Here is an 89,963-nt window from a genome sequence, read left to right on the forward strand (position 1 = left end):
TCATCGCTTCTGAGGAATCCTCGACCGTCACCATGTAGACCAGCGGCAGGTTGGCGCTGCCGTCGAAGGTGGCCCAATGGACGAGGTAATAAGGCCGCCCGGTCTTCGGATTGACCGAGACTTTTGCCGTCTGCGCCAATGTGAACGGCGCGAAGGTCGTCTCGCTCCTGACGCCCTCCAGATAGAGCCGCTCGGCCATCGATTTTTGCAGCGCCTCGGGGAACTCCTTGTGGCGCAGGATGAAGTCGGCCATTTCCTCGCGCAACTCGTCGGCCAGCGGTATGTTGGCAAGCCGCGTATCGGCCTGACGGCGGTCGTTTTCCAGCTCGAGTACGTTCTGGAAGACCGGAAAGCCGCTTTCGGCGCGCGAAATGCGGAACGTCTCCGTGAAACCCAGCCGGTTACGCCAACAGGAAAAGGACTTGTCGAGCCGCGCAATGTATTCGGCGACAATCTTGGCGACGATGCCGTGCCGGTAGAGCGGCGAGCGATCGTCGCGCATGAACACTTCGAGGCCGCTGAGTGCCGCCCTGATCGCCGAGAAATAACGCGTTGCCGCTTCGTTTTCGGGGGTCATGCAGCCAGCCCTTGGGAGCGATGCTAAAGCGCGACGCGCTTTAAGTTATTGTTCTTATGCATGTCGTTATCCCAAAACCGCTGCGCACCCTCGGGTCAAGCCCAAGGGCATGCTTTTGGGCGACATACATGGTGCAGCAATTACGACTGCACGTAATTTGCCGCATTGTGCTTCTTCAGCACGTCGTCGAAGCGGCGGGCAAAGGCATCGTCGGCCAGCTTCTTGCGGCGCTGGATGTCGGCGGTCGCCACCATGTTCTTCTCGTGCATTTCGAGGAGATCGCCAATGTGCTTCTGCGAGGCGGCGCCAATGCCGGCCATGGTCTCCTCAGCGGTGTTGTCGACCTGGCTGCCCAGCGTGTTGATCTTATGGGCGACGTCCTGCTGGGCGGCGGTCTTCAGCGAGTCTTCCAGCGCCTTGTAGAGCACGATGCGCTGCTCGGTATCGATGGTCAGCTTGTTGATCAGCGTCGACTGCGCCGCGATCTGGTTGTTGAGCGAATCGACGAAGGTCTGGAACATCGAGGTGTAGCGCTCCAGCGTCTGGCTTTCGGCCAGCAGCTCCTGCTCCTTGGCCTGCTTCTCGTTATACTCCGTGGCCAGCTTCGAACGCTCGCCTTCAAGCTGCGTGCGTTCCTTCTGGCTGGTCGAAGCGGCGATCTTGTTCTCGATGTCGAGCAGCATCGGGTTGAGCTCTTCGATGCGCTTCTGCACAGTCTCGAGATTGGACATGGTCGCCTTGCGGCGCTCAATCACCTGCGACAGGCTGGTTTCGGAAGTCTTGTAGCGCTGGTCGAGAACCTGCTTTTGCGCCTTGAGGATGCCGACGATGGTGTCGGATTTCGCCAGAAGCTCCTGCAGATTGCCGGCCAGAGACATGTTGCGGACACGGTCGGTGCGCATGCGCTGCTTGCGCTGACTGGAAAACATGCCGATGAAATTTTCCCAGCCGGTGTAGTTCTTCATGCTCTCGAATTCGGCGCCGAAGACATTGGTGGCATCCTCCAGCCCGATGATCAGGTCGGCGATGTTGCCTTCCATCACCTTCTGCTGCTTCAGCACATCCTCGATGCGGGCGTTCTCGAGATCGAAATTGGCGTCGCCGATCTTCTTGTCGGTCTTGGCGAGCGTGTCGAGCACCGTGCCGGACTGCTCGATCTTCGTGCGCATGTCCTGCACGACCTGCTTGGTCTTGGCAATTTCGGCGTCGAAATTCTGCAATGTCGCCATAGGGGCCTCCCGCTTCGGCATCTGTTCGTGTCGCGAACCGCCGCGAATATATGTGTGGCATAGGGGGAAGGAAAGGCGGAAGATTAGGAGCGTTGCGAAGGATGGCGGCGAAGCCTGAAGCAAAAAACCCGCCTCGGCGGCGGGTCGTCGGCGCAAATCAGCACCATACTCAAATTAGTAGCATAATTGCCGTCACAAAGCAATTGGTCGCCAACTCGCCGATCGGGTGTCTTTCCCCGGCGCGATGCGCTTTAGGTGAAGCCGATGAAATCGTCCGGCGCGGCGCGGCCCATTTCTTCTTCCCAGTGGCGGCGGCAGAGCGAGACATAGACATCCTTGCCGATCGCCACCTGTTCGCCCTGTCTTGCGACCTTGCCGTCCGCGCCAAGCCGCACGACCATTGTCGCCTTGCGGCCGCAGCGGCAGATGGTGCGCACCTCGCGCAGATCGTCCGATATCGCCAGAAGCGCGCGCGAGCCGGAAAACAGCTTGCCCTGGAAATCCGTGCGCAGGCCGTAGCACATGACAGGGATGTCCAGCCGGTCGGCGATGCGGGCGAGCTGCCACACCTGCTCCTCCTCGAGGAATTGCGCCTCGTCGACGAAGACGCAATGCACCGTCGTATGGTCGTGATGCTCGGCGACCCGGGCGAACAGATCGTCGCCATCGCGGAACATCTCGGCTTCCGTCTCCAGCCCGATGCGCGACGAAATCAGCCCGGTGTCGCCCTTGCGGTAGAGGGCGGCGACGAACAGCATCGTCGTCATGCCGCGCTCGCGGTAATTGTACGAGGCCTGCAGCAGCATCGTCGTCTTGCCGGCATTCATCGTCGCATAGTGGAAGTACAGCTTGGCCATGCCGCCCTTTAAAGCCGAGTTCGCGCGGCGCGGGGAGGGGGCGTCCTCGTATTCCACCAGAAAGGCGCATTTCATCGGAAAGCGGCTGGCCACCGCAAAAGCACTGGAGCAGCAGGCAGCGTGTCGCTGATCGGCCAGTCCGCGCCGTTCGTCGCGATTGCCTTATCGCTTGAAACCGCACCAGAATGGTGTTTGGCTGACGAAACAAAGCGGAGATAAAACCGTAACTTCGCTTAGCCAAAGAATCAAAATGGGAGAATTTTCATGTTGCGTATCAATTCCTTCGTCGCCGGCCTTGGCCTGGCGGCTTTCCTGTCCACCAGCGCAGCTCTCGCCGCCGATCCGGAAAGCTGCAAGACGGTGCGTCTCTCCGATGTCGGCTGGACCGACATCCAGGCCACCACCGGCGTCGCCTCGGTGCTGCTCACCGCGCTCGGCTATGAGCCGGAGGTGATCCAGCTTTCGGTGCCGGTGACCTATGCGTCGCTGAAGAACAAGGATCTCGACGTCTTTCTCGGCAACTGGATGCCGTCGATGACCAACGACATCAAGGAGTACACCGCCGACGGCTCGGTCGAGACCGTCAGCGAGAACCTCAGCGGGGCCGGCTACGGCATCGTCGTGCCGACCTATGTCGCCGACGCCGGCGTCAAGACGCTGACCGATATCGGCAAGTTCAAGGACAAGTTCGACGGCAAGATCTATGGCATCGAGGCCGGCAATGACGGCAACCGCATCATTCTCGACATGATCAAGGACCCGGCGGCCAATCTCGAAGGCTTCGAACTGGTCGAATCCTCCGAGGCGGGCATGCTCACCCAGGCCGAGCAGTCGATGAAGAACAATGAGTGGATCGCCTTCCTCGGCTGGACGCCGCATCCGGTGATGGGCGCCATGAAGATCACCTATCTTGGCGGTATGGGCGACAGCGGCTTCGGCGCCGCCACCGTGCATACCAATGTGCGCAAGGGTTACATCTCCGAATGCCCGAATGCCGGCAAGTTCATCGCCAATCTGAAGTTCAACCTCGATATGGAAGGCGAGATAATGAACGCGATCCTGAAAGGTGGCGACGCCAATACGGCCGCGACCGACTGGCTGAAGAAGAACCCGGATGCGATCACCCCCTGGATCGCCGGCGTGACCACTTTCGACGGCGGCGACGCGGCGGCGGCGGTCAAGACCGCGCTCGGAAGCTGAGCCGATAACCTTGAATTCGGGATAATCGGAACGAGGGCAGCCACGTAGAAAAGGCTGCCCTTTTTCATATCCTGTGACAAGATAACCATCCGGCAAGGACGGCGCCGACAGAAGAGGGGCTAGATGGATCCGATCTCCAAATTCCTGGTCAGCTACAAGATCCCCATAGGTGCTTGGGGAAAGGCCTTCTTCACCTTCCTCACCGACAATTTCAACACCGTCCTCAGGGCCTTTTCCAACGGACTCAATTTCCTGCTCGACGGGATGGTCGACGGACTTCTTCTGTTGCCGCCCGTCCTGCTCATCGCGCTGATCGCCTTGCTCGCCTATGTCCTGCAGCGTTCGAAAGGCCTGGCGCTGGCCGTCTTCCTCGGATTGCTGTTCATCCTCAACCAGAACCTATGGAAGCAGACGGTGGAGACGCTGGTGCTGGTGGTCGCTGCCGCCGCCGCCTCGATGGCGATCGGCGTGCCGCTCGGCATCTGGGCGGCGCACAAGCCGAAGGTCTACCGCATCATGCTGCCGGTGCTCGACCTGATGCAGACGCTGCCGACCTTCGTCTACCTGATCCCGGTGCTAACCTTGTTCGGGCTCGGCAATGCTCCCGGCCTCATCGTCACCATCATCTTCGTCATCCCGACCTCGGTCCGTCTTACCCATCTCGGCGTCACCTCGGTCCCGAAGTCGATCATCGAGGCCGGCGAAGCCTTCGGCGCCACCAAGCGCCAACTGCTTTGGAAGGTCGAGCTGCCGTCGGCGCTGCCCACCATCATGGCCGGCTTGACCCAGTCGATCATGCTGTCGCTGTCGATGGTGGTGTTCGCGGCCCTTATCGGCGCCGGCGGCCTCGGCACCGAGATCAACCGGGCGCTCGGCTCGCGCCGGATCGATCTCGGGCTCGAGGCCGGCCTTGCCATCGTCGTGCTGGCCATCGTGCTCGACCGGATGACCCGCATTGGCGTTGGAGGCAAGAAATGACCGTCGCTGTCGATTTCCGGAATGTCGATATCGTCTTCGGCAGCGACCAGGCCGGCTCGCTGGCGCTGATCGACAGCGGCGCCACCCGCGCCGAGATCCTCGAAAAGACCGGCAACGTGCTGGGCTGCGCCGGGGCAAGCCTCACCGTGCACGAAGGCGAGATTTCCGTGCTCATGGGCCTGTCCGGCTCCGGCAAGTCGACGCTGCTGCGCGCAGTCAACCGACTGAACGTCGTTTCGCGTGGGCAGGTTCTCGTCAAGGACGGCGACAAGACTGTCGATGTCGTCACCTGCGACGAGGCCACCCTTCGGCGGCTGCGGCAGAAGCAGGTCGCGATGGTATTCCAGCAGTTCGGCCTGCTGCCGTGGCGCACGGTGGAGGAGAATGTCGGCCTCGGCCTCGAGCTCGCCGGCGTGCCCGAAGCCGAGCGCAAGGAGCGCGTGAATCGCCAGCTCAAACTGGTCAATCTCGACCAGTGGTCGAAGAAATACGCGCACGAGCTTTCAGGCGGCATGCAGCAGCGGGTTGGCCTCGCACGTGCGTTCGCCACCGAAGCGCCGATCCTGTTGATGGACGAGCCATTCTCGGCGCTCGACCCGCTGATCCGGACCAAGCTGCAGGACGAGTTGCTGCAGCTTCAGGCCGAGCTGAAGAAGACTATCATCTTCGTCAGTCACGACCTGGAGGAGGCGCTGAAGATCGGCAGCCACATCACCATCATGGAAGGCGGGCGCATCGTGCAGACGGGCGCGCCGGAAGACATCGTGCTGCGCCCCGCCAACGACTATGTCCGCGACTTCATCGCCAATGTGAATCCACTCTCGGTGCTGACCGCCTGGAACGTGATGCGCGACCGCCGCGATCTCGAACAGGGCAAGGATGGCTGGGTGTGGCTCGACCGCCGCAGGACGACGCGTTTCAAGATCGACGAGCACGGGCTGGTGGCGGCGGCCGAGCGCGACGGCAAGCCGGCGTTCTGGGTTTCCTGCGCCGATGTCGAGGCGCAGCCGGAGGAGACGGCGCAGGTGTTCTGGGCCAATCCCGGCACCCCGCTGAAGACCGTGATGCTGGCCATGCACCGTTCGCAGACCGCGCCGGTGGCGCTGTTCGACGACCAGTCGCGCTTCGTCGGCGCCATCGGCGTCAGGGATGTGCTGAGCGCAGTGTTGCGGCGGTAGTTTTTTCGCCTCGGGGAGAGAGCGAAGACCAAACGCCGAGTTCTGTCGCGCCCCCCTCTGTCCTGCCGGACATCTCCCCCACAGGTGGGGAGATTGGCTGTCATCGCCGATTTCGCCAACTACAGACGTTGGAGTGTGGGAGCCGTCCTGCGAAACCGCCGATCTCCCCCCAAGTGGGGGAGATGTCCGGCAGGACAGAGGGGGGCGCGAAGGAATGCCCGCTTGGCCGGTGCCGCACCTACGTTGCCAGCGGCAATTTCAACTCCGTCAGCAGGCCGCCGCTGGGGTGGTTGGACAGGCTGACCTCGCCGCCGGCGCTGCGGGCGATGTTGCGGGCGATCGTCAGGCCAAGGCCGAGGCCGCCGGTCTGGCGATTGCGTGACTGTTCCAGGCGCACGAACGAGCCGAACACCGCGTCGAGCTCGGCCTGCGGTATGCCCGGCCCCTCGTCGCGGATGGCCAGCGTGACGATTTTTTCCGACCGGTGGACGCTGAGATGCGCCTTCTTGCCGTAGGTCACGGCGTTCTGGACGAGGTTGGTGACGCAGCGCCTGAGCGCGACCGGCCGCGCAAGGCAGATCAGGCCGCGCGACCGCGTGTCGTCATTGTCGAACGAGACCTCTTCATAGCCGTCGGCGACCGATTCCACGAGCGACCAGAAATCGATCCGTTCGCTCTTCTCCTCGGTCACCTCGAAGGTGGCGAAATCGATGACCGAGCTGGCAATCTCCTCGATGTCGGCGAGATCGTGCGCCAGCGCGGCGCGAACCGCCGATTTCCTGAGCAGTTCGAGACGCAGCCGCATTCTTGTCAGCGGCGTTCGCAAGTCGTGCGCGAGTGCTGCCGCAAGATGTTCGCGATCCTCGACGTAGTCGCGCAGCCTGGCCTGCATGGCATTGACCGCCTTTGCGGCGGTGCGGATCTCGCGGCTGCCGGTCTCGGCGATCGGCGGGCTCTTCAGGTCGTTGCCGATCCGTTTCACCGCGGTTTCCATCATCCGGTAAGGCGCGGTCAGCCGGCGCAGCGACCATATCGACATGGCCACAACCAGCCCGGCGATCAAGGCATAGAGCGGCAGGCTGTCGAAGCTCAATATGGGTCCTACCGGTGTGTTCGGCTCGGTGAAGTTCAGCCATTGGCCGTCGGCGAAGCGGAGCGAGGCCGTCAGCTTGTCGCTCTGGGCGAAGTCGGCGGCCAGCACCAGGAGGTCGCGCTCGACCTCCCCGGCATCGCGACCCTCGACCGCGCCCCCATCGTCGGCTTCCCGTGTCGCCGGGTCGCGCCGGACCCGCGCATCGGTGACGCCGAATTTCGACAGCCGCCCGACCAGTATGTCCTCCAGCTCGGCCAGTTCATCGTCGCCCGCTATCGACGAGGTGACGGCGGGCGTGCCGGAAACGGTTAGCGCGTAGGTCGCGTTGGACAGGCCGGATGCGGTGACCTTGCGTTCTTCGGGCGGGGCGGCATGCATCAACTGCACAAGCGAGAAGGCGCGGTCATTGAGCCTGTAGAGATCGACCACATCGTTGGCGGCGGCACGGTCGCGCGAGACGATGTAAAGCGTGGTGATCTGGCTGATCAGCAGGCCAGCGATGACGATGAGCAGCACCCAGACGGGCAGGGTCTGCGGCAGGATGCGTCTCATTCGGAGGTCGTCTCGGGCAGGAACTGATAGCCGCCGCTGCGAACGGTCAGGATCAGTTTCGGCGTTTTCGGGTCGTCCTCCATCTTGCGCCGCAGCCGGCTGACCAGAATGTCGACGCTGCGGTCGAAACTGTAGCCGCTGTCGCCGCCCGACAGTTCGATGAGTTGGTCGCGGCTCAGCACGCGCTGCGCGCTCTTGACGAAGGTCTGCAGCAGATTGAACTCCGCCATGGTCAGCTCGACCCTGACATCGCCCGGCGCCATCAGCCGGCGACGCGAACAGTCCATCGTCCAGCCGGCGAAATGATAGATCTGCCGCGAGACGGCGCGGTGCGGCTCGGCGGCGCCGTTGCGCCTCAGCACGGCGCGGATTCGCGCCAGCAGTTCACGCGGATCGAAGGGTTTCGGCACATAGTCGTCGGCGCCCATCTCCAGCCCGACCACCCGGTCGGTCGTCTCGGTAACGGCGGTCAGCATGATGATCGGCGTCGCATAGTTGGCGCGAAGATCGCGGCAAAGCTCCAGCCCGCTCTTTCCCGGCAGCATGACGTCCAGAACGACGAGGTCCACCTGCGCGCGGCGCAGCACGGCTTCCATCTCGGTACCGTCGGCGGCGACCGACGTGTGCAGCCCCCGTTTCCGGAAGAATTCCTGAAGCAGGTCGCGAATGCCCTTGTCGTCGTCGACGATCAGTATGTGCGCGTCGGATTTCACTGGGAGCCCTGCCGTCATTGGTGGCCGAAACCGTCGTTCGGTCATCACCCACACGATAGAATTCAGGCCATATGTTGGCCGGTGACGGCAAGCGGCCCCGGACGGGCTGCTCGGAAACAATCCAGAAACAAAATTCTACAGTTCGGAAAAACTCCCGAAAAAAATCAAGGGCATAAGTGGTGCCGTGGCGGTCAGGTCATCGACTGCGGCACGCGTTACGGAATTACGGACAAACCGATGCAAAGGTTCTCGATCAGCTTGATGGGTGTGTTGCTAGGCATCTCGCTTATCACCGCCGCGGTCGAACAATCCTATGCAAAGGTGGCCGACGCAAAGGTCGCCGATACAAAGGCGGCGATCACCCGGAGCGAGCGTTGCAGCAACCTGAGCCGTCAGTTTGACGAAGCCCTCGAAACCCATGCCGCGGCAACGCAGGTCACCGCGGCGAAGGCACTTCAAAGAAAGGGCAACCGGTTCTGCGCCACCAAGAAACAGGCACAGGGCATCCGGATGCTCGCCAACGCTTTGAAGCTGCTTGGAGTGACACCGAACGACCCGGTTCAGTGACCCTCAACCCGATCTGCAAGCAAAAGGAAACGAAGCCATGAAAAAGTCCCTGCTCTCTGCTCTCGGTCTCGCCATCGCGCTTGCCTTCTCGATGCCGGTTCTCGGCGTCGGCAGCGCCAATGCCGCAGGCACGACCGCGGCGGCGACGACTGCGACGACCGCTGCGCCTGCCAAGATCGTCAAGAAGGTCGCCGCCAAGAAGACCGTCAAGAAGCACAAGAAGCACGCGGTCAAGGCAGCTCCGAAGGCCTGATCCAGCGACATCTCTTGCCTGCTAAAAAGACCGCTCCAGTTGCGATGCGCCTGGGGCGGTCTTCTTTTCGTTATAGATGGGCGGCGTCTGCGGCCGAGTCATCGAAATCCCTGCCGGGCTTCGCTGCGCCAAGCCGTTGAACGGCAGCCGGTAGTTCCCACATAGGCACGGACTTGTGAACGGCCGCGCCGGCCGGAAGGCGGTTTGTGCGCGGCTCAAAATAGACGACCGCTTTCCCCCATGTCAGAATAAGGCGAAGTTATCGCTCGCAATTGCCGGTTCCGATGCCTGAGATCGTCACCAAACCCCGCACCAAAACGCAGCCGAAGATCGAACGGCCGAAGCTCTACAAGGTCATCCTGCTGAATGACGACTTCACACCGCGCGAGTTCGTGGTGACGGTGCTCAAGGGCGAATTCAAGCTGAGCGAAGACCAGGCGCGGCGAGTGATGATCACCGCGCACCAGCGCGGCGTCTGCGTCGTCGCCGTCTTCACCAGGGACGTCGCTGAGACCAAGGCGACACGGGCGACCGATGCCGCCAAGGCCAAAGGCTATCCGCTGATGTTCACGACGGAGCCGGAGGAATGAGGCGCTCGCCCATAGCCTTGGCTCCCCGTCTGTGCCGTTGACAATTGGCGAAACCAATCCGCGACCGCGTCTTTCCCCCGTCACTATACGGGGAGAAATGTCCGGCAGGACAATGAGGGGCGGCGCCCGGGGGTGCCAATATTTAACTTAGGTTGCTCGTAGAGATTGCTAATCACTTCAGGCTGGCGCTGCCCCTCATCCGCCTGCCGGCACCTTCTCCCCGTGAACGGGGAGAAGGGAAGCTACCGCCCCTCGCGGTACCACATCGACCCCAATGCCAGAAGCAGCAGGCCGAGGCCGAGGAAGCCGCCGAACAGCGGCACGCGCGAGACAGCCTTCAGCACGCTGTCATCGGTGGTGCGCAGGCCGATCCAGTCGTTGCCGGTCGCCGCGCCCGAGGCGCGGACCGGGACGACCGAGGGCAGCGTCACGCCGCCGGTGAGGTTGCCAAGGGCCGATGATGGCGCCAGCCGGCGCACGCTGCCACCGGTCGCCTCGGCCGGCGCTTTCAGCCGGCCCTCGGTGGAAACGACATCGGTGAATTCCGGTGCATTGACCGGGCCGACATGGGCAAGCGCCTTCAGATCGCCATTGCCGACCTGGTAAATGCCGATCTCGTTGGTTTCGATGCTGCCCAGGAAGACGCCGGGTTCGGCCCTCTCCAGCTTGACGGTCAGCGCCTTGCCGGACGGGGTGATGATTTGAGCCGGGCCGGGGTCGTCGCTCATCGTCTGGCGGCGGATTTCCAGCATCATGCCGCGGCCGTCGGCGGTCAGCCGCTCTTCCTCGAGTTCTGGCTCCTTCATCAGCCAGTGGGCGATGCGGCGATAGAGCTGGACATGCGGGCCGCCGCCTTCGAAGCCTCGCGCCCACAACCAACCCTGGTCGGACAGGAACATGCCGACGCGGCCTTCGCCCTTACGGTCGAGCAGCAGCAGTGGACGATCGTCCGCCCCTTTCATCACCGCCTCGCCCTCGGGGTTCTCGACGCCGATGGTGCGGAACCAGCGGCTCCAGTGCGGCGGCTCGGTGGCGGAGCCGTCGAGCCCGCGCGTCACCGGATGGCGCTGGCCGAGCTCGGTGAGGCGCGGATAGAAGGCCTTGTCGACGACTTCGCCGGTCGGCATCGCCGGCAGCGCCGACATCAAAGGCGTGCGGGCGATGGAGCTTTCGCCGGCATATTCGGGCCCCGCCGCGATCAGCAGCGCGCCGCCCTTTTCGACATATTCGGCGATGTAGTCGTAATAGAGGATCGGCAGCACGTCGCGGTGCTGGTAGCGGTCGAAGATGATCAGGTCGAAATCCTTGATCTTTTCGACGAACAGTTCGCGCGTCGGGAAGGCGATCAGTGACAATTCGTTGATCGGCGTGCCGTCCTGTTTTTCCGGCGGCCGCAGAATGGTGAAATGGACCAGATCGACCGAGGCGTCGGATTTCAGCAAATTGCGCCAGGTGCGTTCGCCGGCATGCGGCTCGCCGGAGACCAGCAGCACGCGCAAATTCTCACGGATGCCGTCGATCAGCGCGATGGCGCGATTGTTGGTGTCGGTGAGTTCGTCGGGCTCTGGATCGATGGCGAGTTCGACGATGTTGCGGCCGGCACCGGGGATCGTCACTTGCAGCGGCATGGCCTGGCCGATGGTGGCCTGCTCGACCGCGACCTGCTCGCCATTGACCGAGACACGGACATCGACCGAGCCGGTCTCATTGTTGGTGCCGATGACGCGATAGGTCATTTCGAGAGGCTTGCCGACCAGACCGAAGCGCGGCGCATTCTCGAAGCGGATGCGGCGATCCTTTTCCTGGTCGTTGCCGGTGATCAGCGCGTGCAGCGGGGCGTTGAAGTCGGGTGTGCCGGCCGGCGCATCATGCACCTCGCCATCGGTGATCATGATGGCGCCGCCGATGCGCGACGGCGGTACGTCGCGGAAAGCGCCTTCGAGCGCGCTGAAAAGCCGCGTTTCGGTGCGCTCCTCGGCGGCTTCCGACTTGCCGGCCTCGACGACGCGGACGTCGAACTGCTTGAAGCGACTGAGGCGCTGCTGAAGCCCGGCCAGCGCCTCGTCGGTCTGCTTGGTGCGCTCGCCGATGTCCTGGCTCTGGCTGCGGTCGACGACGACGGCGACGACGCTTTTCAGCGCCTCGCGCTCCTCGTCGAGAACAACAGGGTTGAGCAGGGCCGCACCCAGCGCCAGCAGGGCGGCGAAACGGAAGACCGCGCCGCGCTGGCGAAGCCACAGGCCGACCAGTGCCAACAGCAACAGCGGCGCCAGCACCAGGCCAAGCAACGGCCAGGAGATGAGCGGTTCGAAGGCGAGCGACCAATTCATGGCTTACTGCCCCAGCCGTTCGAGCAGCACCGGCACGTGCACCTGATCGGATTTGTAGTTGCCGGTCAGCATGTACATCATGATGTTGACGCCGGCGCGCAGCGCGTAGATGCGCTGCATCGGGTCCGACGGCACGGTCGGCAAAAGCGGGTCGCCGTTCTCGTCGACCGCCCAAGCGCCGGCGAAATCATTGGCGGTGATCATGATCGGCGAGACGCCGTCGCCGGTGCGCACCGGACGGTTCTCGGTGTTGCTGGCTTCGAGCGACGCCGCGACCCAGAGCGGGCTGCCGGCAAAGCGTCCGGGAAACTCAGGCAGGATGTAGAAGGATTTGGTCAGCACATGGTCCGACGGCACCGGTTCCAGCGGCGGCACGTTGAGATTGCCGAGGATGTCGCGCAGCCGCTCTGTCGCCGGGCTGGCCGAATCCGCGCCGATGCCGGTGGCGAACTCGTCGCGCGTGTCGAACAGCACCGTGCCGCCCTGCTGCATATAGGCGTCGACGCGGGCGATCGCGGCCTGACTCGGCATCGGTGCGGCAGGGTCGATCGGCCAGTAGATAAGGGGATAGAAGGATAGCTGGTCCTTCGAGATGTCGACGCTGGCCGGCGCCCCCGGCTCGAGCGCGGTTTTCTCGATCAGGAAGCGGGTCAGGCCCTCCAGCCCGGCTTGGCTGATCGAATCGACGCTCTGTTCGCCGGTCTGCACATAAGCGATCCGGGTCTTTGAAATGTCCTCGATCGCCCTGGCATCGCCGGGTTTGGCATCGTCGGCGCGGGCGATGTCGGCGTGACCGGCCAGGGCGCCGAGCGCAATCATCAGGGCGGCGGTGGTTGCGGCAGCAGTGCGGGCGCGGCGCGGCCGGCGCGAGAACAGGCCGCCCATCCAAAATACGGCCAGCGTGTCGAGCACCATCAGCAAAAGGGCTGCCGCCACCAGCGGGCCCTTCAAATTCTGCGATTCGTCGAAAGCGTACTGGATGGTGGTAACCGGCACTGTGATCTGAGGACGGACCAGCGGTGCGAAGCTGCTTTCGGCATTGAGCAGATTGTGGGCGAAGACGCCGGTTTCGGAGCCGTACAAGCCGGGCGGGTTCTCGAACGTCACCGGCAGCGGGCCGGCACCCGGCACCAGCGGCCGCGCATCCGGCGTCGGCGGCACCAGCGCGCCGTCGGCTGATATCATGCGGTAGGGCGCCAGCGAGGCGGCCGCGGCCTCGGCATTGGCGACCGCAGCGCCCTGGTTGCGCGACAGTTGCACGATGCGGCGCAGCATCTCGACGAAACTGCCGGAGATCGGCAGGTTCGACCAGGTCGCCTCCGGCGTGACATGGAACAGGACGAGCGTGCCCTTGCCCTTCTTCATCCCGGTCACCAGCGGCGTGCCGTCGGCAAGCGTCGCCCAGGTGCGCTCGACGATATCTGGCGTCGGTTCGGCCAGCACCTGCCTGGTGACGGTGACCTCGGCGGGCGGAGCGAGGTCGGCGAAGGGGCCGGTCTTCGGGAAATCGGTGACCGGCTGCGGCGTCGTCCACGACAGCGCGCCGCCAAGCGAGCGCTCGCCGGTGCGCAGCCTGACCGGCAGCAGGTCGTCATCATTGCCGGCGGCGACCAGCCGCGAGCCGGCGAACCGCACAAGTGTGCCGCCATTGTCGACCCAGTCGACCAGCCTTTGCCGTACCTGCTCAGGAATGGTGCCGATATCGGCCATGACGATCATCGCCGGCTTCTGGTCGAGCAGTTGCGGGATGGCGTCGGCAAGGTCGGCGCTCGACGGCTCAGCCAGATCGGCGAAGGGCTGCAGCGCGCGGCGGATATAGTAGAGCGGCGACAGAAGCGGCTGCGCCTGGTCGGCCTCGGCCTGCGACAGCAGCCCGACGCGGCGGCGTTTGGAACTCTCGTCGAGCACGCGGACGGCGCCGGCCTGCCGCTGGCCGTCGAGCGTAATCGAGGCGAAATCGTTGCGCAGTTCGAACGGCACCGCCATCGTGCCGGTGGCGGCGGATTCGCCCGGCGAGAAGGTCAGCGTGGCGTCGGCGATGCGGCGGCCCTTATCGTCGAAAGCGCCGGCCGTCACCTGAGCCGGCGCCGGATCGCCCGGTGCACGGATGGCGGTCAGCTCGAAGCCGTCCACCTGATTGTCGGCGCTGGTCAGGCCGATCAAGTCAGGCCGGTCGGAGACAGCCCAGACGACACGGGCGGCGTTCTTCGACAAAAGCGTGTTGAAGGCGGCCTCGTCGCCTTCCGCCGCCAAACCGTCGGCGAGCACGGCGACGCTGGCGCCCGGCAAGCTCTCCAGGGTTGCTGCGACGCGGGCGTAGACGGCAGGGCGGTCGGTCGGGATCGGCCGCGGCTTTGCCGCGCGCAGCCGGTCGAGCGCGGTGGCGGCGTCGAAGGGGCCGATCTCGGCATTCGGCTTTTCGGCGGTGAAGGCGATGATGACAGGCACGTCGTTGGAGCTGGCATCGGCGATCAGCCGTTCGGCCGTGGCGACGCGCTGGCCCCAGTCGGCGGCACTTGCCCAGTCATTATCGATCACCAGCGCAAGGGCGGCGCCTTCGGCCGGCAGTTTTTCACGCGGGTTGAAGACAGGTTCGGCCAGTGCTGCAACGATAAGGGCAGCCATCAGCAGCCTGAGCAGCGTCAGCCACCATGGGCTCTGTTGCGGCGTCTCCTCGCGCTTCAGCACCCGGGCCAGGATCTTCAGGGGCGGGAAGACCTCGGTCTGCGGCTTGGGCGGGGTGAACCGCAAAAGCCACCAGATCACCGGCAGTGCCAGAAGGCCCCACAGCACCATCGGCGCCCCGAAAGAGAGCGGCAGCCAGCTCATGCGCGGATCCTCCCGGCGGAGCTGCCATCGACGGTCATCGCCATATGGACGCGCACCAGCGCTTCGGAGGCGACGCGATCGGTGTGGTTGACCGTGAAGCTCCAGCCGAGCCGCTTGCACCAGTCGGTCAGTTCCTGGCGGCGGGCGGTGTAAAGCAGGCGGTATTCATCGCCCAGCGTTTCGGCGCGGCCGGCGGTCAGTTTGTCGCCGGTCTCGGGATCGGTGAATTCGGTGCGGCCGGCATAGGGAAATCTCTCCTCGGCCGGGTCGGCGACCTCGATCAGATGGGCACGCACGCCGTGGCGAGCGAGCACGTCGAGCCAGGCGATCGTGTCCTCGACCGGATCGAGGAAATCGCTGACGATGACGATGTCGCAGAAGCGGCGGATGGCGGACAGGTCGGGCTTAGCCGGCAATTCGCCGGCATGGGTGAGTTGCGCCGCGATACGTTCGGCACCGTTGCGGGCGGTGAACGGATCGGTCAGGCCGGGCCAGGCGATGCGCTCGCCGCTGCGCGACAAAAGCTCGGCCATGGCCAGCGCCAGCACCAGCGCGCGGGATTCCTTCGAGACGGTGGCTCCGGTCGATTTGTAGAGCATCGAGGGCGAGGGATCGGCCCACAGCCACACGGTATGGGCGGCCTCCCATTCGCGGTCGCGCACATAAATGTGATCGTCGCGGGCCGAGCGGCGCCAGTCGATGCGCGAGGAATCGCCTTCGACATAGGGCCGGAATTGCCAGAAATTCTCGCCGATCCCGCGTTTGCGGCGGCCGTGCCAGCCGGCGATCACCGTGTTGACGATGCGGCGCGCCTCGACCAGCAGGTCAGGCACCAGCGACGCCCGCAACCGGCCGCGGGCGAGCGCGTCACGCGTCGCTGCCGGTGCCTGGGCCTCGCCAATACGCGCCATCAGATGCCTTTTGCCAGTTTCGCCACCACGTCGCGCACGGTCGTGCCCTCGGCACGGGCGGCAAAGGTCAGCGCCATGCGGTGCTGCAGCACCGGCTCGGCCAGCGCTCTGATGTCGTCGACCGACGGCGCCAGCCGTCCGTCGTAGAGGGCGCGGGCGCGGGCGCACAGCGTCAGCGCCTGGCTGGCGCGCGGGCCAGGGCCCCAGGCGACGTGCTTGTCGGTCTCGGCGTTGCCTTGGCCGGGGCGCGCCGAGCGCACCAGCTGGAGGATCGCCTCGACGACGCTTTCCGGCACCGGCATGCGGCGGATCAAGGTCTGGATCTCCTTCAGCCGCGCCGGCTGCAGCACGTTCTGCGCCTTGGCGTCCTCGATCCCGGTGGTTTCCAGAAGAATGCGGCGCTCCGCCTCGATTTCGGGATAAAGGATGTCGACCTGCATCAGGAAGCGGTCGAGCTGCGCCTCTGGCAGCGGATAAGTGCCCTCCTGCTCCAGTGGGTTCTGTGTCGCCAGCACATGGAACGGCGCCGGCAGGTCGTGGCGAGCACCGGCGATGGTGACGTGGTATTCCTGCATCGACTGCAGCAGCGCCGACTGGGTGCGCGGCGAGGCGCGGTTGATCTCGTCGGCCATCAGCAGCTGCGCGAAGATCGGCCCGGAAATGAAGCGGAAGGAACGCTTGCCGAATTCATCCTGCTCCATCACCTCGGAGCCGAGAATATCGGACGGCATCAGGTCGGGCGTGAACTGGATGCGGCGGGAATCGAGGCCGAGCACGATGCCCAGTGTCTCGACCAGCTTGGTCTTGGCGAGGCCGGGCACGCCGACGAGCAGAGCATGGCCGCCGGCCAGCAGCGCCACCAGCGTGCGTTCGACGACGCTTTCCTGGCCGAAGATGACGCGGCCGACGCCGTCGCGAACCCTGGAAATGTCGGCCAGCGCCGTCTCCGCCTGGGCGATCATGTCCTTTTCGCTGATCGGGCTTTCCTTGATCATCACGCTCATGCAGCATCGATCCTTCTCGTTGGAAATACCGGCTTGCACCCTCGACGCCGCAGAATGCCGCGATTCGGCCTCGCATGGCGCCCGTCTTTGAATTTAAATCACAGACTTAGGCTGACAAGCGGAACAACAGTGACTATTTCGTGACCATGACGGAACGCGCCGAGGATCGTGAAGAGAGTTTGACGGCCGCCACCGAGGCGCGCGGACTGGAGGCGCTGATCTCGCGTGCCGCCCGCGCGGGCAAGGGGCCGGCCCCGGTGGAGCGCTGGAATCCGGCCTTTTGCGGCGATCTCGACATGGAGATCAGGCAGGACGGTACCTGGTTTTATCTCGGCACGCCGATCGGCCGCATGCCGCTGGTGCAGCTGTTTTCGTCCGTGCTGCGCAAGGACGAAGACGGCAAGACCTACCTGGTGACGCCGGTCGAAAGGGTCGGTATCCGCGTCGCCGATGCGCCCTTCATCGCCGTCGAGATGGACGTTTCCAGCACCGGCGATGGCCAAGTCATCACCTTCCGCACCAATGTCGGCGACGTGGTCGAGGCCGGGCCGGACCATCCGCTGCGCTTCGTCGACGAGGACGCGACGGGTGGCCTGAAACCCTATGTGCTGGTGCGCGGACGGCTGGAGGCGCTGGTGGCGCGGCCGGTCATGTACGAATTGGTCGGGCATGGCGAAGAGATAGAGGTCGGCGGCAGAAGGATGTTTGCCGTCCGCTCGAAGGGCGTGGTCTATCCGATCATGACGGCGGAAAAGCTGCAGCGGCTGAGCGCATGAGAGGCAGCGTACGATGGACCAGGTGACGCTATGGACCAAGTGACGCGGGCGCCGTTTTCCGCCGAGGATTTTCGCGCCCGTGTCGCGGCACAGCCGCTGGCGCATGCCGCCGACGATTATGGCGACCATCGCTTCAATCCCGGCCATCCGCGTTTGAAGCTGGCGAAGGCATTGCGCGATGCCGCCGTGCTGATCCCGGTGGTCGACCATGGACGCGATGCCACGGTTCTGCTGACGAAACGGGCGGAAAAGCTGCGCAACCATTCGGGGCAGGTGGCTTTTCCCGGCGGCACGATCGACCCCACCGATCTGAGCCCGGAGGCGGCGGCATTGCGCGAGACATTCGAGGAGATTGGCCTCGGCCAGGACCAGATCGAGATCATCGGCCGCATGCCCGATTATGTCTCCGGCAGCGGCTACCGCATCGCCCCGGTGCTGGGGATCGTGCGGCCGGGTTTTTCACTGACGCTGAATTCCGAGGAGGTCGATGCCGCCTTCGAAGTGCCGCTGCGCTTCCTGATGGACCCGGCCAACCACGGCCGCGACAGCCGCATGTGGAACGACCTGGAATGGTTCTTCTACGAGATGCCCTATGACGGCCAGCGCATCTGGGGCGTCACCGCCGGCATCATCCGCACGCTCTATGAAAGGCTCTATACGTGAGCGGCGCGGTGTCGCTCGCGGGCAAAGCCGACTGGCTCGGCGAAAAGCACCTGCAGCGTCTGCTGGCGGCGCTGGCCGATGGCGGCGAGGAGGCGCGTGTTGCCGGCGGCGCGGTGCGCAACGCGCTCATCGGCCAGCCGGTCGCCGACGTCGATATCGCCACCACTTGCCTACCCGATGAGACCATCCGCCGCGCCGAGGCGGCGGGCTTCAAGGCCGTGCCGACCGGCATCGAGCACGGCACCGTCACGATTGTCGCCGGCGGGAAGCCATTCGAGGTGACCACGCTGCGTGCCGATATCGAGACCGACGGCCGGCGGGCCAAGGTGTCGTTCGGGCGCGACTGGAACGCCGACGCGCAACGGCGCGATTTCACCATCAACGCGCTCTATGCCGAGGCCGACGGCACGGTCGTCGACCTGGTCGGCGGGGTTGCCGACATCGAGGCGCGCCGGCTGCGCTTCATCGGCGATCCTGAAGCTCGTATCCGCGAGGATTATCTGCGCATCCTACGCTTTTTTCGCTTCTTTGCCTGGTATGGCGACGGCCGGCCGGATGCCGAAGGGCTGAAGGCTTGCGCCCGGCTCAAGCAGGGGCTCGGCCAACTCTCGGTCGAGCGCGTCTGGTCCGAGTTGAAGAAACTGCTGTCGGCCCCCGATCCATCACGCGCCTTGCTGTGGATGCGCCAGGCCAGCGTGCTCACCAGCGTTCTGCCGGAGAGCGAGAAATGGGGCATCGATGCGATCCATGCGCTGACCAGGGCCGAAAAGGATCTGGGCTGGACGCCGGATCCGCTGCTCAGGCTGGAAGCGATCGTGCCTCCGGACGCGGCGCGGATGAAGACGCTCGCTGAGCGGCTGAGATTCTCGGTCAGCCAAGCCGGCCGTCTCAGGCAGTGGGCGCTGACAGCGCCTGTCGAGCCGAAGACGACCGAAACGGAGCTCGCAAAACGGCTCTATCGTGGCGATCATCAGGGCTTTGTCGATCGTTTGCGGCTGTCGCTCGCTTCGGCTCGAGCCCGCGCGGTCGACGACAATGACGCGCTGCTCGAAGCCGGCGGCTTCTCGCGCCTGCTGGCCTTCGCCGGAAGGTGGAAAAAGCCCGTTTTTCCGCTCAAGGGCGCCGATCTGACGACGCTTGGCGCGTCGCCTGGGCCGAAACTCGGCGCAACCTTGAAAAATCTTGAAAACGAGTGGATCGAGTCCGGCTTTGCGCTGGATCGCGGCGCGCTCCTCGGGCGCGCCGCAGAAGCACTCGAAAGTTAAGCAGGTCAGGCCGCGTCGCGGGCCTTTTCGATGCGCGAACGGATGGCTTCGATCATCGTCTCGCGGATGATCGTCTCGCCATGCGTCTCGCGCATGTGCTCGACCGCACGACGCATGACTTCGGCTTCCTCTTCGGCGCGCGTGTGCCAGTCACAACCCGGAACGAGCGAGCCGCAGTGGAATTCCTTCATCGGATTTCTCCTTTTCCTCCTCGGAGCGCCGCTGAATGCGGAAGCTCCAGCACCTTTGATCGACGCATGATCCCTGTCGAAAACCGGTATCGGTATTCGGGTCATACGCTGGCCGAGCAAGCATAACACGATCGATTGGTTTTGGTTGCCGCAAAGACCGAAAAGGCGGAGCAGCGCTGCTCCGCCTTCTTACGCTACCCCGGAGACAAGACTTGTCTTGCTCCCGGCGACAAGACTGTGTCTTGCTCTGGAGGCAAGACCTCGTCTTGCTCCAGCGGGCAGGCCGTCACTTCACGATCCTGACTGCCTCGGCAATTTTGCTCTTGCCGCTCATGTCCCATGAAACGCGAACCTTTTCGCCGACCTTCAGGCCAGGATCCTTGAAGGCCTTGGGCAGCGTAAAGGTAGATCCGTCATCCAGAACAAGGCTCATAGCCGTTCCATCATAGACCTTGACTGTACCCGTGGTGTGCTTGACCGCTGCGAAGGCAGCGCCACCAGAGGCAAGAACGGCAACAGCCGCAGCCGACATAATAAGCTTGCGCATGGCATGCTCTCCTGGAAAATGAGGGCACTTAAAAAGGTGCCTCACTCGATCATTAGGCCGTCCGGTCGCGTCGAGTCGCGGTTCTGGAGGAGGTGAGAACCGCCGGCGTTTCCCGGCCTGAAACGAAAAATAGCCCTGTTTTTTCAAAGGGATATTAGACGAAAAAGATATTCTCCGTGCCACATTCGCCGCCAGAATCCAGCGATTTGGACCTGATTGCGGTTCACGTCCAACTCACCGAGATTTTACGGCCATTTCACCTCTGGCGGCAGGCTGGACAGGATCGAGGCGACGTTGCCGCCGGTCTTCAGCCCAAAGATGGTGCCGCGATCGTGAAGCAAGTTGAATTCGACATAGCGGCCACGGCGGATCAGCTGTTCTTCGCGATCGCCGTCGGTCCAGTTATCGTTGAAATTGGCCCGCACCAGATGCCCGTAGACGACGAGAAAAGCGCGCCCGACATCCTGGACGAAGTTGAAATCGGCGTTCCAGCCGCCTCTGTCCTCGTCCGAATGCAGCCAGTCGAAGAAAATGCCGCCGGTGCCGCGCGGTTCGTTGCGGTGCGGCAGATAGAAATACTCGTCGCACCAGACCCTGAATTTCGCGTGGTCGGCCACCGCCGGATGCTTGTCGCAGGCGAATTGCATGGCGCGGTGGAAGGCAACCGTGTCCGGGTCGTCCTGGGTGCGGCGGCGGTCGAGCACCGGCGTCAGGTCGGCGCCGCCGCCGAACCAGTGGCGCGAGGTGACGACCATGCGCGTGTTCATGTGCACGGCCGGCACGTTGGGGTTCCAAGGATGGGCGATCAGCGAAATGCCGCTTGCCCAGAAGCTCGGGTCTTCCTCGGCGCCCGGCATCTGCTTCCTGAACTCCGGCGAGAACTCGCCGTAGACGGTAGAGGTGTGGACGCCGACCTTCTCGAAGACGCGACCACGCATCATCGACATCATGCCGCCGCCGCCCTTGCCAGCGTCGCGCTCCCACGGCGTCTTTTCGAAGCGGCCGGGCGACCATGAGGCCTGCGGCCCCTGCAGGTCCTGCTCGATCTGCTCGAAAGTGGCGCAGATGCGCTCGCGCAACGTCTCGAACCACAGCCGCGCCTTCATCTTTTTCTGTTCGATGTCGGCCGGCAGCCCCGCCGCTATTTCGGGTCGTTGCAAATGCTGTCTCCGGTTGCGGGGCGCACCCCGACAAATGACTCGTCTTTTCCGGCCGCGATCCCTAATCTCTTGGGTGCAAGGGTCAAGTGTGAATGGAGTTCTTTCGTGCGCACCCCGGCAAGACCGCCGCTGGATGGCCTGAAGAAGAGGCTCGACCGTTCGCGCGCCGAGCGCGAGCGCATGCCGCGCGACGGCTTCCTGCGCGAGACCTTCGTGCTGCCGCGCTCCGATGCGCGGCTCAAGGCGAAGGAGTGGTTCGAGCGCTTTCCCAAGCAGGCCTACTGGACCGAGATCGAAAGTTGGTTCGAGCGGCCGGGCGACGTCATCGAATTCACCATCAGGCGATTGCCGGCGGCCGATTAACGAACGACCAACAACCGCCTCGCTCCCGGCCCTTGGGCGCTTAAACGGTCTTCCTTGTTCCGCAGCGGGCACTTGTCGATCGACATGCAGCCGCAGCCGATGCAGTCGGTCAGCCCGTCGCGCAGCTTCTTCAACTGGGCAATCTTCTGATCGAGCTGGTCGCGCCAGGCCGTCGAAAGCAGGTTCCAGTCCTCGCGCGTCGGCGTGCGGCCTTCAGGCAGCGCTTGAAGTGCAGCACCGATCTCGGCCAGCGAGATGCCGACCTCTTGCGCGATCCTGATGATCGCCACACGCCTCAGCACGTCGCGGCCGTAGCGCCGCTGGTTGCCTGATGTGCGGTGGCTGCGGATCAGTCCGCGCGCCTCGTAGAAATGCAGCGCTGACACTGCCACGCCGCTTCGCGCCGCCACTTGACCGACCGTCAATTCCGTCACCGCAGCCATTCGAATTTTCCACTTGACCTCAAGTTAAGTTGAGCTTGTAACCAAGAAACTCTTGATATGCAAACCGCAGGAGAAGGCGATGTGCGCCTGGGTGAGAGTGACAAGAGATGGTGTGGTTGTCGGCCAGAAAGCCGCGATAAACGTAGCGCCCACCGAGGGTCTGCAAATCCTATGCGAGTTGCCGGATCGCCTCGCCGGCCACCATGGCGACCGAGAGCGCGACGTTGATGCTGCGCGCGCCAGGCTGCATAGGGATGATCAGTCGCGCGTCCGCCGCCTGGTGGACAGAATCCGGCACACCTGCGGACTCGCGACCGAACAGAAGGACGTCATCGTCGGTGAAGACGAAATCCGTGTAGGCGGTCGCGGCTTTGGTCGACAGCAGCACCAGCCGCCGCGCTTCGCCTCGGCGCCAGTTCTCGAAGGCGTGCCAGTCGACATGCCGGGTAAGCCGCGCCATTTCGAGATAATCCATGCCGGCCCGTTTCAGCGCCCGGTCGGAGAGCGGGAAGCCGGCCGGTTCGATGATGTCGACGCCGAGACCGAGGCAAGCGGCAAAGCGCAGGATTGTCCCGGTGTTGCCGGCGATATCCGGCTGGTAGAGCGCGATGCGGAGACGGTCGTTCATTTCCACGCCATTTTGATCCGTGGCAGATCGGCCACAGGGGTCGCGCGGTTTTGGAAATTGCTGGACTGGCGGGTGGTCATTTTTTGCGAAGTCGGTTATACGCCGGGCATTGTCAACCCGAACCGATGGAGGGGTAATTCATGATGATCATGTACATCCAGCGCCCCTCTTGTGGGCTTACCAGCCTGCTGGCGGTTTCGGTACGACGATTCTCCTGACCTTTTAAACTTCGATCGCACCGATTCTTCGCCGAAACCTTTTTCGGTCTTCGAAAGAATCCTGCGATGTTTTTCAAGCTGTCGAAGGGGCTGAACGCCCCACCTGAACACGCCTTTGTTCAATCCTCGCCTTTCGCCGGCCGTTCGCCCGCGAACAGGCCGGACTCAGCCTTTTTCCTACACTTTCACATGGAGGACGGACCGATGTTCGATCCCTGCAGAATTCCCGGTTCAAGAAGCCTGCACGAGCGCAGGATGGCGACCTGGGCGCTTTTGATCGGCGAAACCTATTCGTCGGCGGTTCACGCCGAGACCCGTCGGCGCCCGCATCGCGGCATGCTGCCGGACGTCGATTTCTCGCGCGCGGTTCCCGACCGCAGCCGGCCGTCGCTGGTGCGCCGGATCATCAGACTGATCCGGCCTGGCGCAAAGACAGCCGCGAAACTCCGGGTCGTCGACACCACGCTGTCAGGATCGCCAAACGAGCCTGTCGGCGAAAAGACCGCGACGTCCTATATTGCGCGAAGCAGGATCGGCGGCCCGGATGATTCGGGGGCGCCGGTCTTTGCCGCCACGCGATCCCAGGATGTCCCACGTCTCCAGAACGTTACGCGCTCCCAGGACGCCACGAGCTCCCGCGCCGCGTGAGCGAAAACAGCATATGGGTACCAAGACAATGTTCCGCTGGTTTGAAAGAAGGCTCGATCCATTCCCCGCCGAGGAACCGGTCGAGCCGCCGAAGACGCTGATCGGCTTTTGCGTGCACTATACGCGCGGCGCCTGGCCATACATCGCTCTCGATGCGGTGCTGGTGACGGCAATTGCCGTCGCCGAGGTGTGGATGTTCGGCTTCATGGGCCGGATCGTCGACTGGCTGTCGGTGCAGAATCGCGAGACGTTCCTGCAGGCCGAGGGCTGGAAGCTCGCCGGCATGGCGTTCATCGTGGTTTTTGCGTTGCCGGCGACGGTCTGGTTCCATTCGCTCCTCAACCAGCAGACGCTAATGGGCAATTATCCGATGCGTATCCGCTGGCAGGTGCATCGCTATCTGCTCAAGCAGTCGATGAGCTTCTATCAGGACGAGTTCGCCGGACGCATCGCGACCAAGCTGATGCAGACCGCGCTTGCGGTGCGTGAGTGCGTCATCAAGCTTATCGACGTGCTCAATTATATCGTCGTTTATTTCCTGGGCATGCTGTTCATCGTCGGCTCGGCCGACTTGCGGCTGGCGGCACCGCTTGGCGTCTGGCTTGCCGGCTATGTCTTGCTCTTGCGCTATTTCATTCCGCGATTGGGCAAGGTCGGCGAGGAGCAGGCCAATGCGCGCTCGACCATGACCGGCCGCGTCGTCGACAGCTACTCCAACATCCAGACGGTGAAGCTGTTCTCGCACGCACGGCGCGAGGCATCCTTCGCCAGGGAAGGCATGGCCGGCTTTCTCGATACGGTGTACCGGTCGATGCGGTTGGTGACGCAGCTCTACGGCCTGCTCTACATCCTGAATTCGCTGCTGTTGTTTTCGGTCACCGCGATCTCGCTGTGGCTGTGGCTCGGCCAGGCGGTGACGATCGGCGCCGTCGCCCTGGTGATCGGCCTCGTGCTTCGGCTCTGGGGCATGTCGCAGTGGATCATGTGGGAGATGTCGGCCCTGTTCGAGAATATCGGCACTGTGCAGGACGGCATCAGCTCGATCTCACTGCCGCGCCTCGTCGAAGACAGGCCGGGGGCCAAGGATATTGCCGTGAACAAGGGCGAGATCCGTTTCGAGGACATCCGCTTCCACTACGGCAAGCAGAAGGGCATCATCGAAAGCCTGTCGCTGACGGTGAAGCCGGGCGAAAAGGTCGGCATCGTCGGCCGCTCGGGTGCCGGCAAGTCGACACTGGTCAACCTTCTGTTGCGCTTCTACGACCTCGAAGCTGGCCGGATCCTGATCGACGGCCAGGAAATCGCGGCGGTGGCGCAGGATTCGCTGCGTGCTCAGATCGGCATGGTCACCCAGGACACCTCGCTGCTGCATCGTTCGGTGCGCGAGAACATCCTGTATGGCCGGCCGGACGCCAGCGAGGAGATGCTGATCGAGGCGGCACGCCGGGCCGAGGCGCTTGATTTCATATCGAGGCTTTCGGATGCCAGCGGCCGCACGGGTTTCGATGCGCATGTCGGCGATCGCGGCGTCAAATTGTCCGGCGGCCAGCGGCAACGCATTGCCATTGCCCGCGTTATGCTGAAGGACGCGCCGATCCTCATTCTCGACGAGGCGACGTCTGCGCTCGATTCCGAGGCCGAGGCAGCCATCCAGGAGAACCTCTATAAGCTCATGCAAGGCAAGACCGTCATCGCCATCGCGCACCGGCTCTCGACCATCGCGGCGATGGACCGGCTCGTCGTCATGGACAAGGGCCGCGTCATCGAGGAAGGTTCGCATGAGCAACTCGTCGCCAGCGGCGGGCTTTATGCGCAGCTTTGGCAGCGCCAGTCGGGCGGCTTCCTGCTCGACGACAGTGCCGCCGCCAACGACGCGATCGTCAAGGGGCAAGCAGCAGAATGAAGGCAGGCAGCACAATGATAGCCGCCGAATGATGATTGCCGTCTATCGCTGGTTCGAGAACTGGGTCTACCCATTCAGGGAGCCCGCGGACCTTCGGCCACCGGTCAGCGTCAGGGGGTTCCTCTGGCACTATGTCGGCCAGGCGAAATTCGCCTTCTTCGCCATGCTGGTCATCGGCGGCATCGCGCCGCTGGTCGAGGCCGGACTGTTCTACTTCGTCGGGCGGCTGGTCGACATTCTCGACCAGCTCCCCGGCGAGCGCAGCTGGGACGCGCTGTGGACTGCCGCCGGTCCCGAACTTGTCTTCATGGCCGCCGTGGTGCTGGTCATCCGCACAGTTGTCGTCGGCCTGGCGGCGCTGGTCGACGAGCAGACAATCACGCCCGGCTTTTACAATCTGGTGCGCTGGCAGGCTCACCACCATGTTTCGCGCCAGTCCTACGCCTTTTTCCAGAACGATTTCGCCGGCCGCATCGCAACCAAGGTCTGGCAGGCGGGGCAGGCGACCGGCGATCTGATGGAAAGCTTCATCGAGGTCGTCTGGTTCATGGTCGTCTATACGGTGACGACGCTGGTTCTGGTCGCCAGCCTCGATCTCAGACTGGCGGTGCTGGTGGTGATCTGGATCACCGCCTTCGGCTGGCTGGCCAAGCGCTACCTGCCGGCGATCCGCAAGCATGCCGAGGCAACCGCCGAGGCCGGTTCTATGATCAACGGCCGCATCGTCGATTCTTATTCGAACGTGCAGACGCTGAAGCTGTTCTCCGCCGACGGCGACGACCGCTACATCAGGAGCGGTTTCGATATCTATCTCGACGCGCTGCGGCCGTTCACCCGCCGGCTGACCGGCGTGCGCATGGCGCTGACGACGCTGTCGGGGATCATGATCACGGCGATCGCCTGTTTTGCCGTCTATCTCTGGGTCGAAGGCTCGATCACAGTGGGGGCCGTCGCCTTCACCCTGTCGCTGGTGTTGCGGCTCAACATGCTGCTCGGCCGGCTGATGATGCAGCTCAACAGCATCCTGCGGAATCTCGGCGTTCTGGAAAACTCCAAGGCGCTGATCTCGCAGCCGCTCGGCCTGACCGATGCGCCCGACGCCAGGGAGCTTGTGGTAGGCGGCGGCCGGATCGACGTGAAGAACGTCGAGTTCCACTACGGCAAGGGGTTCGGCGTGCTCAACGGCATCGACCTCGTCGTGCGGCCGGGCGAGAAGGTCGGATTGGTCGGGCCGTCCGGCGCCGGCAAGACGACGCTGGCCAATCTGATCCTACGCCTCTACGACCTAGAGGGCGGAAAAATAATGATCGACGGCCAGGATGTTGCCAAAGTCACGCAGAATTCTCTGCGCGCCAATATCGGCGTCGTCAGCCAGGATACCGCACTGTTCCATCGCTCGCTTCGCGACAACATCAAGCTCGGCATGCCCGACGCGACGGACGCCGAGGTGATCGCGGCCGCCAAGAAGGCCGAGGCGCACGACTTCATCCTCGACTTGCGCGACAATCGCGATCGCCAGGGCTACGAGGCCTTTGTCGGCGAGCGCGGCGTGAAATTGTCGGGCGGCCAGCGCCAGCGCGTGGCGATCGCCCGCGTCTTCCTCAAGGACGCGCCGATCCTGATACTCGATGAAGCGACGTCGGCGCTCGATTCCGACATCGAGGCGGCCATCCAGGAAAATCTGGCGAGGCTGATGGAGAACAAGACGGTCATCGCCATAGCGCACCGGCTGTCGACCATCGCGGCACTCGATCGCCTGGTGGTGCTCGACGGCGGCCGTATCGTCGAACAAGGCACGCATGACGAACTGGTCGCGCTCGACGGGCTCTATGCGCGGCTGTGGAAGCGGCAATCCGGCGGCTTCCTGTTCAACGAGGAGAGCGTGCTGGAGGAGACGCGGCCGGCGGAGTAGGCCAGGACCCCAGCAAGACCGGAGTGGATCATGTCGGTGCGAATGCCATCGAATTTCGGACGGTCGGGAGCGCAGGAGAGCGCACTCGACCTGCTCGGCCATGAAATCCTCGGCGAAAAGGCAGCGGCGCTCGGCCGCGCCGGCCGACGCGTGGATGAAACGCTGGCGAGGTTGCGCGAATATGGCGACGATGGCGAACAGCGTGCCCGGCTGCTCAAGGATGCCGCTGAGGCCGTCCACGGCTATTTCATCCAGCGCGAATTGTGCGGCTTGCGCAGGCACGAGGCAGTGATCCGGGAGTACAATATCCCAAAAGCCGTGCTGGCCAGGCTCGGCGCCAGATAGGCATCCGGCGCCTGCCGCTCAAAGCGCGACGCGCTTTATACTGCATCCTTGTCCCAAAGTCGCTGCGCACCCTTGGTTCAAGCCTGGGCATGTTTTTGGGCAACATGCCTTTAGCGAACTTCTTCGCGGAAGCGCACGAGCCGTTCGACGAGCGCCCCCGGATTCTCGTCGGCGGCGAAATGGCCGCTGTCGGGAATGATGCCGCCTTCGATATTGGTGAGTCCCGCAGAACGAAGACCCTCCAGGTAGTCCTCGACAGCGCCGGGCTCGGCCGACCCTCTGAGATACAGCACGGGCAGGTCGATCCCGGTCTTCGGCGTCATTGTGTTCTCCCTGGCGTCGACGGCGAAGGCGCGATACCAGTCGAAGCCGGCCTTCAGGCTTTCGGGGCGGGAATAGGCTTCGGCGTAGATGTCTCGCGCTTCGGACGAAATAGCGGAGCCATCCTTGCTCAGAGCGTCGAAGAAGAAATCGAAATAGGCGCGCTCATGGCCGGTTACGAGTTCCTCGGGGAGCCTTGGCACGGCATGAAACGCGAAATGCCAGATCTGCGGATTGCGGACCACTTCCTCCCACGGCGATATGCCGGGAATGGCGACGTCCATGATCACTGCGCCAGCAAGAGCATCGCGATGATTGCGGAGCATTGAAAACACGACCTGCCCGCCGACGTCATGACCAACGATCACCGGCCGGTCCAGCATGAAAGCGTCGGCGACACTTTTCATGAGCCTCGCGAGGGTCTTCTTGTCACCGGCCTTCGGGGCACCGAATGAGCCGCCAATGCCCGGCAGATCGGGAGCGATGACGTGGTATTTTTGCGACAGTCGCTCCATCGCCGGCTCGAAGGCATGGGAGCTTTGCGGCCAGCCATGCAGCAGGAGAAAGGCTGGCGCTGCCATTGGGCCCGCCTCGCGAACGGCGATCATCAGGCCTTCGACCTGTATGCTGCGTCCAGGCATTCGCGTTACCTTCAGATGCGGATGCCGATGATCTAACGCGCGCTTTGGCTGTGGCCAGACCACACCACATGATAGCACCGCGCGTCTATTCCAGCCATTCGGTGATGAAGCTGCCGTTTTCGTGGATGTCGGTGGTCTCCAGCGTGCCTGGACCGAGATTGGTGAATTTGTGCGGCGTGTTCGGCGGCACGATCAGGATCTGGCCGGCCGACGCCTCGATCTGCCGGTCACCGATGGTGAACAGCCCGGTGCCGGCGCGGATGATGAAAATCTCGCAATAAGGATGCGTGTGCAGCCGCGGGCCGCCGCCGATCTCCGGCAGATAGTTGAAGATCAGGCAGCTTCTGGAGCCGTAGGCGCCGCACTGCAGTTCGCCTTGCCAATGGTCGGACCGGCGGTCGGACGCCCCGGCCCATTTGTCGCGGTCGATGACATGCGCCATGGGCCGAGGATAGACCGGGGACGGGTCTCCTGTCGAGGCAACTGCAGGCGCCGGTTTTGCCGTTGTTTTCCTGTGGTTTGGCCGTCGTCGTCGCCCTGCCGCCCGACGCCGGTTTGCGTCCCCGCGACAATCTGCCCTTGTGCCTTCACCCGTCTGGACAAAAACAGGCTTCACGCATAAACCGAAGTCCAAATGCCGGAGGAATTCGCTAGCCTGTTCGCCATGCGCTGTCGGGTTGGCGTGAATGAGCGGGGAATAGGGCTCGCCACCGGCACGGAAGAGGCGAAAGGATCAGGCACCCGTGAGCGCAACCGACACCCAGGATCCCAACCGTCGTGATTTTCTCTACGTCGCCACCGGCATGGCCGCAGTGGTCGGCGCGGGTGCCGTCGCCTGGCCGTTCATCGACCAGATGCGCCCGGATGCCTCGACGCTGGCACTGGCCTCGGTCGAGATCGACGTCTCTTCGCTGACGCCGGGGACGTCGCTTGTCGTGAAATGGCGCGGCAAGCCGGTGGTCGTGCGCAACCGCACCGAACAAGAGATGAAGGACGGCGAGGCGGTCAATCTGGCCCAGCTCAAGGATCCGCTCGCCCGCAACGCCAATCTGCCGGCCGACGCACCGGCGACGGACGCCAACCGCACCATGCCGGGCAAGGAAGCCTGGATGGTAATGGTCCAGGTCTGCACCCATCTCGGCTGCATTCCGCTCGGCCAGGAAGGCGAGTTCGGCGGCTGGTTCTGCCCGTGCCATGGTTCGGTGTACGACACCGCCGGCCGCGTCCGTGGAGGGCCGGCGCCGGAGAACATGGCGGTGCCGGTGTTCCAGTTCATTTCCGACACCAAGATCCGTATCGGCTGAGGCGAGGGGACATTTCGATGAGCGAGGGACACTCGACCTACACGCCCAAGACCGGGATCGGACGCTGGTTCGACGCCCGCATGCCGCTGCCGCGGCTGGTCTATGACAGCTTCGTCGCCTATCCGGTGCCGCGCAATCTCAACTATGCATGGACCTTCGGCGGCATCCTGGCGCTCATGCTGGCGGCGCAGATGCTGACAGGCATCGTGCTGGCCATGCATTATGCGGCAGACAGCACGCTCGCCTTCGATTCGGTCGAAAAGATCATGCGCGACGTGAATTCGGGCTGGCTGCTGCGTTATCTGCATTCGAACGGCGCGTCGTTCTTCTTCGTCGCCGTGTACATCCACATCTTCCGCGGCCTCTACTACGGTTCCTACAAGGCACCGCGCGAGCTTCTGTGGATCCTTGGCTGCATCATCTACCTTCTGATGATGGCGACGGGTTTCATGGGCTATGTGCTGCCCTGGGGGCAGATGAGTTTCTGGGGCGCGACCGTCATCACCGGCTTCTTCAGCGCCATCCCGCTGGTCGGCAACTGGATCCAGGAGCTTCTGCTCGGCGGCTTCGCCGTCGACAATCCAACGCTGAACCGCTTCTTTTCACTGCACTATCTCTTGCCGTTCATGATCGCCGGCGTCGTCGTGCTGCATATATGGGCACTGCATGTGGTCGGCCAGTCGAACCCGACCGGCATCGAAGTCAAATCGAAGACCGATACCGTCGCCTTCACCCCTTATGCGACCATCAAGGACGCCTTCGGGATGCTCGTGTTCCTGTTCATCTTCGCCTATTTCGTCTTCTATCTGCCGAACTTTCTCGGCCACCCGGACAACTACATAGTCGCCGACCCGCTGAAGACGCCTGCCCATATCGTGCCGGAATGGTACTTCCTGCCGTTCTACGCGATCCTGCGCGCCATCACCTTCAATATCGGGCCGATCAACTCCAAGCTCGGCGGCGTGCTCGCGATGTTCGGCTCGATTGCCATGCTGTTCCTGGTGCCGTGGCTCGACACCTCCAAGGTGCGCTCGGCGGTCTACCGGCCCTGGTACAAGCTGTTCTTCTGGCTGTTCGTGATCGATGCCGTCCTGCTTGGCTGGCTGGGTTCGCAGCCGGCTGAGGGCAGCTATGTCTTCATGGCGCAGATGGCGACATTGTTCTACTTCGCGTTCTTCCTGGTAGTGCTGCCGGTGCTGGGCCTGGTCGAGACGCCGCGGCGACTGCCGAATTCGATCACCGAGGCGGTGCTCGAGAAAAACAAGGGCGGCGGCGGACATCCGGCTGGCGCGACGGCCGCACCGGAAACCAAGGGCTGAGCATGATCCTGAACAGTGGAGACCGGTTTTCGGACAAGATCATGCTCGAGACGACGACGGCGCGGCAGAGAATCTCAAGGGGATTTGGCATGACGAAGATTCTCACCTCGCTGGCGCTGCTCGGCCTGGTCTTGGCAGGCGCTGGCGCTGCGACCACCGGGGCCATCGCCCAGGAAGAGGCGCACAACGAAGCCGCGCCGACGCATTTCCCGATACACGAGCCGAAGGAGATGGACTGGAGCTTCGCCGGGCCGTTCGGCACCTACGACAAGGCACAGTTGCAGCGCGGGCTGAAGGTTTACAAGGAAGTCTGCGCGGCCTGCCATTCGATGAAGTTGGTGGCGTTTCGCACGCTCGAGGATCTTGGCTACTCGGAAGCGCAGGTCAAGGCGCTGGCGGCCGAGTACACGATCAATGACGGTCCCAACGATGCCGGCGACATGTTCGATCGTCCCGGCATACCGTCCGACCATTTCCCGGCGCCGTTCCCCAACGATCAGGCAGCCGCGGCCGCCAATGGCGGGGCTGCCCCGCCCGACATGTCCCTGCTGGCCAAAGCACGCGGCGTCGAGCGCGGCTTTCCGCGTTTCGTCTTCGACATCTTTACGCAATACGCCCAGGGCGGTCCCGACTATATCCACTCGCTGCTGACCGGCTATGACGAGCAGCCGCCGGCGGGCATGGAGATACCGGAAGGCACGCACTACAACCCCTACTTCATAGCCGGCGTGTCGCTGAAGATGCCCAAGCCGCTTTCCGACGATCAGGTGACCTATGACGACGGCTCGCCGCAGACCGTCGACCAGTATTCCCGCGACGTGTCGGCCTTCCTGATGTGGGCGGCCGAGCCGCATCTGGAAGCCCGCAAGAAGACCGGCTTTCGCGTGCTGGTCTTCCTGCTGCTGTTCGGCGCGCTGGTCTATCTGACCAAGCGCAAGGTGTGGGCCGGCGTCGCGCACTGACCGGTACTGAAAGAACGAAAATGCCCGGGGCGTCGAAAGGCGCCCTTTTCTTTTCGGCTGCTTACCGGCAAAACTGTACGGCAACGGAATCTCCGCCTCATGAAATCTTCGCTCGAAGACACGCTGCTTGCCGCGATCCGCACCATTCCCGACTACCCCAAGCCGGGTATCCTGTTTCGCGACATCACCACGCTGCTCGGCAATGCGCGCGCCTTTCGCCGCGCCATCGACGAACTGGTGCACCCCTATGCCGGCGAGAAGATCGACAAGATCGCCGGCATCGAGGCGCGTGGCTTTATCCTCGGCGGGGCTATCGCCCATCAGCTCTCGGCCGGCTTCGTGCCGATCCGCAAGAAGGGCAAGCTGCCTTACGAGACGGTGCGCGTCGCCTACAGCCTCGAATACGGGCTGGACGAGATGGAGATGCACAAGGACGGCGTGTCTCCGGGCGAGAAGGTCATCCTCGTCGACGATCTGATCGCCACCGGCGGCACGGCGGAAGCGGCGGTCAAGCTTCTCAGGCAGATCGGCGCCGACATACTCGCCGCCTGTTTCGTCATCGACCTACCGGACCTTGGCGGCCGCGAGAAGCTCGAAGCACTCGGCGTGCCGGTCAGGACGCTGATCGGGTTTGAGGGGCATTGAGAGCACGGTTCTTCCTTCTCCCACAGGGAGAGAAGGAAAAGGTTCCTCATCCCACCTTCACCAGCACCGCACTTTCGAACTCGATAACCTTGTCGCCGGTCGAATCGAAAGCCTCCGAGCGCAGCGTCAATAATCGCCAGCCCGGCCGCGATGCGATGGGGCGGTGGCTAAGCGCGGTGCGGGTAAAGGTTACGGTTTCTCCTGCATAGACGGGCTTCAGCCATTTGAGATTCTTGAAACCGGGCGAGGGGCCGAATTCGGGCGCCGGCCCAGCGCCGGCCCAGCGAGCGCCCTCGGCCTCCACGCCGGTTTCGAGGTTCAATTTCATCCAGGTTGCCGCTGTGTGCCAACCCGAGGCGCACAGGCCACCGAACACGCTCTTCTTCGCCGCCTCTTCGTCGAGATGGAATATCTGCGGATCGTATTTCCGGGCGAACGCCTTGATCGCCTCGGGTTCGAATGTGTGGGAACCGAGGGTGACGGTGGCGCCGATGCGAAAGAACTCGTCGAGGCTCACGCGCTGGCCCCTCGGGTCAGGAACATGACAGTGTTCTCGAGTTCGAAGACGCCTTCGCCACGCTGGTTGAAAAGCTCGCTGCGCATGGTGACGAGGCCGATCTGAGGCTTGGATCTGGACAGGCGCTTGGCAAGGACGGTGGTGTTGCCGCTCAAAACGTCGCCGGCCAGCACCGGCCTTTTCCATTTGACGTGGTCGACCCCGGGGGCGCCCTGCGAGGTCGAGTCCAGCAGGAAGGCGTCGCACAGCATGCGCATGAACATCGCGCAGGTGTGCCAGCCGGAGGCCGCCAGCCCGCCAAGGATGCTGGCCCTGCCCGCCACCTCGTCGAGATGCATCGGCTGCGCATCGAATTCCTGCGCGAATTCGATGATCTCGGCCGCGCTCACCAGCTTCGTGCCGAGGTCGAGCGAGGCTCCCTCGACGAAATCCTCATAGGCCCAGGTCTTTCCGGTCATGGTCTGGAATCCGGTTCAAGATTGTACGATCCCAAGGGATCGGCGTTCCCGGATGCAGGCCGGACAGCCTTTGGTCAAGAGATTTCTAGTGAGCCAAGCCTTGGTCAGAGCCAGCCGCGGCGGCGGAAATACCAGAAGGGAAGGATCGCCGACAGGATCATCAAGCCAATGGCGAAGGGATAGCCGAAGTGCCAGGTCAGTTCGGGCATGACATTGAAATTCATGCCGTAGATCGACGCCACCAGCGTCGGCGGCAGGAAGATGACCGCGGCGACGGAGAAGATCTTGATGATGGCGTTCTGCTCGATCGAGATCATGCCGAGCGTCGCGTCGAGCAGGAAGTTGATCTTCTGCGACAGGAAGGTGGCGTGGTCGGCAAGCGACAGCACATCGCGCGACAGGGTCTTGATGCGCGCGCGGACGTCCTTGCTCATCTTGGTCTGGGCCGAGGCGTGGGTGAGAAAGCCGGCCAACCGCTGCAGCGAGATCAGGCTGTCGCGGATCGAGGAGGCGATGTCCTCCTTGCGGCCGATGGCCTTCAGCAATTCCTGGAAGTCGCGGTTGCGCTTGGAAGCCTTGGTCGAGCGCGCTTCGAAGATGTCGCGCGAGATCGCCTCGATGTCGCGGCCGGCGCGCTCCAGAATGTCGGCAAGGCGGTCGACGATCGCCTCCAGCAGGCCGATCAGGATGGTGTCGCTGCTGGTGCAGCCGGTCGCCACCTTTTCGGCGCGCAGCGGAAAGGTCGTGAAGGCCTTGGGCTCGTGGTAACGCACGGTGATCAGCCTGTTCCCGGCCAGCACGAAGGTGACCGGCGACATCAGAGGATCGTCGGCCTCGGTCTGGGCCGGCAGCGTGGCGGTCATGAAATAGGCGCCGTCCTCGATATAGAGACGGCTTGAAATCTCGATCTCCTCCATCTCCTCGCGCGTCGGAATGGCAACGCCGAGCCAGGTCTCGATCTTCGCTTCCTCCTCCTTTGTCGGATTCAGAAGATCGGCCCAGACGATCTTGTCGCTGTTTGCCAAGAGATCGTCGACTATGCGCAGGCGGTCATTGTCCACGACGAATGCCTTGATCATCGCCGGGTCTCCCTTGCTGGAGCCAAAAGGATGGGTTCGAATGGGCGCGTCGTTTCGGATTGCACGGGACGGGTGCTTTCGAGGAAAGCACGGGCCGGGTGCAGACGCCCCTTAGACCGGGCATTGCAGGCAGTCAACCCGCGCGGAAGGGCTTGTGCTGCCGTGCACGAGGCTGTGATCGCATCGGCGGCCATGATGGCTGCCGGCGCGTCGTCGGTCACATCAAGTGTTAAACTTGAACAGCATGATGTCGCCGTCCTGGACGACATATTCCTTGCCTTCGTCGCGCGCCTTGCCGGCTTCCTTGGCCGCCACTTCGCCGCCCAGCGTGACGAAGTCGTTATAGGCGATGGTCTGGGCGCGGATGAAGCCACGCTCGAAATCGGTGTGGATGACGCCAGCCGCCTGCGGCGCCTTGGCGCCCTTGTGCACGGTCCAAGCGCGCGTCTCCTTCGGCCCGACGGTGAAATAGGTGATGAGCTGCAAAAGCTCGTAGCCGGCGCGGATCACCTTGTTCAGGCCCGGTTCCTCAAGGCCCAGCGTGGCGAGGAACTCCATTTCCTCTTCATCGCTGAGCTGCGCGACCTCGGCTTCGATCGCCGCGGAAATCACCACGGTGTGGGCGCCTTGCGCGGCAGCCATCCGGTCGACCGCTTCGGTGTGCGCATTGCCGGTGGCAGCGTCGGCCTCGGCGACATTGCAGACATAGAGCACGGGGTGCGAGGTCAGCAGGTTCAGCCCCTGCAGAATGCGCAGATCCTCGGGCGCGATGCCGTTGAGCAGGATACGGGCGGGCTTGCCGGCCTGCAGGAGTTCGAGGGCTGCTTCCATCATCGGAAGCACGGTCAGCGCCTCCTTGTCCTTGCCGGAAGCGCGCTTGCGGAACTGCACGATGCGGCGTTCGAGGCTATCGAGGTCGGCGAGCATCAGCTCGGTCTCGACGGTCTCGGCGTCGGCGACGGGGTCGATGCGGCCCTCGACATGGGTGATGTCGTCATCCTCGAAGCAACGCAGCACGTGGACGATGGCGTCGACCTCGCGGATGTTGGCCAGGAACTGGTTGCCCAGCCCTTCGCCCTTCGAGGCGCCGCGCACCAGGCCGGCGATGTCGACGAAGGAGATGCGGGTCGGGATGATCTCCTTCGACTTGCCGATCGCCGCGATCTTCTGCAGGCGCGGGTCGGGCACCGCCACCTCGCCGGTATTCGGTTCGATGGTGCAGAACGGATAGTTGGCGGCCTGCGCCGCCGCCGTCCTGGTCAGCGCGTTGAAAAGCGTCGACTTGCCGACGTTAGGCAAGCCAACGATGCCGCATTTGAAACCCATTTTTTATCCGGTCCTATCGGGAAATCGAAATTTGATGAGGGCTATGGGCGAAAGCGGTGACGAACGTCAAGGCGCAATTCAGTTCAGGGGTTGCGCAATTTCGTCGGTGCCTATGGCCAGCGAGCGAACGCCGGACCTGGTCAATATATGGAAGAGATGCCAGAACGCGTCGACGTCGGCGGTTCCGAAATCGACCGTCAGTTGCCCATCGAGCAATTGCGTGCTGTGAATGATGTTTCCGACGGTTTCCATCGTTTCACGCTCGTCATCGACATCGAACCAGCCGCAAAACCATTCGTCGAAGAGATCGCCGTCAAGATCCTTTGTGTCGAACTTGAAATGGACCTCGTCCCACTTGAACGGTGAGATCAAGACATCCATTCCGCCGATCTCGGCGCGAATATCCGGAGAGAATTTCAGATAGGTATCGCTATTGATGAATTGCGGATTGGGCTCTCCGTCATTGGCAACGAAGTCAACCGCAATGAAATTTCGATAGAAGGAATCGACATTCGAGAACTTGACCTCGGTCGTATGCGATCCTTGGCTGTTGGCAGCAAGTTCGCCGACAGCTGAGACGAACTGATCGACATACTTCTGCCTGACGCGGCGGACCAATTCCTGAACGTCGTCCATATCCATGGCTAGTCCTTGCCGCCGAACAGCTTCTTCAGCATGGCGGCCATCGGCCCGGTGTCGGGCAGCTTGACCGCCGGCTGCTGCGGCCTTGCCTGACGGACGTGACTCTGCTGTTTTGCGCTCTTGTGGGTTTGTCCGGGCTTCTCCGGCCCAGGCTCGATGCCAGCCTTGCCCCGAACGGCAACGGTGACCTTGTTCATGAAGCCGGATTCATCACCTCTGACGATCATTTCGGCATGATCACCGATGGCGTCGAGCAGCGGTTCCAGCCATTCGCGGTCGGCCTTGGCGAAATCGCCAAGCACATGATGCTGGACGAATTCCTTGACGCCGGGATGGCCGACGCCGATGCGTACGCGGCGGTAAGCGTTGCCGATATGGCCGTCGATCGAGCGGATGCCGTTGTGACCACCGGCGCCGCCGCCGGTCTTCACGCGAACTTTGCCGTCGGCGAGGTCGATCTCGTCATAGAAGACGGTGAGCGCCGAGGGGGCGAGCTTGTAGAAGCGCAGCGCTTCGCCGATCGACTGGCCGGAATTGTTCATGAAGGTCTGCGGCTTGATCAGGATGATTTTTTCGCCGGCAAGCGTGCCTTCGGCGATCAGGCCCTGGAATTTCTTCGACCAGGGCGAAAAGGAATGGCGGCGGGCGATTGCGTCCGCCGCCATGAAGCCGACATTGTGCCGGTGGTTGGCGTATTTCGCGCCCGGATTGCCGAGGCCTGCAAACAGCAGCATCGTCACCTCCGGGCGGAAAGGGATTACTTCTCTTCAGCGGCAGGAGCCGCTTCGGGTTCAGCCGCTTCGACCGTCTCTTCCGCCTCCGGCTTCATCGCCGCGGAACCGGCAATGGTGGCGACGGTGAAGTCGCGGTCGGAGATCACCGGCTTGACGCCGGCCGGCAGCTTGACCGCCGAGATGTGGATCGAATCGCCGATATCGGTGCCGGTGAGATCGACGGTGATGAATTCCGGGATCGCATTGGCCGGGCAGTGGAACTCGACCTCGTGACGCACGATGTTGAGCACGCCGCCGCGCTTGATGCCGGGCGACTTGTCCTCGTTGATGAAGTGGACCGGCACGTCGACATTGACTTCGGTGTCCTTGCCGATGCGCAGGAAGTCGACATGGACCGGGAAATCCTTGACCGGGTCGAGCTGGTAGTCCTTGGGCAGGACCTGGATCTTCTTGCCGTCGACATCGATCGTGGCGATCGTGGTCAGGAACCCGCCGCCATGGATCTTGTAGTAGATGTCCTTGTAGGTCAGCGCAATCGCCAGGGGAGGCTGCTTGTCGCCGTAAATTACTGCAGGCACTTTACCGTTGCGGCGAACTGCACGGGCGGACCCCTTACCGACCTGTTCGCGCGCTTCGGCCTTGAGCTCGTAAGAAGCTTGGCTCATGGCATTTCCTTTCGCGTTGTTCTGGAGCGTTCGCGGCCGGCGAGATGCCTGGGCCGCAAACGTCGAAAGCCGTCATGGCCTTACATGATCTGGTCCAAAATCTTATTTGGGATCACGCAGGCCCGGACAGCCTTCCGCCGCGTTGCCTCCAAGGGTGTCTACGCGGGTGGCGGCTCTATAGCGGAAGGTGGGGCGAGGTGCAAGCCGTGGCGGGTGGGCAGTGTCTCGCTTTGAATTTCGGCCTCGCCTCCATTTTCAGAGATTTGGGTTGTGTCTTGAGCCGACCCCAATCGATCAGTGTCAGACTGGAAACACGAGTGCCGAAAGCAATGCGGCGACATACAGTCCGACCCCGAAGGATAGATGGGTCATGAGGCCGCGTAGACGCGCAGTGCGCGGATTGGGCGTTTTCGAAGCTGCAATTCCGATTCCAAAAGCAGGCTGCATTACGAAGAACGGGGCGACAACAGTGGAAATGCCGACAAGAAGGGCAGGAAGCAATGTCGGATGTCGTGCCCAGTCGGGGCCCCATACCCCTATCAGCAACGCAGCAAAGACGATGCCGATCGCATAATGCGCGATCCATCCAATAGGAGTTTCGCCCCGAATTCGGGGAACTTGCGCGATATTTGCATGTGCGAAACGCCCTCGCGGGAAGTGCCCGATCCAGCGGCCGACCCAGGCATAGTCAAGCGATGGGATCGCGAACGCTCGTTTCAGAAACAATCCCCAAAGATCCATCACCGCTGTCGCCCCCGTTCCGATAGCGGCTGCGTGGACAACGAACTCCAACTGCTCGTTCATTTCTATGCTCCTGTCCTAGGCTTCCGACACTAGCTGAATGAAATCTATCATTCAACATATTGATTGATTGATAGATTGATGGTAGCCATGCGATATGAAAACCGCAGACGTTCACCATCCGATCTTTGACGAAATAGCGGATCTGGCCCGCACGCTGGGGCATGCGCATCGGCTGGTTCTTCTGCGCCACATTGCCGACGGCGAACTGGCCGTAGAGCAACTGACGCAACTTTCCGGGATCGCATTGGCCAACACGTCGCAGCACCTTCAACACCTCAAGCGGGCGGGCTTGGTGCAAACCCGGCGAGACGGGAAACGCGTGCTCTATCGTTTGGCAGATGGCCCAATCGAAAACGTGCTCGCGGCCCTGCGAAGCCTTGCGAACCATAGGCGCGAGCAAATCCGCGAGCTCATCAATGACACTATGAGTCGGCCGGACAGGCTGGAGAACATCTCGCGCGAGGAACTCGTGCGTCGCATGCGCGACGACGAAATCGTGTTGCTCGACGTTCGGCCGCAGGAGGAATACGCGGCCGGGCATTTGCCGGGTGCGATCAACATTCCCGTGGGTGAGCTGGAAGAACGGCTTGCGGAGCTCCCACGAGAGAAGGTCATCGTCGCGTATTGCCGTGGTGTCCAGTGCGTTCTCTCTGCTGACGCGCTGGCGATCCTGAGGGCGCGAGGCTGGGCTTCGCGGCGGTTCGAAGGTGGGTTTCCCGAGTGGCTGACCTCAGATGTCGACGGCATGAGCTACGAAAGCGGCTGACAGCGCCGACGTCGGCGTCGCCGGGCCAACCCGAAATATGAACAGAGAACTGGAACCGCCGCGGGATGGAATGCCTGAGGCAGCTAGACGGCGGTTGCCGGAAGCATGGGAGGTAAGCCAATGAAGATCTATTCGGAAACGAGCAGTGGAACCGGCGTTTCGGAAGGGAAGACACGCCTGGCTTTCACAATGCTCGCCACGGTACAAGCCACGCTGATCTTCACGATCGCGCTGATCATGGTGCCGCTGCCGAAGATCGCCATCGACTTCGGCCTCATTTCTACGGATCTGTTGCTGCTTCAGGTTGCCTACGGACTGCCTTTCAGCGGGCTGCTTCTGTTCGGCGGCCGATTGGCTGACCGCTATGGTGGCCGGCGCATGTTCGTGCTGGGGCTGACGGTCTTTGGTGCCGCCTCACTCGTCGCCGCTTTCGCGCCGAATTACGGTGTGCTGGTGGCGATGCGCGTTGCACAAGGGATCGGCGGAGCCATGACCGCGCCTGCTGCGATGGCCGTCCTGCGCGCGCTTATTCCGGACCCGGCCGCCTATGGCCGGGCGATGGCCACATGGGGCGGAGTTTCGGTCCTCGGCGCAATCATGGGTTTCGTCGTCTCGGGCGTCCTTACCACCTGGATTTCGTGGCGATGGATGTTTTCTGTCCCGGTTGTCGTGGCAATGATCGGCTTGGCAGCGACCTCCGTGTTGCTTCCGATGGGTCGTAGCGACAGGTCTGCTCATCGGCCGCGACTCGATCCCATGGGAGCATTGCTTGCCACCTTCGGTATCGCCTTGGGCAGCTATGGCCTGATTGCAAGCGGCGACCATCGCTGGACGTCGCTGCCAGTCATCGGCTCGCTTGTGGTCTCTGGCCTGCTCCTCTCAGTCTTCGTGATCCTGGAGCGGAAGGTCGAAGACCCCCTGTTGCCACCGGGCTTCCTGGTCGATTCCTGCAGGATCACCGGACTGGCGGGAATGCTTCTGGCTGCAGCCGGTTCGGTCGTGATAGAATATATCCTCTCGCTTTACCTGCAGCAGGTGATGGGATGGTCGCCACTCATGACGGCGATCGGCTTTCTGCCCTTCGCCGCGACGTTGATCGTGGCAAACCACCTCTCTCCCTCCTCAGTGGGACGCTTCGGGGCCTTGCCGACCACCGTTGCCGGCCTAATAGTCGCGGCTATAGGGCTTGGGATGCTGACCGGTATTGGCAGGGACACGATCTATCTTTCCGGCCTGTTGCCCGGGACAATTCTACTTGCGGCCGGGATGTCGCTGGTCTTTTCCGGATCGGCCGTGCTGTCCACGATGAATGTCCCGCAGCATCAGGCAGGGCTTGCCGGCGGCGTCATGAACACGGCGATGGAACTCGGCCCGACGATGGGGCTAGCGGTACTGATGTCGGTGGCGGCAACGCAAAGTGATGTTGTGCGAGGTTACGGCTGGGCATTCGGTGCGGCATGCCTCTTCTATCTGGCGGCGGCCGCGGCTGCGATGAGGCTCACCAGGCAGGGCGCCTGCGCGCGGATCGCTCCGAACGCTTCTCCCATTTGAACTGGCCGGGACGAAGCTTCACCCGATTGTGGTCTCTGCCTCGAGCGAAGGCAGAAAATCACCCGTCCGTCATCCGGGCCCGGACGATCCCGGTCACAATCTCGCCAGACCGAAGCCGGCAAAAGCCAAGGATACCCCTGACGCGATGGTTCTTGCCTGGTTCCAGAACTGCCACCGTTGTGAATAATCCTGCCAGATCTTTCGCGCAGTCTCGACATCGTTGGGAATGACGGTTGCGGCCAACGCCTCGTTCATCGGCACATTCACCACCAAGGTGAGGAAGAGACCTGACGTCAGATAGACGAGCGCCGCCGCAGCGAACCAGAACGCTGGCGACTTGCGGCCATAGAAACGCATCGCGGCAGCCGTGAGCCCCAGGACGACTGGCGTCAAAAAGAAGGCGGGAAAGAACACGGCGTTGCGAACCGAGGCGTTCATCGCCTGCATGGCCTGGATTGCCACTCGGGGATCAGCCTGGTCGAGCCCCCACATTGTGGAGCAGACCCAGGCGTAGAAAAATCCGAATATCGCTCCCGAAAAGACGATCGATGCGACCGACAATCCCACCACTATCCCAGGCATTTAGCAGCTTCCATAATACCGTATCGTCGTGTACGCTTTCGCACATGCGTACAAAGGTGTACGGTTCTGGTCAAGCCTTTTCTGAGATTGGCATTTTCTGAGGTCGGCATTTCCGGAGCTTGGAATGCGTGAAGATACCAAGGCTGCGCGTCGAGCACAGATCGAGAGGGCGGCCTACAAGCTTCTCAGGGAGAGAGGCTACGGCGGGACTTCCATGCTTGGCATAGCCAAAGAGGCAAAGGCATCAAACGAAACCCTTTATCGCTGGTATGGCGACAAGAAGGGCTTGTTCAAGACGATGGTCGAAAGCAATGCAAGGACCACGAAAGCGGCACTGGATGCGGCAATCAGGGACGAAGCCGATCCTCTGGTCACCCTTGAGGATGTTGCTCCGATCCTCCTTTCGATGCTGCTTGGCGAGCGGGCAATTTCGCTGAACCGCGCGGCCGCTTCTGACGAAAGCGGCGAATTGGGCGCGACGATTGCTGCAGGTGGCCGCGATTCGGTATTTCCTCTGATCGAGAAATTGATTCAGCGCGGCTTGGAGAGCGGTGCGCTGGCCGCGCCATCGGCGCGCATAGCGGCCGATTGGTTCTTGAACCTGCTGATCGGTGATCTGCAGGTCCGGCGGGTCATTCACACTCTTCCCATTCCTTCAGAAAATGACATCCATTCGAGAGTGGTCGCTGCGATCAGTGCGTTTAGAACGCTCTGCAGCACCTGACGGCATGGGCGGCATCGCTAAGCAGCACCACCCTGCCGCGGGCGAGCGCAGGCTATGAACCCAAGGCCATCGAGCGGAGGCGATGCGCAAGGTGATTGATGACCAGTATGGCGCTGGCAGGAGACGTTTCGGACCGATGAAGACGGATCTCGGCTCCCGGCAGCGGCGGCAGATGTCGGCCTGGATGGATGCTGCGTAGGCCAGGCGCAAGCATGCTGCCTTTGACGACGGTTATCGCCAGGCCTTGCTCAACGATGGCCTCTACAGCTGACAGGCTCGGGCTGACATAGGCCAATCGCCACGGCAGACCTGCCTTGTTGAGCGCCTCGACAGCCCAGGAGCGAAATAGGCAATCGGGATTCGACAAGGCAATGGGCAGAGGATTGAGCTCTTCGACAGCATGGTCGGCCGCCGCTGCCCAAACAGCCCGTTCGCGGCATATCAGATCACCCTTGGTTGCACCTTCCATATGCATGGCTATGACCGCATCGAACGATGAGCCGAGCCTTTTCAGGAGCCGGGCGGTGAGGCCTATCTCCATTTCGACCTGTACCAGCGGAAATCGCCGAGCAATGTCGGCGAGGAGGCGCGGCAGAACCTTGGTGCCATAATCTTCCATGACCCCGATGCGAATGCGCCCAGCCACTCTCTGATTGGAAACACGTGCAATCGCTTGCTCATTGAGGGCAAGAATGCGGTGTGCATCGATCAGAAAGCCATCCCCGGCGGCGGTGAGTTCGACGCGAGCAGTCGAGCGGCGGAACAATGCGACGGCAAGGCGCTCCTCAAGACGTCTCACCTGCAGGCTTACAGCGGCCTGCGTTCGGTTGAGCTGCTCGGCTGCCCGCGTGAATGAGAGGTGCTCGGCAACGGCAACAAAAGCCCGCAGGAGTTCTGGATCGAGACTCGGGGTGCTCATAGCGAAACCTTATCAAGCTTATTGAGCTTATTCGATTCCTTTAAGCGCGCCTGCCCATTATCGCTGGTTTCAAGCCCGCGAGGTCATGCAACGATGGAAATTCTCGGAGTGCTAGCAGCGGTTCTCTCCAGCGCCCTTGGCGGCACTGCGGTCGGTGCGACACGGTATCTCACAGACACGCTCGATCCTCTCACCATCGGGGCCGTTCGATTCGGTGGTGGCTTTCTCGTCTTGGTCGCCGTGGCGCTTTGGCGACGAGACAGGTGGCCGGTGAAAAGCGACTGGCTCGGCGCCGCCGCTATGGGTCTGCTGTTCTTCGGCCTGTTTCCCGTGCTCTTCAATGGGGCCCTTATCTATACGACGGCGGCGCGCGGAGCCTTGGCGCTATCGACACTGCCTTTGCTCACCATGGTTGCAGGGGCAGTTCTACGGGTCGAGCCGCCGACGATGCGCAAGATAGTCGGCGTCCTGATCGCGATGGCAGGAGTGGTGGCTGCACTCGGCATGAGCCTGACGACCGCGCCCCCAGGCGCATGGCGCGGAGACCTCCTCATGGTTGCAGCGGCGTTCTGCATGGCGCTCTACAATGTCTGGTCCCGACCGTTTCTATCCCGCTCCGGGCCAATCTCGTTTACGGCGTTTGGCATGGGCATCGGTGCAGTCTGCCTATCGATCTCCGCGGCGTTGAATGGAGGCTTCGCGCAACTTGCGGCGCTCGGCGCACTGCAATGGATTGCGAGCGGATATCTGGCCATAGTTTGCGGGGCTTTCATCTTCTTCCTCTGGGCCTTCGCGCTCGGACGCGCAGCGCCGACACTGGTCGCCGTCTCCGTTGCCGTAAACCCAGTGACAGCGTCAATTTTCGGCGCCGTATTGTTGGGCGAACCGGTGAGCGCGAACCTGATCATAGGGCTCATGGCAGTCCTGGTTGGAATAGGAGTCGCATCGGGGATAGGGGCTGAGTGGCGTGGCCTTGTGACACGACGACCAGCACCCGCCATAGCTGTGACCGGGAGCAACACCGACCGAAACGAACGGCATCAAGAATAAGGCAGAGCCGTGCTCCCCAAATGCCGCCACGGATGCTAGCCAACACATTGTTGGCTGCTATCCGTAAACCCCTCACAAAACCGAGGTCCAAACACACGACTTCACCTGGTCGTGGCTTCTTCCTCGATCTTTCTCGCCTCTTTCATGTTTGGCAAGAACACTGTCAGCAAACCGAGCAGCGGCAGGTAGGAGCAGACCTGAAAGACGAAGTCGATGCCTTTCATGTCGGCGACGACGCCGAGCACGGCGGCGGCGATGCCGCCCATGCCGAAGGCGAAGCCGAAGAAGATGCCGGCAATCATGCCGACCCGGCCGGGCACCAGCTCCTGGGCGAAGACGACTATATTGGAAAAGGCCGACGACAGGATCAGGCCGATCAGCACGGTCAGGATCATCGTCCATTCGAAATTGGCGTAGGGCAGGGCCAGCGTGAAGGGCAGCACACCGACGATCGAGAACCAGATCATAGTCTTCTGGCCGTAGCGGTCGCCGAACGGACCGCCGAGCAGGATGCCCAGCGCCGAGGCGCCGAGGAACAGGAACAGCATGACCTGCGACATCTGCACCGAAACGCCGAATTTATCTATGGCGTAGAAGGTGTAGTAGCTGGCCAGGCTGGCGACGTAGGCGTTCTTGGTCAGCACCAGCAAGGTCAGCACCGCCAGCGCGCCCAACACCTTGTGGCGCGGAAAGGGGGAGACGAAGCCTGCCGTCTTGCGGTTGGCGAGCGAGGCGCGAAGGCGGCTGTACCAGACACCGACCCGCCACAGCACGACGATGCCGATCAGCGAGCCGACGGCAAACCACGCTATGCTGGTCTGGCCGAAGGGCACGACGATGAAGGCAGCCAGCAGCGGCCCGATGGCCTGGCCGAGATTGCCGCCGACCTGGAAGAGCGACTGCGCCAGGCCGAACCTGCCGCCCGAGGCGAAGCGGGCGATGCGCGAGGATTCCGGGTGGAAGATCGCCGAACCGAGGCCGATCAGCGACGCGCCGATCAGCAGCAGCGAATAATGTCCGGCATAGGCCAGCACGATCAGGCCGATCAGCGAGGCCGCCATGCCGTAAGGCAGCGAATAGGGCATCGGCCGCTTGTCGGTGACCATGCCGATCAGCGGTTGCAGCAATGACGCCGTCACCTGGAAGGTGAAGGTCAAAAGCCCGATCTGCCAGAAATCGAGGCCGTAATTGTCCTTCAGCAGCGGATAGATGGCCGACAGCAGCGACTGCATGATGTCGTTGACACAGTGGCAGAAGCTCACCGCAAGGATGACGGTGAAGGCCGTCGCTTGCGCCGAAGCGTGGCTGGCCGGCGCAGGCGTGGCGACGGTGGTGGCTGTCGTGTCAGTCAAGATTATGCTCCGTGGTCTTTTTGGCGGAAGCGTCCGCGGGTGGTCCAACTGGCCGGTTGTCTTATAGGTCGCTTGCCAAGCGACTTCTTTCGTGGTTTGGTCCAATAGTTTCGCAAGTGGGCCATATCCGATGCCGCATGGCAGGGAAATCTCCAAAGCCGGCGACACCGATCTCGGGCAGTTGCACGAACGCCGCTGGCAGTGGCTGGAGGAAGTCGCCGGGCCGGCGGTGGCGCTGCCGACCGAATATCCCGATGGCTATCGGGTGCCGCAGCACCGTCACAGCCGCAGCCAGTTGCTGCATGCGCTGGTCGGCGTCGTGCTGGTAACGACGCGCCATGGTCGCTGGATGGTGCCTCCCGACCATGCGATGTGGATCCCCGCCGGCACCGAACATTCCGTCGAGATGCTTGGCGATGTCAGCATGCGCTCGGTCTATGTGATGCCGGAGGCGATTGCCGGGCTGCCGGAAGGGCTGCGGGTGGTCGGCGTCACCGACCTCATGCACAGCCTGATCGTGGAATCGGAAAAGTTGCCGCAGGGCGGCGAGCTGGAAGGGCGCGGCGGCCTGATCATGAGCCTGATCCTGCATGAAATCCCGAACCTGCCGGAACGGCCGCTCGGACTGCCTTTTCCCTCGGATCCAAGGCTGGCGGCGCTGTGCCGGCGCTTTGTCGCGGCACCCTCGCCGCATGCCACGATCGACGAATGGGCCGACGCCGTCGGCATGAGCCGCCGCTCCTTCACCCGCGCCTTCCATCGCCAGACCGGGCTGTCGCTGTCGACGTGGCGCCAGCAGGCCTGCCTGTTCGCAGCCCTGCCGAGGTTGGCCGACGGTGAGCCGATCACCAGGGTAGCGCTCGATCTCGGCTATGACAGCGTGCCGGCCTTCATCACTATGTTCAAGCGCATGCTGGGGGCCTCGCCGCGCGGCTATATGCGCGGGTCAAGAGACAACATCAGGGTGTCGAATGGGTAACGCATGACCCCGGATCTTCGGTTTGGAAAGGATGCGCTGGGCGCGCGGCTGTAGCGCGGCGGATTTCAGTCGAACAGGCTCGACACCGATTCCTCGGTCGCCGTGCGCGAGATCGCCTCACCCATAAGGTCGGCGATGGAGATGACGCGGATGTTGCTGGCGTCGAGCACCGCCTGGGTCGGCTGGATCGAATCGGTGATGACCAGTTCCTGCAGTTTCGAGGCGCCAATGCGGGCGATAGCGCCGCCGGACAAAACGCCATGTGTGGTGTAGGCGGTGACGCTGGTGGCGCCGGCGGCGAGCAGCGCATCGGCCGCATTGCACAATGTACCACCCGAATCGATGATGTCGTCGATCAGCAGGCAGTCCTTGCCGCGCACATCGCCGATGACGTTCATGACTTCCGATTCACCGGGGCGCTCGCGACGCTTGTCGACGATGGCAAGCTGGGCGTCGATGCGCTTGGCGAGCGCGCGGGCGCGGACCACGCCACCGACATCCGGCGACACGACCATGACATTGGCAAGCTGCTTGTATTTCGCCTTCACGTCGCGGGCCATGACCGGCACTGAAAACAGATTGTCGGTCGGGATGTCGAAAAAGCCTTGGATCTGGCCAGCATGGAGATCCAGCGTCAGCACGCGATCGACACCCGCCCGCGTGATCATATTGGCGACCAGCTTGGCCGAAATCGGCGTGCGGCCCGAGGCGCGGCGGTCTTGCCTGGCGTAGCCGAAATAGGGAATGACCGCCGTGATGCGCTTGGCCGACGAGCGCATGAAGGCATCGATCATGATGAGCAGTTCCATCAGATGATCGTTGGTCGGGAACGAGGTGGATTGCAGGACGAAGACATCCTCGCCGCGCACATTCTCCTGAATCTCGACGAAGATTTCCTGATCGGCGAAGCGCCTGACGCTGGCTTTGCCCAGCGGGATGTTAAGATAGCGGGCGACCGCTTCGGCTAGCACCCTGTTGGAATTGCCCGCGAAAAGCTTCATGCACCGTTCCTGGTGAAGGATTGAGAGACTCCGACAGACTCTCTTGAGCCTCTTAGTCGGGCTTTTAGCGGCCCGTGCCGGTATTGCAAGCGTCGTGATCGGGAATCCGCCGGCTAATCTCAATAAACGTTTGCGATGAGAAAGCCGGCAACATGTCAGCCCGCTTGGCTGCCAAGCCAGGTGGCAAACTGGTCGATCGTCTGGTCGGCGATCGCCTGCATCGTCTCCGGCGCGACCGCAGCCCAGCCGTCGCCACCATTGACCGATGGCGCCTTCTGCTGGCCATTGATGCGATGCAGCCGGTTGCCGGCCGGATCGTAGACGTCCCAGACATAGATGACGGTCGTGTCCTTGCCTTCCGACATCGTCGAGAAATAGCCTTTAAGCACGTGCGTCGGGGTCTGGCCGGCGCTGCCGGCGAGAGTGATGCCGCGCTGCCTGGCTCGCGTCTGAAGCTCCGCGGTCAGCGGTGTGGCTGCTTCCACCGAGGCGCCGACGATCGGCGCCACCTGCAGGCGGGTTCGTGCGATAACGGCGGCGCTCTTTGCGGGCACGGGCGTGGTTGCCGATTGCGCCGGGGCGGAAGGTTGTGTCGTCGCGGAAGGCTGCGGTGCTGCAGCCGTGCCGGCTGCGGGCACGGCCTGTGTCGACTGCGGGGCGATGGCCGAGGGTTCGAGAACGTCCTTTGCATTGGTGCAGGCGGCCAGCGCCAGCGCCGCGAGCAATGACACGGTCGTCATATGCGATCGCCTCATTTGCCTCAAAACTCCCTGGCGATGAACGCCCTTTGAATCCTTATCATTATGGATTCACTGCACGATCAAGTCGAGATCATGGCGGGACAGCGGCTTCGGCTGCGATTCGGTCGTCAGATAGGTGCGGCCAAGCGTCATCGCGGTCTCGGTTTCGGAGTCCATGATGATCATGTGGGCGAACAGCGTCATGTTTGGCGCGATGGGTTCGGGGTTGCCCTGATAAAACATCGGCATGTCCATCCATGACGGGGTGAAGCGGGCGCCGAGCGAGTAGCCGCAGGCATTGAGCCGGTGCTTGGTCAAATTGTGCGATTCGAGCGTGCGGGCATGCGCATCGAATACGTCGCCGAAGGTGTTTCCCGGGGTCATCGCCTTTTCGACGGCCAGAAGTGCGGCTCGCGCAGCCTCGAACAGTTCCTGGTGACGTTTCGACACTTTGCCGGTCAGCACAGTGCGCATCATCGCCGCATGATAGTGGTGGAAGACGCCGGCCCATTCGAGCGTCAACTGGTCGTTCTTGGTCAGCTTGCGGCGACCGGCCTTGTAGCGGCAAAGCAGCGCATCCGCGCCCGAGCCGATGATGAATTCGTTGGCCGGATAATCGCCGCCGCCGGCAAAGATCGCACCCTGCATCGCAGCCAGGATCAAGGCTTCGTCGCCGCCTTGCTTGATCAGCGGCAAGGCCGCGTCCAGGGCATCGTCGGCGAGATTTGCGGCCTTCTCCGCCTTGGCGATCTCGGCCGGGCTCTTGAACAGGCGCAGCCGGCTGACGATGCCGGAAGCGTCGGCGATTTGGCCAAAGGTCTGCAATTGCTCATCCAGGCGCCGGCCATTGTAGGCGGTCAAGCCGTGGGTATCGTATTCGACGCCGATGCGGGCGCCGAGCAGGTCGAGATCGTTGAGCAGATTGCGCAGGTCGATCGCCGGATTGGCGCCGTCGCGATCGGTCCACAGCACGATGTTGTCGATGATCGAGGTGTGGCGCGCCTGGCGCAGATCGGCCGAGCGGGTGAGCAGGATCATCGAGCCGTCTGCCTTCACCACCAGGCATTGGAAGAAGCAGAAGCCGAACGTATCGTAGCCGGTCAGCCAGTACATGCTCTCCTGCGCAAACAGCAGGACGGCATCGAGCTTCTTTTCGGCGATCTCGATCATCAACCGATCGCGCCGCGCGTCAAATTCCGACCGTTCGAAATGCAGCGCCATTATTCAGTCTCCAAAACGATTGCCGAAATCTGCCGCCCGTAGTCCGGCTCGTCGCGATGCGTGGTGCGCCGGTAGGAATAGAACAGATCCTCCTCGGCATAGGTGCAGCGGCCGAGCCCGTCGGCGGTCACGCCGGCCCGGGTCAGCCGATCGACCGTATAGCGGTTGAGGTCGAACATTGCATGTCCCGACTTCGCGGAGGGCGCGAAATAGCTGATATTGTTGGCGTCGGCCTCGACGAAGCGGGCGACGAATTCTGGCCCGACCTCGTAGTTTTCGGGGCCGATGGAGGGACCGAGAACCGCGACGATGCGCTCGCGCCGGGCGCCGAGGCCTACCATCGCCGCAATGGTGTTTTCCAGCACGCCTGCCAGGGCGCCCTTCCAGCCGGCATGGGCCGCGCCGATGACACGCGCCTCGGCATCGGCGAACAGCACCGGTCCGCAATCGGCGGTCGAGGCACCGACGGCGATGCCCGGCCGATCGGTGACGATGGCGTCGGCCCTCGGCCGCTCGCCGGCAAAAGGCTCACGGGCGACGACGACATCGGGCGAATGGATCTGGTGGGCGGTCAAGAGATGGCTTGGAGGCACACCCATCCAGTCGGCGACGCGGCGGCGATTCTCGGCCACCTGCGTTTGGTCGTCGCTCGAGCCGGTGCCGATGTTGAGCCCCTGATAGATGCCGCTGGAGACGCCGCCGACGCGGGTGAAATAGCCGTGGCGAATGCCTTGTGCCCGCACCCTTTCCAGCAAGGGTGACCGAACGGGATCCGGTTTCGTCTGATTCAGCATGGCGGCGTTGTTGTCCGTGTGGGCGATTTCGTCAAGCTACAGTCCAAAGATGGGCTACAGTCCACAAGGTAGGCGACGGTCGGAAGCCGGGAGAGTGGAAGAGGCAGCAGCGAAAAGTCAATCCGCCGCCGCAAACGGCGGAACGGCGATGCCGGCAGGCAGGACGGCAAGTACCTTGAACAGGTCGCCCATGGCTTGCGGGCCGGCGAGGCGTTCGACCTCGCTCGCGATCTTTTCGCGAGCCGCCTGATCGGCTTTGGCGCCGAGCTGGCCGGCGCGTTCGAGAAGCCCCATTTCCACCAGGAATTCGCCTTGCGTGGAGAGATGGGCATCGAGGCCGTGTGCCCGCACAACCGCGGCAAGGGCGGCGAAATCGACATGGGCGGTGAGATCGGCTTCGCCCGGATTGGCCAGCACATCTTCGTGATCGTGCTTGCGCAAAGCCTGCAACGTGTCGCCGATCCCTGGCCGGAAATAGCCATAGTCGAGGAATAGCCCGGCGCCGCCACGACTGGATATGCGCTCAGTGATGGTCGCCATCAGTGCGGCTCGGGCCGGCGCGACCTCGACAATCGCGCCCTGTGGCGCGTTTTCGGCCTCGTTCGGCAACAGCGTCGGATCGACCGAGCCGGCGCCGGCGAAGAAGTGCAATTCATCCGCGCCGTCGAGGCCGATCATCCGTTCGCGCCAGCCTGTTCCGGCGCGGACGAACTGGCGGATGGGCACGGCGTCGAACAATTCGTTGCCGGCGATGAAAAGCGGAGTTTGCGGCAGCGTGTCGATGCTTTCGTGCCAGCCGATCGCGACAGGCGCTGCGGCAAGCGTTTGCTTTTGGACAGCGGTCAGCCGCGGGCTGGTCTCGATCATGGCGAACGATGCGGCCGCGGTCAGCGCCGGATCGAGCCGCGAAAGTGTGCGCAGCATGTCCTTCATCAGCGTGCCGCGGCCGGGGCCGATCTCGGCGACGGTGACCGGTAGCGGCCGGCCGGTCGCCAGCCAGGCTTCGTAGAGCCAGACTGCGACCAGTTCGCCGAACATCTGGCTGATCTCCGGCGCGGTCACGAAGTCGCCGGCGGCCCCAAACGGCTCGCGCGTCGTATAGTAGCCTTCCTCAGGATCGAACAGGCAAAGTGCCATGTATTGGCTGACGGGTATCGGCCCCGCCGCACTGATCAGCTCGGCGATTCGGGTTTTCAGCCGGGTCATACCGGCTGCGGTTGCGTTACCGGCTTTGCCGTCGCCATTGCCCAGACACCGGCAAGCACCATTGGCAGCGACAGCACCATGCCCATGGTCAGCCAGCCGGTGCCGAGGAAGTAGCCGAGTTGCTGATCGGGCTCGCGGAAGAATTCGACAAAGATGCGCGACAGGCCATAGCCGGCGATGAAGGCGCCGCCGACGAAGCGCGGCGTCTTCAGCTTGAGCCTGGAATGGGTGAGAAAGCGCAGGACCAGGAACAGCACCAGGCCTTCGAGCAGCGCCTCGTAGACCTGGCTCGGGTGGCGCGCAAATGGGCCGCCATTGGGGAATTCGACCGCCCACGGCACGTCGGTCGGCCTGCCCCACAATTCGGAATTGATGAAATTCGCCATGCGAACGAGGCCAAGGCCGACCGGCACGCCGGCCGCCACAACATCGAACAGCGACCATGTGCGGATGCCGCGAGACCAGGAAAACAGCGTCATGGCGAGAATGACGCCGAGCAGGCCGCCATGGAACGACATGCCGCCCTGCCAGACGGCGAGGATATCGAGCGGATGGGCGATATAGCGCTGCAGGTCGTAAAACAGCACGTAGCCGGTGCGCCCGCCAAGCACCACGCCGATGGCCGCCCAGACGATGAAGTCGTCGAGATCCTCGGGCTTCATCGGCACCGTGCCGTCGGGCCAGAGCCTGGCATTGGTGACGAGCCGCTTGGCATACCACCACGCGAAGAGAATGCCGACGATGTAGCCGACGCCATACCAATGCACCGCCAGCGGCCCAATCTGGACGATGACCGGGTCGATGTTGGGGAAGGGCAGGGCCGCCAGCGGCAGCATCAGATACTCGTTCAACAAGATCTCCCGGTTGCGATCACGTTCGGGCGCGGACCATGCGGCAGGGTTTTGGCGGGGTCAAGGCGATGTGGATGCTTGCATTCCGCGTCGCGCGCCACTACGTCAAATCGACCAAGCGAGGATTTGCCATGTCGACCGGACCGAACCGCATTCTCGATGAATTCGCCAAGCTGATGACCGACGCCGCGGGTGCTGCGCAAGGGGTACGTCGCGAAGTGGAGACCGCCTTCAAAGGGCAGGCCGAGCGCCTTCTCAACTCGATGGACCTGGTGCAGCGCGAAGAATTCGAGGCCGCCCGCGATATGGCTGCGAAGGCCAGGGAAGAAAACACCCGTCTCGCTGCGCGCCTCGAAGCACTTGAGGCAAAGCTCGCCGAATTGACCGGGCAGGCCGCACCTGCGGCTGCGGCAAAGCCCAGGTCAAAAAAATAATCGTTAAACTTTTCCACAAAGCACAATCGCAAAAAGCGCTTTGTCGTGAATCCCTTAACGGCATTGCGTGAATCTTTGTGACAGCGGCTTTCCACATGCGAATGACGCAGTGCGAAAAATTGGGCTGGTCACGCGACTCCCGATCAATAGACTGAATTTGTTGCATGATTCGGAGCAGGGTCATGCCGCCGGGCGGTGGGGTCCGGTCTGGGGTCTTTGCGTTGACGAAGTCCCGGCCGTCCGAGTTCTAGACAAGATTGTTCGCTGTGTGTGCCCCGCGGAGCGTGAGGCGCTCCCCTGAACGACAGGAAGCATTCCATGGAACTTCTCGAACTCGAACTCTCGCGCGAAATCCACCCGGTGGATGTCATCGAGCAGGTGGCCCACAACAACGACTGGTCTTTCGAGCGAGCCGGCGACGACGAGATTTCGATTTCGGTTGCCGGAAGCTGGACCGACTACCACGTCTCATTTTCCTGGATGGAGGATTTCGAGGCGCTGCATCTGGCTTGCGCTTTCGACATCAAGGTGCCGGAGGCGCGCGCGCTCGAGGTGATGCGGCTGCTTTCGTTGATCAACGAGCAGATGCTGTTCGGCCATTTCGACCTGTGGGAACAGGAAGGCGCGATCATGTTCCGCCAGTCGCTGCTGCTCGCCGGTGGAGTCGAGCCGTCGAGCCAGCAGGTCGAGGTGCTGCTGTCGTCGGCGCTGGAAGCCTGCGAATGCTATTTCCAGGCGTTCCAGTTCGTCGTCTGGTCGGGAACCTCTGCCAAGGATGCGCTGGCCGGCGTCCTGTTCGAGACTTATGGAAACGCCTGAGCCAGGTCCTCAATGAGTTCGAGCAGCCAGCGCAAGCCCGAGATCAGCTTCGCCGATTTCGACCGTGTCGATATCCGTGCCGGCACGATCGTCGAGGCCGAGCCATTCCCCGAGGCGCGCAAACCGGCATTCAAGCTGAAGATCGATTTCGGCGCCGACATCGGGGTGAAGAAATCGTCGGCGCAGATCACCAAATATTATACGCCGGAGACGCTCATCGGCCGGCAGGTATTCGCGGTGGTCAATTTTCCGCCACGGCAGATCGGACCTTTCATGTCGGAAGTGCTGACGCTCGGTTTCCCCGACGAGGAGGGTGCCGTCGTCCTCGGCGCAATCGAACGCAAGGTGCCCGACGGCGGCCGACTATTCTAGCTTCGTCATCCTTGGGTCTGCGCGCCGGCTTTGCTGCCGCTTTGCCCGATGACGAAAGGTGGTGTCAGCTTACGTGTCGTTCCCAGCGCCTCTTCGACCGTCTCCAGGAACATCTCCGCGCAGGCTTTCCAGCTATAGCGCATTGCCCGTTGGCGCGCCTCGGCGCGATTGACGTGGAGCGCGGCGAGCGCTGCCTCAAGCAAATCGTTCGACACCGCTCCGCCAACGCCGTCGCCGACAATGTCGATTGGCCCGGTCACCGGATAGGCTGCGACCGGCGTGCCGCTGGCCAGCGCCTCGATGATGACATTGCCGAACGTGTCGGTGCGGCTGGGGAAAACGAAGACATCGGCCGAGGCGTAGATTTCGGCCAGTTCGTCGTTCGGACGGTGGCCAAGGAAATGGGCAGCGGGGTATCTGGCCTTGAGCCTGGCCAACTCCGGCCCCTCGCCGACGATCACCTTGCTGCCGGGCAGGTCGAGGTCGAGGAAGGCGGCCAGGTTCTTTTCGATCGCGACGCGGCCGACGCAGAGGAAGATCGGTCCCTTGAGCCCCAGGTCCTTCTTCTTGTCCGGCCGGAAATGGTCGGTGTCGACGCCGCGCGTCCATGGTCTCAGTTTGGTGAAGCCGCGCGCCGATAGATCGTCCGCCAGCGATTGGGTGGCGACCAGCGTGCCCTGTCCGGAATTGTGGAAATCGCGAAGCCAGCGATAGGCCCAGGCTTCCGGTATCGGCAGCCGCGCGCTTAGATATTCCGGAAAGCGCGTGTGATAGCTTGTCGTGAACGGCCGGCCTGCCTTGCGGCAATAGCGCCGCGCCATGATGCCGAGCGGGCCTTCGGTGACGATATGGATATGATCGGCGTTGCGCGCTTCGATCAGGCGCGCGACCCGGCCCGGCGTCGTCAGTGCCAGGCGGATGTCCGGGTAGGTCGGCAGGGGCAAGGTGCGAAAGATATTTGGGGTCAGGAAGCCCGTCTCGACGTCGAAGGATTTCAGGGTTTCCGAAAGCCGTTCCAGTGTGTGGACGACGCCGTTGACTTGCGGGCGCCAGGCATCGGTGACCATCAGGATGCGCATGGCAGCCCTTTGCTTGAAAGGTCGTCGGTTTCCTTGATGCGAGGCCGCAAGGCCGAATCAATCAAGTTCGCGCGCTTCATGCGCGCTCTTCAACATGGTTTCATGACGGGCCGATGAAGGCGCAAGCCGGCGGCCGTACTTTGTGCGTCCAATTGGACGCTTGTCGCTCTAATCAGGCCGGAACCTTGATGACGGCGCGCAGGCCACCGAGCGGGCTCTTGTCCAGCATGATGTCGCCGCCATGGCTGCGGGCGATGTCACGGGCGATGGCAAGGCCGAGGCCGGTGCCGCTGGCATCGAGGTTGCGGGCCTCGTCGAGCCGCACGAAAGGCTTGAACACGTCCTCGCGCTTTTCGGGCGGAATGCCCGGACCGTCGTCGTCGATGGTGACGAGCAGCGAGCCGCGGCTATGGTTGGCGTTGATCTCAACTGTCTTGGCGTAACGGAAGGCATTGCCGACGATATTGGACAACAGCCTGGCAAAGGCGTGGGGCCGCACATGCACATTTGGATCGCCGGTGAGCGCGGTCGACAGTTTGCGCTTGCGCAGCGTGGCCTCCTCGCCGAGCTTGTCGAAATAGGTTTCTAGATTGAAACGGCCGGCGTCTTCCGTCGCTTCGCCGCGGGCAAAGGCAAGATAGCCCTCCAGCATCGACTGCATGTCGTCGATGTCCTGGCCGAGCGCCTCGGTGTCGGCCTTGGTCCCGGTCAGCGCCAGCTGCAGCTTGAAGCGGGTGAGGATGGTTCTCAAATCGTGACTGACGCCGGTCAGCATGGCGGTGCGCTGTTCGAGCTGGCGTTCGATGCGTTCGCGCATCTGGATAAAGGCAAAGCCGGCGCGACGCACCTCCTCGGCGCCGCGCGGACGGAAATCGCGCGGCATCGGCCGGCCCTTGCCGAAACTCTCGGCGGCCTCGGCCAACGTCAGGATCGGCCGGATCTGGTTGCGCAGGAAGGGAATGGCGATCATCAGCAGCACCAGCGAGGTGCCGACCATCCAGATCAGGAAAATGTGGGTGTTCGATGCATAGGCCTGGCTGCGGCGCACGAAGGCGCGCAGCACCTTGCCCTCGAGCTGGACGCGGACCTCGATGATGTTGGAATTGCCGACCGTATCGATCCAGAACGGACGATTGATCTGATGGGTGATCTCGGACGAGAGAATTTCGTCGAGGATCGAGAAGAACGGCTTTGGACCGGGCGCCGGCAGCGGATCGGGCGGAAGCAAGTCGATCTTCAGCTGCATGCGATCCTGCGCGATGCGGATGATGTTGGCGTAGTCGGCGTCGTTCGGATAGGTTTCCACCAGGTCGACGATTGCGGCAATGTCGCGGACCGTGGCCTGCGACAGGCGCTGCGTCACGGTCTGCCAATGACGTTCCATGAAGACAAAGGCGAGCACCGATTGCAGCAGGATCATCGGTGCGATGACGATGATCAGCGAGCGGGCGTAGAGCCGCTTCGGCATGTAAAGCGAAACGAGGCGCCAGAACCGTTTCCAGGCGAGCGGCACCGCCTTCAGCGCCCGCTTGGCGCGAGCGCTCAAGCCGCTATCTTCCGGCCGTTCCAGTTGCGTGGTCGCCATTCGCCCTTTTTGCTCATCTGCAGCCACTCAACAAGGGGCTGCGGACAGGAGTCTATTCCACGCTGAGCCGATACCCAATACCACGCACGGTCTGCAGCCAGACCGGATTGGACGGATCGCGTTCGATCTTGCGGCGCAGCCTGTTGATCTGGACGTCGATGGTGCGCTCGCCGACTTCGGACTCGTCGCCGACGAGCTCATGGCGCGGTATCGTCTCGCCGGCTCGCGCCGCGAAGATCGCCAGGATCTCCTGCTCGCGGTCCGTCAGCTTCAGCGCCTCGCCGCCGCGCTTGAGCTCCCGCCTGGCGATCTGGAACGTGTAGGGGCCGAAGACCAGCTGCTCGACCTTGGGCGTCGTTGCCGGACCGCCGCGGCGCAGGATGTTGTTGATGCGCAGGATCAATTCGCGGGGATCGAAAGGCTTCGGCAGATAGTCGTCGGCGCCGGCCTCGAGCCCGGTGATCCGGCTGTCGGTCTCGGAAAGCGCGGTAAGCATCAGGATCGGCACGTTCTTGCTTGCCCGCAACGCTTTGGCGAGCTCGACGCCGGTTTCGCCCGGCATCATGATATCGAGCACGAGCAGATCGAAATCGAGGCCGGCGAGCTTGCGCCGCGCTTCGCTGGAATTTCCGGCAACAGTGACGCGAAAGCCGTTTTCCGTCAGATATTGTTTGAGAAGATTGCGGATACGAGTGTCGTCATCGATCACCAGCAGATGCGGTGCATCATCATCCGGTGCTGCCGGTTGATCAACCCTTTCAGTGGTCTCCATGGCTTTTCCCTGACATTTTTGCGGGCACAATGTCGATCTGCGCCCTTAGTTCCGGATTGACCATCGCTTCCAGGAAGCGCTCGATTAAGGCACGTTCGGTGGCTCCGGAATCTTCCAATGCAGCATGGATGCGGCGCGACTGTGGCCGCGCCAGCGCCAACGCCAGCGCCCGGCCCTTGGCCGTCGGATAGAGTTCGCGCTGGCGGCGGTCGCGCGGGCCCTGCAACTGGACGACGTGGTCGGTGTCGATCAGTTGCTTGAGCACGCGCGCCAGGCTCTGCTTGGTGATCTTCAGCACGTCGAGGAGTTCAGCGACCGTCAGGCCCGGCCTGCGATTGACGAAATGCAGAACCCGGTGATGGGCGCGGCCGAAGCCATAATCGGCCAGGATCTGGTCCGGGTCGGAGGTAAAATCGCGATAGGCGAAGAAAAACAGTTCGATGATGGCGAAGTCGATGCCGTCCTCGTCGGTGATCGCCGTCCTGATCGGTTTTGCGGTTGGGTGGCTGCGATCCGTCATCTTCTCTCCGCGGTGAAAGGGAAATTACGTCAGCACTATTGACGTATTTTCCTCCCGATGGTAATTTTTGACAAGCTTTTCGGCGGATTGCGAACGAAAAGGCAAGGGAAGGCCGTTTTTCCGGAACTTCCTGAGTTTGCCAGATCTTATATATCCGCCTACGCTTTGAGACACTCTAGGCTTTGAAGAAACGGGCCGCCCGGTGCGGCTGAAACGAAAAACAATGATGTGCGGGCGGCCGCCCGCGGGAGGTTAACATGGCATCCGTTCCCTTCGACCAAATGGATGGCTTTATCTGGATCAACGGTGAGTTCGTCAAATGGGCTGACGCCAAGGTCCACGTGCTGACCCATGGCCTGCACTACGCCAGCGCGGTGTTCGAGGGCGAGCGCGCCTATGGCGGCGAGATTTTCAAACTGACCGACCATAGTGAGCGCCTGCACGAATCGGCACGCTTGCTCGGCTTCAAGATCCCCTATTCGGTTGCCGAGATCGACGACGCCTGCCGCACGCTGTTGAAGAAGCAGGGCTTCCAGGATGCCTATGTCCGGCCAATCGCCTGGCGCGGCAGCGAACAGATGGGCGTTTCGGCGCAAAACAGCCGGATCAACTGCGCCATCGCCATCTGGCAGTGGCCGAGCTATTTCGATCCGGCGCAGAAGCTGAAGGGCATCCGTCTCGATCTGGCCGAATGGCGCCGTCCCGATCCGCGCACCGCGCCGTCGAAATCGAAGGCCGCCGGCCTCTACATGATCTGCACCATGTCCAAGCACGCCGCCGAAGCCAAGGGCTATGCCGACGCTATGATGCTTGACTGGCGCGGCCAGGTTGCGGAGGCGACCGGCGCCAACATCTTCTTCGTCAGGGACGGCAAGATCCACACCCCCACCCCAGACTGTTTTCTCGATGGCATCACCCGCCGTACGGTGATCGGTCTTGCCAAGGACCGCGGCTTCGAGGTGATCGAGCGCGCCATCATGCCCGAAGAGCTCGAAAGCTTCCAGCAGTGCTTCCTCACCGGGACGGCTGCCGAGGTGACGCCCGTTTCTGAGATCGGTCCATACCGATTCGAGGTGGGTGAAATCGCCAAGACTCTGATGAACGACTATTCTGCGGCCGTTCAACCCAAGCATGCGATCGCCGCAGAATAACGAAAGTCACAGCTTTTTTAACTAGTAGGGGCGGTTTTCGGGCCGCCCCTTTTATTTAAGCACTTCTGCATTTGACTTTCGTCCAATTCGGCGTCTCATGATGCTGTCGGCCCGGGAGGCTGGCAGCTATGGAGGGACTGGTAATATGGACATGAACACGCTTCTTCCGATCATTATTCAGGTGATTACGGGTATCATCGGTGGTCAGGCAGTTGGCGCGGCGATCAAGACGGCGGCAATGGGTCAGCTTCCCAAGATCCTTGGCGGCGCCGTTGGCGGCGTCGGCGGCGCGGCCATCCTCGGTAGCCTGCTCGGCGGTGGCACGGTTGATCCGGCAGCGGCGGCAGCGGCAACCGGCGGATTGGGCAGTGCGCTCAATCTGCAAAACATCATCGGCGGTGCCGGCGGTGGCGCGATTCTGACCGGCATCATCGGCGCGGTCATGAATGCGATGAAGAAATAAGCCTGGCGTTTTCGGGCTTTCGCATGGGCGGCTTCGGCCGCCCATTTCTTTTGTGTCCGTGCCAGCGGTGGACGTCGTTTAGATGTGTCTCTACATCAGGGCGACACAGTATCAGGGGGATATGGGGAAAGGACGATCATGGGTCAGCTCAATGCTGGTATCGTGCCGGTTACGGCTTTCCAGCAAAACTGTACCATCCTCTTCGACATGGACGACAGGAGCGGCGTCGTCGTCGATCCGGGCGGCGATATCGAAAAGGTCCTGGCGGTGCTTAAGGACAATGCGATCAACGCCGGCGCGATCTGGATCACGCATGGTCATATCGATCACGCCGGCGGCGCCATGGACCTGAAGGCGGCGCTCGGCATCGAGATCATCGGCCCGCACGAGGCCGACCGTCCGCTGCTTGCCAATCTCGAGAACCAGGCGAAACTCTACGGCCTCACCGATCCCGTGCGCAATTGCGTGCCTGACCGCTTTCTCAAGGAAGGCGATACCGTCTCGTTCGGCCAGCACGCGTTCGAGGTCTTTCATTGCCCGGGCCACGCGCCCGGCCATGTCGTCTACTACAATCGCGCTGCGAAGTTCGCCCATGTTGGCGACGTGCTGTTCCGCGGGTCTGTCGGGCGCACCGACCTGCCGGGCGGCGACCACGCCGCGCTGATTGCGTCGATCAAGGACAAGCTTTTGCCGCTCGGCGACGACGTTGGCTTCATTTGCGGCCACGGTCCCGGCGGTCGCTTCGGCGAGGAGCGCCGGGGCAATCCGTTCCTGATCTAAAGCGCGCTGCGTCAGTGCCTGGTGAAGCGCGCACCAGGCTCTTGTCTTGCACATGCCGACAACAAAAAGCGTTGGCCACGCGGACAACGCTTTTGGGGCAGGGGAGCCTTAAAGCGCTTCGCTCTTTAAGGCCTTGTCTCTGTGCATGTCGTTATCCCAAAACCGCCATGCACCCTCGGGTCAGGCCCGTTGGCATGCTTTTTGGGCGACATGCATTAGTTGGCGGTGCAGAAATGCTGTTCGCCGTCATAGCCGGTGAACGTGCCGGTGCGGGCGTTGAACGAGCGATAACGGTCCGAACAATACTCATACCAGCCACGGGTCCATGGCTCGGCGTAGCCTTCATTGTAGGCGACCCGCGGTTGCGCGTAGTAGCGGCGCACCGGGGCGGGTCGGGGATAACGATCATAATCGTTATAGCCGGGGTCGTAATAGCTGGGCTGCGGATTGTTGAGCGCACCAACGATCAGGGCGCCGGCCGCCAGGCCAAGGACGCCTGCCGCGATCGCATCGCCATTGCCATTGCCGCGATGGTGGTGCCGGTGGCGCCACTCACCGGCGCTCGCCGCGGGCAAGGTCGCAAGCGTGGTCGCGACAATCGCGGCGGACAGGATGGTGGTCTTGAAAATTCGGTTCATGTCGGTCTCCTTCGTGCCGGCCCGTGTAATTTGGGATGCGGTCCGGCTTTATCGAAGGCTAATAGGCGACCGTGGCTGAACGGGGGCTGAACGAAATTGGCGGGCTGGGCCCAGTCGGCATTCATCGATCAGGCATGGCGCGAGCCACAAATATTGCACGCTCAACAACGAGCGGACCTGCCCTGCGAAATCCGTCCGGTGCTGTCCCGATCCCGGCTCAGCCGATCGACAGGTTGACGGCTTTCGGACCCTTGCCGCGCTTGTCCGGCTCGGTGTCGAATGTTACCTTCTGCCCATCCTCAAGACCGGGAAGACCCGACGCCTGCACGGCCGAAATGTGGACGAAGACATCCTTCGCGCCATCATCCGGCGTGATGAAGCCGAAGCCTTTGGCATGATTGAAGAATTTGACGGTGCCGGTCTGCGGCATGGGAAGCTCCTTTGATCCCATCAAGTCCAGTCTCGGGCCGGCAAATGCCCGAGTGGAAATTTGTCGTTTATTTTAGCGTCATCGGCAAGAGAAAGTTTTGCAACCGTCGGCTCGCCCCCTCGGGCACGAAAAAAGGCGCGACGAAAAGCGCCGCGCCTTCGAAAACTCGGATCCGGCGCTGAAAGCCGGCATAACGCCCGTGGAGACCTCAGGCACAGTCCCTGAGCACGTCCGAGCGGACGTGCGCGGGACGGTTCAGTCGGCGCGGAGATTGACCGCCTTCGGCCCCTTGCCCATCCGGTCGGGCTCGACGTCGAAGGTGACCTTCTGGCCATCGACGAGCGTGCGCAAGCCCGAAGCCTCGATCGCGGAGATGTGGACGAACACGTCCTTGGCGCCGTCATCTGGCGTGATGAAGCCGAAGCCTTTGGTTGCGTTGAAGAACTTAACGGTGCCGGTCTGGGCCATTGGGGAAACTCCTTCACCCGTGTCAGTCTTGTGGTTTGCCCGCCGCCTGGAGCCGTGGGCAAGTCCCGGTGGTTGCTTCGGCAGTCATGCATTGGCGCATGGTCAAAACCCCCCGCCGAAAAACGGGGCCGTCAGAGATTCACAGTATCGGGGAAAGGTCGTCCAAAACGTTCCGCTCTCCGGGTCGCAAATGCCCGAACACAAAATTTATCGCACGGAAACGTGATGGTTGCAAGGTAGCGTCCCGGCCGCCGCCCGATGGGCGCGTTCCGTCTCATGGCATCGATAGACCCGGCTCTTCGCTCGGTCATCGGCCAGAGCCCGGCCTCGTATGGCCCAGCGGGCCGGGAGCTTGCAAACAGGGGTTGCATTTGGCGGTGGAATAGCGAGGATCGGCTTGGAGTGGAACGCGTTTTGCATTTTGTGCATGTCGTTATCCAACCGCTGCGCATCCTCGGGTAGGCCCGTGGGCAGCTTTTCGGGCGACATGCATTGGGGCGGGGGCTCGAGGGAGGTAAAGTTATGAAATTTCTTGCGGCAATCTTCTCGCGGCAGGGTTTTGCCATCCTGTTGCTGTCAGCAGTTCTTGCAGCCTGTACCGCGGTGGTGGTGGACGAAGGACCGGGGTACCGCCCGCCAAGGCCCGAGCCGCAATTCTGCACCAAGCAGTATGATCCGGTCTGCGCCCGTCGTGGGGGCGACCGCCAGACCTTCGCCAATGCCTGCCTTGCCGAACGGGCCGGATACCGCATCATCCGCGACGGCCAGTGCCGCGACGATGGTGATGGTGGCGGCGGTGGCGGCGGTGAGGAGCAGACATTCTGCACCCGCGAGTATGCCCCTGTCTGTGGACGCCGCCGTGGCGACCTGCGCACCTTCCCCAATGCATGCGAGGCCCGTGCCGCCGATTATCGCATCGTCGAAGACGGTCCCTGCTGAGGCGCTAAGGGTTCTATCTCCCCCGATCTCGGGGGAGATAGTGCTCCACGTTCTGTCCTTGCGCCGGCGGCTTCATCTTGCGGCAATAGGCGATGAATTCCGCCGCGGGCATGGGTTTGGCAAACAGCCAGCCCTGGCCATAATCGACGTCATGTTCCATCAGATAGTCGGCCTGCGCCTGCGTCTCCACGCCCTCGGCAATGACCTTCAGTTTCAGCGTCTTGGCCATGTCGATGATATGCGGCGTGACGGAACTGGTGGCGGAATCCGTAGCGATCGTGTCGATGAACGATTTGTCGATCTTCAGCGCATCGAGCGGCAGGCCCTCAAGGTGGGATAGGCTCGAATAGCCTGTGCCGAAGTCGTCGATTGCGACCGCATGGCCAAGCTCGCGGGCGCGAATGACGGTCGAGCGTGCTGAATCGACGTCGACGAAACCGCGCTCCGTCGCCTCCAGCCAGATCTGCCGAGCGTGAATTCCGGTATGCTGCAGGGCCTTTTCGATGACCGGAAGGACCCTTGCCGTTCTGACGTCGGCCGGGCTCAGATTGATCGCGATGTGGAGAGAACGATTGGCGACAAGAAGCTTCTTCAGGTCCAAAACGACAAGGGCTATGACCTGATCGGTGATTGCCGCGATCAGACCGCTCTCTTCGGCCAGCGGGATGAAAAGATCGGGTCGGACCAGCGAGCCGTCCGGTCGTTTCCAGCGCACCAGTGCTTCCGCACCCACGCAATTGCCGGTCTTGAGCTCGACGATTGGCTGGTAGTGGACGATGAACTCGTGCTTGCGCACGGCAATCTGCAATTCTCCAAGCGGCGACAGCCGCCGCCGCGACAACCAGGCGACCATGCCGATGATGAAGGCGGCAATGAAAGCGCCGAGAGGAAGCAGCAGCAATTGCCGCCTGCGCACGCTGTCCACGATCTGGCTTTCCGGTTCGGTGGCAACCGCGATCCAGTCCGTCCCGCGCGCCGTGGCAAACAGATGACCGTCATCCAGGCCTTTGCCTGGGGCGGCGATGATCTTGCCGATGCGGGCTGGGTCAGGCCCGTTCAGTGCGCTGAGCAAGACGCCCGTGTTTGTCGCCAGGGCCAGTTGAATGTCGGGATCGACGACGATGTCGACAAAGCGCAGAGGATCGACAAGGACATTATGGTGCTTGTACTGCAGGGCCATCAGCGGATGGCCCTGGTTGGCCAGCGGCTGTATCCGGGCAGTGACGGCAACGCTGTCCGCGGTGGTGAAATCCGGTGCGGCTTGGGCAACGCGTCCTTCGGTCTGCCCCCAGGATGTGCATTTGAGCAGGCCGTTCTCGAAGTAACCCATCTCTTCGATCGAGCGGGTGTTGATGGTGAGCTGCCGCATGCGGGCAATGTGGCCCACCGAACAGCGGTCGCCGGTGAACCGGTCGATCTCACGCAACGCGTCGGTTGCGTCCTTGAGCGATATGCCGGCCCTGGCGATCGCGCGGTTGGCGAACAGATCCAGCCGTTGATGTTCTTCCTGAACCGCCAGGACCCACGAAAAGTGGAACATCGCCGCGATGGGTACTGTAGCGCCGAGCAAGGCCAGCACCACCGCAGTCACGATGATGCGCGGCCTGTCCATGTGCGCCTCCCTGCCTTCGGCGCGAGCGACGATTTCGCGCGCGGCCTGCCGGGCAGCCAACCGCGATCGGCCCCGGTTCCAGCGGAACCTTATATGGTTTCGACGTTACGTGATCTTTAATTGGATCCGCGTGGTGGCTGAATGAATACAGTGCTGCTCATCGGTCCGCTTGATAGGTTCCATCGGCCGGGCCGGCATAGAGCTCGCTGCCGTTCTCGTCGGAAATGCGCAGGCGGTCCGGGATCTGCGGCATCGCCAGCGAGCGGAACAGCTCGGTGGCGCCCTGCAAGGCGACGCGCAGGTTCGGCGCCTCGAGTGACACCCTGTCGAGCATCGCTTCGTCAGCGTCGCGCAAACGATAGAACTCGACGACGAAGTTCAAGCACGCCTCCGTGTTGCGGCGCCGCAGTCCTGCGGGTGCACCAAAGCTGCTCGGGTGCACAAGCATGGTGAGGCTTGCGTGGCGCCTCGGAGCACTAGCCTTTGGACTTAGGCTTCAAAGCGGCTTCCGCCTGCTTGACGGCCGAGCCGAAGGGTGAAGCCGGCTTTGCCGCCGCCTTGTCCTTCTTGGGCTTGCGTGTCTCGCGATTGCTACGCTGTTGACCCTTGGCCATTTCTTGATCCTCGTGATTGATGAATGTGGTGGTGGCGATTGACGAAGATCTAGGCGCTCGGATTGTCGGCCACTTCGAGATTGTCTTCCGTGGTGACCCGCTCATGGGTCTCCTCGTCGCTGCGAATGCGGTATTGCGGCGAGCCGTCCTTGACCGGCAGCTTGCTCTTGATCTGGAACAGCTCTGCGGTCTTCTGGACAAGGCCGGTGCGGCTCTTCATGCGAACGGTCTGGCCGATCGCGAAAAGATGCGCGGGCGTGTCGGTGCGCGGGCGCGCGTTCTGTTGGAAGCGGATCATGCGGCATTCTCCTGGTCGCGTCTCAGCGCGGTTTCGAGCTCGGCAAGGTCGATAGCGACCAATTGGCTGGTCTGGCTTTTCACCGTCCTTGCCGGCAGATGGATGAAGGTGGCGACACGGCGCCAGGCAAGCCATGACATGCCATCGATAAGCTCCTCATCGTGGTCGATGTCGTAGTCGCCGGCCGGCAACTTTCCCTCCAGGCCGACGAGCATGAAGGGCGCCTCGAAATGCGCGATGGAATGGGTAGTTCGGCCAGACATTCTCGTGCCTCGAAGTCTCGTTCCCGGCGTGATTCCGACAAAGTAGTGCCCGCTTTGCGGCACCGGGACTTAAGTACCGTACGTCCCTGTATCGGCAATTTGGGTATCGGCGATCTGGAATGAGTTTGGCGGGTCGAGAACCTCTGACGCCGCGAGATGCCAAGCTTGGCCCAAAAAACGATCTCAATTCATTAATCCAAAATTGCGGTTTATTCAAGAAGATTCCTGCCCGGTGCCGATCTTGCGGTGAAATTACTTTTCTAGTGATATTTGTAGAATGATGATACGATCCAAACTCTTCACAAGAATTGTTGAAATTTGGCCGGGAAATTTCATCCCGGCATTTGTTTTTATTTATATCTGAAAGGAAAATCCATGGTTTCCGTGAAAACGCCCGATGGTTCGACCGTAACGATCAAGCCGATCATCAAGCCCACCAAAGTCATGTCGGCGCGACTGACGATAAGAAGTGATGAGGCAGCGAGGCGCAAGATTGCCGACACCGATGGCACGGTGCGGCGGGCGCGTCAGCTCGCCGAAACCCACCGCCTGATCTGACATGACCGGCTTTGCCATGTACGCCAGCTTGCCATGAATCAAGGAACTCGATCATGACGCTCAATTTTCCCAACCGCAGCCGCTCTTACGACGCTGCGGCCAGGCGCATTCGTTTCGTCGGCCATGACGGCATGTTCGAAGTGCCCTTCTTTGTGGAGATTGCAGCGCTTGCGGCGGCAACGGCCACGGGCGGGGCGGAAGCCGAGTATCTCAGCGCGTTCGATGCGGAGCGCTCGTCGATCCAGGATGTTGCGCGCGAAGCCTATTCTCACGGCCGCAAGAACATGTATGTGTTGACCCAGGCCGATTTCCGGTAAGCTGGCCTATGAACCCTTGAACCTGCCGCGCCAATGGCCTAGATCGCGGCAGGCGGACAAAACACGGCAGGTTTCCCATCAATAGAGATCCGAGAAGACCGGCAGGCGCGGGCGCCAATTTCGGCTCAGGCGGACAGCCGCCGCTGGGGCTCGACCAGCGCGTGCAGCAGGCGCTGCAATTGCATCAGGCTGGGCGCCGACAGGAAGCCGAGATGCTCTACCGGCAGGTGTTGGCGCATAAGGCCAATCACGCGGCGGCGGCGCATTTTCTCGGGCTTCTGCTGCACCAGACCGGGCGCAGCGCCGAAGGCCTCGATCTCCTCGAGCAGTCGGTGCGCCTGCAACCCAAGAACCCGGATTTCCTCAACAATCTTGGCACCGTGATGCGCGACCTCGGCCGTGTCAGTGCAGCCGTCGATTTCTTCCGTGGCGCGGTGGCGCTGCGTCCGGACCAGCTTGCGGCGCGCGACAATCTCGGCTCGTCGCTAAAGCAGATGGGACAGTTCGAGGACGCAGGGGAGATCTATCGCGGCACCATCGGTCGCAACCCGTTCCATGTTCGCGCCCGCATCGGGCTTGCCGAAACGCTGCAGGAGGCCGGGCGGCTCGATGAGGCGCTTGCCGTCTTCCGCGAAGCGCTGACGATCCGGCCTAAGGACGCCGACCTGCTGCACGGGCTGGGCGTCGGGCTAATGGAAAAGGGCAAGCTCGACGAAGCGACTGACTTGTTCCGCCAGGCGCTGACCGTCAATCCCGGCCTGGCGCGGGCCTGGCTGATGCTGACGCAGGTCAAGCGCCAGAAGGAACGTGACGCCGAGCTTGCCGGCATGGAGGCGCAGCATGCCAAGGCGCCGCCAGACAGCTTGGCGCGCATGCAGCTTGCCTTCGGCCTCGGCAAGGCCAATGACGATCTGAAAGACTACCCGCGCGCCTTTGATTATTTCGCCGAAGGCAATGCCATCCGCCGCAAGGGCATCGATTATGATCCGGTGAGGACGCGGGCCGAATTCGATGCAATGAAATCGGTGTTCGATGCCAGCTTCTTCGAAAAGCATAAGCCAAACGCAACCGCCGATGATGCGCCGATCTTCGTCGTCGGCATGCCGCGTTCGGGCACGACGCTGGTCGAACAGATCATCGCCAGCCATCCCCAGGTCTATGGCGCCGGCGAGCTCAGTATTCTGAAGACGGTGGTCGGCAAGCAGTTTCCGTCGACCATGCCAGGCGGCTTTCCTTGGGGCGTATCTGATGTATCCGACACGGATTTTGCCGACGCCGGACAGGCCTACCTCGACATGCTGCATGCCCGCTATCCACGTGTCCGCCATGTCACCGACAAAATGCCAGGCAACTTTCTGCTTATCGGTTTCATCCACATGATGCTGCCGAAGGCCAGGATCATCCATTGCGCGCGCGATGCCGCGGCGACCTGCCTGTCGATCTACAAGGTGCATTTCCGCGGTGACAGTCACCGCTACGGCTACGATCTCGGCGAGCTCGCCGACTTCCACAATCTCTACACCGACATCATGGCGCATTGGCACAGCGTGCTGCCCGGTGTTGTGCACGATGTGCGCTATGAGGATTTCGTCGCCGACCAGGAAGGGCAGTCGCGGGCGCTGATCGCCCATCTCGGCCTGCCATGGGACGATAGAGTGCTGTCGTTCCACGAGACCGACCGGCCGGTACGCACGGCGTCGGCGGCACAGGTGCGCCAGCCGATGTACCAGGGCTCGGTCGATCTGTGGAAGCGCTATGGCGACCGGCTCAAGCCGCTGCTCGACCGGCTAACGTAATGCGTTGCGGGCCTACAGCTCCATGAAAGGCTGAAAGCCGCCGAAGATCATGCGCTTGGCGTCGAATGGCATCGCCGACTGGTATGCGTCCATGCGCGGGTCGGCCATCACCTTGGCCATCACTGCATCGCGGCTCTGCCTGGATTCATAGACGACCCATGAGAAGACGACGACCTCGTCGTCCTTGGCCTGCACGGCGCGAGGGAACGAGGTGACCTCGCCATAGGGCACGTCGTCGCCTATGCATTCGACATAGGCGAGCGCGCCATGCTCCTTCCAGACGGTGCCGCCTGTCTGCGCCATTTTCTTGTAGGCATCGAGATTTGCCTTGGGCACGGCGAGTACGAAGCCATCGACATAGGACATTGTGGTTCTCCTTGGGTTGGGTAAGGTTTTCCTTCTCCCCTTGTGGGAGAAGGTGGATTGGCGCGCAGCGCCAAGACGGATGAGGGGTGTTGGACGGAGTGCCGTCATTGCAATCTGGAATACCCCTCATCCGACCGAGCTTCGCTCGGCCACCTTCTCCCACAAGGGGAGAAGGAAAGGAGGCTAGGCCGCCTTCACCGGCGCGTTCATCGCCCACTCCACGCCGAAGGGATCAGTCAGCTGACCCCAGCGGTCGCCCCAGAACATCACCTGCAACGGCGTGCCGACGGTGCAGCCTGCGTCGACGGCGCGCTTCCACCAGGCGTCGATGTCGTCGCTGCCGAGATGGAGCTGCATGGTGAAGCCCTGCGGCTTCACCGCGGCCATGCCGTGCTCGGGATAGAAGTCGGAAATCATCAGCGTCGAACCGTTGATGTGAAGATGGATGTGCATCGTCCGGCCCTGTTCGTCCGGCGGGTAGAAGAAGACCTGCTCGGCGCCGAAGGCCTTCTGATAGAATTCTGAAGCCTTGAAGGCGCCGTCCAGCTGAAGGTAGGGCGTCAATCCGCCGAGGACTTTCGCGGCAGGCTGGGTCTGGGGCTGATCGTTCATGTCTTGCTCCTCTTTGGTTGGGCGTTGCGAACCACAGGACGAATGCGGCAGCGGCGATCCTACATCGCCGACGCGTTTTTTTGGCGCCGACCGTGCGACGGCCGGTCCTTGTCAAGGAGCCCCCTTGTCAAGGCGCCCTCTTGTCAAGGAGCCAGGCCAATCCGCGGGCTGTTCTGTGCGTCGATGACGATTTCCGGCCAGCCAATGTCCTTGCGCAGTTCGATCGGCAACGAAAGGATGGCACGCTCGCTGCGGTAGCGGGCGCGCGCCGCTGAGTAACGGGTCGCTATGCGACCTACGGATGACAGAATGGACATGATGCTCTCTCCTCGATTGGCGCCGGCATCACCGTGTCGGCATCCCAAGGACGGGGCGCGCGGCCATGATCCGACAGACCGCCGGAATTTTTTTGCCGCAAGGCTTCAACCACCCGTCTCGGCGACCTCCCGGAAGAAATCTTCAGGACTATCGACTTCGGTCAGCCGCCGCTTCTCGATCAGCCAGAAGCGGTTGCCGATCGCCCTGATGAAGGAGCGGTCGTGCGAGGCCAGCACGCAGCTTGCCTGATGGGCGAGCAGTTCCGTTTCCAGCGCCTCCTGGCCGTCGATGTCGAGGTGGTTGGTCGGTTCGTCGAGCAGGTAGAAATTGGGATTGGCGAGCCTCAGCGCCAGCATCATCAGCCGCGCCTTCTGTCCGCCCGACAGCACGCCGATCTTTTTCTCCTGCATCTCGATGACTATGCCGGCGCCCGCCAGCAGTGAGCGCGCACGCTGTTCGCCGATATCGAATTTTCGCGAGACCATCGCCAGTGGCGTGTCGTCGCCGCTCATCCCCGACAGTGCCTGGTCGCTGTAGCCGAGCACCGTCGACGGCGTCACTTTCACGCCTTGCACTGCCGTCTCCGGCTCGACGATGGCGTTCCTGATCAGGCTGATCAGCCGCGACTTGCCGACACCGTTGCGGCCGAGCAGGACGATGCGGTCGCCCTGACAGATATGGCGCTTGCCGGTCCTGAACAGCAGCGTGCCGTCAGGCGTCTCGACCGCCACGTCGTCCAGCGTGATCAGCACCTTGGCATGGGTGCCGCGATTGGTGAGCTTTATCGTGCCCGCCGATCTTTCGCGGTGCGCCGGCGCTGCGACCTCCTCGAGGCGCTGGGCGCGCTGGTTGAGCTGCTTGGTCTTGACCGTCAGCAGGTCGCTGCCCGAATTGATGCCAATGTTGTTGAGCTTGGCCGCCTGCCGGCGCAATTGCTGCGCCACCTTCATGTCGCGCTGGAATTTGCGCTCGGTCGAGGCATCGACTTCGCTCAAAGCATCGCGCGCCCTGGAATAAGACAGCGCAAACACCGGCGATTGTTCAGGGCGCAGGAACAGCGTCCGGTTGGTCGTCGCATCGAGGAACGCCCGGTCGTGGCTGGCGATCACCACCGGCACTTCGCGCGGCAGCGCATTCAGCCAGGTTTCGAGCTGGCTGATCTTGGCGAGATCGAGATGATTGGTCGGCTCGTCGAGAAGCAAGACGTCGGGATCGGTGACCCAGACGCGGGCGATCAGCGCCAGCCTCTGCCAGCCGCCGCTCAAGGCCCGCATCGGCCGCTCGCGCATCGGCTGCGGCACGTCGAGTGAATCGAGAACCACGTCGATGCGCCATTGCTCGCTTTCGGCCTGCTCGGCCGGCAAGGCGTCGGCCACCGCCTGCTGAAAGCCGCGCTCGGCCAGTGCTGCGGGAACGGCTTGCTCGACATAGCCGACCCGGAGGCCGCGGGTGCTGGTGATGTCGCCTGATGTCGGCTCCATTTCGCCGGTCAGGCACTTCAGCAAAGTGGATTTGCCGCGGCCGTTGGCGGCGACGATGCCGAGGCGGTCGCCGGTGCCGATGGTGAGGTCAAGGTTGGAAAACAGCGGCGCACTCATGGTGACGCCGAGGGATTTGAGGCTGATCAGGGCCATGTGGGTTTCTCTGGTCTGCCCGGAGGAAAACTCCGGTTCGATGCACTTTGACGGTGCGCATGCCGGCCATCAGAACAGGCGTTGCAGCACCACGAAGGGCAGACCAAGAAAATCGAAGCGGGAGAACCCGGACCGTCTCTGGTCAGCCCTGCAAGCAAGCTCGCAGGGCAGGGACAGGGCCGCGCTGACGGTGGTGGTCGAAAGACACGCAGCCCTCCTTTCTAGACGTTCGAGTGTGGCAACTGGCTACACCATGGGTGAGGCCGATGGCAAGGGGTGGGCGAAGGCCAGGGCGGCGATGATCTCCATGACGTTTGCGGAATGAAATCTGTTCCGTGGCGATCCTTCGCGCCCCCCTCTGTCCTGCCGGACATCTCCCCCACGAGGGGGGAGATTGGCCGTCATCACGGCTTTCGCCAATTGTCAGCGTTGCAGGAGAAGGCACGGCAGGCGACACAGCAGATCTCCCCCCTTGTGGGGGAGATGTCCGGCAGGACAGAGGGGGGCGCGAAGGATCGCTACCGTCCCGGCCGCCCTGTCTTGCCCGGCCGGCGTTTTTCGCGGCGGGCGTCGGCGGGGCCTTCGTAGGAACCGATGCCGGCACGCTCGCGCTTGACCGGCTTGTCGCCCTCGACCGGCTTCTCGGTCCGCCGCACCGTCATCTCGTCCAGCGAGTTCTTCTTGAACAGCGGCTTGGTCGGTTCACCTGGTATACCGAAATCCGAGCCGTGCGCCTCTTGTGCCGACTGTTTCTTGAACAGCGAACGCGACACTGCGCCTGACGGCGTCGTCATGTCGGTACCAGGCCCCATATCGTCCAGTGACGGCTTCGAAAACAGCGGCTTCTTCACCGGCACGGCGCCGTCGGCGCCCATTTCGTCGAGCTCCGGCTTGCGGAAGAGATTGGGCCGGGCAGCCTTGGCGGCCTCTTCGGCGGCACGTGCCTCGTCGAGCTTGCGGAAACGCTCCTGTTCCTCTGCTGTACGATGTTTGGCCACGCCCTTGTTGTGCTTGCCCTTTTCGCGGCCCGAAACCGGGCTTTCCATATCGGCATATTTGGCCAGCGGATCGTCGGAGATGGACAGCTCCATCTCGCGCAGCCTCTTGATCTCGTCGCGAATGCGCGCCGCCTTCTCGAAGTCGAGATTGGCGGCGGCGTCGCGCATCTGCTTTTCCATCGCGTCGAGATGGGCTTTCAGATTGTTGCCCATCATCGCGCCGGCGCTGTCGGTGAACTGCGAGATGTCGGCGCGGACGTGGTCCTTCTCGTAAACCGAGTCCAGGATGTCGGAGATGCGCGACTTGACCGATTCCGGGGTGATGCCGTTGGCCGCGTTCCATTCCATCTGCTTTTCGCGACGGCGGTTGGTCTCGGCCATCGCCCGCTCCATCGAGCCGGTGACCTGGTCGGCATAGAGGATGACCTTGCCGTCGACGTTTCTGGCGGCGCGACCGATGGTCTGGATCAGCGAGGTTTCTGAGCGCAGGAAGCCCTCCTTGTCGGCATCGAGAATGGCGACGAAGCCGCATTCGGGAATGTCGAGGCCTTCGCGCAGAAGGTTGATGCCGACCAGCACGTCGAAGGCGCCGAGGCGCAGGTCGCGCAGGATCTCGATGCGCTCCAGCGTGTCGATGTCGGAGTGCATGTAGCGGACGCGAATGCCCTGCTCGTGCAAATATTCGGTCAGGTCCTCGGCCATGCGCTTGGTCAGCACGGTGACCAGCGTGCGGTAGCCGGCTTTGGTCGTGTCGCGGATTTCGCCGACGACATCGTCGACCTGGGTCTTGGCCGGACGCACCTCGACCGGCGGGTCGATCAGGCCGGTCGGGCGAATGACCTGCTCGGCGAAGACACCGCCGGACTGCTCCATCTCCCAGCCGCCGGGCGTCGCCGAAACCGCGACGGAGAGCGGGCGCATGGCGTCCCATTCCTCGAAGCGCAGCGGCCGGTTGTCCATGCAGGACGGCAGACGGAAACCGTACTCGGCCAGCGTCGCCTTGCGGCGGAAGTCGCCGCGATACATGCCGCCGATCTGCGGCACGGTGACATGGCTTTCGTCGATGAAAACCAGAGCATTGTCGGGAATGTATTCGAACAGGGTCGGCGGCGGATCGCCCGGCTGGCGGCCGGTGAGATAGCGCGAATAGTTCTCGATGCCGGCGCACGAGCCGGTCGCTTCCAGCATCTCGAGATCGAAGCGGGTGCGCTGCTCCAGCCGCTGCGCCTCCAGCAACCGACCGGCCCGTTCGAGTTCGACCAGCCGGTGCTTGAGCTCTTCCCTGATCGATTTGATGGCCTGGTTCAGGGTCGGGCGCGGCGTCACATAGTGCGAATTGGCGTAGATCTTGACGCTCTTCAGCTCGCCGGTCTTCTGGCCGGTGAGCGGATCGAACTCGGTGATCGCCTCGATCTCGTCGCCGAACAGCGAAATGCGCCAGGCACGGTCCTCAAGGTGGGCCGGAAAGATCTCGATCGTGTCGCCGCGCACGCGGAACGAGCCGCGGACGAAATTGATGTCCTGACGCTTGTATTGCTGGGCGACTAGGTCGGCGAGCAGCGCGCGCTGGTCGAGCCGGTCGCCGATCTGCATCTGGAAGGTCATCGCCGTGTAGGTCTCGACCGAGCCGATACCGTAGATGCAGGACACCGAGGCGACGATGATGACGTCGTCGCGCTCCAGCAGCGAGCGCGTCGCCGAATGGCGCATGCGGTCGATCTGTTCGTTGATCGAGGACTCCTTCTCGATGAAGGTATCCGTCCGGGGCACATAGGCTTCCGGCTGGTAGTAGTCGTAGTAGGAGACGAAATACTCGACCGCGTTTTCCGGGAAGAATTTCTTGAACTCGGAATAGAGCTGCGCGGCCAGCGTCTTGTTGGGGGCGAGGATCAAAGCAGGGCGCTGCGTCTCCTCGATCACCTTGGCCATGGTGAAGGTTTTTCCCGAGCCGGTGACGCCGAGCAGAACCTGGGTGCGGTCGTTGTCGTTGACGCCTTCGACAAGATCCTTGATCGCCGTCGGCTGGTCGCCGGCCGGCTCGAAATCCGACACCATCTTGATGGTGATGCCGCCTTCGGATTTTTCGGGCCGGGCAGGACGGTGCGGCGTCCACAACACGCCGTCCTTGTGCAGCGGATTGCCTGACTCGATCAGTGCCGACAGCGCCGCCACAGTGGCGGTGACGCCGCCGGAGGCCATGGTCTCGGCTTCCTCCAGCGAAACATCGAGGCCGGCGACCGGATTGAGGCCGGCGGCGGTGCGCTCCCTGGCAGACGCCGCGCCGCCCATCGAAGTGCCGCGCGCCGTGCGGCCGGGGGAGGAGGAGCGTTCGGGGATCTTTTTCGCCTTGGCACCTTCCCTCCCCCTCGAGGGGAGGGTGGCGGCGGAGCCGCCGGGTGGGGTCGGTCCGTCCGGGCTCGGCGGTCCCTTGTGCTGAGCACTTCCTTTGCCGACCCCCTCTGTCGCCTTTGGCGACATCTCCCCCTCGAGGGGGGAGATTGGGCGTCCTTCCTTCTCGGCTTCCTGCTCGATCTGCTCGGCCCAATCCGCGATCGAGCCGGTCAGCGGCGTGCCTGAGAATTCGGCCTGCGGCGCCTCGGCAAAACCGCCCTTGTGCAACGGCTCCGACGCATCGAGGAAATCGGTCAGCGGGCTGCGCCGCTTGGGCGGCGGAGCGCGATCGTCACGCGCCGGCGGCGGCGTCTTTTTGTCAGGAAGTTTGGCCATGCCCCGAATATGGGAGGTATCAGCCAAAATGGAAAGAGCGGAGTGGCGAGGAGGGCGGGGCGAAACGAAGCTCCTGACAGTAGGCTGTCAGGAGCGATGTCGCTTCACTTGAACTCGCGGCGATCGGGTTCACTGGCAGCGCACCATCGATCGCCAAATCCGCGATAGCGGCAAGCTGTTTGGCGGCGGCGGCCGCGCGGCGGGCCTTTGGACCGTGCACGGGCCAGACGAGGCGGCGCCTGATCGTCAGTGCCGGCACATCCCGCGCGATCTCGATGAGATGACCTGGGTCGAGGTGCCGCTTCAGAACCAGTTCGCTGGCCAGCAACGCGCCCATTCCGGCGATCGCCGCCTGTGCCGCCACGATCGTCAGGCCAAAGCGCGGACCATGGTCGATGCTCTTCGGCTGCCGTCCGGCGGCCGTGAACCAATCCCGCCATGCCGGATAGACGTCATCGCCCATCGTCGGATCGATGTGCAGCAGCGGCAGCCTGTCCAGCGCATCCGCTGCGTCCGGCCTGGCATGCCCCTGAAGCAGGCTTGGCGCACAGGCCGGGATCACCCGTTCGGTGAACAGATCGATCGATGCGAGATCCTGTTCGGACCCCCTGCGGTAGCTGATGGCGAGGTCGACGCCTTCTTCCAGCATCGCGTCGAGGGCGACCGAGGCGACGATGCGGACATCGAGCCCGGCAAGCGCCGTGCGCACCCTGTCGAGACGCGGGGCGAGCCACAGGGAGGCGAAGGAGGGATCGGCGCAGATGGTGAAGGTCTCGGCCTGCCGTTCGAAGCGCAGCCGCCGCATTCCCGAGGCCAGGGCGTCGAAGCCGCGGTCGATATCCGGCAAGGCGCGCTCGGCCGCGCGCGTTAGGACGATCCCATTGCCGGAGCGCCGGACCAGCTTGATGCCCAGCCTATCCTCGAGCTGCCGTATCTGATGACCGACGGCGCCAGGCGTTACGCCCAGTTCCTCGGCAGCGCGTGTCAGGCTGCCGGTTCGCGCTGCCGCCGCAAGCGCCCGGAGGGCGGATAGTGGGAGATCCCTCAATGTCATGAATTGAGTTTACCTCAAAACATATCGAAGGGAACTCGTTTGGAACCACGAGTTCTAGCCCATACGATTACCGAGGATAATTCAAAGCAAACAAGGCAACGATCATGCTCGACACCCTCAAGCATTCGACCATATCAAACCATTCCCTTCCGAACGCGCGGCCATTTCGCGCCATTCGCGACGAGGGTGACCGTATCGCGATCGAGCTTGATGGCGGCAGGATCGCGCGGCTTTCCACGCGCTGGCTGCGGCTGGCATGCGAATGCGCAATTTGCGGGGACACCGCTTCCGGCAAACGCTGGCTGACGCCGGCCGATGTCGCTCCGGGAATCCGAATTGCCTCGATCGAGGCCTCCGACGAGATTGTCGTCGTCTGGGAAGACGGCCATGTTTCGCGCTACGGCTCAGGCTTCCTGGCCAATCATGCCGGAAGCGACCGGGGAGCAGCCCGGTTCCAACCCGAGCTTTGGAGCAGCGATCTCGGGGGGCGGCTCGGCCGGTTTGCCTTCGACGCGGTGGTCGAGGACGACGAAATGCTGTTCGGCTCGCTGCGCGCACTGCGTAACCATGGCATCGCCATGCTGACCGGCGTTCCCGCCGAGGCGGAAGCGACAATGCGCGTCGCCGGCCGCTACGGACCGATCCGCGAGACCAGCTATGGCAAGGTGTTCGACCTGGTTTCGCGGCCCGACGCGCGTGTCGCCGGCGAAACAGCGCGGGCGCAAATCCCGCATACGGACGAACCGTTCCGCTATTCGCCGCCTGGCTTCATCTTCTTCCATGCGATCAAGACGGGCGCCGGCACCGGCGGCACGTCGCTGATGGTCGACGGTTTTCATGTTGCCGAGCTGATGCGAACCGGGGCGCCCGAACTGTTCGAGCTCCTGACGCGGCACGGCGTAACCTTCCATCGCGAGCATGCAGGCGAGGCGTTCTTCAGCGCCGAGGCGCATGTCATCAGCCTCGATGCCGCCGGCCAGGTTACCGGTATCCGCTACAATGACCGCTGCCTTGCCCCACAAACAGCGCCTGAAGGCCGGATCGAAGCTCTGATCGAGGCGCTGGCCGAGCTGACGCGGCTGATCTGCGATCCGCAAAACCAGTTCCAGCATCAGCTGCAGCCGGGCGAGGTGCTGGTTTTCGACAATCAGCGCGTCATGCATGGCCGCAGCACCTTCGATCCGACATTGGCGGTGCGGCATTTGCGAAGCTGCAACATCGATCGCGACGGCGTCCACAGCGCATTCCGCACGCTGGCGCGCCGCTTCGCCCCGGAGGAGGCGGAGACGGTGCTTTATCAGGGTGCGATTTTCTAACCGCGGTTTCGCCTGCCTAAGCGCCGCGGCGGCTTCCCGCTCAATTGAACCACAGCGCAAACGTCAAAAACCCGGCGCCGCCGAACTGGCGCTGGATCTGGTCGAACTCCTCGCTGGTGAGGATCTTCCCGCTCTCGAGGTACGGCGCGATAGCCGGGCCGGTGATCGACAGCACCAGGTCGAAGGCCTTTGGCTCGTCGAAGAAGCGCTTCATGTTGATGCCTTTATCGGCAATGCGGAAATGCGGCAGCAAGGTGCGGCCTTCGAGCAGATCCTCGGCCATATCAAGCGCGGCAAGCCAGGCCTGCACCTGTTCTTCGCCGACTTCAAGGCCGGTAAGCGGGCTGGCGCCTTTCTGTTGCGGTCCGGGCAGCCATTCACGGTCGTTGTCGGTCTCGGCGCGGATCGCCTTCCAGTCCTCGCGGGACAGCCGGATCATTTCCATGAGATGGCGGCGCGACGCCTGCCGGCGCTCCGGCTCGACCACCGGCCAGTTGACCAGATGCACCAGCGAGATGAAGTCGGCGATGCGCCACTCGGACGACAACATGCCACCGCTCATGCCGCCGTCCGGCGGAACGAGCGCGTCCTGCAACGGCAGTTTGGCGCGCGGGAACAGCATGTGGAACGAACCGTCGAACATGGTCCTGAAGTCATGCGCCAGCCAGAAGTCGGCCTGCGCCATCAGGAATTCGGCATAGCCCTGCAGCCAATAGCCGTCGGCGCGGTCGAAGCGGAAGGTGAGGGCGGGTGCGGCCGCGTCTGGTGTACCGGCGCCGCCTGACAGGGACGCCATGATAGCGGCGGCACTTTCGTCCGGCGCGATCTGGCCGTCCTCGTTGAGATCGATGCCGAGACGGGTGAGGTCGACCTCCACGCCGATATCGGCATCGGCAGGCACGGACCCAAGTGTAGCGGCGGATTTCTGCAGCCGGTCGCGGAAGGCGACCAGGATGGCGCGGAAGTCGTCGTAAGTCAGCGGCTCGGGATTGGGATTGTCCGGCACCGGCAGCCGCATCAGCGGCAGCATGAAGGATTGCGGGCTCTCGAAACCGTGGCGGTGCAGGCCGCCGGCCAGGATCTCCAGCGCGGTGAAGAATTGGCCGGCGCCGGCGGCGTAAGCCGACGCGGGGTCGCTGGGCGCGGCGGCTTCCAACGCGGTAAGCGTGCTGTCGCGGTCCGCTACGGTTTTTGCTTCGAACAGGGCGGCCGGTTCGGGGCTTGCGGCATCAGCGGAAGCGACCGGCAGCAGCAGAATAAGGGCGGACGCCAGCAGGCTCGAAAATCGCGTCATCATGGTCCTCCTCCAGTGTTCCATGCCGACCATACATGCATTTCCGCATGGCGCCCGTGGGGTATTTAGGGCCTTGCCAGTGAGCATGGCCCCGAAGCCTGAAATGAAAAACCCGCCTCGGCGGCGGGTGGTTGGCGCAAATCAGCACCATGAATAAATTCCTAGCATAGCTGCCGTCACCTGTCAAGTTGAAACTCTTCGCTATGGCAGGCACATCGTCTACGCTGGCCCTTCATTCCGGTGCAGGCTGCGCGTGTCGAACTATCCGCTTTCCTACAAATTGTCTTGGCTGCCACGCTTCTTGAAGCCTTCGCTCAGCGGCGACCAACAAGGCTTTGCGCCGGCAGCCGCAGCGACGATGGAGCCGCCGCCGGCACGGGCGGTGCGGCTGGCCTTCGTAGGCGATATCTCGGCGGTGGCCAATCGAAGCGCGCCGCACTGCGATCCGCTGATCGTTGCGCTGCTCGCCTCCGCCGATCTGGTGGTCGGCAATTGCGAAAGCCCGGTTGTGGAACGACCGAGCGCGGCGATGGGCACGAAGCTTGGCACCCACCACGCCATGACCGAGCGGTTTCTCGCCGAGGCGCTGGCGGCCGCCGGCATTTCGCATGAGAAGCTGGTCTTGTCGCTTGCCAACAACCATGTGCTCGACCAGGGCGTCGAGGGTTTCGACGAGACGGTGGCGGCGCTGGACCGTCTTGGCATCCGCAGCATCGGTATTGCAGCCGACGGTCCGGTCCAACGCCTTGCAGTCGGACCGCTGACAATAGGCTTTGCCGCTTTCACGCTATGGCGCAATGCCGGCGCGGCCGTATTCGCGGGCCGAGTGTCGATGCAAGGCGATCCAACAAAATGGCCGCGTGATGCTGCTGACGGTGCCGATCTGATCTGTGCCGTGCCACATTGGGATTGGGAATTCCGGCACTTTCCCCAGGCCGCAACGCGGGCACTGGCACGGCATTTGGCCGCGCAAGGCGTCGGGCTGATCGCCGGCCACCATGCCCATGTCGTGCAGCCGATGGAACGGATCGGCAAGGCGCTCGTTGCGTATGGGCTCGGAGATTTTCTTGGCACCGCTTTTGCGCGACAGCCATGGCCCGGCCGGATCGGGGGTATACTGACCGTGGATATCAGCGCGGATGTCGGCACACGTGGCGCCGTTGCCGCCTATCGGCTGCATCCCTTCATGCGGCTGCGCGCCGGTGACCATGAGCGATTGGTTCCGGTCGAGGTGCTGGAGGGCGCATTAGGGCAAAAGGTTGTGGCTCGTCTCGATGCGGTTTTTGGTAACGGGATTTGATGGCCACAGTTGACTAGTGGCTCGGACAACCGTGTGGGCTCACCACCATCCCAACGCCGTAGTCGCGCGACTTTCCGCAAAATCAGCTATTGTCCAAGCTGGGTGTTCGGCCTTTCGATGTTGGGATGGCGATGGACGTAGCGGATTTCATGCCTGATGAAGCTGATATCGCCGGCATCAAAAGGAACCTCGATGCCTATGAGGCGAGGCGGGCTTCGGCTTACCGGCAGGTCCGCTGGCGGGTGCCGCTGTTCGTCGGCCTGGTGCTGGTGTTCGTGGCGCTGGTGGCCTGGCTCTTCAATATGGTCGCCGATCCCTACGAGCGGTGGTTCTCGACGCCGCATGTGATCCTCTATGTCGTCGGGTTCGTGGCGGCGATCCTGCTCTATTTCCAGGCGATCAAGCCGACGAGCACGTTGCAGCAATCGTTCCGCAAGACGCTGCTGCCGATCGTCTTCGGTTTTATCAGGGATATGCGCTACGATCATGATGTGACGCCGAATTCGTTCGATCGGCTGCCGCGCGAGACGATCGGCACGTTCAACAGCAAGCGCTTCGACGACGTCATATCCGGCCGCTACGAGGGATTTGCGTTCGAGCTTTACGAAGCGGATCTCCGGCAAGGCACGGGCACGAGCGCGATAGCATTCAAGGGAGTCGTCGTCGCCTTCGAGACCGTCGTGCCGTTTCCCAGCATATTGGTGGCGGCGCGGCGGGCCAACATGGCCGTCGGGTTCTTCCGCGGCATGTTCGCCAGCAAGATGCAGGAATTGTCATGCGGCGTGCCCGAGCTCGATGCCGCCTACGACTTCCGCTCCGACAATGTCGAGGCGGCGCAGCCGCTGGTGAGCGGCCGGCTGGCGCAGGCGCTGACATGGCTCAGCGAGACTTGGCCCGACGATCCGGCGCGCGTGGCGCTCAATGGCAGCGATGGGTTTCTGCTGTTGCCGCAGACCAAGAACTTCTTCGAGCTGCCTGATATCTCGGTGCCGCTCGACTACGCCAAGCATGTTGCGCCGATGATCGCGGACATGGGCGCGATGCTGGCGACGGCGGCGCTGGTGCGCAAGATCGGTGCACAGGACGAGGCGGCGGGTTAGCCGTCCGGCATCTTGGCCGCCAGCCAGCTTGCCGACCGCTTGGCCATGCCGATCGTTGCGGATGCGGCGCGGCCGAGGTCGGGTTTGACCACGGCATAGCCGGTCTTCGTGCGATAGAGCACGGCGCGACCGCCATCGACCGCCGCTTCATAGGCGACCGGCCTGGCAGCCTCTGTTTCCGTGACTGTTGCCTGCGACCCGACAGCAACACTTGGCCGACGGCTCAATTCCTGGGGGAGTGGGTCGGTGGCGGTCTGCGTCGCCGTCGTCAACTCAGGCATGGCGGCCGTCGTGGCAAGCTGTGACGACGGCGTCTGCGTCGTGCGGCAGATGCCGGACACGAGCGGATAGTTGAAATTGCGCTGGTGCAGCATCTGGCTTTTCATGGCCGCTTCGCAATCGGCGATGGTCGACCACTTGGCCGGCGTTTCGCCGATATATTCGCAAAGCCTGGCGTCGCAGTCGCAACCGACGATGGTCATCGCGACAAGGGCGGTCTTGATCACGGTCTTGTGCCTTTGAGTTGGTCTGCAAAATACCACTGGAATCCGTCGCGTGGCCGAAAAGGACGCGCGACGCTGAAGCGTTATCAATCGCTGTGGATCAAGGCGGGATTTGGCCGCGATTGTGGAATGAGCGTGACGGTGCGCCGCGCAATTTTCACGGTCCCTGACTGTGGCCGAAAGGTCTCACCAATTGTGGATGCGTTCAACCTGAGCCTGCTTCAAGTGAAGCAGGCGATCAGATCGCGAGAGGAGCCCAGAAAGACAGTCGGCGCCGGGATTTCTCCCAGCGCCTCCCTGTCAGATCAGGACACGGTCGCGGCAGCAACTTCCGTAAAGACGTCGCGCCATGCCGGCCTTGATGTTGACGGTCCTGCCAGTCACTGCCCGAGAGCAGCGTCCGTTCGGGACCACGCCAGTCTTCCACCCTTGCGAGCTTCGTCCAGCGCGCCATCGAAGGTTTTTGCCGTCCTTCATGGCAGCATCGGTCCGCCGTTGGCGTTCGCACGCTTTCCGCGGCCCCGTAGGTCTCGGCATCCCTCCTCAAAACAAGCAAGCCTGCCTTCATTCGGGGCCGTACGGGCCTCAGGAAATCCGCCGTTTCGCTTTGCCTTTCGACTTGGCGATCGGTAGCCGCCTGAGATGGGTTTAACATACCGGGGATAAGCGTTTGGCGAAACAGCCGCGAGCCTGTGGATAGCGGGATTATCGGGGACTGAGCTCGGCGGCGGAGCGTTTTTTTCGACGAGATGCAGGGGGCGTGACACGCCCTCATTTACGGCGAGCAGCATGATCAAACATTCGGCCCTTGCTCCACACTGCGGCGCGGGCTTCAATGCCGGCAAAGGATTTAAGGATAGCAGTGTCGTTGCTGTCCTTTGGGAGGGCGTTCTTGAAGGTCGGGGTGGTTCTCAATCCGATTGCCGGTGGTGGCCGGCTCAAACGGCATTGGCCTGAGGTCAGTGCTTCGCTGAAAAAGCATTTTGGCGATTTCGAATTGCGCGAGACGCAAGCCGAGGGCGACGCCGAACGGCTGGCGCTCGTCCTTGCAGCCAGCGGCTTCGGACTGGTGATCGCGGCAGGCGGCGACGGCACCGCCAGCGAAGTGGCCGACGGGCTGCTGCAGGCGTTTGCAGAAAGCGGCCGGACGGCCGAGCTCGGCCTGCTGCCTTGCGGCGCCGGCATCGATTTCGCCCGCGGGCTCGGCCTGCCTGCTGAGGTCGACCTGACGCTGAAGCGCATCGCCGGGGCCAAGGCCCGCAAAGTCGATGCCGGCCGCATCTGCTATGTCGACGACCATGGCGCGCTGGCCAGCCGCCATTTCATCAACATCGCCAGCCTCGGACTCTCGGGCGCCACCGACCGCGCGGTCAACGCCGACAAACGCAAGGGCAGGGTGTCGGCCAAGGCGCTGTTCTACTGGCGCACCGTGTGGGAATTTATGCGCTATCGGTTCCAGGACGTTGTAATCACCGTCGACGACGGCGCCCCGGTCGAGGCGCGCGTGGCGCTGGTGGCGGTGGCCAACGGAAAATTCTTCGGCGGCGGCATGATGATCGCGCCGGATGCCGAGCTGGACGACGGGCTATTCGACATCGTCATCCTGCGCGCGGCTGGCAAGCTGAAACTGATCTGGGATATAAGGCTGCTCTATGGCGGGCGGCACCGCAACCATCCGGCGATTACCATTTTGCGCGGCAAGAAAGTGATTGTCGAACCGTTGGGCGATGTGCGAGAGAACGGCGCGCTGGTCGACATCGACGGCGAATCGCCGGGGCGCATACCAGCGACCTTCGAGATCCTGCCCGGCGCGCTGACGCTCAGATATTGAATCAACGTGTTGAGAGACTGATTCAAGTCCTTTCGGATGTGAGTCCATTGATCCGGCCAACATGCTGGAATCGCTTGGCTATATGCCTTTGCGATAAAAGGTGGTCGGATGGTCGCCCCAACCGCTCACGGCATTAGCGGCGTCTGCATCATCTGCAAATGAAGGTCCGTGCCGGTCCAGGGATGCGCCTCGCAGACCGCTTCGTCGAGCTCGACGCCAAGGCCTGGTTCCTTCGACGGAATGACGTTGCCGTCCTGCCACTCGATCTTCTTCTTCAGCAGCTTTTCGTGAAAACCGTCCCACTGCTTCAGCGATTCCAGGATGAGGAAGTTGGGCAAGGTCACCGCAAGCTGGATGTTGGCCGCGCCGACGATCGGCCCGCAATAGCAGTGCGGCGCGATCTGGATGTGATAAGCCTCGGCCATGGCGGCGATCTTCTTGGTTTCGAGAATGCCGCCGGAACGGCCGAGGTCGGGCTGCAGTATGGTGGCGGCACGGTTCTCGATGACGCGGGCGAATTCGAACTTGGTCGTCAGCCGCTCGCCGGTAGCGATGGGGATCGACGTGCCGCGCGCCACCTGCGCCATCACTTCGGGCATATCGGGCGGCACCGGCTCCTCGAACCACAGCGGGTCGTAGGGCTCGATGGCGCGCGCCATGCGCAGCGCGCCCGATGCGGTGAACTGGCCGTGCGTGCCGAACAGGATGTCGGCTCTGGTGCCGACCGCTTCGCGGATCGCCTTGACCATGCGGGCGGAGAGATCGATGTCGACGAGGCGCGGCTGGTGACCGTCAAAGGCGGTGTAGGGGCCGGCCGGGTCGAGCTTGACCGCGTTGAAACCCTGCTCGACATATTCGAGCGCGCATTCGGCCGCCAGATCGGGGTCGTTGTAGACGTTCTTGCCGCGCGCGTCCTCCGAATGGACGCTGCCGGTGTGCGGGTAAAGGTAGGTATAGGAACGCAGCGTTTCGTTCACCTGGCCGCCGAGCAGCTTGTAGACCGGTTTGTCGGCTTCCTTGCCGATGATGTCCCAGCAGGCCATTTCGAGCGCTGAAAAACAGCCCATGCCGGAAACGTCGGGCCGCTGGGTGAAGCCGGAGGAATAGGCGCGGCGGAAGAAGGTCTCGATGTCGTGCGGATCGCGGCCGACGAGATAGCGTTCCGCCATGTCCTCGACCATTCTTGCGGTGACGTGGGCGGAGAAGGTGGCGTTGTAGGCCTCGCCATAGCCGACCACGCCGCCGTCTGTGGTGAGCTTGACGAAGATGAAATACTTGCCGCCGATGCCGGGTGGCGGGTTGCCGACAACCCAGGTTTTGACGTCGGTGATTTTCATTTTTGATCCTCCAGAACCAGTTCGGCGCCCTTCCATCCGGTGACGATCGAGGCGGCGTTGGTGTTGCCGGTGATGTTATCGGGAAAGATCGACGCGTCGATGACGCGCAAGCCGGCGAGGCCGTGAACCCGCAGGCGCGGGTCGACGACGGCGCGAGCAGCGTCCGGCCCCATCCGACAGGTCGAGACCGGGTGGTAGACGGTGCCGGAGCGTTTCCTGAAATCCAGAATCAAATCCGCGTCGGAGGTGATTGACGGGCCCGGCAACACCTCTTCCCTAATGATGTCGGCCATATCAGGCATGGAGGCGATCTTCCTTACGAATTTTACTGCCGCCAGCATTTCGGCCACGTCCGCTTCGGTCGAAAAAGCGTTGGCGACGATCTTCGGATAGTCACGCGGATTGCTGGAACGGATCATGATCTCGCCACGGCTCGACGGCCGGCAGTTGGACAGGCCGATGGAAAAGCCCGGCCACGGATCTGGCGTCAGGATTGGGCGCTCGCCGCTCTTCGGGATGACGGTCGAGAACGCCTGGAAATAGAGCTGCATGTTGGGCCGTGAAAGCGCCGGGTCAGTGCGGAAGAAGCCGCCGGCATTGTTCATCGACAGCGACAGCGGACCGGAGCGCATGAGGATGTATTGCATGCCGACCAGCAGCTTGCCCCACCAGGGCCGCAGGATCTGGTTGAGCGTCGGCAGCCGGCCCTTGAAGGTGTAATTGATGCCGACATGGTCCTGCAGGTTCGCCCCGACATTCTCATTGGCATGAAGGATGGGAATGCCGAGCGCGCCAAGGAGCGACGAGGGGCCGACGCCGGAAAGCTGAAGCAACTGGGGCGAATTGATCGAGCCACCCGACAGTATGACCTCGCGGCCGGCGCGGGCAGTTTTCGTCTCACCATTTTGGAGGTATTCGATACCAACGGCACGCTTGCCTTCGAACACGATCCTGGTCGCCAGCGCGTTGATCTCGACGTGGACATTTTTGCGCTTCATGGCGGGGCGCAGGAAGGCGCGAGCGGCCGACATGCGGCGGCCGTTCCTGGTGGTGATCTGATAGATGCCGACGCCTTCCTGTGACGCGCCGTTGAAATCCGGGTTGAACGGCAGGCCGGCCTGGCTGGCAGCCGCGAGGTAGCGCTTGGTCAGCGGGTGGACAGCCTTGGAGCAGTCGGTGATGTGCAACGGACCGCCGACACCGCGCCATTGATTGGCGCCGGCCTGATTGTCCTCCAGGCCCTTGAAGGCGGGCAGCAGGTCGTCGAAGCCCCAGCCGGGATTGCCGGCCGCTGCCCAAGCGTCGAAATCCTCGCGCGCGCCCCGGATCCAGACCATGGCGTTGATCGAGCTCGAGCCGCCGAGCAGCCTACCGCGCGGCCAGTGGTCGACATTGCCGGCGAGGCCGGGATCCGACTCGGTCTTGTAGTTCCAGTTGACCGCAGGGTCGAAAAAGGTCTTGCCGTAGCCGAGCGGCATCTGCACGTAGAAGCGTCGGTCGGTGCCGCCGGCCTCGAGCACCAACACCGAGAAGCGGCCCGAGGCCGATAGTCTTTCGGCCAGAACCGAGCCGGCCGAGCCGGAGCCGACGATGATGAAATCAAAAGTCTGCATGATGGATGCGGCCGGCTCCGAATTTTCGCTCAACCTAGACGCCGCAACCCGCCGCAATCACCGGAGCTTCCGGCATCGCTTGTGAAAAAAGCGACCGGTACTTCGTTTGGATTCGGGTGTCCTGCACGAAGTGGCCTTGCCTCCTGGACAAGCGTACAAGCATCACACGCCATCACCAGCATTTTGCTTGAGATCATAACGCATGATCGGGCGGGCTGGCACCCTGCGGGCGACGACCCTGAACCCGGCGCGCGCGAAAGTGGAGGCGTATCCACTGCCGGAAGCGCTCGGCGATACATCGGCATCAAAAGGATAGGCTTCGAGCGCAGGGGCGTTTGCGCTCCGTGCAGCTTCCAGCGCCGCTGCGATCAGATGGGACGTGACGCCCTGCCGGCGGTATCCTTTTCGCACATAGAGGCAGGACAAGGACCAGACCGGCGCATCATCCACCCGCCTGAGCTGCCACAGCCGATCGAGCCAGGGCACGGCATCTCGCGGTGTCACCTGGCACCAGCCGACGGCGGTATCGCCGTCGAAAGCAAGTAGGCCCGGGGAGGGACCATTCTCGATGGTTTGCCGGAACGCGGCCTTGTTTTCCTGGCCTGGTCGCTTTCGATAAGCACTGCCGATGCGCCCGTACATACACCAACAGCGGCTGCAGACGGCGCTCTCTCCGAACAGGTCTTCGAGTGCGGGCCATAGATCCAATGTCAGAGGGCGAGAGGTAAGTTTCATGTCAGGTGCTTCACGATGAAACCACAGGTCTGCATGATGGACGCGAGTGGCTTCGGAATTCAGGCTCTATCCTAGACAGCATGCGTCCGGCGTCACTGAGCTTCTCAGCGACGCTATGGGGTCAAGTCCAAGACTGCTGTCCTGCTCCGCATGTCGACGGGGAGGGAAACGTGCTCGTGCGTGATCGTCCATCTGTCTCCAGATCGACGAAACGCATTGCTTACGCGAACCCAGTAGTCGACATTCGCGCCTGTTTTCAGGGTGCCATGCGCCCGAATAAGCATCCATGCGGCGGCAACCGTGTCGCCGGCAGCGACATCCAATTGGCCAAGCTCTTGGCCGATCGGACCAGACCAGCGGGGAAACCAGTCTAAGAATCGCTCGCGGAGGGCGCTGGATCCCACATACCGAAGTGGCGGTACAAGGTCGAAATAGACTATGTCGTTGGAGTAAAGGGACATAAGCCACTCGATGTCTTTGCCGCCCATGGCGGCAGATCGGCTCTCCAGCAGTTCCCTAATCGCGGCTTCAACGCCTGGCATCGTCTCCTCCAATCTCATAATTCGCCCGCTCGCCGGGCATGAGCATTACGGTGACAGTGCACTAACTGCGAGCGCGAGCGCAGCGGGTTGCGAGCAATTAGTGCACTGTCACCGTAATTACGCGGGGGTATATGAGCGGGCTTGCAATGGTGAGGCTGGCGCTTCCTTCCCGGCAGGCTCAAAACAAGAGTGGGGCCTATTCGGAGCTCGCCACGGGTGCGACCAGCGGCGTGATGCGGCGGATCGAGACGCGCCGGTTTTCGCGTTCGGGCTCCTGGGTTTCAACCTTCAGGTACTGCTCGCCATATCCCTGCGTTTCCATGTTCTCGGGCGCGATGTCGAAGACGTTGGTCAGCGCGGCCGCCACCGCCTCGGCCCGTTGGTCCGACAGCGCCAGGTTCGCCACCTCCGCCCCGACCGCATCGGTGTGGCCCTCGATCAGGAAGGTCTCGCCCGGGTTCTCCTTGAGCAGGCGCTGCATCGCCTCGGCGACGCCTTCGAGCTTGCCGATCTCGCTCTCCGGGATCTGGGTCGAGCCGAACTCGAAATTGATGATGTCGAGATCGATGCGCCTGACCTTGTCGCGGATGCGCGCCGAACGCCGGACCTCGTCAAGCGAGTAGGTGCGTTCCACCTGCTCGACCGGCGGCTGGTCGAGGAACGTATAGTAGTCCTCGGGGTCCTCAACCCATTCCGCGTCCAGTATGTAGTCGCGAGCCGGAATGTCGAGGTCGAGCGGCGGCAGATCGAGGCCGGGATCGCGCCATTCCAGCACCTCGTCGTAGTAGTCGTCTTCGACATAGACGAGGACGATCTCACGATCGTCGGGCAGGATCTTCACGCGACGGACGACATCTCCCCAGCGGTTGCGGATCGTGACGATCCGCGTCCGGTCGGAACGGACCACAACCTCGCGCTGCCGGCTGCGCGGCAGTTCCTCGTAGTAGACCTCGCGCGCGTCGATGATGAAGCGCTCCTCGCGGGGCCGCTCGATGAAATAGGTGTTGTTGGTCTGGAAGATGAAGCGGTTGTTGACCTCGCGCACGAGTTTCGCGCCCTCCGGAACCTCGGGACGCTCCCTGCGTGGGCGTTCGATGCGGCGGCCTTCCTCGGAGATGACGGAGCCGACTTGCACCGGATATGTCGAGGCTCGCGCCTGCGCCGCGGCGTCGCTTTTGGGTAGCCGCTCGGCCCTGGCCCGAGCGGGCTGCTCCGGCTCGGTGCCGCCCGGCTTGCGCCTCACCGGCTTTTCCTTGGCGCTGTCGAAGAGCCTGGCGGCGTTTTCGGGACGGCGCATCGCCGCTTCGCGCTCCTTGCGCCGCTTCAGGCGTTCCTCGGTGATCGCAGGCGCGTCGGGTTCGGCGGCACGCTGTCTGGCGGCTTCGCGCTCCTTGCGTCGCTTCAGGCGTTCCTCGGTGATCGCAGGCTCGGGTTCGGCGGCACGCCGTTTGTCGGCTTCGCGCACCTTGCGCCGCTTCTGGCGTTCCTCGGTGATCGCAGGCTCGGGTTCGGCGGCACGCCGTTTGACGGCTTCGCGCACCTTGCGCCGCTTCTGGCGTTCCTCGGTGATCGCAGGCTCGGGTTCGGCGGCACGCCGTTTGACAGCTTCGCGCACCTTGCGCCGCTTCTGGCGTTCCTCGGTGATCGCAGGCTCGGGTTCGGCGGCACGCCGTTTGACAGCTTCGCGCACCTTGCGCCG

The 89,963-nt window shown here is 62.8% G+C and carries 95 protein-coding genes (1 of these 95 cut by a window edge); 37 read left to right on the plus strand and 58 right to left on the minus strand.

Annotated elements, in window-relative coordinates; translation table 11 throughout:
- The 3 genes from ABID19_RS22695 to ABID19_RS22705 form a co-directional block, all read right to left on the minus strand.
- On the minus strand, positions 1–577 hold the 5' portion of the coding sequence (locus ABID19_RS22695; RefSeq protein WP_354493191.1) for a hypothetical protein. It extends 569 nt beyond the left edge of the window; 577 of the gene's 1,146 nt are visible here — the first part of the coding sequence; its start codon is at positions 575–577; its stop codon lies beyond the left edge, outside the window.
- A 140-nt stretch (positions 578–717) separates the two neighbouring features.
- A complete protein-coding gene (locus ABID19_RS22700) occupies positions 718–1,806 on the minus strand; it encodes a hypothetical protein (protein ID WP_354493192.1) in 1,089 nt (362 codons plus the stop codon).
- 251 nt (positions 1,807–2,057) lie between these two features.
- Entirely contained in the window at positions 2,058–2,663 is a 606-nt protein-coding gene (locus tag ABID19_RS22705) for a thymidine kinase (protein WP_352933389.1), read from the minus strand.
- Between the two features lie 264 nt (positions 2,664–2,927).
- Between ABID19_RS22705 and ABID19_RS22710 the strand changes: the two genes are divergently transcribed.
- From ABID19_RS22710 to choV, 3 genes are all read left to right on the plus strand, one after another.
- Positions 2,928–3,863: a choline ABC transporter substrate-binding protein gene (locus tag ABID19_RS22710; RefSeq protein ID WP_354493193.1), complete on the plus strand. Its 936-nt coding sequence runs from the start codon at positions 2,928–2,930 to the stop codon at positions 3,861–3,863.
- A gap of 123 nt (positions 3,864–3,986) precedes the next feature.
- Positions 3,987–4,841: a choline ABC transporter permease subunit gene (gene choW, locus ABID19_RS22715; protein WP_354493194.1), complete on the plus strand. Its 855-nt coding sequence runs from the start codon at positions 3,987–3,989 to the stop codon at positions 4,839–4,841.
- Positions 4,838–6,019, plus strand: coding sequence for a choline ABC transporter ATP-binding protein (gene choV / locus ABID19_RS22720; protein WP_354493195.1), 1,182 nt, complete (start codon positions 4,838–4,840; stop codon positions 6,017–6,019). The genes choW and choV overlap by 4 nt, the downstream gene beginning before the upstream one ends.
- 238 nt (positions 6,020–6,257) lie before the next feature.
- Here the strand turns inward: choV and ABID19_RS22725 are convergent, their stop codons facing one another.
- Both ABID19_RS22725 and ABID19_RS22730 read right to left on the minus strand, forming a co-directional pair.
- Positions 6,258–7,664 (minus strand): ATP-binding protein, encoded by a 1,407-nt coding sequence (locus ABID19_RS22725; RefSeq protein WP_354493196.1) that lies wholly within the window; start codon positions 7,662–7,664, stop codon positions 6,258–6,260.
- Complete coding sequence (locus ABID19_RS22730; RefSeq protein WP_354493197.1) at positions 7,661–8,377, minus strand: response regulator transcription factor; 717 nt, start codon at positions 8,375–8,377, stop codon at positions 7,661–7,663. The genes ABID19_RS22725 and ABID19_RS22730 overlap by 4 nt, the downstream gene beginning before the upstream one ends.
- 237 nt (positions 8,378–8,614) lie before the next feature.
- On the opposite strand from ABID19_RS22730, the gene ABID19_RS22735 reads away from it, so the two are divergent.
- The 3 genes from ABID19_RS22735 (at position 8,615) to clpS (ending at position 9,787) form a co-directional block, all read left to right on the plus strand.
- Positions 8,615–8,944 carry a hypothetical protein gene (locus ABID19_RS22735; RefSeq protein WP_354493198.1) on the plus strand — a complete coding sequence of 110 codons (330 nt, stop codon included), beginning with the start codon at positions 8,615–8,617 and terminating at the stop codon, positions 8,942–8,944.
- A gap of 37 nt (positions 8,945–8,981) precedes the next feature.
- Positions 8,982–9,197 carry a hypothetical protein gene (locus tag ABID19_RS22740; RefSeq protein ID WP_352933411.1) on the plus strand — a complete coding sequence of 72 codons (216 nt, stop codon included), beginning with the start codon at positions 8,982–8,984 and terminating at the stop codon, positions 9,195–9,197.
- Positions 9,198–9,481: 284 nt separating this feature from the next.
- Positions 9,482–9,787: an ATP-dependent Clp protease adapter ClpS gene (gene clpS / locus ABID19_RS22745; RefSeq protein WP_354493199.1), complete on the plus strand. Its 306-nt coding sequence runs from the start codon at positions 9,482–9,484 to the stop codon at positions 9,785–9,787.
- 242 nt (positions 9,788–10,029) lie between these two features.
- On the opposite strand, the gene ABID19_RS22750 is transcribed toward clpS, so the two are convergent.
- The 4 genes from ABID19_RS22750 to ABID19_RS22765 are packed head-to-tail and all read right to left on the minus strand — an operon-like array spanning position 10,030 to position 16,861.
- Entirely contained in the window at positions 10,030–12,117 is a 2,088-nt protein-coding gene (locus ABID19_RS22750; protein WP_354493200.1) for a hypothetical protein, read from the minus strand.
- A gap of 3 nt (positions 12,118–12,120) precedes the next feature.
- Positions 12,121–14,946 (minus strand): DUF4159 domain-containing protein, encoded by a 2,826-nt coding sequence (locus ABID19_RS22755; RefSeq protein ID WP_354493201.1) that lies wholly within the window; start codon positions 14,944–14,946, stop codon positions 12,121–12,123.
- Positions 14,943–15,857, minus strand: a complete 915-nt coding sequence (locus ABID19_RS22760) for a DUF58 domain-containing protein (RefSeq protein ID WP_354493202.1) — start codon at positions 15,855–15,857, stop codon at positions 14,943–14,945. The genes ABID19_RS22755 and ABID19_RS22760 overlap by 4 nt, the downstream gene beginning before the upstream one ends.
- Entirely contained in the window at positions 15,857–16,861 is a 1,005-nt protein-coding gene (locus ABID19_RS22765) for an AAA family ATPase (protein ID WP_352933427.1), read from the minus strand. The genes ABID19_RS22760 and ABID19_RS22765 overlap by 1 nt, the downstream gene beginning before the upstream one ends.
- A 146-nt stretch (positions 16,862–17,007) precedes the next feature.
- Here ABID19_RS22765 and ABID19_RS22770 point away from each other — a divergent pair, with 146 nt between their 5' ends.
- The 3 genes from ABID19_RS22770 to ABID19_RS22780 are packed head-to-tail and all read left to right on the plus strand — an operon-like array spanning position 17,008 to position 19,565.
- Positions 17,008–17,637 (plus strand): DUF1285 domain-containing protein, encoded by a 630-nt coding sequence (locus ABID19_RS22770; RefSeq protein WP_354493272.1) that lies wholly within the window; start codon positions 17,008–17,010, stop codon positions 17,635–17,637.
- 30 nt (positions 17,638–17,667) lie between these two features.
- Complete coding sequence (locus tag ABID19_RS22775; RefSeq protein WP_354493203.1) at positions 17,668–18,300, plus strand: CoA pyrophosphatase; 633 nt, start codon at positions 17,668–17,670, stop codon at positions 18,298–18,300.
- Complete coding sequence (locus ABID19_RS22780; RefSeq protein WP_354493204.1) at positions 18,297–19,565, plus strand: CCA tRNA nucleotidyltransferase; 1,269 nt, start codon at positions 18,297–18,299, stop codon at positions 19,563–19,565. The genes ABID19_RS22775 and ABID19_RS22780 overlap by 4 nt, the downstream gene beginning before the upstream one ends.
- Before the next feature lie 5 nt (positions 19,566–19,570).
- On the opposite strand, the gene ABID19_RS22785 is transcribed toward ABID19_RS22780, so the two are convergent.
- The 3 genes from ABID19_RS22785 to hemF all read right to left on the minus strand — a co-directional run bounded on the left by ABID19_RS22785 (position 19,571) and on the right by hemF (position 21,463).
- Positions 19,571–19,756 (minus strand): DUF1059 domain-containing protein, encoded by a 186-nt coding sequence (locus tag ABID19_RS22785; protein ID WP_027024449.1) that lies wholly within the window; start codon positions 19,754–19,756, stop codon positions 19,571–19,573.
- Positions 19,757–20,042: 286 nt separating this feature from the next.
- Positions 20,043–20,303 (minus strand): DUF1344 domain-containing protein, encoded by a 261-nt coding sequence (locus ABID19_RS22790; RefSeq protein WP_354493205.1) that lies wholly within the window; start codon positions 20,301–20,303, stop codon positions 20,043–20,045.
- 245 nt (positions 20,304–20,548) lie between these two features.
- The gene (gene hemF, locus ABID19_RS22795; protein WP_354493206.1) at positions 20,549–21,463 is read right to left on the minus strand and encodes an oxygen-dependent coproporphyrinogen oxidase; all 915 of its coding nucleotides are present in this window, start codon (positions 21,461–21,463) and stop codon (positions 20,549–20,551) included.
- 105 nt (positions 21,464–21,568) lie between these two features.
- On the opposite strand from hemF, the gene ABID19_RS22800 reads away from it, so the two are divergent.
- Entirely contained in the window at positions 21,569–21,826 is a 258-nt protein-coding gene (locus ABID19_RS22800) for a hypothetical protein (protein ID WP_006202578.1), read from the plus strand.
- On the opposite strand, the gene soxR is transcribed toward ABID19_RS22800, so the two are convergent.
- Together soxR and ABID19_RS22810 are read right to left on the minus strand one after the other, a co-directional pair.
- Positions 21,823–22,269: a redox-sensitive transcriptional activator SoxR gene (gene soxR / locus ABID19_RS22805; protein ID WP_354493207.1), complete on the minus strand. Its 447-nt coding sequence runs from the start codon at positions 22,267–22,269 to the stop codon at positions 21,823–21,825. The genes ABID19_RS22800 and soxR overlap by 4 nt on opposite strands.
- 169 nt (positions 22,270–22,438) lie before the next feature.
- Complete coding sequence (locus ABID19_RS22810) at positions 22,439–22,897, minus strand: tRNA (cytidine(34)-2'-O)-methyltransferase (RefSeq protein ID WP_354493208.1); 459 nt, start codon at positions 22,895–22,897, stop codon at positions 22,439–22,441.
- Positions 22,898–23,319: 422 nt separating this feature from the next.
- Between ABID19_RS22810 and ABID19_RS22815 the strand changes: the two genes are divergently transcribed.
- From ABID19_RS22815 to ABID19_RS22830, 4 genes are read left to right on the plus strand one after another with little or no spacing between them, the layout of a single operon-like run.
- Entirely contained in the window at positions 23,320–23,763 is a 444-nt protein-coding gene (locus tag ABID19_RS22815; RefSeq protein WP_354493209.1) for a hypothetical protein, read from the plus strand.
- 28 nt (positions 23,764–23,791) lie between these two features.
- Entirely contained in the window at positions 23,792–25,666 is a 1,875-nt protein-coding gene (locus ABID19_RS22820) for an ABC transporter ATP-binding protein (RefSeq protein ID WP_354493273.1), read from the plus strand.
- Positions 25,667–25,694: 28 nt separating this feature from the next.
- Positions 25,695–27,578, plus strand: a complete 1,884-nt coding sequence (locus ABID19_RS22825; protein ID WP_354493210.1) for an ABC transporter ATP-binding protein — start codon at positions 25,695–25,697, stop codon at positions 27,576–27,578.
- A gap of 30 nt (positions 27,579–27,608) precedes the next feature.
- Entirely contained in the window at positions 27,609–27,923 is a 315-nt protein-coding gene (locus ABID19_RS22830) for a DUF6665 family protein (protein ID WP_354493211.1), read from the plus strand.
- Between the two features lie 110 nt (positions 27,924–28,033).
- Here the strand turns inward: ABID19_RS22830 and ABID19_RS22835 are convergent, their stop codons facing one another.
- Both ABID19_RS22835 and ABID19_RS22840 read right to left on the minus strand, forming a co-directional pair.
- The gene (locus tag ABID19_RS22835) at positions 28,034–28,885 is read right to left on the minus strand and encodes an alpha/beta fold hydrolase (protein ID WP_354493212.1); all 852 of its coding nucleotides are present in this window, start codon (positions 28,883–28,885) and stop codon (positions 28,034–28,036) included.
- A gap of 85 nt (positions 28,886–28,970) precedes the next feature.
- Positions 28,971–29,327: a cupin domain-containing protein gene (locus ABID19_RS22840; RefSeq protein WP_354493213.1), complete on the minus strand. Its 357-nt coding sequence runs from the start codon at positions 29,325–29,327 to the stop codon at positions 28,971–28,973.
- Between the two features lie 301 nt (positions 29,328–29,628).
- On the opposite strand from ABID19_RS22840, the gene petA reads away from it, so the two are divergent.
- The 4 genes from petA to ABID19_RS22860 all read left to right on the plus strand — a co-directional run bounded on the left by petA (position 29,629) and on the right by ABID19_RS22860 (position 33,115).
- On the plus strand, positions 29,629–30,189 hold the full coding sequence (gene petA, locus ABID19_RS22845; protein ID WP_354493214.1) for a ubiquinol-cytochrome c reductase iron-sulfur subunit: 561 nt from the start codon (positions 29,629–29,631) through the stop codon (positions 30,187–30,189).
- A gap of 17 nt (positions 30,190–30,206) precedes the next feature.
- Entirely contained in the window at positions 30,207–31,508 is a 1,302-nt protein-coding gene (locus ABID19_RS22850) for a cytochrome b (RefSeq protein ID WP_352933462.1), read from the plus strand.
- Positions 31,509–31,597: 89 nt separating this feature from the next.
- Positions 31,598–32,470, plus strand: coding sequence for a cytochrome c1 (locus ABID19_RS22855; RefSeq protein ID WP_354493215.1), 873 nt, complete (start codon positions 31,598–31,600; stop codon positions 32,468–32,470).
- A gap of 99 nt (positions 32,471–32,569) precedes the next feature.
- Positions 32,570–33,115 (plus strand): adenine phosphoribosyltransferase, encoded by a 546-nt coding sequence (locus ABID19_RS22860; RefSeq protein WP_354493216.1) that lies wholly within the window; start codon positions 32,570–32,572, stop codon positions 33,113–33,115.
- A gap of 46 nt (positions 33,116–33,161) precedes the next feature.
- Here the strand turns inward: ABID19_RS22860 and ABID19_RS22865 are convergent, their stop codons facing one another.
- The 8 genes from ABID19_RS22865 to ABID19_RS22900 all read right to left on the minus strand — a co-directional run bounded on the left by ABID19_RS22865 (position 33,162) and on the right by ABID19_RS22900 (position 39,340).
- Complete coding sequence (locus ABID19_RS22865; RefSeq protein WP_352933469.1) at positions 33,162–33,632, minus strand: MaoC family dehydratase; 471 nt, start codon at positions 33,630–33,632, stop codon at positions 33,162–33,164.
- Positions 33,629–34,090: a MaoC family dehydratase gene (locus ABID19_RS22870; protein ID WP_354493217.1), complete on the minus strand. Its 462-nt coding sequence runs from the start codon at positions 34,088–34,090 to the stop codon at positions 33,629–33,631. Before ABID19_RS22870 ends, ABID19_RS22865 begins: the two co-directional genes overlap by 4 nt.
- A 104-nt stretch (positions 34,091–34,194) precedes the next feature.
- Complete coding sequence (gene corA / locus ABID19_RS22875; RefSeq protein WP_354493218.1) at positions 34,195–35,169, minus strand: magnesium/cobalt transporter CorA; 975 nt, start codon at positions 35,167–35,169, stop codon at positions 34,195–34,197.
- Between the two features lie 222 nt (positions 35,170–35,391).
- The gene (gene ychF, locus ABID19_RS22880; protein ID WP_354493219.1) at positions 35,392–36,495 is read right to left on the minus strand and encodes a redox-regulated ATPase YchF; all 1,104 of its coding nucleotides are present in this window, start codon (positions 36,493–36,495) and stop codon (positions 35,392–35,394) included.
- A gap of 78 nt (positions 36,496–36,573) precedes the next feature.
- The gene (locus ABID19_RS22885) at positions 36,574–37,137 is read right to left on the minus strand and encodes a hypothetical protein (RefSeq protein WP_354493220.1); all 564 of its coding nucleotides are present in this window, start codon (positions 37,135–37,137) and stop codon (positions 36,574–36,576) included.
- Positions 37,138–37,139: 2 nt separating this feature from the next.
- Positions 37,140–37,871 (minus strand): aminoacyl-tRNA hydrolase, encoded by a 732-nt coding sequence (gene pth, locus ABID19_RS22890; protein ID WP_354493221.1) that lies wholly within the window; start codon positions 37,869–37,871, stop codon positions 37,140–37,142.
- Between the two features lie 23 nt (positions 37,872–37,894).
- The gene (locus tag ABID19_RS22895; protein ID WP_354493222.1) at positions 37,895–38,536 is read right to left on the minus strand and encodes a 50S ribosomal protein L25/general stress protein Ctc; all 642 of its coding nucleotides are present in this window, start codon (positions 38,534–38,536) and stop codon (positions 37,895–37,897) included.
- A 300-nt stretch (positions 38,537–38,836) separates the two neighbouring features.
- Complete coding sequence (locus ABID19_RS22900; protein ID WP_354493223.1) at positions 38,837–39,340, minus strand: DUF2938 domain-containing protein; 504 nt, start codon at positions 39,338–39,340, stop codon at positions 38,837–38,839.
- 94 nt (positions 39,341–39,434) lie between these two features.
- On the opposite strand from ABID19_RS22900, the gene ABID19_RS22905 reads away from it, so the two are divergent.
- Together ABID19_RS22905 and ABID19_RS22910 are read left to right on the plus strand one after the other, a co-directional pair.
- Positions 39,435–40,106: an ArsR/SmtB family transcription factor gene (locus ABID19_RS22905; RefSeq protein ID WP_354493224.1), complete on the plus strand. Its 672-nt coding sequence runs from the start codon at positions 39,435–39,437 to the stop codon at positions 40,104–40,106.
- A 120-nt stretch (positions 40,107–40,226) separates the two neighbouring features.
- Entirely contained in the window at positions 40,227–41,657 is a 1,431-nt protein-coding gene (locus ABID19_RS22910) for an MFS transporter (RefSeq protein ID WP_354493225.1), read from the plus strand.
- A 93-nt stretch (positions 41,658–41,750) separates the two neighbouring features.
- Here ABID19_RS22910 and ABID19_RS22915 read toward each other — a convergent pair whose 3' ends face one another.
- Positions 41,751–42,239: an anthrone oxygenase family protein gene (locus ABID19_RS22915; protein ID WP_354493226.1), complete on the minus strand. Its 489-nt coding sequence runs from the start codon at positions 42,237–42,239 to the stop codon at positions 41,751–41,753.
- Positions 42,240–42,363: 124 nt separating this feature from the next.
- On the opposite strand from ABID19_RS22915, the gene ABID19_RS22920 reads away from it, so the two are divergent.
- Positions 42,364–42,963 carry a TetR/AcrR family transcriptional regulator gene (locus ABID19_RS22920; RefSeq protein ID WP_354493227.1) on the plus strand — a complete coding sequence of 200 codons (600 nt, stop codon included), beginning with the start codon at positions 42,364–42,366 and terminating at the stop codon, positions 42,961–42,963.
- Positions 42,964–43,015: 52 nt separating this feature from the next.
- Here the strand turns inward: ABID19_RS22920 and ABID19_RS22925 are convergent, their stop codons facing one another.
- Complete coding sequence (locus ABID19_RS22925; protein WP_354493228.1) at positions 43,016–43,882, minus strand: LysR substrate-binding domain-containing protein; 867 nt, start codon at positions 43,880–43,882, stop codon at positions 43,016–43,018.
- Between the two features lie 93 nt (positions 43,883–43,975).
- Here ABID19_RS22925 and ABID19_RS22930 point away from each other — a divergent pair, with 93 nt between their 5' ends.
- Positions 43,976–44,932: a DMT family transporter gene (locus ABID19_RS22930; RefSeq protein WP_354493229.1), complete on the plus strand. Its 957-nt coding sequence runs from the start codon at positions 43,976–43,978 to the stop codon at positions 44,930–44,932.
- A 101-nt stretch (positions 44,933–45,033) separates the two neighbouring features.
- On the opposite strand, the gene ABID19_RS22935 is transcribed toward ABID19_RS22930, so the two are convergent.
- A complete protein-coding gene (locus tag ABID19_RS22935; protein WP_354493230.1) occupies positions 45,034–46,284 on the minus strand; it encodes an MFS transporter in 1,251 nt (416 codons plus the stop codon).
- Positions 46,285–46,414: 130 nt separating this feature from the next.
- Here ABID19_RS22935 and ABID19_RS22940 point away from each other — a divergent pair, with 130 nt between their 5' ends.
- Entirely contained in the window at positions 46,415–47,263 is an 849-nt protein-coding gene (locus ABID19_RS22940) for an AraC family transcriptional regulator (RefSeq protein ID WP_354493231.1), read from the plus strand.
- Between the two features lie 65 nt (positions 47,264–47,328).
- Here the strand turns inward: ABID19_RS22940 and ABID19_RS22945 are convergent, their stop codons facing one another.
- From ABID19_RS22945 to lgt, 6 genes are all read right to left on the minus strand, one after another.
- Positions 47,329–48,264, minus strand: a complete 936-nt coding sequence (locus ABID19_RS22945) for a ribose-phosphate pyrophosphokinase (RefSeq protein WP_337126612.1) — start codon at positions 48,262–48,264, stop codon at positions 47,329–47,331.
- Between the two features lie 155 nt (positions 48,265–48,419).
- Complete coding sequence (locus ABID19_RS22950) at positions 48,420–49,019, minus strand: hypothetical protein (RefSeq protein ID WP_354493232.1); 600 nt, start codon at positions 49,017–49,019, stop codon at positions 48,420–48,422.
- A 54-nt stretch (positions 49,020–49,073) separates the two neighbouring features.
- Positions 49,074–50,225, minus strand: coding sequence for a M24 family metallopeptidase (locus ABID19_RS22955; RefSeq protein ID WP_354493233.1), 1,152 nt, complete (start codon positions 50,223–50,225; stop codon positions 49,074–49,076).
- Positions 50,225–51,019, minus strand: coding sequence for a peptidoglycan editing factor PgeF (gene pgeF / locus ABID19_RS22960; protein ID WP_354493234.1), 795 nt, complete (start codon positions 51,017–51,019; stop codon positions 50,225–50,227). The genes ABID19_RS22955 and pgeF overlap by 1 nt, the downstream gene beginning before the upstream one ends.
- 117 nt (positions 51,020–51,136) lie before the next feature.
- A complete protein-coding gene (locus ABID19_RS22965; protein WP_354493235.1) occupies positions 51,137–52,225 on the minus strand; it encodes a class I SAM-dependent methyltransferase in 1,089 nt (362 codons plus the stop codon).
- Positions 52,222–53,076 (minus strand): prolipoprotein diacylglyceryl transferase, encoded by an 855-nt coding sequence (lgt, locus tag ABID19_RS22970; RefSeq protein WP_354493236.1) that lies wholly within the window; start codon positions 53,074–53,076, stop codon positions 52,222–52,224. The genes ABID19_RS22965 and lgt overlap by 4 nt, the downstream gene beginning before the upstream one ends.
- Positions 53,077–53,207: 131 nt before the next feature.
- Between lgt and ABID19_RS22975 the strand changes: the two genes are divergently transcribed.
- The 3 genes from ABID19_RS22975 (at position 53,208) to ABID19_RS22985 (ending at position 54,701) form a co-directional block, all read left to right on the plus strand.
- A complete protein-coding gene (locus tag ABID19_RS22975) occupies positions 53,208–53,510 on the plus strand; it encodes an accessory factor UbiK family protein (RefSeq protein ID WP_354493274.1) in 303 nt (100 codons plus the stop codon).
- A 318-nt stretch (positions 53,511–53,828) separates the two neighbouring features.
- A complete protein-coding gene (locus ABID19_RS22980) occupies positions 53,829–54,329 on the plus strand; it encodes a type III secretion system chaperone family protein (RefSeq protein WP_352933531.1) in 501 nt (166 codons plus the stop codon).
- A gap of 12 nt (positions 54,330–54,341) precedes the next feature.
- On the plus strand, positions 54,342–54,701 hold the full coding sequence (locus ABID19_RS22985; RefSeq protein WP_352933533.1) for a tRNA-binding protein: 360 nt from the start codon (positions 54,342–54,344) through the stop codon (positions 54,699–54,701).
- 5 nt (positions 54,702–54,706) lie between these two features.
- Here ABID19_RS22985 and ABID19_RS22990 read toward each other — a convergent pair whose 3' ends face one another.
- From ABID19_RS22990 to ABID19_RS23005, 4 genes are all read right to left on the minus strand, one after another.
- The gene (locus ABID19_RS22990; protein WP_354493237.1) at positions 54,707–55,780 is read right to left on the minus strand and encodes a glycosyltransferase family 4 protein; all 1,074 of its coding nucleotides are present in this window, start codon (positions 55,778–55,780) and stop codon (positions 54,707–54,709) included.
- 172 nt (positions 55,781–55,952) lie between these two features.
- A complete protein-coding gene (locus tag ABID19_RS22995) occupies positions 55,953–57,365 on the minus strand; it encodes an ATP-binding protein (protein ID WP_352933538.1) in 1,413 nt (470 codons plus the stop codon).
- Between the two features lie 52 nt (positions 57,366–57,417).
- Positions 57,418–58,137: a response regulator transcription factor gene (locus ABID19_RS23000; protein ID WP_354493238.1), complete on the minus strand. Its 720-nt coding sequence runs from the start codon at positions 58,135–58,137 to the stop codon at positions 57,418–57,420.
- Positions 58,124–58,657, minus strand: a complete 534-nt coding sequence (locus ABID19_RS23005) for a MarR family winged helix-turn-helix transcriptional regulator (RefSeq protein ID WP_354493239.1) — start codon at positions 58,655–58,657, stop codon at positions 58,124–58,126. The genes ABID19_RS23000 and ABID19_RS23005 overlap by 14 nt, the downstream gene beginning before the upstream one ends.
- 257 nt (positions 58,658–58,914) lie before the next feature.
- On the opposite strand from ABID19_RS23005, the gene ABID19_RS23010 reads away from it, so the two are divergent.
- From ABID19_RS23010 to ABID19_RS23020, 3 genes are all read left to right on the plus strand, one after another.
- Positions 58,915–59,808 (plus strand): branched-chain amino acid aminotransferase, encoded by an 894-nt coding sequence (locus tag ABID19_RS23010; protein ID WP_354493240.1) that lies wholly within the window; start codon positions 58,915–58,917, stop codon positions 59,806–59,808.
- Between the two features lie 145 nt (positions 59,809–59,953).
- Entirely contained in the window at positions 59,954–60,271 is a 318-nt protein-coding gene (locus tag ABID19_RS23015; RefSeq protein ID WP_352933549.1) for a hypothetical protein, read from the plus strand.
- Positions 60,272–60,409: 138 nt separating this feature from the next.
- Positions 60,410–61,051, plus strand: a complete 642-nt coding sequence (locus ABID19_RS23020; RefSeq protein ID WP_354493241.1) for an MBL fold metallo-hydrolase — start codon at positions 60,410–60,412, stop codon at positions 61,049–61,051.
- Between the two features lie 215 nt (positions 61,052–61,266).
- Here the strand turns inward: ABID19_RS23020 and ABID19_RS23025 are convergent, their stop codons facing one another.
- From ABID19_RS23025 to ABID19_RS23035, 3 genes are all read right to left on the minus strand, one after another.
- A complete protein-coding gene (locus ABID19_RS23025) occupies positions 61,267–61,689 on the minus strand; it encodes a BA14K family protein (RefSeq protein WP_354493242.1) in 423 nt (140 codons plus the stop codon).
- A gap of 217 nt (positions 61,690–61,906) precedes the next feature.
- Entirely contained in the window at positions 61,907–62,119 is a 213-nt protein-coding gene (locus ABID19_RS23030) for a cold-shock protein (protein ID WP_006202521.1), read from the minus strand.
- Between the two features lie 255 nt (positions 62,120–62,374).
- Positions 62,375–62,587, minus strand: a complete 213-nt coding sequence (locus ABID19_RS23035; protein ID WP_023799871.1) for a cold-shock protein — start codon at positions 62,585–62,587, stop codon at positions 62,375–62,377.
- 522 nt (positions 62,588–63,109) lie between these two features.
- Between ABID19_RS23035 and ABID19_RS23040 the strand changes: the two genes are divergently transcribed.
- Positions 63,110–63,526: a Kazal-type serine protease inhibitor family protein gene (locus ABID19_RS23040; protein WP_354493243.1), complete on the plus strand. Its 417-nt coding sequence runs from the start codon at positions 63,110–63,112 to the stop codon at positions 63,524–63,526.
- 13 nt (positions 63,527–63,539) lie between these two features.
- Here the strand turns inward: ABID19_RS23040 and ABID19_RS23045 are convergent, their stop codons facing one another.
- The 5 genes from ABID19_RS23045 to ABID19_RS23065 form a co-directional block, all read right to left on the minus strand.
- Positions 63,540–65,138 (minus strand): EAL domain-containing protein, encoded by a 1,599-nt coding sequence (locus ABID19_RS23045; protein WP_354493244.1) that lies wholly within the window; start codon positions 65,136–65,138, stop codon positions 63,540–63,542.
- A 157-nt stretch (positions 65,139–65,295) separates the two neighbouring features.
- Positions 65,296–65,520, minus strand: coding sequence for a hypothetical protein (locus ABID19_RS23050; RefSeq protein ID WP_354493245.1), 225 nt, complete (start codon positions 65,518–65,520; stop codon positions 65,296–65,298).
- 94 nt (positions 65,521–65,614) lie between these two features.
- Positions 65,615–65,752 (minus strand): hypothetical protein, encoded by a 138-nt coding sequence (locus ABID19_RS23055; protein WP_354493246.1) that lies wholly within the window; start codon positions 65,750–65,752, stop codon positions 65,615–65,617.
- 49 nt (positions 65,753–65,801) lie between these two features.
- Positions 65,802–66,050, minus strand: coding sequence for a hypothetical protein (locus ABID19_RS23060; protein ID WP_095488858.1), 249 nt, complete (start codon positions 66,048–66,050; stop codon positions 65,802–65,804).
- Positions 66,047–66,313 (minus strand): hypothetical protein, encoded by a 267-nt coding sequence (locus tag ABID19_RS23065; protein ID WP_354493247.1) that lies wholly within the window; start codon positions 66,311–66,313, stop codon positions 66,047–66,049. The genes ABID19_RS23060 and ABID19_RS23065 overlap by 4 nt, the downstream gene beginning before the upstream one ends.
- 375 nt (positions 66,314–66,688) lie before the next feature.
- On the opposite strand from ABID19_RS23065, the gene ABID19_RS23070 reads away from it, so the two are divergent.
- The 3 genes from ABID19_RS23070 to ABID19_RS23080 all read left to right on the plus strand — a co-directional run bounded on the left by ABID19_RS23070 (position 66,689) and on the right by ABID19_RS23080 (position 68,984).
- On the plus strand, positions 66,689–66,871 hold the full coding sequence (locus ABID19_RS23070) for a hypothetical protein (protein ID WP_354493248.1): 183 nt from the start codon (positions 66,689–66,691) through the stop codon (positions 66,869–66,871).
- Between the two features lie 53 nt (positions 66,872–66,924).
- Positions 66,925–67,188 (plus strand): DUF1488 family protein, encoded by a 264-nt coding sequence (locus ABID19_RS23075; RefSeq protein WP_354493249.1) that lies wholly within the window; start codon positions 66,925–66,927, stop codon positions 67,186–67,188.
- A 212-nt stretch (positions 67,189–67,400) separates the two neighbouring features.
- Positions 67,401–68,984, plus strand: coding sequence for a tetratricopeptide repeat-containing sulfotransferase family protein (locus ABID19_RS23080; RefSeq protein WP_354493250.1), 1,584 nt, complete (start codon positions 67,401–67,403; stop codon positions 68,982–68,984).
- Between the two features lie 12 nt (positions 68,985–68,996).
- Here the strand turns inward: ABID19_RS23080 and ABID19_RS23085 are convergent, their stop codons facing one another.
- From ABID19_RS23085 to ABID19_RS23110, 6 genes are all read right to left on the minus strand, one after another.
- Positions 68,997–69,350: a DUF1428 domain-containing protein gene (locus tag ABID19_RS23085; RefSeq protein WP_354493251.1), complete on the minus strand. Its 354-nt coding sequence runs from the start codon at positions 69,348–69,350 to the stop codon at positions 68,997–68,999.
- Positions 69,351–69,533: 183 nt separating this feature from the next.
- Entirely contained in the window at positions 69,534–69,962 is a 429-nt protein-coding gene (locus tag ABID19_RS23090) for a VOC family protein (RefSeq protein WP_095491584.1), read from the minus strand.
- A 143-nt stretch (positions 69,963–70,105) separates the two neighbouring features.
- The gene (locus ABID19_RS23095) at positions 70,106–70,279 is read right to left on the minus strand and encodes a hypothetical protein (RefSeq protein WP_164547136.1); all 174 of its coding nucleotides are present in this window, start codon (positions 70,277–70,279) and stop codon (positions 70,106–70,108) included.
- Between the two features lie 105 nt (positions 70,280–70,384).
- Entirely contained in the window at positions 70,385–71,914 is a 1,530-nt protein-coding gene (locus tag ABID19_RS23100) for an ABC-F family ATP-binding cassette domain-containing protein (protein ID WP_354493252.1), read from the minus strand.
- Between the two features lie 518 nt (positions 71,915–72,432).
- On the minus strand, positions 72,433–75,639 hold the full coding sequence (gene uvrB, locus ABID19_RS23105) for an excinuclease ABC subunit UvrB (protein ID WP_354493253.1): 3,207 nt from the start codon (positions 75,637–75,639) through the stop codon (positions 72,433–72,435).
- Positions 75,640–75,658: 19 nt separating this feature from the next.
- Positions 75,659–76,693 carry a LysR substrate-binding domain-containing protein gene (locus tag ABID19_RS23110; protein WP_354493254.1) on the minus strand — a complete coding sequence of 345 codons (1,035 nt, stop codon included), beginning with the start codon at positions 76,691–76,693 and terminating at the stop codon, positions 75,659–75,661.
- 104 nt (positions 76,694–76,797) lie between these two features.
- On the opposite strand from ABID19_RS23110, the gene ABID19_RS23115 reads away from it, so the two are divergent.
- Positions 76,798–78,009: a clavaminate synthase family protein gene (locus ABID19_RS23115; RefSeq protein WP_354493255.1), complete on the plus strand. Its 1,212-nt coding sequence runs from the start codon at positions 76,798–76,800 to the stop codon at positions 78,007–78,009.
- 40 nt (positions 78,010–78,049) lie between these two features.
- Here the strand turns inward: ABID19_RS23115 and ABID19_RS23120 are convergent, their stop codons facing one another.
- Complete coding sequence (locus ABID19_RS23120) at positions 78,050–79,303, minus strand: hypothetical protein (protein ID WP_354493275.1); 1,254 nt, start codon at positions 79,301–79,303, stop codon at positions 78,050–78,052.
- Between the two features lie 253 nt (positions 79,304–79,556).
- On the opposite strand from ABID19_RS23120, the gene ABID19_RS23125 reads away from it, so the two are divergent.
- Both ABID19_RS23125 and ABID19_RS23130 read left to right on the plus strand, forming a co-directional pair.
- A complete protein-coding gene (locus tag ABID19_RS23125; protein ID WP_354493256.1) occupies positions 79,557–80,603 on the plus strand; it encodes a CapA family protein in 1,047 nt (348 codons plus the stop codon).
- Positions 80,604–80,734: 131 nt separating this feature from the next.
- The gene (locus tag ABID19_RS23130) at positions 80,735–81,703 is read left to right on the plus strand and encodes a hypothetical protein (protein ID WP_354493276.1); all 969 of its coding nucleotides are present in this window, start codon (positions 80,735–80,737) and stop codon (positions 81,701–81,703) included.
- On the opposite strand, the gene ABID19_RS23135 is transcribed toward ABID19_RS23130, so the two are convergent.
- Positions 81,700–82,209, minus strand: a complete 510-nt coding sequence (locus ABID19_RS23135) for a hypothetical protein (protein WP_354493257.1) — start codon at positions 82,207–82,209, stop codon at positions 81,700–81,702. The genes ABID19_RS23130 and ABID19_RS23135 overlap by 4 nt on opposite strands.
- A gap of 889 nt (positions 82,210–83,098) precedes the next feature.
- Here ABID19_RS23135 and ABID19_RS23140 point away from each other — a divergent pair.
- The gene (locus ABID19_RS23140) at positions 83,099–84,037 is read left to right on the plus strand and encodes a diacylglycerol/lipid kinase family protein (RefSeq protein WP_352933614.1); all 939 of its coding nucleotides are present in this window, start codon (positions 83,099–83,101) and stop codon (positions 84,035–84,037) included.
- A gap of 125 nt (positions 84,038–84,162) precedes the next feature.
- On the opposite strand, the gene ABID19_RS23145 is transcribed toward ABID19_RS23140, so the two are convergent.
- From ABID19_RS23145 to ABID19_RS23165, 5 genes are all read right to left on the minus strand, one after another.
- Entirely contained in the window at positions 84,163–85,374 is a 1,212-nt protein-coding gene (locus ABID19_RS23145) for a mandelate racemase/muconate lactonizing enzyme family protein (protein WP_354493258.1), read from the minus strand.
- On the minus strand, positions 85,371–86,987 hold the full coding sequence (locus ABID19_RS23150) for a GMC family oxidoreductase (RefSeq protein ID WP_354493259.1): 1,617 nt from the start codon (positions 86,985–86,987) through the stop codon (positions 85,371–85,373). The genes ABID19_RS23145 and ABID19_RS23150 overlap by 4 nt, the downstream gene beginning before the upstream one ends.
- 162 nt (positions 86,988–87,149) lie before the next feature.
- On the minus strand, positions 87,150–87,722 hold the full coding sequence (locus tag ABID19_RS23155) for a GNAT family N-acetyltransferase (protein WP_354493260.1): 573 nt from the start codon (positions 87,720–87,722) through the stop codon (positions 87,150–87,152).
- Between the two features lie 113 nt (positions 87,723–87,835).
- Positions 87,836–88,264 carry a YybH family protein gene (locus ABID19_RS23160; RefSeq protein ID WP_354493261.1) on the minus strand — a complete coding sequence of 143 codons (429 nt, stop codon included), beginning with the start codon at positions 88,262–88,264 and terminating at the stop codon, positions 87,836–87,838.
- Between the two features lie 196 nt (positions 88,265–88,460).
- The coding region (locus tag ABID19_RS23165; RefSeq protein ID WP_354493262.1) for an OmpA family protein at positions 88,461–89,963 on the minus strand (1,503 nt) is incomplete at its 5' end.

Origin of the sequence: Mesorhizobium robiniae (assembly GCF_040545535.1) — a bacterium.
GTDB classification, from domain to species: Bacteria; Pseudomonadota; Alphaproteobacteria; order Rhizobiales; family Rhizobiaceae; genus Mesorhizobium; species Mesorhizobium robiniae.

Bases quoted from the DNA above. Each gene is read 5' to 3' on its own strand.
- ABID19_RS22700 (WP_354493192.1), bottom strand. From the start codon at position 1,806: ATGGCGACATTGCAGAATTTCGACGCCGAAATTGCCAAGACCAAGCAG.
- ABID19_RS22705 (WP_352933389.1), bottom strand. From the start codon at position 2,663: ATGGCCAAGCTGTACTTCCACTATGCGACGATGAATGCCGGCAAGACG.
- ABID19_RS22710 (WP_354493193.1), top strand. From the start codon at position 2,928: ATGTTGCGTATCAATTCCTTCGTCGCCGGCCTTGGCCTGGCGGCTTTC.
- choW (WP_354493194.1), top strand. From the start codon at position 3,987: ATGGATCCGATCTCCAAATTCCTGGTCAGCTACAAGATCCCCATAGGT.
- choV (WP_354493195.1), top strand. From the start codon at position 4,838: ATGACCGTCGCTGTCGATTTCCGGAATGTCGATATCGTCTTCGGCAGC.
- ABID19_RS22725 (WP_354493196.1), bottom strand. From the start codon at position 7,664: ATGAGACGCATCCTGCCGCAGACCCTGCCCGTCTGGGTGCTGCTCATC.
- ABID19_RS22735 (WP_354493198.1), top strand. From the start codon at position 8,615: ATGCAAAGGTTCTCGATCAGCTTGATGGGTGTGTTGCTAGGCATCTCG.
- ABID19_RS22740 (WP_352933411.1), top strand. From the start codon at position 8,982: ATGAAAAAGTCCCTGCTCTCTGCTCTCGGTCTCGCCATCGCGCTTGCC.
- clpS (WP_354493199.1), top strand. From the start codon at position 9,482: ATGCCTGAGATCGTCACCAAACCCCGCACCAAAACGCAGCCGAAGATC.
- ABID19_RS22750 (WP_354493200.1), bottom strand. From the start codon at position 12,117: ATGAATTGGTCGCTCGCCTTCGAACCGCTCATCTCCTGGCCGTTGCTT.
- ABID19_RS22755 (WP_354493201.1), bottom strand. From the start codon at position 14,946: ATGAGCTGGCTGCCGCTCTCTTTCGGGGCGCCGATGGTGCTGTGGGGC.
- ABID19_RS22760 (WP_354493202.1), bottom strand. From the start codon at position 15,857: ATGGCGCGTATTGGCGAGGCCCAGGCACCGGCAGCGACGCGTGACGCG.
- ABID19_RS22765 (WP_352933427.1), bottom strand. From the start codon at position 16,861: ATGAGCGTGATGATCAAGGAAAGCCCGATCAGCGAAAAGGACATGATC.
- ABID19_RS22770 (WP_354493272.1), top strand. From the start codon at position 17,008: ATGACGGAACGCGCCGAGGATCGTGAAGAGAGTTTGACGGCCGCCACC.
- ABID19_RS22775 (WP_354493203.1), top strand. From the start codon at position 17,668: ATGGACCAAGTGACGCGGGCGCCGTTTTCCGCCGAGGATTTTCGCGCC.
- ABID19_RS22785 (WP_027024449.1), bottom strand. From the start codon at position 19,756: ATGAAGGAATTCCACTGCGGCTCGCTCGTTCCGGGTTGTGACTGGCAC.
- ABID19_RS22790 (WP_354493205.1), bottom strand. From the start codon at position 20,303: ATGCGCAAGCTTATTATGTCGGCTGCGGCTGTTGCCGTTCTTGCCTCT.
- soxR (WP_354493207.1), bottom strand. From the start codon at position 22,269: ATGGCTGCGGTGACGGAATTGACGGTCGGTCAAGTGGCGGCGCGAAGC.
- ABID19_RS22810 (WP_354493208.1), bottom strand. From the start codon at position 22,897: ATGAACGACCGTCTCCGCATCGCGCTCTACCAGCCGGATATCGCCGGC.
- ABID19_RS22815 (WP_354493209.1), top strand. From the start codon at position 23,320: ATGTTCGATCCCTGCAGAATTCCCGGTTCAAGAAGCCTGCACGAGCGC.
- ABID19_RS22820 (WP_354493273.1), top strand. From the start codon at position 23,792: ATGTTCCGCTGGTTTGAAAGAAGGCTCGATCCATTCCCCGCCGAGGAA.
- ABID19_RS22825 (WP_354493210.1), top strand. From the start codon at position 25,695: ATGATGATTGCCGTCTATCGCTGGTTCGAGAACTGGGTCTACCCATTC.
- ABID19_RS22830 (WP_354493211.1), top strand. From the start codon at position 27,609: ATGTCGGTGCGAATGCCATCGAATTTCGGACGGTCGGGAGCGCAGGAG.
- ABID19_RS22835 (WP_354493212.1), bottom strand. From the start codon at position 28,885: ATGCCTGGACGCAGCATACAGGTCGAAGGCCTGATGATCGCCGTTCGC.
- ABID19_RS22840 (WP_354493213.1), bottom strand. From the start codon at position 29,327: ATGGCGCATGTCATCGACCGCGACAAATGGGCCGGGGCGTCCGACCGC.
- ABID19_RS22850 (WP_352933462.1), top strand. From the start codon at position 30,207: ATGAGCGAGGGACACTCGACCTACACGCCCAAGACCGGGATCGGACGC.
- ABID19_RS22855 (WP_354493215.1), top strand. From the start codon at position 31,598: ATGACGAAGATTCTCACCTCGCTGGCGCTGCTCGGCCTGGTCTTGGCA.
- ABID19_RS22860 (WP_354493216.1), top strand. From the start codon at position 32,570: ATGAAATCTTCGCTCGAAGACACGCTGCTTGCCGCGATCCGCACCATT.
- ABID19_RS22870 (WP_354493217.1), bottom strand. From the start codon at position 34,090: ATGACCGGAAAGACCTGGGCCTATGAGGATTTCGTCGAGGGAGCCTCG.
- corA (WP_354493218.1), bottom strand. From the start codon at position 35,169: ATGATCAAGGCATTCGTCGTGGACAATGACCGCCTGCGCATAGTCGAC.
- ychF (WP_354493219.1), bottom strand. From the start codon at position 36,495: ATGGGTTTCAAATGCGGCATCGTTGGCTTGCCTAACGTCGGCAAGTCG.
- ABID19_RS22885 (WP_354493220.1), bottom strand. From the start codon at position 37,137: ATGGATATGGACGACGTTCAGGAATTGGTCCGCCGCGTCAGGCAGAAG.
- pth (WP_354493221.1), bottom strand. From the start codon at position 37,871: ATGCTGCTGTTTGCAGGCCTCGGCAATCCGGGCGCGAAATACGCCAAC.
- ABID19_RS22895 (WP_354493222.1), bottom strand. From the start codon at position 38,536: ATGAGCCAAGCTTCTTACGAGCTCAAGGCCGAAGCGCGCGAACAGGTC.
- ABID19_RS22900 (WP_354493223.1), bottom strand. From the start codon at position 39,340: ATGAACGAGCAGTTGGAGTTCGTTGTCCACGCAGCCGCTATCGGAACG.
- ABID19_RS22905 (WP_354493224.1), top strand. From the start codon at position 39,435: ATGAAAACCGCAGACGTTCACCATCCGATCTTTGACGAAATAGCGGAT.
- ABID19_RS22910 (WP_354493225.1), top strand. From the start codon at position 40,227: ATGAAGATCTATTCGGAAACGAGCAGTGGAACCGGCGTTTCGGAAGGG.
- ABID19_RS22915 (WP_354493226.1), bottom strand. From the start codon at position 42,239: ATGCCTGGGATAGTGGTGGGATTGTCGGTCGCATCGATCGTCTTTTCG.
- ABID19_RS22920 (WP_354493227.1), top strand. From the start codon at position 42,364: ATGCGTGAAGATACCAAGGCTGCGCGTCGAGCACAGATCGAGAGGGCG.
- ABID19_RS22925 (WP_354493228.1), bottom strand. From the start codon at position 43,882: ATGAGCACCCCGAGTCTCGATCCAGAACTCCTGCGGGCTTTTGTTGCC.
- ABID19_RS22930 (WP_354493229.1), top strand. From the start codon at position 43,976: ATGGAAATTCTCGGAGTGCTAGCAGCGGTTCTCTCCAGCGCCCTTGGC.
- ABID19_RS22940 (WP_354493231.1), top strand. From the start codon at position 46,415: ATGCCGCATGGCAGGGAAATCTCCAAAGCCGGCGACACCGATCTCGGG.
- ABID19_RS22945 (WP_337126612.1), bottom strand. From the start codon at position 48,264: ATGAAGCTTTTCGCGGGCAATTCCAACAGGGTGCTAGCCGAAGCGGTC.
- ABID19_RS22950 (WP_354493232.1), bottom strand. From the start codon at position 49,019: ATGAGGCGATCGCATATGACGACCGTGTCATTGCTCGCGGCGCTGGCG.
- ABID19_RS22955 (WP_354493233.1), bottom strand. From the start codon at position 50,225: ATGGCGCTGCATTTCGAACGGTCGGAATTTGACGCGCGGCGCGATCGG.
- pgeF (WP_354493234.1), bottom strand. From the start codon at position 51,019: ATGCTGAATCAGACGAAACCGGATCCCGTTCGGTCACCCTTGCTGGAA.
- ABID19_RS22965 (WP_354493235.1), bottom strand. From the start codon at position 52,225: ATGACCCGGCTGAAAACCCGAATCGCCGAGCTGATCAGTGCGGCGGGG.
- ABID19_RS22975 (WP_354493274.1), top strand. From the start codon at position 53,208: ATGTCGACCGGACCGAACCGCATTCTCGATGAATTCGCCAAGCTGATG.
- ABID19_RS22980 (WP_352933531.1), top strand. From the start codon at position 53,829: ATGGAACTTCTCGAACTCGAACTCTCGCGCGAAATCCACCCGGTGGAT.
- ABID19_RS22985 (WP_352933533.1), top strand. From the start codon at position 54,342: ATGAGTTCGAGCAGCCAGCGCAAGCCCGAGATCAGCTTCGCCGATTTC.
- ABID19_RS22990 (WP_354493237.1), bottom strand. From the start codon at position 55,780: ATGCGCATCCTGATGGTCACCGATGCCTGGCGCCCGCAAGTCAACGGC.
- ABID19_RS22995 (WP_352933538.1), bottom strand. From the start codon at position 57,365: ATGGCGACCACGCAACTGGAACGGCCGGAAGATAGCGGCTTGAGCGCT.
- ABID19_RS23000 (WP_354493238.1), bottom strand. From the start codon at position 58,137: ATGGAGACCACTGAAAGGGTTGATCAACCGGCAGCACCGGATGATGAT.
- ABID19_RS23005 (WP_354493239.1), bottom strand. From the start codon at position 58,657: ATGACGGATCGCAGCCACCCAACCGCAAAACCGATCAGGACGGCGATC.
- ABID19_RS23010 (WP_354493240.1), top strand. From the start codon at position 58,915: ATGGCATCCGTTCCCTTCGACCAAATGGATGGCTTTATCTGGATCAAC.
- ABID19_RS23015 (WP_352933549.1), top strand. From the start codon at position 59,954: ATGGACATGAACACGCTTCTTCCGATCATTATTCAGGTGATTACGGGT.
- ABID19_RS23020 (WP_354493241.1), top strand. From the start codon at position 60,410: ATGGGTCAGCTCAATGCTGGTATCGTGCCGGTTACGGCTTTCCAGCAA.
- ABID19_RS23025 (WP_354493242.1), bottom strand. From the start codon at position 61,689: ATGAACCGAATTTTCAAGACCACCATCCTGTCCGCCGCGATTGTCGCG.
- ABID19_RS23030 (WP_006202521.1), bottom strand. From the start codon at position 62,119: ATGCCGCAGACCGGCACCGTCAAATTCTTCAATCATGCCAAAGGCTTC.
- ABID19_RS23035 (WP_023799871.1), bottom strand. From the start codon at position 62,587: ATGGCCCAGACCGGCACCGTTAAGTTCTTCAACGCAACCAAAGGCTTC.
- ABID19_RS23040 (WP_354493243.1), top strand. From the start codon at position 63,110: ATGAAATTTCTTGCGGCAATCTTCTCGCGGCAGGGTTTTGCCATCCTG.
- ABID19_RS23045 (WP_354493244.1), bottom strand. From the start codon at position 65,138: ATGGACAGGCCGCGCATCATCGTGACTGCGGTGGTGCTGGCCTTGCTC.
- ABID19_RS23055 (WP_354493246.1), bottom strand. From the start codon at position 65,752: ATGGCCAAGGGTCAACAGCGTAGCAATCGCGAGACACGCAAGCCCAAG.
- ABID19_RS23060 (WP_095488858.1), bottom strand. From the start codon at position 66,050: ATGATCCGCTTCCAACAGAACGCGCGCCCGCGCACCGACACGCCCGCG.
- ABID19_RS23065 (WP_354493247.1), bottom strand. From the start codon at position 66,313: ATGTCTGGCCGAACTACCCATTCCATCGCGCATTTCGAGGCGCCCTTC.
- ABID19_RS23070 (WP_354493248.1), top strand. From the start codon at position 66,689: ATGGTTTCCGTGAAAACGCCCGATGGTTCGACCGTAACGATCAAGCCG.
- ABID19_RS23075 (WP_354493249.1), top strand. From the start codon at position 66,925: ATGACGCTCAATTTTCCCAACCGCAGCCGCTCTTACGACGCTGCGGCC.
- ABID19_RS23080 (WP_354493250.1), top strand. From the start codon at position 67,401: ATGCTCTACCGGCAGGTGTTGGCGCATAAGGCCAATCACGCGGCGGCG.
- ABID19_RS23085 (WP_354493251.1), bottom strand. From the start codon at position 69,350: ATGTCCTATGTCGATGGCTTCGTACTCGCCGTGCCCAAGGCAAATCTC.
- ABID19_RS23090 (WP_095491584.1), bottom strand. From the start codon at position 69,962: ATGAACGATCAGCCCCAGACCCAGCCTGCCGCGAAAGTCCTCGGCGGA.
- ABID19_RS23095 (WP_164547136.1), bottom strand. From the start codon at position 70,279: ATGTCCATTCTGTCATCCGTAGGTCGCATAGCGACCCGTTACTCAGCG.
- ABID19_RS23100 (WP_354493252.1), bottom strand. From the start codon at position 71,914: ATGGCCCTGATCAGCCTCAAATCCCTCGGCGTCACCATGAGTGCGCCG.
- uvrB (WP_354493253.1), bottom strand. From the start codon at position 75,639: ATGGCCAAACTTCCTGACAAAAAGACGCCGCCGCCGGCGCGTGACGAT.
- ABID19_RS23110 (WP_354493254.1), bottom strand. From the start codon at position 76,693: ATGACATTGAGGGATCTCCCACTATCCGCCCTCCGGGCGCTTGCGGCG.
- ABID19_RS23115 (WP_354493255.1), top strand. From the start codon at position 76,798: ATGCTCGACACCCTCAAGCATTCGACCATATCAAACCATTCCCTTCCG.
- ABID19_RS23120 (WP_354493275.1), bottom strand. From the start codon at position 79,303: ATGACGCGATTTTCGAGCCTGCTGGCGTCCGCCCTTATTCTGCTGCTG.
- ABID19_RS23130 (WP_354493276.1), top strand. From the start codon at position 80,735: ATGGACGTAGCGGATTTCATGCCTGATGAAGCTGATATCGCCGGCATC.
- ABID19_RS23145 (WP_354493258.1), bottom strand. From the start codon at position 85,374: ATGAAAATCACCGACGTCAAAACCTGGGTTGTCGGCAACCCGCCACCC.
- ABID19_RS23150 (WP_354493259.1), bottom strand. From the start codon at position 86,987: ATGCAGACTTTTGATTTCATCATCGTCGGCTCCGGCTCGGCCGGCTCG.
- ABID19_RS23155 (WP_354493260.1), bottom strand. From the start codon at position 87,722: ATGAAACTTACCTCTCGCCCTCTGACATTGGATCTATGGCCCGCACTC.
- ABID19_RS23160 (WP_354493261.1), bottom strand. From the start codon at position 88,264: ATGCCAGGCGTTGAAGCCGCGATTAGGGAACTGCTGGAGAGCCGATCT.